The organism is Arthrobacter zhaoxinii (genome assembly GCF_025244925.1).
GTDB classification, from domain to species: Bacteria; Actinomycetota; Actinomycetes; order Actinomycetales; family Micrococcaceae; genus Arthrobacter_B; species Arthrobacter_B zhaoxinii.
Map to the genome: position 1 here is coordinate 2,394,785 of NZ_CP104275.1, position 115,343 is coordinate 2,510,127.

At 65.9% G+C, this 115,343-nt stretch carries 98 protein-coding genes, 1 other RNA gene and 1 pseudogene (2 of these 100 running past the window's edge); 46 read left to right on the forward strand and 54 right to left on the reverse strand.

Annotated features, from left to right (window positions below; translation table 11 throughout):
* The 3 genes in view from N2K95_RS11210 to N2K95_RS11220 are tightly spaced (each overlapping or abutting the next) and all read left to right on the forward strand, a layout consistent with a single transcriptional unit that may run on beyond the window.
* On the forward strand, positions 1 to 712 hold the 3' portion of the coding sequence (locus tag N2K95_RS11210; RefSeq protein ID WP_260651616.1) for a branched-chain amino acid ABC transporter permease. 167 nt of this gene lie to the left of the window's left edge; the window shows 712 of its 879 coding nt (coding positions 168-879); the start codon falls outside the window, past its left edge; its stop codon occupies positions 710 to 712.
* Entirely contained in the window at positions 709 to 1,836 is a 1,128-nt protein-coding gene (locus tag N2K95_RS11215) for a branched-chain amino acid ABC transporter permease (RefSeq protein WP_260651617.1), read from the forward strand. The genes N2K95_RS11210 and N2K95_RS11215 overlap by 4 nt, the downstream gene beginning before the upstream one ends.
* Complete coding sequence (locus N2K95_RS11220; RefSeq protein ID WP_260651618.1) at positions 1,836 to 3,113, forward strand: ABC transporter substrate-binding protein; 1,278 nt, start codon at positions 1,836 to 1,838, stop codon at positions 3,111 to 3,113. Before N2K95_RS11215 ends, N2K95_RS11220 begins: the two co-directional genes overlap by 1 nt.
* Before the next feature lie 103 nt (positions 3,114 to 3,216).
* Here the strand turns inward: N2K95_RS11220 and N2K95_RS11225 are convergent, their stop codons facing one another.
* From N2K95_RS11225 to N2K95_RS11235, 3 genes are all read right to left on the reverse strand, one after another.
* Positions 3,217 to 3,669: a MaoC family dehydratase gene (locus N2K95_RS11225; protein WP_260651619.1), complete on the reverse strand. Its 453-nt coding sequence runs from the start codon at positions 3,667 to 3,669 to the stop codon at positions 3,217 to 3,219.
* Between the two features lie 2 nt (positions 3,670 to 3,671).
* Positions 3,672 to 4,445, reverse strand: coding sequence for a 3-oxoacyl-ACP reductase FabG (fabG, locus tag N2K95_RS11230; RefSeq protein ID WP_255790050.1), 774 nt, complete (start codon positions 4,443 to 4,445; stop codon positions 3,672 to 3,674).
* Positions 4,446 to 4,561: 116 nt separating this feature from the next.
* Complete coding sequence (locus N2K95_RS11235; protein WP_260651620.1) at positions 4,562 to 5,536, reverse strand: GlxA family transcriptional regulator; 975 nt, start codon at positions 5,534 to 5,536, stop codon at positions 4,562 to 4,564.
* A 92-nt stretch (positions 5,537 to 5,628) separates the two neighbouring features.
* Here N2K95_RS11235 and N2K95_RS11240 point away from each other — a divergent pair, with 92 nt between their 5' ends.
* The 3 genes from N2K95_RS11240 (at position 5,629) to hrpA (ending at position 10,757) form a co-directional block, all read left to right on the forward strand.
* Positions 5,629 to 5,772 carry a hypothetical protein gene (locus N2K95_RS11240; protein ID WP_260651621.1) on the forward strand — a complete coding sequence of 48 codons (144 nt, stop codon included), beginning with the start codon at positions 5,629 to 5,631 and terminating at the stop codon, positions 5,770 to 5,772.
* Positions 5,773 to 5,839: 67 nt separating this feature from the next.
* The gene (locus N2K95_RS11245; protein WP_255790051.1) at positions 5,840 to 6,838 is read left to right on the forward strand and encodes a helix-turn-helix transcriptional regulator; all 999 of its coding nucleotides are present in this window, start codon (positions 5,840 to 5,842) and stop codon (positions 6,836 to 6,838) included.
* A 13-nt stretch (positions 6,839 to 6,851) separates the two neighbouring features.
* On the forward strand, positions 6,852 to 10,757 hold the full coding sequence (gene hrpA / locus N2K95_RS11250; RefSeq protein ID WP_260651622.1) for an ATP-dependent RNA helicase HrpA: 3,906 nt from the start codon (positions 6,852 to 6,854) through the stop codon (positions 10,755 to 10,757).
* On the opposite strand, the gene N2K95_RS11255 is transcribed toward hrpA, so the two are convergent.
* From N2K95_RS11255 to N2K95_RS11265, 3 genes are all read right to left on the reverse strand, one after another.
* Entirely contained in the window at positions 10,754 to 11,182 is a 429-nt protein-coding gene (locus N2K95_RS11255; RefSeq protein WP_260651623.1) for an HIT family protein, read from the reverse strand. The two genes, hrpA and N2K95_RS11255, sit on opposite strands and share 4 nt — an antisense overlap.
* A gap of 93 nt (positions 11,183 to 11,275) precedes the next feature.
* Entirely contained in the window at positions 11,276 to 12,142 is an 867-nt protein-coding gene (locus N2K95_RS11260) for a sulfurtransferase (RefSeq protein ID WP_260651624.1), read from the reverse strand.
* Positions 12,142 to 12,801 carry an MBL fold metallo-hydrolase gene (locus N2K95_RS11265; RefSeq protein WP_260651625.1) on the reverse strand — a complete coding sequence of 220 codons (660 nt, stop codon included), beginning with the start codon at positions 12,799 to 12,801 and terminating at the stop codon, positions 12,142 to 12,144. The genes N2K95_RS11260 and N2K95_RS11265 overlap by 1 nt, the downstream gene beginning before the upstream one ends.
* Positions 12,802 to 12,932: 131 nt before the next feature.
* Between N2K95_RS11265 and N2K95_RS11270 the strand changes: the two genes are divergently transcribed.
* Entirely contained in the window at positions 12,933 to 13,364 is a 432-nt protein-coding gene (locus tag N2K95_RS11270; protein WP_260651626.1) for a Fur family transcriptional regulator, read from the forward strand.
* Here the strand turns inward: N2K95_RS11270 and N2K95_RS11275 are convergent.
* The 5 genes from N2K95_RS11275 to N2K95_RS11295 form a co-directional block, all read right to left on the reverse strand.
* Entirely contained in the window at positions 13,361 to 14,248 is an 888-nt protein-coding gene (locus N2K95_RS11275; RefSeq protein WP_260651627.1) for a metal ABC transporter permease, read from the reverse strand. The two genes, N2K95_RS11270 and N2K95_RS11275, sit on opposite strands and share 4 nt — an antisense overlap.
* Positions 14,235 to 15,065, reverse strand: a complete 831-nt coding sequence (locus N2K95_RS11280) for a metal ABC transporter ATP-binding protein (protein WP_407080079.1) — start codon at positions 15,063 to 15,065, stop codon at positions 14,235 to 14,237. The genes N2K95_RS11275 and N2K95_RS11280 overlap by 14 nt, the downstream gene beginning before the upstream one ends.
* A complete protein-coding gene (locus N2K95_RS11285; RefSeq protein ID WP_260651628.1) occupies positions 15,062 to 16,051 on the reverse strand; it encodes a metal ABC transporter solute-binding protein, Zn/Mn family in 990 nt (329 codons plus the stop codon). Before N2K95_RS11285 ends, N2K95_RS11280 begins: the two co-directional genes overlap by 4 nt.
* A 94-nt stretch (positions 16,052 to 16,145) precedes the next feature.
* Complete coding sequence (locus tag N2K95_RS11290; protein WP_260651629.1) at positions 16,146 to 17,210, reverse strand: hemolysin family protein; 1,065 nt, start codon at positions 17,208 to 17,210, stop codon at positions 16,146 to 16,148.
* Positions 17,207 to 18,598, reverse strand: coding sequence for a hemolysin family protein (locus N2K95_RS11295; RefSeq protein ID WP_260651630.1), 1,392 nt, complete (start codon positions 18,596 to 18,598; stop codon positions 17,207 to 17,209). Before N2K95_RS11295 ends, N2K95_RS11290 begins: the two co-directional genes overlap by 4 nt.
* Before the next feature lie 488 nt (positions 18,599 to 19,086).
* Between N2K95_RS11295 and N2K95_RS11300 the strand changes: the two genes are divergently transcribed.
* From N2K95_RS11300 to N2K95_RS11345, 10 genes are all read left to right on the forward strand, one after another.
* On the forward strand, positions 19,087 to 22,887 hold the full coding sequence (locus N2K95_RS11300) for a multifunctional oxoglutarate decarboxylase/oxoglutarate dehydrogenase thiamine pyrophosphate-binding subunit/dihydrolipoyllysine-residue succinyltransferase subunit (protein ID WP_260651631.1): 3,801 nt from the start codon (positions 19,087 to 19,089) through the stop codon (positions 22,885 to 22,887).
* 63 nt (positions 22,888 to 22,950) lie between these two features.
* A complete protein-coding gene (locus N2K95_RS11305; RefSeq protein WP_255790064.1) occupies positions 22,951 to 23,550 on the forward strand; it encodes a GDSL-type esterase/lipase family protein in 600 nt (199 codons plus the stop codon).
* A gap of 251 nt (positions 23,551 to 23,801) precedes the next feature.
* Positions 23,802 to 25,562 carry an ABC transporter family substrate-binding protein gene (locus tag N2K95_RS11310; protein ID WP_260651632.1) on the forward strand — a complete coding sequence of 587 codons (1,761 nt, stop codon included), beginning with the start codon at positions 23,802 to 23,804 and terminating at the stop codon, positions 25,560 to 25,562.
* A 138-nt stretch (positions 25,563 to 25,700) separates the two neighbouring features.
* A complete protein-coding gene (locus tag N2K95_RS11315; RefSeq protein ID WP_260651633.1) occupies positions 25,701 to 27,206 on the forward strand; it encodes an ABC transporter permease in 1,506 nt (501 codons plus the stop codon).
* Positions 27,207 to 27,217: 11 nt separating this feature from the next.
* Positions 27,218 to 28,261: an ABC transporter permease gene (locus tag N2K95_RS11320; RefSeq protein ID WP_260651634.1), complete on the forward strand. Its 1,044-nt coding sequence runs from the start codon at positions 27,218 to 27,220 to the stop codon at positions 28,259 to 28,261.
* Positions 28,258 to 30,042 carry an ABC transporter ATP-binding protein gene (locus N2K95_RS11325; protein ID WP_260651635.1) on the forward strand — a complete coding sequence of 595 codons (1,785 nt, stop codon included), beginning with the start codon at positions 28,258 to 28,260 and terminating at the stop codon, positions 30,040 to 30,042. The genes N2K95_RS11320 and N2K95_RS11325 overlap by 4 nt, the downstream gene beginning before the upstream one ends.
* A gap of 236 nt (positions 30,043 to 30,278) precedes the next feature.
* Positions 30,279 to 31,778: a CoA-acylating methylmalonate-semialdehyde dehydrogenase gene (locus N2K95_RS11330; protein WP_260651636.1), complete on the forward strand. Its 1,500-nt coding sequence runs from the start codon at positions 30,279 to 30,281 to the stop codon at positions 31,776 to 31,778.
* A complete protein-coding gene (locus N2K95_RS11335; protein WP_260651637.1) occupies positions 31,778 to 32,860 on the forward strand; it encodes an enoyl-CoA hydratase/isomerase family protein in 1,083 nt (360 codons plus the stop codon). The genes N2K95_RS11330 and N2K95_RS11335 overlap by 1 nt, the downstream gene beginning before the upstream one ends.
* The gene (gene mmsB / locus N2K95_RS11340) at positions 32,853 to 33,800 is read left to right on the forward strand and encodes a 3-hydroxyisobutyrate dehydrogenase (protein WP_260651638.1); all 948 of its coding nucleotides are present in this window, start codon (positions 32,853 to 32,855) and stop codon (positions 33,798 to 33,800) included. The genes N2K95_RS11335 and mmsB overlap by 8 nt, the downstream gene beginning before the upstream one ends.
* 73 nt (positions 33,801 to 33,873) lie before the next feature.
* Complete coding sequence (locus tag N2K95_RS11345; RefSeq protein WP_260651639.1) at positions 33,874 to 34,653, forward strand: enoyl-CoA hydratase; 780 nt, start codon at positions 33,874 to 33,876, stop codon at positions 34,651 to 34,653.
* A 21-nt stretch (positions 34,654 to 34,674) separates the two neighbouring features.
* Here N2K95_RS11345 and N2K95_RS11350 read toward each other — a convergent pair whose 3' ends face one another.
* On the reverse strand, positions 34,675 to 35,181 hold the full coding sequence (locus tag N2K95_RS11350; RefSeq protein ID WP_260651640.1) for a MarR family winged helix-turn-helix transcriptional regulator: 507 nt from the start codon (positions 35,179 to 35,181) through the stop codon (positions 34,675 to 34,677).
* Between the two features lie 263 nt (positions 35,182 to 35,444).
* On the opposite strand from N2K95_RS11350, the gene N2K95_RS11355 reads away from it, so the two are divergent.
* Together N2K95_RS11355 and N2K95_RS16325 are read left to right on the forward strand one after the other, a co-directional pair.
* Positions 35,445 to 36,626, forward strand: a complete 1,182-nt coding sequence (locus N2K95_RS11355) for an acyl-CoA dehydrogenase family protein (RefSeq protein WP_260653792.1) — start codon at positions 35,445 to 35,447, stop codon at positions 36,624 to 36,626.
* Between the two features lie 130 nt (positions 36,627 to 36,756).
* Entirely contained in the window at positions 36,757 to 36,831 is a 75-nt protein-coding gene (locus tag N2K95_RS16325) for a 50S ribosomal protein bL37 (protein ID WP_104061284.1), read from the forward strand.
* Positions 36,832 to 36,940: 109 nt separating this feature from the next.
* On the opposite strand, the gene rsrA is transcribed toward N2K95_RS16325, so the two are convergent.
* Both rsrA and N2K95_RS11365 read right to left on the reverse strand, forming a co-directional pair.
* Complete coding sequence (rsrA, locus tag N2K95_RS11360) at positions 36,941 to 37,201, reverse strand: mycothiol system anti-sigma-R factor (protein WP_255790082.1); 261 nt, start codon at positions 37,199 to 37,201, stop codon at positions 36,941 to 36,943.
* Complete coding sequence (locus N2K95_RS11365) at positions 37,198 to 37,881, reverse strand: sigma-70 family RNA polymerase sigma factor (protein ID WP_255790086.1); 684 nt, start codon at positions 37,879 to 37,881, stop codon at positions 37,198 to 37,200. The genes rsrA and N2K95_RS11365 overlap by 4 nt, the downstream gene beginning before the upstream one ends.
* A 311-nt stretch (positions 37,882 to 38,192) precedes the next feature.
* Here N2K95_RS11365 and N2K95_RS11370 point away from each other — a divergent pair, with 311 nt between their 5' ends.
* The 6 genes from N2K95_RS11370 to N2K95_RS11395 all read left to right on the forward strand — a co-directional run bounded on the left by N2K95_RS11370 (position 38,193) and on the right by N2K95_RS11395 (position 44,034).
* Positions 38,193 to 38,741: a DoxX family protein gene (locus N2K95_RS11370; protein WP_255790087.1), complete on the forward strand. Its 549-nt coding sequence runs from the start codon at positions 38,193 to 38,195 to the stop codon at positions 38,739 to 38,741.
* 5 nt (positions 38,742 to 38,746) lie between these two features.
* Positions 38,747 to 40,063 (forward strand): 3-phosphoshikimate 1-carboxyvinyltransferase, encoded by a 1,317-nt coding sequence (gene aroA, locus N2K95_RS11375; protein WP_260651641.1) that lies wholly within the window; start codon positions 38,747 to 38,749, stop codon positions 40,061 to 40,063.
* Positions 40,064 to 40,065: 2 nt separating this feature from the next.
* A complete protein-coding gene (gene rsgA / locus N2K95_RS11380) occupies positions 40,066 to 41,181 on the forward strand; it encodes a ribosome small subunit-dependent GTPase A (RefSeq protein ID WP_260651642.1) in 1,116 nt (371 codons plus the stop codon).
* Between the two features lie 99 nt (positions 41,182 to 41,280).
* Entirely contained in the window at positions 41,281 to 42,090 is an 810-nt protein-coding gene (gene hisN, locus N2K95_RS11385; RefSeq protein WP_260651643.1) for a histidinol-phosphatase, read from the forward strand.
* Positions 42,091 to 42,092: 2 nt separating this feature from the next.
* Positions 42,093 to 42,875, forward strand: a complete 783-nt coding sequence (locus tag N2K95_RS11390; RefSeq protein ID WP_260651644.1) for a class I SAM-dependent methyltransferase — start codon at positions 42,093 to 42,095, stop codon at positions 42,873 to 42,875.
* 67 nt (positions 42,876 to 42,942) lie between these two features.
* On the forward strand, positions 42,943 to 44,034 hold the full coding sequence (locus tag N2K95_RS11395) for a carboxylate-amine ligase (protein WP_260651645.1): 1,092 nt from the start codon (positions 42,943 to 42,945) through the stop codon (positions 44,032 to 44,034).
* Between the two features lie 6 nt (positions 44,035 to 44,040).
* Here the strand turns inward: N2K95_RS11395 and N2K95_RS11400 are convergent, their stop codons facing one another.
* Positions 44,041 to 45,747, reverse strand: coding sequence for an alpha-glucosidase (locus N2K95_RS11400; RefSeq protein WP_407080080.1), 1,707 nt, complete (start codon positions 45,745 to 45,747; stop codon positions 44,041 to 44,043).
* 200 nt (positions 45,748 to 45,947) lie between these two features.
* Between N2K95_RS11400 and N2K95_RS11405 the strand changes: the two genes are divergently transcribed.
* Both N2K95_RS11405 and N2K95_RS11410 read left to right on the forward strand, forming a co-directional pair.
* Positions 45,948 to 46,448 carry a DUF1269 domain-containing protein gene (locus N2K95_RS11405; protein WP_255790102.1) on the forward strand — a complete coding sequence of 167 codons (501 nt, stop codon included), beginning with the start codon at positions 45,948 to 45,950 and terminating at the stop codon, positions 46,446 to 46,448.
* A gap of 77 nt (positions 46,449 to 46,525) precedes the next feature.
* Positions 46,526 to 46,903 carry a hypothetical protein gene (locus N2K95_RS11410; RefSeq protein ID WP_260651647.1) on the forward strand — a complete coding sequence of 126 codons (378 nt, stop codon included), beginning with the start codon at positions 46,526 to 46,528 and terminating at the stop codon, positions 46,901 to 46,903.
* 75 nt (positions 46,904 to 46,978) lie between these two features.
* Here the strand turns inward: N2K95_RS11410 and N2K95_RS11415 are convergent, their stop codons facing one another.
* From N2K95_RS11415 to ftsE, 7 genes are all read right to left on the reverse strand, one after another.
* Positions 46,979 to 47,611, reverse strand: coding sequence for a uracil-DNA glycosylase family protein (locus tag N2K95_RS11415; RefSeq protein ID WP_260651648.1), 633 nt, complete (start codon positions 47,609 to 47,611; stop codon positions 46,979 to 46,981).
* Positions 47,612 to 47,849: 238 nt separating this feature from the next.
* Positions 47,850 to 48,221, reverse strand: a transfer-messenger RNA (tmRNA) gene (ssrA, locus tag N2K95_RS11420).
* Between the two features lie 64 nt (positions 48,222 to 48,285).
* Positions 48,286 to 48,645 (reverse strand): hypothetical protein, encoded by a 360-nt coding sequence (locus N2K95_RS11425; protein ID WP_260651649.1) that lies wholly within the window; start codon positions 48,643 to 48,645, stop codon positions 48,286 to 48,288.
* Positions 48,642 to 49,115: an SsrA-binding protein SmpB gene (gene smpB, locus N2K95_RS11430; protein ID WP_229950528.1), complete on the reverse strand. Its 474-nt coding sequence runs from the start codon at positions 49,113 to 49,115 to the stop codon at positions 48,642 to 48,644. Before smpB ends, N2K95_RS11425 begins: the two co-directional genes overlap by 4 nt.
* Positions 49,116 to 49,159: 44 nt before the next feature.
* Positions 49,160 to 50,551, reverse strand: a complete 1,392-nt coding sequence (locus N2K95_RS11435; protein ID WP_260651650.1) for a M23 family metallopeptidase — start codon at positions 50,549 to 50,551, stop codon at positions 49,160 to 49,162.
* A 62-nt stretch (positions 50,552 to 50,613) separates the two neighbouring features.
* Positions 50,614 to 51,516 carry a permease-like cell division protein FtsX gene (gene ftsX / locus N2K95_RS11440; protein WP_260651651.1) on the reverse strand — a complete coding sequence of 301 codons (903 nt, stop codon included), beginning with the start codon at positions 51,514 to 51,516 and terminating at the stop codon, positions 50,614 to 50,616.
* Positions 51,513 to 52,262: a cell division ATP-binding protein FtsE gene (gene ftsE, locus N2K95_RS11445; RefSeq protein WP_260651652.1), complete on the reverse strand. Its 750-nt coding sequence runs from the start codon at positions 52,260 to 52,262 to the stop codon at positions 51,513 to 51,515. The genes ftsX and ftsE overlap by 4 nt, the downstream gene beginning before the upstream one ends.
* A gap of 165 nt (positions 52,263 to 52,427) precedes the next feature.
* Between ftsE and N2K95_RS11450 the strand changes: the two genes are divergently transcribed.
* Positions 52,428 to 54,620, forward strand: a complete 2,193-nt coding sequence (locus N2K95_RS11450) for an acyltransferase family protein (protein ID WP_260651653.1) — start codon at positions 52,428 to 52,430, stop codon at positions 54,618 to 54,620.
* A gap of 32 nt (positions 54,621 to 54,652) precedes the next feature.
* On the opposite strand, the gene prfB is transcribed toward N2K95_RS11450, so the two are convergent.
* A complete protein-coding gene (prfB, locus tag N2K95_RS11455) occupies positions 54,653 to 55,771 on the reverse strand; it encodes a peptide chain release factor 2 (RefSeq protein ID WP_260651654.1) in 1,119 nt (372 codons plus the stop codon).
* A gap of 169 nt (positions 55,772 to 55,940) precedes the next feature.
* Here prfB and N2K95_RS11460 point away from each other — a divergent pair, with 169 nt between their 5' ends.
* Positions 55,941 to 56,225 (forward strand): antirestriction protein ArdA, encoded by a 285-nt coding sequence (locus N2K95_RS11460; RefSeq protein WP_260651655.1) that lies wholly within the window; start codon positions 55,941 to 55,943, stop codon positions 56,223 to 56,225.
* Positions 56,226 to 56,249: 24 nt separating this feature from the next.
* Here N2K95_RS11460 and N2K95_RS11465 read toward each other — a convergent pair whose 3' ends face one another.
* The 8 genes from N2K95_RS11465 to N2K95_RS11500 form a co-directional block, all read right to left on the reverse strand.
* Entirely contained in the window at positions 56,250 to 56,735 is a 486-nt protein-coding gene (locus tag N2K95_RS11465) for a pilus assembly protein TadG-related protein (protein WP_260651656.1), read from the reverse strand.
* Positions 56,732 to 57,169: a hypothetical protein gene (locus N2K95_RS11470; RefSeq protein ID WP_260651657.1), complete on the reverse strand. Its 438-nt coding sequence runs from the start codon at positions 57,167 to 57,169 to the stop codon at positions 56,732 to 56,734. The genes N2K95_RS11465 and N2K95_RS11470 overlap by 4 nt, the downstream gene beginning before the upstream one ends.
* Positions 57,153 to 57,587 carry a TadE/TadG family type IV pilus assembly protein gene (locus N2K95_RS11475; RefSeq protein ID WP_260653793.1) on the reverse strand — a complete coding sequence of 145 codons (435 nt, stop codon included), beginning with the start codon at positions 57,585 to 57,587 and terminating at the stop codon, positions 57,153 to 57,155. Before N2K95_RS11475 ends, N2K95_RS11470 begins: the two co-directional genes overlap by 17 nt.
* Positions 57,584 to 57,880 (reverse strand): hypothetical protein, encoded by a 297-nt coding sequence (locus N2K95_RS11480; protein ID WP_260653859.1) that lies wholly within the window; start codon positions 57,878 to 57,880, stop codon positions 57,584 to 57,586. The genes N2K95_RS11475 and N2K95_RS11480 overlap by 4 nt, the downstream gene beginning before the upstream one ends.
* A gap of 56 nt (positions 57,881 to 57,936) precedes the next feature.
* Positions 57,937 to 58,875 carry a type II secretion system F family protein gene (locus N2K95_RS11485; protein ID WP_260651658.1) on the reverse strand — a complete coding sequence of 313 codons (939 nt, stop codon included), beginning with the start codon at positions 58,873 to 58,875 and terminating at the stop codon, positions 57,937 to 57,939.
* Entirely contained in the window at positions 58,872 to 59,729 is an 858-nt protein-coding gene (locus tag N2K95_RS11490; RefSeq protein WP_260651659.1) for a type II secretion system F family protein, read from the reverse strand. The genes N2K95_RS11485 and N2K95_RS11490 overlap by 4 nt, the downstream gene beginning before the upstream one ends.
* Positions 59,726 to 60,952 (reverse strand): CpaF family protein, encoded by a 1,227-nt coding sequence (locus N2K95_RS11495; RefSeq protein WP_255790129.1) that lies wholly within the window; start codon positions 60,950 to 60,952, stop codon positions 59,726 to 59,728. Before N2K95_RS11495 ends, N2K95_RS11490 begins: the two co-directional genes overlap by 4 nt.
* Before the next feature lie 247 nt (positions 60,953 to 61,199).
* Positions 61,200 to 62,315: an acyltransferase family protein gene (locus N2K95_RS11500; RefSeq protein WP_260651660.1), complete on the reverse strand. Its 1,116-nt coding sequence runs from the start codon at positions 62,313 to 62,315 to the stop codon at positions 61,200 to 61,202.
* A 361-nt stretch (positions 62,316 to 62,676) separates the two neighbouring features.
* Between N2K95_RS11500 and N2K95_RS11505 the strand changes: the two genes are divergently transcribed.
* A complete protein-coding gene (locus tag N2K95_RS11505) occupies positions 62,677 to 64,968 on the forward strand; it encodes a GH25 family lysozyme (protein ID WP_260651661.1) in 2,292 nt (763 codons plus the stop codon).
* Positions 64,969 to 65,077: 109 nt separating this feature from the next.
* Here the strand turns inward: N2K95_RS11505 and rfbA are convergent, their stop codons facing one another.
* Complete coding sequence (gene rfbA / locus N2K95_RS11510) at positions 65,078 to 65,944, reverse strand: glucose-1-phosphate thymidylyltransferase RfbA (RefSeq protein ID WP_260651662.1); 867 nt, start codon at positions 65,942 to 65,944, stop codon at positions 65,078 to 65,080.
* A 56-nt stretch (positions 65,945 to 66,000) separates the two neighbouring features.
* Between rfbA and rfbB the strand changes: the two genes are divergently transcribed.
* The 4 genes from rfbB to N2K95_RS11530 are packed head-to-tail and all read left to right on the forward strand — an operon-like array spanning position 66,001 to position 69,511.
* Positions 66,001 to 66,999 carry a dTDP-glucose 4,6-dehydratase gene (gene rfbB, locus N2K95_RS11515; protein WP_260651663.1) on the forward strand — a complete coding sequence of 333 codons (999 nt, stop codon included), beginning with the start codon at positions 66,001 to 66,003 and terminating at the stop codon, positions 66,997 to 66,999.
* A 4-nt stretch (positions 67,000 to 67,003) separates the two neighbouring features.
* Entirely contained in the window at positions 67,004 to 68,455 is a 1,452-nt protein-coding gene (locus tag N2K95_RS11520; RefSeq protein WP_260651664.1) for a bifunctional dTDP-4-dehydrorhamnose 3,5-epimerase family protein/NAD(P)-dependent oxidoreductase, read from the forward strand.
* A gap of 4 nt (positions 68,456 to 68,459) precedes the next feature.
* Positions 68,460 to 69,125: a glycosyltransferase family 2 protein gene (locus N2K95_RS11525; RefSeq protein WP_260651665.1), complete on the forward strand. Its 666-nt coding sequence runs from the start codon at positions 68,460 to 68,462 to the stop codon at positions 69,123 to 69,125.
* A 5-nt stretch (positions 69,126 to 69,130) separates the two neighbouring features.
* Positions 69,131 to 69,511, forward strand: coding sequence for a DUF2304 domain-containing protein (locus N2K95_RS11530; protein ID WP_255790139.1), 381 nt, complete (start codon positions 69,131 to 69,133; stop codon positions 69,509 to 69,511).
* A gap of 88 nt (positions 69,512 to 69,599) precedes the next feature.
* On the opposite strand, the gene N2K95_RS11535 is transcribed toward N2K95_RS11530, so the two are convergent.
* Positions 69,600 to 70,484 carry a glycosyltransferase family 2 protein gene (locus N2K95_RS11535; RefSeq protein ID WP_260651666.1) on the reverse strand — a complete coding sequence of 295 codons (885 nt, stop codon included), beginning with the start codon at positions 70,482 to 70,484 and terminating at the stop codon, positions 69,600 to 69,602.
* A gap of 185 nt (positions 70,485 to 70,669) precedes the next feature.
* Here N2K95_RS11535 and N2K95_RS11540 point away from each other — a divergent pair, with 185 nt between their 5' ends.
* The gene (locus N2K95_RS11540) at positions 70,670 to 71,443 is read left to right on the forward strand and encodes a glycosyltransferase (RefSeq protein WP_260651667.1); all 774 of its coding nucleotides are present in this window, start codon (positions 70,670 to 70,672) and stop codon (positions 71,441 to 71,443) included.
* Here the strand turns inward: N2K95_RS11540 and N2K95_RS11545 are convergent.
* Both N2K95_RS11545 and N2K95_RS11550 read right to left on the reverse strand, forming a co-directional pair.
* Entirely contained in the window at positions 71,440 to 72,378 is a 939-nt protein-coding gene (locus N2K95_RS11545) for a glycosyltransferase (RefSeq protein ID WP_260651668.1), read from the reverse strand. The two genes, N2K95_RS11540 and N2K95_RS11545, sit on opposite strands and share 4 nt — an antisense overlap.
* A 66-nt stretch (positions 72,379 to 72,444) precedes the next feature.
* Positions 72,445 to 73,350, reverse strand: coding sequence for a glycosyltransferase family 2 protein (locus N2K95_RS11550; protein WP_260651669.1), 906 nt, complete (start codon positions 73,348 to 73,350; stop codon positions 72,445 to 72,447).
* A gap of 172 nt (positions 73,351 to 73,522) precedes the next feature.
* Here N2K95_RS11550 and N2K95_RS11555 point away from each other — a divergent pair, with 172 nt between their 5' ends.
* Positions 73,523 to 74,803, forward strand: coding sequence for a lipopolysaccharide biosynthesis protein (locus N2K95_RS11555; protein ID WP_260651670.1), 1,281 nt, complete (start codon positions 73,523 to 73,525; stop codon positions 74,801 to 74,803).
* A 9-nt stretch (positions 74,804 to 74,812) separates the two neighbouring features.
* On the opposite strand, the gene N2K95_RS11560 is transcribed toward N2K95_RS11555, so the two are convergent.
* The 6 genes and pseudogenes from N2K95_RS11560 to N2K95_RS11585 all read right to left on the reverse strand — a co-directional run bounded on the left by N2K95_RS11560 (position 74,813) and on the right by N2K95_RS11585 (position 83,832).
* On the reverse strand, positions 74,813 to 76,777 hold the full coding sequence (locus N2K95_RS11560) for a DUF6541 family protein (RefSeq protein ID WP_260651671.1): 1,965 nt from the start codon (positions 76,775 to 76,777) through the stop codon (positions 74,813 to 74,815).
* 72 nt (positions 76,778 to 76,849) lie between these two features.
* Positions 76,850 to 77,581 carry an ABC transporter ATP-binding protein gene (locus N2K95_RS11565; RefSeq protein WP_255790153.1) on the reverse strand — a complete coding sequence of 244 codons (732 nt, stop codon included), beginning with the start codon at positions 77,579 to 77,581 and terminating at the stop codon, positions 76,850 to 76,852.
* Between the two features lie 3 nt (positions 77,582 to 77,584).
* Positions 77,585 to 78,457 (reverse strand): ABC transporter permease, encoded by an 873-nt coding sequence (locus N2K95_RS11570; protein WP_407080081.1) that lies wholly within the window; start codon positions 78,455 to 78,457, stop codon positions 77,585 to 77,587.
* 2 nt (positions 78,458 to 78,459) lie between these two features.
* Positions 78,460 to 80,349, reverse strand: coding sequence for a glycosyltransferase (locus N2K95_RS11575; protein WP_407080148.1), 1,890 nt, complete (start codon positions 80,347 to 80,349; stop codon positions 78,460 to 78,462).
* 113 nt (positions 80,350 to 80,462) lie between these two features.
* Positions 80,463 to 81,662 (reverse strand): annotated as a pseudogene (glf, locus tag N2K95_RS11580) (UDP-galactopyranose mutase); the annotation flags it as partial.
* A 127-nt stretch (positions 81,663 to 81,789) separates the two neighbouring features.
* On the reverse strand, positions 81,790 to 83,832 hold the full coding sequence (locus tag N2K95_RS11585; protein ID WP_260651674.1) for an acyltransferase family protein: 2,043 nt from the start codon (positions 83,830 to 83,832) through the stop codon (positions 81,790 to 81,792).
* 271 nt (positions 83,833 to 84,103) lie between these two features.
* Here N2K95_RS11585 and N2K95_RS11590 point away from each other — a divergent pair, with 271 nt between their 5' ends.
* On the forward strand, positions 84,104 to 88,081 hold the full coding sequence (locus tag N2K95_RS11590; protein ID WP_260651675.1) for an FtsK/SpoIIIE domain-containing protein: 3,978 nt from the start codon (positions 84,104 to 84,106) through the stop codon (positions 88,079 to 88,081).
* A 26-nt stretch (positions 88,082 to 88,107) separates the two neighbouring features.
* Here the strand turns inward: N2K95_RS11590 and N2K95_RS11595 are convergent, their stop codons facing one another.
* Complete coding sequence (locus N2K95_RS11595) at positions 88,108 to 88,530, reverse strand: hypothetical protein (protein ID WP_260651676.1); 423 nt, start codon at positions 88,528 to 88,530, stop codon at positions 88,108 to 88,110.
* Positions 88,531 to 88,835: 305 nt separating this feature from the next.
* Here N2K95_RS11595 and N2K95_RS11600 point away from each other — a divergent pair, with 305 nt between their 5' ends.
* Positions 88,836 to 89,084, forward strand: coding sequence for a WhiB family transcriptional regulator (locus N2K95_RS11600; RefSeq protein WP_055239553.1), 249 nt, complete (start codon positions 88,836 to 88,838; stop codon positions 89,082 to 89,084).
* 100 nt (positions 89,085 to 89,184) lie between these two features.
* Here N2K95_RS11600 and N2K95_RS11605 read toward each other — a convergent pair whose 3' ends face one another.
* The 4 genes from N2K95_RS11605 to N2K95_RS11620 form a co-directional block, all read right to left on the reverse strand.
* Complete coding sequence (locus tag N2K95_RS11605) at positions 89,185 to 90,666, reverse strand: sensor histidine kinase (protein ID WP_260651677.1); 1,482 nt, start codon at positions 90,664 to 90,666, stop codon at positions 89,185 to 89,187.
* Between the two features lie 12 nt (positions 90,667 to 90,678).
* Positions 90,679 to 95,511 (reverse strand): NAD-glutamate dehydrogenase, encoded by a 4,833-nt coding sequence (locus tag N2K95_RS11610; protein WP_260651678.1) that lies wholly within the window; start codon positions 95,509 to 95,511, stop codon positions 90,679 to 90,681.
* Positions 95,512 to 95,595: 84 nt separating this feature from the next.
* Positions 95,596 to 96,900, reverse strand: coding sequence for an AAA family ATPase (locus N2K95_RS11615; RefSeq protein WP_260651679.1), 1,305 nt, complete (start codon positions 96,898 to 96,900; stop codon positions 95,596 to 95,598).
* On the reverse strand, positions 96,897 to 97,559 hold the full coding sequence (locus tag N2K95_RS11620; RefSeq protein WP_260651680.1) for a hypothetical protein: 663 nt from the start codon (positions 97,557 to 97,559) through the stop codon (positions 96,897 to 96,899). The genes N2K95_RS11615 and N2K95_RS11620 overlap by 4 nt, the downstream gene beginning before the upstream one ends.
* A gap of 212 nt (positions 97,560 to 97,771) precedes the next feature.
* Between N2K95_RS11620 and N2K95_RS11625 the strand changes: the two genes are divergently transcribed.
* On the forward strand, positions 97,772 to 98,005 hold the full coding sequence (locus N2K95_RS11625) for a helix-turn-helix domain-containing protein (RefSeq protein WP_255790165.1): 234 nt from the start codon (positions 97,772 to 97,774) through the stop codon (positions 98,003 to 98,005).
* A 41-nt stretch (positions 98,006 to 98,046) separates the two neighbouring features.
* Here the strand turns inward: N2K95_RS11625 and N2K95_RS11630 are convergent, their stop codons facing one another.
* Positions 98,047 to 98,610 (reverse strand): hypothetical protein, encoded by a 564-nt coding sequence (locus N2K95_RS11630; RefSeq protein WP_260651681.1) that lies wholly within the window; start codon positions 98,608 to 98,610, stop codon positions 98,047 to 98,049.
* 211 nt (positions 98,611 to 98,821) lie between these two features.
* On the opposite strand from N2K95_RS11630, the gene N2K95_RS11635 reads away from it, so the two are divergent.
* Together N2K95_RS11635 and N2K95_RS11640 are read left to right on the forward strand one after the other, a co-directional pair.
* Positions 98,822 to 99,616, forward strand: coding sequence for a LysM peptidoglycan-binding domain-containing protein (locus N2K95_RS11635; protein ID WP_260651682.1), 795 nt, complete (start codon positions 98,822 to 98,824; stop codon positions 99,614 to 99,616).
* A gap of 77 nt (positions 99,617 to 99,693) precedes the next feature.
* Complete coding sequence (locus N2K95_RS11640) at positions 99,694 to 100,278, forward strand: Rv3235 family protein (protein WP_260651683.1); 585 nt, start codon at positions 99,694 to 99,696, stop codon at positions 100,276 to 100,278.
* Positions 100,279 to 100,299: 21 nt separating this feature from the next.
* On the opposite strand, the gene secA is transcribed toward N2K95_RS11640, so the two are convergent.
* The 7 genes from secA to mtrA form a co-directional block, all read right to left on the reverse strand.
* Positions 100,300 to 103,068 (reverse strand): preprotein translocase subunit SecA, encoded by a 2,769-nt coding sequence (secA, locus tag N2K95_RS11645; protein WP_313771079.1) that lies wholly within the window; start codon positions 103,066 to 103,068, stop codon positions 100,300 to 100,302.
* A gap of 89 nt (positions 103,069 to 103,157) precedes the next feature.
* Complete coding sequence (locus N2K95_RS11650) at positions 103,158 to 104,372, reverse strand: winged helix-turn-helix domain-containing protein (protein ID WP_260651684.1); 1,215 nt, start codon at positions 104,370 to 104,372, stop codon at positions 103,158 to 103,160.
* A gap of 27 nt (positions 104,373 to 104,399) precedes the next feature.
* On the reverse strand, positions 104,400 to 105,125 hold the full coding sequence (gene hpf / locus N2K95_RS11655) for a ribosome hibernation-promoting factor, HPF/YfiA family (RefSeq protein WP_260651685.1): 726 nt from the start codon (positions 105,123 to 105,125) through the stop codon (positions 104,400 to 104,402).
* Positions 105,126 to 105,251: 126 nt separating this feature from the next.
* On the reverse strand, positions 105,252 to 106,220 hold the full coding sequence (locus N2K95_RS11660) for a ComF family protein (RefSeq protein ID WP_260651686.1): 969 nt from the start codon (positions 106,218 to 106,220) through the stop codon (positions 105,252 to 105,254).
* Positions 106,221 to 106,332: 112 nt separating this feature from the next.
* A complete protein-coding gene (locus N2K95_RS11665) occupies positions 106,333 to 108,060 on the reverse strand; it encodes an LpqB family beta-propeller domain-containing protein (protein ID WP_260651687.1) in 1,728 nt (575 codons plus the stop codon).
* Entirely contained in the window at positions 108,053 to 109,741 is a 1,689-nt protein-coding gene (gene mtrB, locus N2K95_RS11670) for an MtrAB system histidine kinase MtrB (protein WP_260651688.1), read from the reverse strand. The genes N2K95_RS11665 and mtrB overlap by 8 nt, the downstream gene beginning before the upstream one ends.
* 22 nt (positions 109,742 to 109,763) lie before the next feature.
* Positions 109,764 to 110,441 carry an MtrAB system response regulator MtrA gene (mtrA, locus tag N2K95_RS11675; protein ID WP_260651689.1) on the reverse strand — a complete coding sequence of 226 codons (678 nt, stop codon included), beginning with the start codon at positions 110,439 to 110,441 and terminating at the stop codon, positions 109,764 to 109,766.
* A gap of 221 nt (positions 110,442 to 110,662) precedes the next feature.
* On the opposite strand from mtrA, the gene N2K95_RS11680 reads away from it, so the two are divergent.
* The 5 genes in view from N2K95_RS11680 to N2K95_RS11700 are tightly spaced (at most 14 nt apart) and all read left to right on the forward strand, a layout consistent with a single transcriptional unit that may run on beyond the window.
* On the forward strand, positions 110,663 to 111,997 hold the full coding sequence (locus tag N2K95_RS11680; RefSeq protein ID WP_260651690.1) for a glycerophosphoryl diester phosphodiesterase membrane domain-containing protein: 1,335 nt from the start codon (positions 110,663 to 110,665) through the stop codon (positions 111,995 to 111,997).
* Between the two features lie 14 nt (positions 111,998 to 112,011).
* Positions 112,012 to 112,710 (forward strand): DUF4129 domain-containing protein, encoded by a 699-nt coding sequence (locus N2K95_RS11685; protein ID WP_260651691.1) that lies wholly within the window; start codon positions 112,012 to 112,014, stop codon positions 112,708 to 112,710.
* Positions 112,707 to 113,945 (forward strand): DUF4350 domain-containing protein, encoded by a 1,239-nt coding sequence (locus N2K95_RS11690; protein WP_260651692.1) that lies wholly within the window; start codon positions 112,707 to 112,709, stop codon positions 113,943 to 113,945. The genes N2K95_RS11685 and N2K95_RS11690 overlap by 4 nt, the downstream gene beginning before the upstream one ends.
* Complete coding sequence (locus tag N2K95_RS11695; RefSeq protein WP_260651693.1) at positions 113,942 to 114,976, forward strand: AAA family ATPase; 1,035 nt, start codon at positions 113,942 to 113,944, stop codon at positions 114,974 to 114,976. Before N2K95_RS11690 ends, N2K95_RS11695 begins: the two co-directional genes overlap by 4 nt.
* 5 nt (positions 114,977 to 114,981) lie before the next feature.
* On the forward strand, positions 114,982 to 115,343 hold the start of the coding sequence (locus N2K95_RS11700; protein ID WP_260651694.1) for a DUF58 domain-containing protein. 931 nt of this gene lie beyond the right edge of the window; 362 of the gene's 1,293 nt are visible here — the first part of the coding sequence; the start codon lies at positions 114,982 to 114,984; the stop codon falls past the right edge of the window.

The window sequence follows — 115,343 nt, forward strand, 5'->3', positions numbered from 1 at the left end:
CACCGGCAGCTACTGGGCAGGACTCGCCGCTGCCCTTGTTGCGGGTTTCCTTATCGGTGCCCTGGTGGAACGCGGCGTGATGCGCTTCGTGGGCAACAGCTCCGCGTTGAACCCGGTGATTGCCGGTCTGGGACTGCTGATGCTGATCCAGGCCGTCCTGGGCATGGTGTTCGGAAACAACTACCGGACCATGGTGACCCCGTTCAGCTCGGACCCGGTGGAAAGCTTCGGCATTACCGTCTTCTCCTCCTATGACCTCTTTGTGTTCGCCTGCATAGCGGTGCTGGTGGGCGGCCTGGTCCTGCTGTTCACGAAGACTCCCCTCGGGCTGCGGCTGCGGGCCTCCGCCTTCGCCCCTGACCTGGCACGGCTCCTCGGGGTGCGGACCTCGCGGATGCTCACCCTGGGCTGGGCTATGTCCTCGGCCCTCGGGGCACTCGCCGCCCTGCTGGTCATCCCCACGGAACTCGGACTCAACCCGCACGCGGCGGACGCGGTCTTTGTCTACGCGTTCACCGTGGCCGTTATCGGCGGTCTGGACTCCCCCGCCGGCGCCGTCCTGGGCGGGCTGGCCGTCGGCGTGCTGCTCAGCTGGGTCAGCGGCTACTGGGGTGCAACCCTGGCGCCGATCGCCATCCTGGTCCTCCTGCTGGCCGTGCTGCTGATCCGCCCCGGTGGAATCTTCTCAATGGCTAAGGAGCGCACGGTATGAGCGTTATGAAGCGGTACCTTCTGGCTGCCGCGGCAGCGGTGATCCTGATCGGCCTCACGTTCGTCGTCCCCTCGTTCACCTCCTACCAGCTGGCGACTGTCTGCGCCTATCTGTGCGGCATTGCCGGACTCACCCTGCTGACGGGCGCCGGCGGCCAGCTCTCCCTCGGACAGGCAGCCCTCATGGCCGCCGGTGCCTACAGCTACGCGCTTACTGCCAATTCGATGGCCGACGCCGGCACGGAAGGAACGCTGCTGCTCCTGGTGCCGCTGGCCGCAGCGGTCCTCGGTGCCGCCGTCCTCGGCCTGGTCATCGGCCTGGCTGCCGGCCGGCTCCACGGGCCCTACCTCGCCGGCTTCACCATGGCACTGGTCGTGGCACTGCCCGCGGTCACCAGCACCTTCTCCTCGGTGCTCGGCGGTGACCAGGGCCTGTGGATCACCGTGGAGAAACGCCCGACGGCGCTGCGCGGCACCGTGTCGAACGAGGCCTGGCAGGCGTGGCTCGCCGTCGTCTGCTCCGTCCTGGTCCTGACCCTGCTGGCGAACCTGCTGCACGGCCGCTTCGGCCGCCACCTGCGGGCCGTACGGGACAACCCCGTGGCGGCAGCACTGGCCGGCATCAACCCCGCCCGGACCAAGGTCACCGCGTTTGTCATCAGCTCGGCCGCGGCGGGCATGGGCGGCGGACTGCTGGCTTACACCACGCAGAGCGCCAGCCCCGGTGCGTATTCCCTGGTGTTCTCCCTGTTCCTGCTGATGGCCGCCGTCGTCGGCGGTATCGGTTCCCTGACCGGCGCCGTCTGGGGAGCCCTGCTCCTGGTTGCGCTGCCGCACCTGATCAGCACCGCCACGGCCCGGCTCGAACTATCCGCGGACCTGGCCCAGCGGCTGGACGGCAACCTTGCCGTGGCCATCTTCGGACTGGTCCTGATCCTCGTGGTGCTGCTTGCGCCGCAGGGCATCCAGGGCCTGCTGGTACGGATCGGCCGCCGGCTGCGGCCGGCCCGTGCCGTCTCCCCTCCGCTTTCGTCCCCGAAACCCGCACCACCGTCAACAGCAACACCACCAACCCGGATACCCGCCCGGCACGGGCAGCTACCGGCAACCCCGAAAGGTCAATGATGATCCGTTCCAAGCTCCGACTGGGTACCGCCGTCCTTGCAGCTGCAGCCCTCGGCCTGGCCTCCTGTGCCGCTCCGGATGAAGGGGGCGAGGCCGCCGCGGAGGATGTACCCGGGATTACCGACACCACCGTCACGGTAGGCACGCACCAGCCGCTGACCGGACCGGCAGCCGCCGGTTACTCCACCATTTCGCCGGCCACCAAGGCGTACTTCGACTACGTCAATGACAACGGCGGCGTCAACGGCCGGACCATCGAGTACATCGTGAAGGACGACGGCTACAACCCGGCCAACACCCAGACCGCAGTCCGCGAAATGGTGCTGCAGGACGAAGTCTTTGCCCTGGTGGGCGGACTCGGCACCCCGCCGCACAGCGCAGTCCTGGATTTCGTCAACGACAACGAGGTGCCGGACCTCTTCGTTGCCTCCGGCAGCCCCACCTGGAACCAGCCGGAGGACTACCCCTACACCTACGGTTTCATGGTGGACTACCCCACCGAATCACGGATCCTGGCCACCTACGCGCAGGAAGAATTCCCGGACAAGACCTACTGCTTCTTCGGCCAGGATGACGACTTCGGCGAGGAGTTCCAGGCCGGCCTGGAAGCGGTGCTCGGGGAAGACGGGCTCGCAGATGCCCAGGTCTACTCCACGGCGAACACCGATATCGCCGCGCAGATCAGCTCCATGAAGGAAGCCGGCTGCGAGGTCAACTTCCTCGCCACCATCAACGGCTTCAGCGCCCAGGCTGTGGGGACCGCCGCGAAACTCGGGTATTTCCCGCAGTGGATGGCGTCCTCCGCCGGCGGCGACTTCAACACCCTGTCCGGCTATCTGGGCGAGAACACCAACAAGCTGCTGCAGGGCTTCGTCAGCGCCAACTACCTCCCCGCCTACTCGGACACGGAGGACGAATGGACCGCACAGTTCTCCGAGATCAACGAGGAATACAACGCCGGAGCACCTTTTGACGGCAACACGATCTTCGGAATGTCCATCGGCTACCTCTTGGTCGAGGCATTGAAGGAAGCCGGGGAGAACCCCACCCGCGAGTCCCTGATGGAAGCACTCGAGTCCGGGAACGTCACCGGCAACGGCCACACACCGCTGGGGTTCGGCGAGGACAGCCACCGCGGATACACCGGAGCCATGCTGACCCGGGTGGACAACGGCGTGCAGTCCTACTTCGGCACCCCGTACGTCGTCACCGGCGAAGAGGTCGAGGAATACACCGAGGAACGGCCGGCCATGCCGGCCGACGGCCTGCCTGAGTAACCTCTGCAGCCCAAACCTGGCCGCTCACAACGAGGGCCCGTCCCACCGGACGGGCCCTTGTTCTGTAGCCGGGGTGTGCAACGGGTTGCGTAGCCGGGTGCCGCTACTCGAACACGTACAGCGAAATGGACTCCGCGACGGCGGCAGGCTTCTCCACACCCTCAATCTCAATGGTGACGAGGAGCGTGACCCGCACTCCCCGGGGCACTGTCTGAACCGACACGATTTCCGACCGTGCACGGACACGGCTGTCCACCGGCACGGGATGGGGGAAACGCACCCGGTCCAGCCCGTAGTTCACTCCCATCACCATGCCGTCCACCCGGAACCGGCCGGAGGCGAGCGCCGGAAGAAGGGCCAGGCTGAGATACCCGTGCGCGATGGTGCCGCCGAACGGGCCCTTCGCGGCCCGTTCGGGGTCCACATGGATCCACTGGTGGTCATCGGTGGCGTCGGCAAACCGGTTGATGCGGTCCTGGTCAATGAGGACCCACTCGCTGGTCTCCACCCGGCCCACAGCACCGGCAAGCTTTTCAACCGAGCTGAAGCGGGCCACCGCTAGGCCTTCGGTCCGCCGGCAACATAGAGCACCTGTCCGGAAACGAACGAGGCCTCCTCCCGGGCGAAGAAGGACGCCGCAGCGGCAATGTCCGCCGGGGTCCCGGCCCGGCCCACGGGAATCTCCTTCGCCGCATGTGCCACGAAGTCCTCGAACGGCACCCCGACGCGTTCCGCCGTCGCCCGCGTCATATCGGTGGAGATGAAGCCGGGCGCAATCGCGTTGACGGTGACGTTGTACCGGCCCAGCTCAATCGCGAGCGTCTTGGTGAAACCCTGGATGCCGGCCTTGGCTGCGGCATAGTTGGCCTGGCCCCGGTTGCCGAGGGCGGAAGTGCTGGACAGGTTGATGATGCGTCCCCACTTCTGCTGCACCTGGTGGGCCTGCACGGCACGGCTCATGAGGAACGCCCCGCGCAGGTGCACACCCATCACGGCGTCCCAGTCCGTGTCCGTCATTTTGAACAGCAGGTTGTCCCGGAGGATGCCGGCGTTGTTGACCAGGATGGTGGGCGCGCCGAGCTCCCCGGCAATCCGGGCCACTGCCTGTTCGACGGCGGCAGCATCGGCTACGTCCGCGCCGACACCCACGGCCTTGCCGCCGGAGTTGTTGATCGCCTCGACGGTGGCGGCCGTGTCCTCCTCCCGCAGGTCAAGGACGGCAACGCGGTGTCCGTCCGCTGCGAGCCGCAGGGCAACCGCGGCGCCGATCCCGCGTCCTGCTCCGGTGACGACGGCGGTGCGCTGGTCATACGGTGCTGGTACCTCGGTCATGTCTCTCCTGCCGGTGGCGGCAGCCCACTGACTGTGTGCTGCGTCTCTGTCGCCGAGGGTACCGACCGGACGGTACGGGCGCAACGAGGGGACGGAAGGTTGCCCCGGGAAGGTACTTAGCGGGACATCCGCGCAGCCCCGCCGCGGAAGGTCCTGCGGTAGGCCGCCGGGCTCGCTCCTACGTCCCGGTGGAAGTGGTGGCGCAGCAGTTCCGCCTGGCCGAATCCGGCGGCCCGTGCCACCTCTTCAATGGTGAGGTCCGTGTCCTCCAGCAGTTCCTGCGCATACAGCACCCGCTGTGCGTTGATCCATGCGGCCGGAGTGGCGCCGGTTTCGGCCCGGAAGCGGCGGGCGAAGGTCCGCGGTGACATGGCGGCCCGGGAGGCGAGGTCCTTCACGCTGTGCTCCTGCGCCAGATGTTCCCCGAGCCATTCCAGCACCGGCTCCAGGGTTCCGTACGCACCGTCCGGCACGGCCCGGTCGATGAACTGGGCCTGTCCGCCGTCCCGGTGGGGCGGTACCACCATGTCGCGGGCAATGGCCGCGGCGGTTTTGGCCCCGAGTTCAACGCGGACCAGATGCAGGGCCGCGTCAATGCCTGCAGCAGTACCCGCACTGGTGATGATCTTCCCGTCCTGGACGTACAGCACATCGGCATCCACCTGGATTGCCGGGTAACGGGCTGCCAGCTCCGCCGAGTACATCCAGTGGGTCGTCGCCCGGCGTCCGTCCAGCAGGCCGGCCTCGGCAAGGCGGAAGGCCCCCGTGCAGATGCTCATCACCCAGGCACCCCGCAGCAGGGCACTGCGCAGCACCTCCAGGACCCGGGGATCGGTTTCCGCCTCGTAGTCCCCCGCGGGAGCCATCACCACAAGGTCCGCATCCGCCGCTGCCTCCAGCCCGGCGCCCACCGTGATGCTGAACCCGGTCTTGGTGGACACCAGGCCGGGCTCCGGAGTGCACAGCCGGAAATCGAAAGCAGGGACTCCCCCGCCCCGCTGCGAGCGGTCGATGCCGAACACCTCGACCAACACGCTGAACTCGAACGGCGCCACACCGTCCAGGACTATGACCGCCACGGATTGAAGCATGCCCCCAGCATGCTCCTCCGGTGGCAGGATTTCTACGGTAATGGGCATTTCTGCCACTTATGCTCCTGCTGGTCCGGCACCAGCATGGAGTCATGATGACTTTGCTCCTGATTCTCGCCGCAGCGGCTCTCTTCACGCTGGTCCTCGGAGCCACCCTCCGTTCCCTGCTCCGTGACGGCCACGGCCATCTGCCCGGCATCCCGTCCCACCGCTCCTGGGACGGATCGGCATTCTGACCCGGCCGGCCGGATTAGTTCCCCATCAGGACAGCTTTCGTCCTGATGGGCGCGTAGCTTGGATTCCATGTTGGAGACATCCGCACGGCTCCTGCAGCTGCTTTCGCTGCTGCAGCTGAGGCGCGAGTGGACCGGCGCGGCGCTCGCGGAGCGGCTCTCCATCACCGAACGGACGGTCCGCCGGGACATCGGCAAGCTGCGCACCCTCGGATATCCCATCTCCGCGTCCCCGGGCATTGCCGGCGGCTACCAGCTCGGTGCCGGCGCACAGCTGCCGCCGCTGCTGCTCGACGACGACGAGGCCCTCGCCGTCGCACTGGGCCTCACCGCGGTGGCCACAGGACCGGTGACGGGAATCGGGGAAGCCTCGGTGCGGGCACTGGCGAAGCTGGAGCAGGTCCTGCCCGGGCGCCTCCGGCCCCAGTTTTCGGCCCTGCGGCAGTCGGTGTCCACCCTGTCCGGCCCGCCGGGGGGCGTGGACCCGGAAATCCTCACCGCGTTTTCTGCCGGCATCACCGAGCACAGGGTGGTGAGTTTCCGTTACACCGCGGCCGACGGCGGCTCCGGCCGGCGCCTGGTGGAGCCCTACCGGCTGGTCAGCACCGGGCGGCGCTGGTACGCCGTCGCGTGGGACCTGGACCGCGCCGACTGGCGGACCTTCCGGGTGGACCGCTGCACCAGCACGCCCGCGCAGCGCGAGCGGTTCACACCCCGGCCCCTGCCGGCCCGGGACCTGGCCGTTTACGTCCAGGAATCCATTACCCGCAACCCCTACCGCTATACCGTGGTGGTGCGGCTGGCCGCCCCGCTGGCTGCGGTTGCCGAACAGGTGCCGCCTGACGTAGCCAGTGTCGAAGCCGACGGCCCCGGGCACACCATCGTGCGCGGCGGCTGGGATTCCCTGGACCTGCCCCTGATCACCCTGACCACCTGGGGCGTGCCCTTCGAAATCATCGACCCCCCGGAAATGCGCGAGCGGGCCCGCCGTGCCGCCTCCCTGCTGCAGCACGCCGTCGAAATCCCGCCCACGGCGGAATCCGGAAAGACCGTCCGGCCAAGCCACTAGACTGGTGGCAATCATGGCACTGACAATTTCCTATCCCGAACAGCTGCCCGTTTCCGAGCGCCGCGAAGACATCATGGCAGCGATTGCCGCCAACCAGGTCACCGTCATCGCCGGCGAAACCGGCTCCGGAAAAACCACGCAGATTCCGAAGATGTGCCTGGAACTCGGTCTGGCCGAAAACGGGCTGATCGGGCACACCCAGCCCCGGCGCCTGGCCGCGCGCACCGTGGCCGAGCGGATCGCCTCCGAGCTCGACGTCGAACTCGGCGAGGAAGTGGGCTTCCAGGTCCGCTTTACCGGGGAAACCGGCCGGAAGACGAAGGTCAAGCTGATGACCGACGGCATCCTGCTGGCGGAAATCCGGCACGATCCGATGCTGAAGAAATACAGCACCATCATCATTGACGAGGCCCACGAGCGCAGCCTGAACATCGACTTCATCCTCGGGTACCTGCGCCGGCTGCTGCCGACGCGCCCGGACCTGAAGGTCATCATCACTTCGGCGACCATCGATCCGCAGCGGTTCGCCGAGCACTTCGCCCTCAACGGCACTCCGGCCCCCATCATCGAGGTGTCCGGCCGGACCTTCCCGGTGGAGATCCGCTACCGTCCGCTGAACCAGCCGGCCGACGGCGGCAGCGACGAAGAGGGCATCGAGGACGAGCTCGAAGAGGACCGGGACCCGGTGGACGCCGTCTGCGACGCCGTCGACGAGCTCTCCCGCGAGGCACCCGGCGACGTCCTCGTGTTCTTCTCCGGCGAACGGGAAATCCGCGACGCCGCCGACGCACTGCGTTCCTCCGTCTCCCGCAACCCGCGGCTGGCCAACACCGAGATCCTGCCGCTGTTCGCCCGGCTCTCCCTTGCCGAACAACACAAGGTCTTCTCCCCCGGCCGCAACCGGCGGATCATCCTCGCCACCAACGTGGCCGAGACCTCCCTGACCGTCCCCGGCATCAAGTACGTCATTGATACCGGTACGGCCCGCATCTCGCGCTATTCGCACCGGACCAAGGTCCAGCGGCTGCCCATTGAGCGGATCTCCCAGGCTTCGGCCAACCAGCGTTCGGGACGCTGCGGCCGTGTCTCCGACGGCATCGCGATCCGGCTGTACTCGGCGGAGGACTTCGAGTCCCGGCCGGAATTCACCGATCCCGAAATCCTGCGCACCAATCTGGCCGCCGTGATCCTGCAGATGGCGGCCATGGGCGTGGCCAAGGGACCCAAGGACGTCGCGGATTTCCCGTTCGTCCAGCCCCCGGATTCCAAGGCAATCAACGACGGCGCCGTGCTGCTGCGCGAACTCGGTGCCCTGCATCCCCAGGGCGGTATCACCGAGGTGGGCCGGAAGCTCTCCCAGCTGCCGGTGGACCCCCGGCTGGGCCGGATGATCGTCGAAGCGGGCAACCGCGGCTGCACCAAGGAAGTCATGGTGCTCACGGCCGCCCTGACCATCCAGGATCCGCGCGAACGCCCCTCCAAGGACGATCCGGCCCGGGCCCAGAAGGCCGCGGAAATGCACAAGCGGTTCGTGGACGAGAACTCGGATTTCACCGGGTACCTGAACCTGTGGCGCTATGTGGAGGAAAAGCAGAAGGAACTATCCTCCTCGGCCTTCCGAAGGATGTGCAAAAACGAGTTCCTGAACTTCCTGCGCATCCGCGAATGGCAGGACCTGTTTGCCCAGCTGCGCCAGCTGGCCAAGCCGCTGGGGATCACGCTTGCCCCCGAGCCGGTGGACCCCGTGGGCAAGTACCGGGAAATCCACATGTCCCTGCTGGCCGGACTGCTCAGCCACATCGGCCTCTACGACCAGCGCAAGCGTGAATACACCGGAGCCCGCGGTACACGCTTCGCGGTCTTCCCCGGCTCGGCCCTGTTCAAGAAGTCCCCGGACTGGGTGATGGCTGCCGAGCTGGTGGAAACCTCCCGCCTGTGGGCGCGGGTGGCGGCGAAGTTCGATCCGCTCTGGGTGGAGGACGTCGCCGGCCATCTGGTGAAGCGCACCTACAGCGAACCGCACTGGTCCAAGAGCCGCGGGGCCGTGATGGCCTATGAGAAAGTCACCCTCTACGGCGTTCCGGTGGTGCCGCAGCGCAGCATCAACTACGGCCGCATCGACCCCGTGCTGTCCCGCGAAATGTTCATCCGGCATGCCCTGGTGGAGGGCGACTGGCGTACCCACCATAAGTTCTTCCACCGCAACCAGGCCCTGCTGGCCGAGGTTGAGGAGCTGGAGAACCGGGTCCGCCGCCGCGGGCTGCGCGTGGATGACGAAACCCTCTTCGAGTTCTACGACGAGCGGGTGGGCGCCGACGTTGTCTCCGAACGCCACTTCGACAAGTGGTGGAAGCATGCCCGGCACGAGGATCCGGCACTGCTGGACTTCGATCCGGACGCGCTGCGCACCGACGACGCCGAGGGACTCGACGAGAAGGACTTCCCGAAGTCCTTCTTCTACGGTTCCTTCGAGCTGCCGCTGACCTACGAGTTCACTCCCGGCGTGCCCACTGCCAACGACGGCGTCACGGTGGAAGTGCCGGTATTGTTCCTGAACCAGCTCACCCCCGGTCCGTTTGCCTGGCAGATCCCGGGCCTGCGCGCCGAGCTCATTACGGCCCTGATCAAGTCCCTGCCCAAGGCGATCCGGAAGAACTTCGTTCCGGCGCCCGACGTCGCCCGCTCGGCGGCCGCGGCACTGGCCGCTGATTTCGACCCGGCCTCGGACGAGCTGGAGCCGTCCCTGGAACTGGTCCTGCGCCGGCTGAAGGGATCGATCATCCCGCCCGGTTCCTGGAACTGGGATGCCGTCCCGGACCACCTCCGGATGACGTTCACCGTGGTGGATTCCTCCGGCCGGGTGCTGGACGAGGGCAAGGACCTCGCCGCACTGCAGGAGTCCCTCGCTCCGGCCACGCGCCGGGCCATCGCGGAATCCCTTGGCGCCACACCGTCCACTGTGCAGCCGCGCGGACCCAAGGGCCCCAAGGGCAAGGCCTCGGCTGCCGCCAACGGCAACGGTTCCGGCGCCGGCAACGGTTCCTCCGTGGCGGAACGGACCGGGCTGACCGAGTGGAGCATCGGCACCCTGGAGAAGCAGGTGCAGCGGCTGGTGGCCGGGCATACGGTGACCGGATACCCGGCGCTGGTGGACGAGGGCAGCACCGCGGGCGTGCGGATCTTCCAGAGCGCCGGCGAGCAGCAGGCCGCCATGCGTGCCGGTGTCATCCGGCTGTTGGTGCTGCGTGTGCCCAGCCCGGCGAAGTATGTGCTGGAACACCTGAGCAACACCGAGAAGCTGACCTTCAGCCAGAACCCGCACGGAAGTGTGGCTGCGCTGATCGAGGACTGCACCCTGGCCGCGGTGGACAAGCTCACGCCGGAGCAGCTCCCGTGGACGCGGGCCGAGTTCGACGCCCTGTATGAAACCGTGCGGGCCGAACTGATCGACACCGTCTTCAGCGTCACCGCGATCGTGGAGAAGATCCTGGCCAGCACCCGGCGGATCAGCAAGGCCCTGAAGGGCACCACGTCGCTGGCCCTGATCAGTGCCCTGAATGACATCCGGGCGCAGCTCGACGCCCTGGTGTATCCCGGGTTCGTGGCCCGCACGGGCTACGCGCAGCTGATGCACCTGCCCCGGTACCTGGCCGGCATTGAACGCCGCCTGGAGAAACTGCCGGGCAACGTGCAGCGGGACGGGCTGTCCATGGCCGTCATCCACCGTCTCGAGGACGAGTACGACGACGCCGTGGCGGCGCTGGCGCCCGGGCGCGGCACTCCCCCCGAACTGGCGGAGGTCCGCTGGATGATCGAGGAGCTGCGGATCAGCTTCTTTGCGCAGGAACTGGGAACGGCCCGGACCGTTTCGGAGAAACGGATCCGGACCGCCCTGAACTCGGCGCTGGCTCCGGCCTAAGCCTCGGGGACGAAGGCCCCGTGCCCGGCGTCGCGCAGGCCCTGGCGCAGCTTTTCCGCGTTGGCCGCCATCCGCTCGGGATCCGGGTTGGATTCGGCCCGGCTGAAGTCGAAGTCCTGCAGCGAGTTGGCAGGCCAGACGTGCAGGTGAAGGTGGTCCACCTCGAAGCCGGCGATGCTGAGGCCGGCGCGCTCCGAGCCGAAGACGGACACCTGCGCCCGGCCGATGGCCTGGGCCACCGTGGTGAGCTTCTGCATCAGGTCCACCGGTGCGTCCGTCCACTTGTTGATCTCCGCGCGCGGAACCACCAGGGTGTGGCCGTCGCTGAGCGGACCGATGCTGAGGAACGCAACGGCGTCGTCGTCTTTCCAGACGAAATGTCCGGGAATTTCGCCGTTGATGATCCGGGTGAAGAGTGTAGGCATGGGTGCTCCTTCAGGTTGTCCCTTTGATGCGGCGGCGGGCAGGGGTGCCCGCAGCGGCGGAGGAACGGGTCGGCCGGTAAACATGATTCGACGCTACCCCTTTTGCGGCGGGTTTTCGGCCCGGCCCGGATCCGCGCCTACGGCCGCCGGCGTGCCCGGCGTGCTGGACCACTGCGACCAGGAGCCCGGATACAGCGCCGCGGACATGCCCGCATGCGCCAGGGCTGCCACCTCGTGGGCGGCGAAGATGCCCGATCCGCAGTAAGCCGCCACCGGCCGGTCCGGCCGGGCACCCAGGGCCTCGAAGGAGGCGCGCAGCTCAGCAGGGCTGCGGAAGGTACCGTCCGCAGCGAGGTTGTCGGTGGAAGGCCGGTTGACGGCGCCCGGGATATGGCCTGCACGGGGATCCACCGGTTCTGTCTCTCCGCGGTAGCGTTCCGGCGCCCGCGCATCGAGGAGCGTTCCCTCGGCCGCCACCCGGCACACCTCGGGCAGGCCGACCACCGGCATGTGTCCCCAGGACAGGTGTGCCGTCCCGGGCTCCGGTGATACCGGACCGTTTTCCAGCGGCAGTCCGGCCTCACGCCACGCGGCGAGGCCGCCGTCGAGCAGGAACACGTCCTTCTCTCCCGCGTGCCGCAGCAGCCACCAGGCACGGGCCGCGGAGGTGCCGGCGGCGTCGTCGTAAACCACCACCGTGTCGCCGTCGTTCAGGCCCCAGCCGCGGGCGGCCTCGGCGAAGGCGGCAGGATCCGGCAGCGGATGCCGTCCTTCCGCCGGAACGGCGGGCGCCGAGAGTTCGGTATCCATCTCCACGTAGACCGCTCCGGGTAGGTGTCCGCGCAGGTACTTCTCCCTCCCGTCGGCGGCGCCCAGGGTCCAGCGCACGTCCAGCAGGACGGGCGGGCGCGGGGACCGGAGGCGTTCGTGCAGCTGCGCTGCGGAGATCAGGACCGCCATTACAGGTCCACGGTTTCCCCGGCGTCCAGGTGCCGGAACTCGGTGCCGTAGATCTTGCCGAACCGGGTCACGTGCCCCTCGACCATGCCCAGGCCGCGGTCGTTCAGGAGCCCCTCGTGGATGGGGTAGGCACGCTCGGCTCCGGTGGCAATAACGAAGTCGATGACCTCCCCCGCCTTGGACCAGGGTGCGTGGATCGGCACCAGCACGGTCCGCGGCTTCAGGCCGTTGGGGACCACGAAGGAATCCCCCGGGTGGTAGACCCGGCCTTCCACCAGGTAGCCGATGTTGGCCACGACGGGAATCAGCGGATGGATCAGGGCGTGCTGGCCGCCGAAGGACTGGATGCCGAACCCGGCAACGGTGAAGCTGGTGTTGGGTTCGACGTCGTGGATGCGGCCGTCCACCTCCGGCGGGGCTTCGCTGCGAAGGAGTGCCGCGAGGCCCGCCGGGGCGTGAAGCTCCAGCGACGGCTGCTCCTGCATCGCGGCAAGCACCCGCGGACGGTCCAGGTGGTCTGCGTGCTCGTGCGTGATCAGGACGGCGTCCGCATCCTTCAGCGCCGTTTCAACTTCGGAAAAGGTGCCGGGATCCAGCACCAGGACGTGCCCGCCCTGCTCGAACCGGACACAGGAGTGCGTGAACTTCGTCATTTTCATAGCGCCACCCTACTCCGGAGGCGTTCGGCCGTGCAGGACGGGCCACCGGTGCTGCTGATAATCTTAGGGGTCTATCCACCTGCAGGCGCTGTGCCGCCCGCCTGCCGTCCCACCCCGCTGGAGGAACATCCGTGTCACCCGAGACATCCCGGACGTCCAAACGCGCACCGGAGCAGCGTGTCACCCGCCAGCGGCTGGCAGTGGGCCGCACCCTGGATGAACTCGATGACTTCGTCAGCACCCAGGAGCTCTTCCGGCTGCTGCAGGAGCGCGGCGAGCGGGTCTCCCTGGCCACCACCTACCGGGTCCTGCAGTCCATGGCGGATGAAAACCTCGTGGACGTGCTGCGGGGCGGCGACGGCGAGGCGCTCTACCGGCGGTGCGCCGTCGAGCACCACCACCATCACCTCGTCTGCCGGGAGTGCGGCAAGGCCGTGGAGGTGGAGGCCCCTGCGGTGGAGAGCTGGGCCGCAGCCCTCGGCGCCAAGTACGGCTTCACCGAGGTGGCGCACACCGTTGAGGTCTTCGGGCTGTGCCCGGAGTGCAGCGCCCGTAAAGGCTAAGCGGCGGCTGTAGGCGTGTTCGCGCTGAGCTCCCGGCGCCGGTGCCCGCCGCGCAAGCGGCGGATGACCCGGCAGACCAGGTAGATCGCGAAGGACACGGTGGTGACGTACGGGCTGATCGGAATCCGGCCGCCCAGCGCCAGCAGGATGCCGCCCACCGAGGAGGCCAGCGCGAAGAGCACGCTGAGGAACACCACCAGGCGCGGCGAGGACGTCACGAGCAGCGCTGCCGCCGCCGGCGTGATCAGCAGCGAGAGCACCAGCAGGGCCCCCACCACCTGAATGGACAGGGCAACGGCCAGGCCCAGCAGGAACATAAAGACAATGGACAGCACCCGCACCGGCACGCCGCGCGCCTCGGCCAGGTCCGGGTCCGCACTGGCGAAGGTCAGCGGCCGCCAAATGAACAGCAGGGCGGCGACGACGACGGCGGCGACCCCGGCAAGCAGGTTCAGCTGCACGGTGTCCACGGCGACGATCTGACCGGTCAGCAGCCCGAACTTGTTGGCGGAACGGCCCTCGTAGAGTCCAAGGAACAGGATGCCCAGGCCCAGCCCGAACGGCATGATGACGCCGATGATCGAGTTCCGGTCCCGCGCCCGCAGCCCCATGACTGCCAGCAGGATGGCCGCGGCCACCGATCCGGCCAGCGAACCGACCACCACGTTCACGCCGATCAGCAGGGCGAAGGACGCCCCGGCGAAAGAGAGCTCGGCAATGCCGTGCACGGCAAAGGCCAGGTCCCGCATCAGCACGAAGGTGCCGATCAGCCCGCCGACCAGGCCGAGGATTGCCGCGGCCCAGATGGAATTGCTGACCAGCGGGAGCAGCTCGCCGTAGTCGCTGAAATCAAAAACCGCATCGAAGAAGCTACGCAGGTCCAAGATCGCCCTCGCTTTCTCCGTGGTGGTGGGTGGTGGCGTCCGGGATGCCCAGGACCACAATCCGGCCGTGGCTGCGCAGGACTTCGACGCGGCTTCCGTACATTTCCGAGAGCACGTCGCTGCGCAGGACTTCGGCGGGGGTGCCGGTGCGGAACTGCCCGCCGGCCAGGTACAGCACGCGGTCCACGTATTCGATGATCGGATTGATTTCGTGCGTCACGAAGACGACGGCGGCGCCGTCGTCATGGCAGCGCCGCTCGATCAGGGAGCTGATGGCCTGCTGGTGGTGCAGGTCCAAAGAGAGCAGCGGCTCGTCGCAGAGCAGCAGATCCGGGTTGGTGGCCAGTGCCTGGGCCGCGCGCAGGCGCTGCAGCTCGCCGCCGGAGAGCCGCCCCACGGGTTCATCCGCGTAGGAGGTGGCTCCCACCTGCTCGAGCAGCCGGTCCACGCGCTGCCGAACCGGCTTTCCGCGCAGCCGCAGACCCCAGCGGTCGCCGTCGACGCCGAGTCCCACCAGGTCCCGGCCGCGCAGCGGTGTGCCGGGGCTGAAGGATTTCTGCTGCGGGATGTACCCGATGTCCTTGCTGCCCCGCTGCACGTTGCGGCCGTTGATGGTGACGGTGCCCCCGGTGAGCGGCTGCAGTCCCAGCAGGACCTTCAGGAAACTCGTTTTGCCTGATCCGTTGGGGCCGAGGACGGCGAGGAATTCACCGGCGTTGATGTCCAGATCCAGGTTCTTCCACAGGGTGCGGTCCCCGTAGGACAGGCCTGCATCGCGCAGGCGCACTACGGGCGTGGGCGGCCCCGAACGGTTCACTGGAGCACGCTTTCCATGGCAGCGGTATTCGCAGCCATCCACTCCAGGTAGTCCAGCCCCTCGGGCAGGGTTTCGGAGAAGTCCACCACGGGGACATCTGCGTCCAGTGCGGTTTGGCGCACTGCCTCGGTCTGGGAGGTGGAGGTCTGTTCGTTGTAGCCAAGGAAGGCGATCGAACCGCCGGCCACCAGGTCCTGCATTTCCTTCAGCACCTGCGGCGGAACGTCCGCGCCTTCCTCCACGGCTTCGGTGAAATCCGAAGGCGTGGCGTTGTGCAGCCCTGCGGCTTCCACCAGGTAGTCGGGCACCGGTTCGGTCAGGGCGACGTCGCGTCCTCCCGAAGCTTCCCGAAGCGCGGCGAGGGAGGCGTTGATGTCCGCGATGCCCTCGTTGAACTCGGCGGTGTTGCTGCGGAACTCCTCGACGGCGCCGGCGTCCAGTTCGCCGAGGCGTTCGGCTGCGGCGTGCGCGAGCCGCTGCATGGCCTCGGGGCTGTACCAGACGTGCTCGTTGAAGGAGCCGTGGCTATGGCCGTGGTGGTCTGCGCCTTCGTCGTGGTGCTCTTCACCTTCGGCGTGGTGCTCTTCGCCCTCGGCGGATCCCGAGTCCTCGAGACCGGAAAGCTCGACGGCGTTGAGGATGTTCTCCGCGGGGATGCCTTCGTCGGCTGCGAGCTTCTCCAGGAAGGTGTCATAGCCGCCGCCGTTGAGCACCACCAGGTCCGCCTTCGACACCGCCAGCCGGTCCCGGGCCGTGGCCTCGTAGGAGTGCGGATCCTGGCTGGGCCGGTCAATCAGGGCCGTCACGTCGACGTTGTCCCCGCCGATCCCGGCAAGGATGTTGCCGTAGACATCGGTGGATGCCACCACGCGGATGACGCCGTCGCTACCCTCGGTTTCGCCGCCGTCGCCGCCGGCACAGCCCGTCAGGGCCAGCGCTGCTGCGGCTAGGAAGGTTCCGGCCAGGCGGACGGGCAAGCGGTGCATAAGGTTCGATCCCAGGTTAGGCGGTTGGTTGCAGAATGCCGCCCCGGCACCGCCGAAGCATTTTCAGCATAGCCTAAACGCGAATCGTTCGCATCTAGAGGCTCTCGCCGGTGCGGCGGAAGCCTTGGGCCTGGGTGGCGTCCCGGATCTCGCCGACAAGCTGTTCGATGATGTCCTCCAGGAACAGCACGCCGCGGGTGGTTCCGTCCGGCCCCAGGACCCGGGCGAGGTGGGATCCGGTCCGCTGCATAACGGCCAGGGCATCTTCGATTTCGTCATCGAGGCGCAGGTTGGCCAGGGTGCGGACCTTGTTCTCCGTGATGGGCCGCTCATAGGCTTCCAGCGGGATGGACATCACGTCCTTCAGGTGCATGTAGCCCGTGAGGTTTCCGGCGTCGTCAACAAGGACGAACCGGGAGAAACCGGTCCGGGCCACCGCCCGCTCGAATTCCGCGGGTGTGGAGTCCGTTCCCAGGCTCACTAGTTCGTCCAGTGGCACCATGACGGTTCCCGCGGTCTGCCCCGAGAATTCGAGGGCACCGGAGATCAGGCCGGAATCGTCGTCCACGGTCCCGTGCTTCGTGGATTCCTCCACAATGGACTGCATCTCCTCGAGCGTGAACGCGGAGGCAACCTCGTCCTTGGGGGTAATGCCCATCAGCCGCAGGGCGTGGTTCGCGAGCCAGTTGAGGCTGCCGATCACCGGCCGGACGAGCTTCGAAATGAAGACCAGGGGCGGGGCCAGCAGCAGCACGGCACGGTCCGCGACGGACACCGAGATGTTCTTCGGGACCATTTCGCCGATGGTGACGTGCAGGAAGGTGACCAGCAGCAGCGCGATCAGGAACCCGGCGCCGTCCGCTGCTTCGGCCGGGAGGCCCACGGCCTTCAGCGGCGTTGACAGCAGGTGGTGGATGGCCGGTTCGGCCACCGACAGGATGAGGAGGGAACAGACCGTGATGCCCAGCTGGGCGCAGGCCAGCATCAGGGAGACGTGCTCCATGGCCCACAGTGTGGTCTTGGCGCGCTTGGACCCTGCTTCGGCGTAGGGCTCGATCTGGCTGCGGCGCGCAGACATCACGGCGAACTCGCTGCCAACGAAGAAGGCGTTGCCGAGCAGCAGGACCACCAGCCAGAAGATTCCAGCCACGTCGCTCATCGGATGCCTTCCCTGCGTGCCGGCCGCTCCGCGGACCGTTCGGCGCTGTCCTCGTCTTCAATGTGTTCTGGCTGCTGCCCCGAGGCGGCACCCTCTTCGGCGGGAATGAAGCTCACGCGGTCAATCCGCCGCCCGTCCATGCGCTCGACTTCCAGCACGCCGCCGGGTACGGGCACACGGTCACCCGCTTCGGCGATGCGGCCCAGTTCGGCCATGATGTATCCGCCCACGGTTTCGTAGCCGGCTTCGTCGGGCATCCGCAGCAGCGGAACCAGGGCGGACACTTCATCCGGCCGCATGATTCCCGGGAAGAACCAGGCACCGGAGGCGCTTTGCAGTACTCCGGGCTTGGCCTTGTCATGCTCGTCGGACACTTCGCCCACGATCTCCTCCACCAGGTCCTCCAAGGTGGCGACGCCGGCCGTGCCGCCGTATTCGTCGAGGACGACGGCGAGCTGCAGGTTGGCATTGCGCAGCTCGGAGAGCAGCGAGTCCAGGTGGACCGTTTCCGGCACCCGGAGAATTTCGCTCATGATCGCAGCCGCGGGCAGCGTTGCCCGCCGGCTGCGGGGTACGGCCACGGCCTTCTTGACGTGGACCACGCCGCGGATGTCGTCGGGGGAATCCCCGAGCACCGGGAAGCGGGAGTAGCCGGTGCGCCGGGCGGCCTCGATGACGTCAGCCACGGGCTGCTCTGCATCGATCGTTTCGAGCCGGATGCGCGGAGTCATCACGTCGGCGGCGGTCCGGCCCGCGAAGGAGAAGGTCCGGGACAGGAAGTCGGCGGTGCCCTTGTCCAGGGTGCCCATTTCCGCGGACCGGCGTGCCATGGAGGACAGTTCCGAGGGGGTGCGCGCTCCGCTGACCTCTTCCTTCGCCTCCAGGCCGAAGAGGTGCAGGATCTTATTGGCGAAACCGTTCAGCAGGAGCACGGCGGGCTTGAAGACCACGGTGAACGCCAGCTGCGGCCGGGCCAGCGCCTTGCCGATGCGGAACGGCATGGCGATGGACATGTTCTTGGGGATCAGTTCACCCAGCAGCATGGACAGGAAAGTAGCCAGGATCATCGCCACGGTCACGGAGACAGACGTGACGGCCACGGGCGGCAGCCCGAGGGCCGCGAGCGGGCCCTCCAGCAGTCGGCCGACGGAGGGCTCCATCACAAAGCCCGTCAGCAGGGTGGTCATGGTGATGCCCAGCTGGCAGCTCGAGAGCTGGGTGGAGAGGGTGGTCAGGCAGCGCAGCAGCGGTTCAGCCGCTTTGTCGCCGTTCTCCACGGCCCGCCGGACGGACGGCTGGTCCAGTGCCACCAAGGCGAATTCCACGGCAACGAAGAATCCGGTACCGAGGATCAGCAGCAGGCCAAAGAGCAGGTAGAGCCACTCCATCTCAGCACTCCCCCGTCATCGGGGCGGGCTGCCGCTGCTTTGGACAAAGGAAAGGAAACCCTGCACGAAACCGTTCAGACGGAGGGTGGTCGGCCGCAGCCGGACTGGAAGGCTCCAATGAAGCGGCACGCTGACGCGGGGCCGTGGGGATGCGGGCGTTGCCGGCTCGGGGCGCAGGGGCTGCGGCAACCGCAGTCCGTGACGCAGGCCGGCGCCTAGAGAAACTGTCCATAGAAAATTCAGTTTACAGGTTTGCTCCCGCCCCGCCACAGCAGCATTTTCCGCCGGTCAGCCGCGCGCACCGCCGGGCAAAGCCTGCCGGGCGCTTCACAGAGGGGTGCGGGATTGGCCACATCTTCGCCTATGTCACTAGACTGGCATGAAGTCTCGGTCACTGCGCACCGGGCCGCACCAGTACTTGAGGCGGAAGCGCTCAGAACATGGTGCCATCACGGCGAACGGCAACTCATGGAAGAGGCGTATATCTAGTGCCAGACCAATCCAACCACCGCCTGCCGGAGGAATTCGGCGGCAACGAGTGGCTTGTCGATGAACTGTACGAACAGTATTTGTCGAACAAGGACTCCGTTGACAAGAAGTGGTGGAGCATCTTCGAATCCTTCAAGGCAGAAGACTCCCAGTCCGGCAACGGATCCAACGGCAAAGCCGCCGCTCCCGAGGACACCCGGCCGGCCACGCGCAAGCTGCCGGTGGTGAAGGCCGAGACAACCGCACCCAACGCACCCAAGGCATCAGGCGAGTCCCCCGCTGCAACGCAGCAGTCGGGCAAGCCGCCGGTAGCCAAGGAACCGGCCAAGGCCGAGCCCGCTCCGGCTGCGAAGACCGAGCCCAAGGCAGTGCCCATTCCTGCGCAGCTGCCCAAGACCCAGCCCAGCGCGGCGGCTGCGGAAGAGGACAAGGTCACCGTGCTCCGCGGTCCGGCCAAGGCGATTGCCACCAACATGGACCTCAGCCTGAGCGTTCCCACGGCAACCACCGTGCGTGCGGTTCCCGCCAAGCTGCTGATCGACAACCGCATTGTCATCAACAGCCACCTGGAGCGTGCACGGGGCGGAAAGATTTCCTTCACCCACCTGCTGGGTTACGCCATCATCCGCGCGGCCGCACAGTTCCCCTCCATGAACGTGTTCTACGACGAGGTGGACGGCAAGCCCGTGGCTGTCCAGCCCGCACACGTGAACTTCGGCCTCGCCATTGACATGCCGAAGCCGGACGGCACCCGCCTGCTGGTGGTGCCGAACATCAAGAAGGCCGAAACGCTGAACTTCTCGGAGTTCTGGCACGCCTACGAAGACCTGGTCAAGCGTGCCCGCAGCGGCAAGCTCGGGGCCGACGACTACCGCGGCACCACCATCTCCCTGACCAACCCCGGCGGCATCGGGACCGTACACTCGGTGCCCCGCCTCTCCAAGGGCCAGGCCGCGATCATCGGCGCCGGTGCCCTCGAGTACCCGGCCGAGTTCCAGGGCGCCAACGAGAAGATCCTGGCCCAAAACGCCATCAGCAAGATCATCACGCTGACCTCCACCTATGACCACCGTGTCATCCAGGGTGCCGGCAGCGGCGAGTTCCTGCGCATCATCCACCAGCTGCTGCTGGGTGAGCAGAACTTCTACGACGAGATCTTCGAATCCCTGCGGATCCCGTACGAGCCGGTCCGCTGGAGCCCCGACATCCAGGTCAACCCGGATGAGCAGATCAACAAGGTTGCCCGCATCCAGCAGCTGATCCACGCCTACCGTGTCCGCGGCCACCTGATGGCGGACACGAACCCGCTGGAGTACGTGCAGCGCCGGCATGCAGACCTGGACATCCTGAACCACGGCCTGACGCTGTGGGATCTGGACCGCGAGTGGCCCACGGGCGGCTTCGGCGGCAAGCCGATGCTCAAACTCCGCAAGATCCTCGGGGTGCTGCGGGACGCGTACTGCCGCACCTCGGGCATCGAGTACATGCACATCCAGGATCCGGAGGAGCGCCTCTGGTTCCAGGACCGCCTGGAGACCAAGTACACGAAGCCCACCCGCGAAGAGCAGCTGCGCATCCTCAGCAAGCTCAACGCTGCCGAGGCTTTCGAGACGTTCCTGCAGACGAAGTTCGTCGGGCAGAAACGCTTCTCCCTCGAAGGCGGCGAATCCCTGATTCCGCTGCTGGACGCCGTCATTTCCGGTGCTGCCGACGACGGCCTCGAGGAAGTCGGCATCGGCATGGCCCACCGCGGCCGCCTCAACGTCCTGACCAACATCGCCGGCAAGACCTACGCACAGGTCTTCCGTGAATTCGAAGGCACCCAGGACCCGCGCAGCGTGCAGGGCTCCGGTGACGTGAAGTACCACCTCGGCACCGAGGGAACCTTCACTTCGGACAACGGGAAGCAGACCAAGGTCTACCTTGCGGCCAACCCGTCCCACCTCGAAGCCGGAGACTCCGTGCTGGAAGGCATTGTCCGGGCCAAGCAGGACCGCCTGGACAAAGGCGACGAGTTCCCGGTACTCCCGATCCTCGTGCACGGCGACGCCGCGTTCGCAGGCCAGGGCGTGGTGGCGGAAACGCTCAACCTCTCCCAGCTGCGCGGCTACCGCACCGGCGGCACCATCCACGTGGTCGTCAACAACCAGGTGGGCTTCACCACGTCCCCGACTTCCTCGCGGTCCTCGGTCTACTCCACCGACGTCGCGAAGATGGTCCAGGCGCCGATCTTCCATGTCAACGGAGACGATCCCGAAGCGGTTGTACGGGTAGGCCAGATGGCCTACGAATACCGTCAGCGCTTCCACAAGGACGTTGTCATCGACATGGTCTGCTACCGCCGCCGCGGCCACAACGAGGGCGACGACCCGTCGATGACCCAGCCGATGATGTACAGCCTGATCGAAGCAAAGCGCTCCGTCCGCAAGCTGTACACCGAGTCCCTGATCGGACGCGGCGACATCAGCCAGGACGAGGCAGAGCAGGCACTGCGCGACTACCAGGGCCGCCTCGAGCGCGTCTTCGCCGAGACCCACGCTGCCCAGACCTCGCCCATCCCGGTGATCACCAAGGATTCCGAAGCGGTTTCCGACCTGGAGCGCCCTGCTGCGCAGCAGGAAGGCACCACGATCATCAAGCCGGCAAGCACCGCGGTGTCCCCCGAGGTCCTGGCACACATCGGCAAGGCCCACGTGGCCGTGCCGGAAGGCTTCACGGTCCACCCGAAGCTGAAGTCCCTGCTGGAAAAGCGCGAGCAGATGTCCCGCGAGGGCAACATCGACTGGGGCTTTGCCGAAATTGCCGCGTTCGGCTCCCTGCTGATGGAAGGCGTTCCCGTACGGCTCGCCGGGCAGGACTCCCGCCGCGGAACGTTCACCCAGCGCCATGCCGTCTTCCACGACCGTGCCACCGGCGACGAGTGGGTGCCGCTGGCTGAACTGGATCCGAACCAGGCAAAGCTGTGGATCTATGATTCCCTGCTCTCCGAATTCGCAGCCATGGGCTTCGAATACGGCTATTCCGTGGAGCGCCCGGACGCCCTGGTGCTGTGGGAGGCCCAGTTCGGCGACTTCGTCAACGGCGCACAGACCATCATTGACGAGTTCATCTCTTCAGCCGAGCAGAAGTGGGGCCAGCGTTCCTCGCTGGTGCTGATGCTCCCCCACGGCTACGAGGGCCAGGGGCCGGACCACTCGTCCGCCCGGATCGAGCGCTTCCTGCAGATGTGTGCCGAGGACAACATGATTGTTGCCAACCCGACGACGGGTGCCTCGCACTTCCACCTGCTGCGCCGGCAGGCCTACAGCCGTCCGCGCAAGCCCCTGGTGGTCTTCACCCCCAAGCAGCTGCTGCGCCTGAAGGCAGCGGCAACCTCGGTGGAGGAGTTCACGCACGGCGAGTTCCAGCCGGTTATCGGCGAGCACGCTGAACTGGACGCGAACGCCGTCGACCGCGTGCTGCTCGTCTCCGGCCGGCTCTACTACGATCTGCTGGCCAACCGCCAGAAGACCGGCGACGAGAAGACGGCCATCGTCCGCGTGGAGCAGCTCTACCCGCTCCCCGTGGAGGAAATCCGGGCCGCCGTGGCGAAGTACCCCAATGCGGATGTCGTCTGGGCACAGGACGAACCGGCCAACCAGGGGCCCTGGCCCTTCATTGGCCTCAACCTGCCCCAGCACCTGGACGGCCGCCTGCGCCTGGTCTCACGGCCGGCGTCGGCATCCACCGCTACGGGCTCGGCCAAGCGCCACGCAGTGGAGCAGGACATCCTCGTGAAGAAAGCCTTCGAACGTCCGTAGGCTAGGTTTGGGGTGGGGCGCTTCGGCGTCCCACCCTGTTTTTTTGATTTGAGAAGGTGACTAGTGGAACAACGCAGAATTCGGCTTGCTGCTGTAGGTGATGAGCTGCTGGCCGGACACGGGGATCCGCGCGCACTCGGCTGGCTCGGACGTGTCCTGGCGCGGACATCGCCCGAGAACGTCAATCTCCAGGCCTATAGCCTGGCAGCACCCAACGAGGGCACAGAGGCGCTGGCCAACCGCTGGCTCTCCGAGGCAGGACGACGGTTCGAACACGGCTGCGAGAACCGTCTGGTCATCGGCCTGTCGGACCGGGACCTTGACCTTGACCTGAGCACGGCGCGAAGCCGCCTGAACCTGGCAAACATCCTGGACGGTGCTGCGCAGATGAGCATCAAGGTCTTCGTGGTGGGCCCTCCCCCGGGGCTTGACCCCGAACGGAACCGTAAGCTTGCGGATCTTTCCGCAGCCTTCGGAGACGTGACCACGCGGCGGAAGCACGTGTACGTTGACACCCTCAACCCGCTGCTGAACCACGAACAGTGGCGCACCGATCTGGCCTCCAACGGCGGAACCCCCGGCCAGGCCGGCTACGGCCTGATGGCCTGGCTGGTGCTCCACCGCGGCTGGTACCAGTGGCTTGACCTGCCCGACATGAACTAAAACCCGGAGTCATAAAAAGACTCTGCAAAAAACCCTCCCGGCAACAGCCGGGAGGGTTTTTTGCGTATACCGGCGCGGATTAGCCGCGCCGGGCGCCCGAGGCGGCATAACGATCAGTTAACAACGTGTAACTTGTCTCACAGTGGAAACAATATGTGGTTAGTGTTGCTCCACATGTGGCGGTCATCACGGCCGCTTTGGGGGGCCATCATTGGTGGTTCCTGACTCCTCATCACCAGTTAGGACTACAGATGCGTACTAAGCGCACGGCAGCTCTTGCCGCACTCTCCGTGGGGGCCCTGTTCCTGGGTGCCTGCGGCTCCGCCGGGGGCGGAACCGAGACCGAAGAAACCTCGGAGGCAACAACCGAGAACATCGCGTCAACCATCAACATCGCCATCAGCCAGGCACCTGATGCCTACAACTCCAGCACTGCCAACACCAACAGCTCGTACAACAGCTACGTTGACAACCTGGTGCACAGCAACTTTGTCGAGTACAGCCCCAACGGTGTCATCCATGACGAAGAGTTCGGCACTTTCGAAAAGACCAGCGACGATCCGCTGACCGTGCATTACGAGATCAATGAAGACGCCAAGTGGTCCGACGGCACCCCCATTGACTTCGACGACGTCCTGCTGAACTGGGCGGCATTCTCCGGCCAGGTCACGGGCGCCGACGGCGAGAACATCTTCCAGCCGTCCTCCACCAACGGTTTCTCGCAGACCAAGATGATCGAGGGCGAAGCCGGCGACAAAGAGTTCGACATTGTCTTCGATACCCCGTACGCGGACTGGGAAGCCATGATGATCGGTCCGATCATGCCGGCGCACGTCGCGGCAGAGCAGGGCAAGATGAGCACCGACAACGACGGTGAAGCCCTCATCAAGGCCATCCAGGAGAACGACACCGCGGCGCTGGCTCCGATGGCAGAGTTCTGGAACACCGGCTGGAACTACGAAGCCGATCTCACCGCACTGCCGGACGCCGCACTGATCCCGTCCTCCGGTCCGTATGTGCTGGACAACGCCACGGACGGCACCCTGACCCTCAAGCGCAACGAGAACTACTGGGGCGAAGAGCGCAAGGGCAAGACGGAAACCATCGTCTTCAAGGCCATTGCAGACACCGAAGCCGTTCAGGCGCTGGAAAACGGCGAGGTCGATGTCATCGAGCCGTCCGGCCCGACCGTTGACACGAAGACCAGCATCCAGAACATCGGCGAGACCGTCGAAATGCTTACCGGCCCCGAGCTGACCTTCAGCCACATTGACCTGGACCAGTCGGAAAACGGCGTGTTCAAGGATCTGGCCGTTCGCCAGGCCTTCGCCAAGTGTGTTCCCCGCGAGGACATTGTCGAGAAATTCGCCAAGCCCATCGATGAGAACGCCACGGTGGACAACCTGCGCGAATTCCAGCCGGGCCAGGAGGACTACGAAGAGGTCCTCGAGGGTGCTCCGTCCGCCAGCGAGTACGACGAAGTGGACATCGAGGGCGCCAAGAAGCTGCTCGCCGAGGCAGGCAAGACCGAACCTGTGAAGGTCCGCCTCATGTTCTCCGCCACGAGCCAGCTCCGCGCCGACATCGTCACCCTGATCCAGACCTCCTGCAAGGAGGCCGGCTTCGAGATCGTTCCGACCCCGGACGCCGACTGGAGCGCCAAGCTCGCTGAGCCCGGAGCCTGGGACGCCGTCCTGTTCGCCTGGGCCGGTTCCGGCCTGGCCGCCAGCGCACAGTCCATCTACGTCTCCGACGGAGAGCAGAACTACGGCAAGTTCGCCAACGCCGAACTGGACGAGCTCTGGACCCAGATCGCCAGCTCCACTGACGAAGAAGAGGTCAAGGAACTGAAGACCAAGGCAGAGGAAATCCTCGCCGCCGAGGTCTACAACGTGGTCCTTTACGCGAACTCCGCCGTGGTTGCCCACTCCTCCAAGCTGGAGAACGTGGAACTGAACCCGAGCCAGAACGGCATCACCTGGAATGCCTACAAGTGGACAAAGCAGGTCTAGCCGCAGCACCACGCTAGCCGCAGCATAAGCGGGGATGGGCAGACACCAAGTCTGCCCATCCCCCTGCTTGTGTCCGCGGCGTTCTTCAGTCCCACCCCAAGGAGCCCCACGGTGTTCTATTTCATTCTTAAAAGAGCGGTGACGTCGTTCTTTATCCTCCTGGCCGCCACCGCGCTGATGTTTGTCCTGGCTGTCAATTCCGGCGATCCGCTCTGGGACCTGGCGGAGCTGCGCAACGCGGACCGGGAATCCCGGATAGCCGCCCGGACCGAAGCCATGCATCTGGACCAGCCCGTCTACATGCGCTATCTGCTCTGGCTGCAGGAAATCGGCCGCTGCATCATTCCCGGCGGCGCCCAGTGCACCCTGGGCCTGGACCGCGCGGGCAACCCCGTGATCGCCCAGCTGGAATCCGCCGTCGGTTCCACCTTCCGCCTGGTGGTCGTGGCAACGGTGCTCGCGATCGTCCTCGGCGTACTCATCGGCGTCGTCACCGCACTGCGGCAGTACAGCGTGTTCGACTACTCCATCACGTTCGTCGCCTTCCTCCTCTTCTCCATGCCGCTCTTCTGGCTCTCCACGCTCCTCAAGCAGTACCTGGCCATCAGCCTCAACACCTGGCTCGGCAATCCGACCATGTCCTATCTGGGCATAGTGCTGCTGGGGCTGGTCGCCGGATTGATCTGGATGATCATTATCGGCGGGGACCGCCGCCGCCGGCTGCAGGTCTTCGCTGTCGCCTCGGTGGCCACCTCCGTCACTATGCTGCTGCTGCTGATGAGCGGCTGGTTCAAGACCCCCGGCTTCGGTCCTGCCGGCATTCTGGTAAGTGCCTTCGCCATCGCCCTCGGAGTCACGGCATTGTTCGCCGGTTTCCGGCGCCGGCGGATTATCTACGCTGCCCTCGCCACTGCTGCCGCGGGCTTCGTCGGTTACCTGCTCACCATGGGCATCATGAAAGACCCCGACTGGCTGACCATTGCCGGCCTGGCACTGGTGACCGTCGCCGTTTCCGCTGCCATCGGGCACTTCGTGGGCGGACCGTACGCGAAGCAGACCCGGCAGCTTACCGCCGTCGTCGGCCTGCTGATCGGTTCCATCGTGTTCCTGGATTCACTCCTTCACGCCTACCCGACGCTGTCCCGCAAGACCGGAGGCCGGCCCATTCCCACCACCGGTTCCTCAACGCCCAACCTCGAGGGAACCTTCTGGGAAGTGAATCTCGATTACGCGCTGTACCTGGTGCTCCCGACCATCGCGATCATGCTGATTTCGTTTGCCATGTACACCCGCTACACACGCGCCAGCCAGCTGGACGTGATGACCCAGGACTACATCCGCACCGCACGGGCCAAGGGGCTCAGCGAACGGACCGTCGTGGTCAAGCATGCGTTCCGCAACGCAATGATCCCGATCACCACTCTGATGGCCTTCGACTTCGCCGGTGTGCTCGGCGGCGCCGTAGTCACGGAATCGGTGTTCGGCTGGAACGGCATGGGCAAGATGTTCACCGACGGCCTGGAGCACGTGGACCCCAATGTCATCATGGCGTTCTTCCTCGTCACGGGTGTGGCCGCGGTGACCTTCAACATGCTGGCTGACATCGCGTACGCGTTCCTCGATCCGCGCATCAGCCTGAACTGATTGGTAGAACTATGACTGACAACAAGATTTCCGCGGACGGGCCGAAGGAAAGCAGTCCGGAGCTGACGGCCATGACGCTGGAGAGCCAGCGGACCGTCACGGCGGACTCCCCTGCAACCCGGGGGATCGTCGCTGAACCGAAGATCACCGAGGCCAAGAGCCAGTCCAAGCTGGTGCGTGAACGTTTCCTGCGGCACAAGGGCGCCATGGGCGGAATGATCAGCCTGGTCTTCATTGTGGTGCTGGCGTTCTCCTCCATCGGCTTCAACATCGGCCCGCTGCACATTCCGGGCTGGTGGCAGCACACTTTCTCCGAAGTGCAGGAAACCGCCGACGGCGGCAGGCCCACCTTGTCCTGGACCGGGCTGGGCGACCACCCGTTCGGCCAGGACGCCCTGGGCCGGGACTACTTCGCCATGACCATGCGCGGGGCGCAGATCTCGCTGATCATCGCCTTCATTGTCGGCATTGTCGGCACCGTCATCGGTACCGTCGTCGGCGCTCTGGCCGGTTACTACCGAGGCAGGGTCGAAGCCGTCCTGATGCGCTTCACCGACGTCATCATCACCATCCCCCTGCTGGTGGTCGCGGCGGTGCTGTCCACGATCGTGGCCAAGGCCGGCATCGTGGTGTTCGCCGTCTTCCTGGGCATGCTCACCTGGACCGGGCTCGCCCGGATTGTCCGCGGCGAGTTCCTTTCCCTTCGGGAGAAGGAATTCGTCGAGGCGGCCAAGTCCGTGGGTGCAAGCTCGGCCCGGATCATCTTCAAGCACATCCTGCCCAACACCGTAGGCGTCATCATCGTCTCGGCCACGCTGGCCATCTCCGGCGCCATCCTGCTCGAAACCGCCCTGGGCTTCCTGGGCCTGGGCGTGCGGGAACCTGACACCTCGCTGGGCAAGCTGATCAATGAGAACCGCTCCGCCATGACCGTGCGCCCCTGGGTCTTCCTCTGGCCGGGCGTGTTCATTGTGGCCATTGCCCTCGCCGTCAACTTCATCGGCGACGGGCTCCGGGATGCGTTCGATCCCCGACAGACAAGGAACAAGCAATGACCTCCACCCCGGTATACAGCGACGCCCCGGCAACGGGGACCGGCTCCCCCATCCTTGAGGTCACCGGACTCGGCGTAGATTTCAGTGTCGACAACGAATGGGTCATGGCCGCCGAAGACGTTCATTACCGGGTGTACCCCGGGGAAATCCTTGCCATTGTCGGCGAGTCCGGCTCCGGCAAGAGCATGTCCTCCATGGCGCTGCTCGGCCTGCTGCCCGGCAACGGGCGCTCCAAAGGCAGCGCGAAGCTGCTCGGCAAGGAGCTCATCGGTGCCCCGCAGTCGGCACTGCGCAGGATCCGCGGCAACGACATTGCCATGATCTTCCAGGAACCCATGACCGCCCTGAACCCGGTCCTGACAGTGGGTGAACAGGTCAAGGAGATCATCGAGCAGCACACGGACGCCTCCCCGGCCGAGGCGAAGGAACGCGCGATCGAGCTGCTGCGCATGGTGGAGATCCCGGACCCGGAAACCCGGTACGGGAATTACCCCCACCAGTTCTCCGGCGGGCAGCGCCAGCGGGCCATGATCGCCATCGCGATTGCCAATGACCCGATCCTGCTGATCGCCGATGAACCCACCACCGCGCTGGACGTCACCGTGCAGGCGGAAGTCCTTGAGCTGCTGCGCAAGCTCAACAAACGCCTGAACAGCGCCATCCTGCTCATTACGCATGACATGGGTGTGGTGGCCGACCTCGCCGACAACGTCATCGTGATGCAGAACGGCCGGATCGTTGAAGCGGCCTCCGCAGCCGACCTCTTCGGCGCCCCGCAGCAGGACTACACCAAGGCACTGCTCGACGCCGTCCCGCACCTGGGCTCGAAGGTGGGCGGCGTACTGGCAGCGGTCGAGGTGGAGGATGACGGCTCCCTGCAGATTACCGAGGCGCCCCGTGCCGTCCTGAAGGCCTCCGAGGAGGTTGCCGAGCCAACGTCCTCGCAGACGCCTGCCCTGCAGCTCGAGAATGTCGCCATCGAGTATCCGGGACGGTTCCGCCAGCCGGCCTTCCGTGCCGTGTCGGATGTCGCCTTCACCATCATGCCGGGTGAAGTCATGGGCCTGGTGGGCGAATCCGGCTCCGGCAAGTCCACCATCGGCCGCGCCGTCACCGGCCTGCTGCCGGTGGCCGAGGGCAGTGTCCGGATCAACGGGACCGACATCGCCGGCCTCTCTCCGAAAAAGATGCGCCCGCTGCGGCGGAAGTTCGCCATCGTGTTCCAGGACCCGGCGGCCTCATTGAACCCGCGCATGTCCATCGGTGAGAGCATTGGCGAACCGCTGTTCCTGCATGAGAAGCTCTCGAAGTCCGAGCTGGATAAGCGGGTGGAGAACCTGCTGGACGACGTCCAGCTTCCCAAGAGCTTCCGCAACCGGTATCCGCATGAGCTCTCCGGCGGCCAGCGCCAGCGCGTGGGCATCGCCCGGGCCCTGTCACTTCGTCCGTCCCTGCTCGTGGCCGATGAGCCGACGTCGGCGCTGGATGTGTCCGTGCAGGCACGCGTCCTGGCACTGCTGCAGGAACTGCAGCGGGAGTACGGCTTCGCCTGCCTGTTCGTCAGCCACGACCTGGCGGTGGTGGAGATCCTGGCCAGCCACATCGCGGTGCTGAACAAGGGCAGGATGGTGGAGCAGGGCTCCACCGAGCAGGTCCTGAAGTACCCGCAGGATCCGTACACCCGCCGCCTGCTGGCAGCGGCCCCGGTGCCTGACCCGGCGGAGCAGGCCTACCGCCGCGAGCAGCGCAATGCGCTGCTGGCGGCCGGAAACGGCGAATAGGGTAAGCACGAACCGCGGCGGCGGCGTCAGCGGCGGAAGACCTTCTTCCCCGCGGCGCCGCCGTCGTCGTTCCCGGTGTCATGGTAAAGATGCGGCCGGGCCTGCGGTATCCGGCGTACCGGCAGTCTGGAATTTAGTTGGATGTCCGACTATGTTGGGGTGGGAAGACAGTGTCCCGGCTCACACTCAGCCGTGGTGCGGCTTCGAAATTCCACGGTGCAAAGGAGCATTCCATTATGGTTCGCGAGCTATCCCATTACGTTGACGGACAGCATGTTGGGGGTACCTCCGGGCGCTTCAGCGACGTCTACGATCCCTGCACGGGCGAGGTGCAGGCCAGGGTGCCCCTGGCCAGCACCGAGGAAGTCCGCAACGTTGTGTCCAACGCGGAAAAGGGCCAGCGGGAATGGGCGGCCATGAACCCGCAGCGGCGCGGCCGGATCCTGCTGAAGTTCGTGGACCTGGTGAACCAGAACCTGGAGGAACTGGCCACCCTGCTGTCCTCCGAACACGGCAAGACCCTCCCCGACGCGAAGGGCGACATTCAGCGCGGTATCGAGGTGGTGGAATTCGCTGCCGGCGCCCCGCACCTGCTCAAGGGCGAGTTTTCGGACAATGCCGGGGCCGGCATCGATGTCCACTCGCTGCGCTCCCCGCTCGGCGTCGTAGCCGGCATCACGCCGTTCAACTTTCCCGCCATGATTCCGCTCTGGAAGTCCGGCCCCGCCCTGGCCGCCGGCAATTCCTTCATCCTCAAGCCCTCCGAACGGGACCCTTCCGTGCCGCTGCGGCTTGCCGAGCTCTTTACGGAGGCAGGCGTTCCGGCCGGCGTCTTCAATGTGGTCAACGGCGACAAGGAAGCAGTGGATGCACTGCTGGAGGATCCGCGGGTATCTGCCATCGGCTTTGTCGGTTCCACGCCGATTGCGCAGTACATCTATGCCACTGCCGCTGCCCACGGAAAACGCGCCCAGTGTTTCGGCGGCGCGAAGAACCACATGGTCATCATGCCGGACGCCGATCTGGACATGGCCGCTGATGCCCTCATCGGTGCCGGCTTCGGCTCCGCCGGTGAACGCTGCATGGCGATCTCCGTGGCCGTCCCGGTCGGCAGGGCGACCGGCGACGCACTCGTTGCGAAGCTCCAGGAGCGGATCGCGGACCTGAAGGTCGGCCACAGCCTCGCCGGGGATTCGGATTTCGGCCCGGTCGTGGCGGCTTCCGCGAAGGAACGGATCGAAGGGTACATCCAGGTCGGCGTGGATGAGGGCGCCACCCTGCTGGCCGACGGACGCGGCCTGGCGGTAGAGGGTTACGAGGGCGGCTTCTGGGTGGGGCCCACCCTCTTCGACAACGTCACCAAGGACATGACGATTTACAAGGAAGAGATCTTCGGACCCGTGCTCAGCGTGCTCCGGGCAGAGGACTACGACGAGGCCCTGCGGCTGTGCAACGAGCACGAGTTCGGTAACGGCGTGGCCATCTTCACCCGCGACGGCGACTCCGCCCGTGACTTCGCCAGCCGGGTCCAGGTCGGCATGGTGGGCATCAACGTCCCCATTCCCGTCCCCATCGCGTACTACACCTTCGGCGGCTGGAAGGCTTCCGGATTCGGCGACCTCAACCAGCACGGCGCAGACGCTTTCCGCTTCTATACCAAGACCAAGACGGTCACCACCCGCTGGCCGTCGGGGATCCGCACCGGCGCCAGCTTCGTGATGCCGGAAGGCAGCTGATGGCGGCCATGGTCCCGGACAGGCCTGCCGCTGCGGAGGTGCTGTTCGAACGCCGCGGCCGGCTCGGGGTGGTAACGCTCAACCGGCCCCGGGCGGTTAATGCGCTGACGGCCGGCATGGCCTCGGCCATGCTGGAGCAGCTCAGGCTCTGGGCCGACGACGACGCGGTGGCGGCCGTCCTGGTGCGCGGGGCGGGCGACCGGGGGTTGTGTGCCGGGGGCGACATCGTGGCCATCTACCGTGACATGCTCGACGGCGGCAACGCCACAGCCGCTTTCTGGGCGGAGGAATACACGCTCAACCTGCTCATTTCGAACTACCCCAAGCCGTATGTGGCCTTGATGGACGGTCTCGTCCTCGGCGGAGGAGTCGGAATTTCCGCCCACGGATCCGTCCGGATCGTCACGGAACGCACCCGGCTGGGCATGCCGGAGACCACCATCGGCTTCGTGCCCGACGTCGGCGGAACCCTGCTGCTCTCCCGCGCACCCGGGGAGACCGGCACCCATGCAGCACTCACGGGGGCCCACCTCAGCGGCGCCGATGCAGTATTCCTGGGCTTCGCGGACTTCTTCATTCCGTCATCGAAGCTGGCGAGCTTTGCCGTTGCCCTGGAGCACGAGGCGGTGGAGGCCGCCGTCGCGCGCTTCGCAGAGGCGGCACCGCCGTCCGGACTCGCAGGGCAGGACTGGATTGACGCCTGCTACACGGGGAACGACGCCGGGGAGATTGTGCGCCGGCTGCGGGCCTTCGACGGGCAGGGCCGGGAGGAGGCGGCCAAGGCCGCCGAGGCGATAGCAGCCAAGTCACCAACGGCAGTAAAAGTGGCGCTGGAATCCCTGCGCCGGGTGAAGGGACTGACGCTGGAGAAAGCCTTGGAACAGGAGTACCGGGTGGGACTGCGGTTCCTCGCCGGATCCGATTTCAGGGAGGGCATCCGCGCCCAGGTGGTGGACAAGGACTATTCTCCGCGCTGGCAGCCCGCCACGCTGGCAGAGGTCAGCGACGAGGACGTCGAATCCTATTTTGCGCCGCTGGGTAACCGTGAACTGAGACTTTCCAAGGAGCACAACAATGTCTGAACCAGCAACTCCGGCGCGGGGCAACGGGGAGCGGACCGCTCCGATCGCCTTCCTCGGACTGGGCCATATGGGCGGGCCGATGGCCCTTCGCCTCATCAACGCCGGATACTCCGTGACCGGCTTCGACCTGATGCCCGCTGCCCTCGAAACCGCTAAGGCGAACGGCATTGCCACAGCCGCCGGCGCCGCGGAGGCGGTGGCCGGCGCCGGCGTCGTCCTCACCATGCTGCCCAGCGGCAAACACCTGCTGGACGCCTACCGGGGCACCGGCGGCGAGCCGGGCCTGCTCGAGGCTGCCGCCCCCAACACCCTTTTCCTGGACTGCTCTACCATTAACGTGGACGAGGCGCGGGAGGCAGCCGAACTCGCCGTGGCTGCCGGCCACCGGGCGGTGGACGCACCGGTTTCCGGCGGCGTCGTGGGCGCCGAAGCAGGCACTCTGACCTTTATGGTGGGCGCGTTGCCGGAGGATTTCGAAGCAGTTCAGCCGATGCTCGAGGTGATGGGCCGGCGCGTGGTCCACTGCGGGGACCACGGTGCAGGCCAGGCCGCCAAAATCTGCAACAACATGATCCTTGGCATCTCGATGATCGCGGTCAGTGAAGCCTTTGTGCTCGGCGAAAAGCTGGGCCTGACCCACGAGGCCCTGTTCGATGTTGCCTCCGCGGCCTCCGGCCAGTGCTGGGCGCTGACCACCAACTGTCCCGTGCCGGGTCCGGTGCCGGCCAGCCCGGCGAACCGCGACTACCAGCCGGGTTTCGCCGGAGCCCTGATGGCGAAGGACCTGAAGCTGGCCCTCAATGCGCTGGAAAGCACGGGGGTCGCCGCGCAGTTGGGACCGCTCGCTTCTGCCATCTACGATGACTTTGCTGCCGAAGGCGGCGCGGGCCGGGACTTCTCCGGCATCATCACCGATATCCGGGACAAGTCCGCGCACTAGTTCTACTGCACAAACGACTTTGCACACCACGATTCGACCAGCACGATTTGAACCAGCAGCCGAGGGGCCGGACATGACGGAGCAGTACACCAACATTCTCGTAGAGCAGCGCGGCCGGGTGGGGCTCGTAACGCTCAACCGGCCCGAGGCGCTGAACGCACTCAACAAGGCCACCATGGACGAACTCGTGGGCGCCCTGACCGCCATGGACGCCGATCCCGCGGTCGGGGCGGTCGTGATCACCGGATCCGGCAAGGCCTTCGCCGCCGGGGCGGACATCAAGGAAATGCAGTCCAAGGGCTACATGGACATGTATGCGGCGGACTGGTTCCGCGGCTGGGAGGACCTGACCCGCCTGCGCATTCCGGTGATAGCTGCCGTGTCCGGATTCGCCCTGGGCGGCGGCTGTGAGCTCGCGATGATGTGCGATTTCATCATCGCCGGAGACAACGCCAAATTCGGCCAGCCGGAAATCAACCTCGGAGTACTCCCCGGCATGGGCGGCTCCCAGCGGCTCACCCGCGCCGTCGGAAAGTCCAAGGCAATGGACATGATCCTGACCGGGCGCTTCATCGACGCCGCGGAAGCCGAACGTGCCGGCCTGGTGTCCCGCGTGGTGCCGGCTGCGGACGTGGTGGAGGAAGCCCTGAACGCTGCGGCGGTGATCGCCTCCAAATCCAAGCCGGTGGCCATGGTTGCCAAGGAAGCCGTCAACGCGGCGTTCGAGACAGGGCTCGCCCAGGGGGTGCTCTTCGAACGGCGCGTCTTCCACTCGCTGTTCGCCACAGATGACCAGAAGGAAGGCATGGCGGCCTTCGTCGAGAAGCGCAAACCGGACTTTACCCACCGCTGACGCGCACATCCCGCCGCGGGGTCAGCCGCTGAAGTCGCCGGCATTCCTGCGGAAGCTGCCCAGGATCCGGATCAGCTCGTCTATATCCTGCTCGCCGAATCCGGACTGTGCGAACACCGCCGAGTTCAGTGCCAGAGTTGCCTGCCGGGCCAGCGTCCGTCCCTCCCGGGTGAGCTCGATCAGGGTGGTTCGTCCGTCTGTCGGGTGCGGAGACCGGATCACCAGTCCCGCGTCCTGCAGGCGGTCGACGGCGTTCGTCACCGAGGTGGGGTGCACCTGGAGAAGCGCGCTGGCCTTGTTCATGGGCAGCGCCCCGCTGCGGGCAAAGCTCAGCAGAGTGAGGAGTTCGTACCGGGCAAACGTCAGCCCGAACGGCTTCAGGACCCCCTCGATCCGGGCCAGCAGGATCTGCTGGGTCCGCATGATGGCTGTGACGGCAGCCATCGGTGCGGCGACGTCGGACCAGCCGTGCCGTTCCCAGTTTCCTCTGGCGTCCGCTATCGGATCACGCGGCAGCGGCATTGCCACGGCACCTCCGGCTTCCCGTTCTGGCTGTCATGGGCCCCAGCCTAGCTTTCTCAGGGACGGAAGGTCGGCTTCGCCCGCCCGCCGGCCCGCCGCCGTCGTCCGGGCTCCGGACCCCGTCCGAAACCGGCCGGATAGTGATCCCCGTCACTCTGCAATATACTTGGACGTCCAAGGGTTTGGAAGAGCCGGTTCGTTTCTGCCGGGTCATGACGAAGGGATGCTCGCCCGTGCAGCCACAAAGACGTGCCGCCGGTCAGGACCTCATGGAGGAGAACAACGCGCCGGGCCCGCCGTTCCCGGACGTTGACCTCATGTACATCGCCGACCTGCTTCCTCCCGAGGAACAGGTCCGGTACCGGGAGGTCCGGACCTTCCTCCAGTCCCGGATCCGGGCGGCTTCGATCGACTACTGGAACCGGGAGGAATTCCCCTTCGAGCTGGTCGCGGAGCTGGGGAAATACGGCCTCGGCGGGCTGCAGACGGACGGAACCTCGAAGCTGTTCAAGGGACTGATGTACGCGGAGGTCGCGCGGGCCGACGTTTCCCTCTCCGCCCTGGTGGGGATCCACAACGAACTGATCGTCGGCATGGTGAACCAGCTCGGCTCCGAGGAGCAGAAGGCGCGCTGGCTGCCGGGACTCACCGCCCTCACGCAGATCGGAGCCTTCGCCCTGACCGAGCCGGAGCACGGATCGGACATAGCCGGGGGGCTGGCCACCACGGCGCGCCGCGAGGGGGACGAGTGGGTGATCAACGGCGCCAAGCGCTGGATCGGTGCCGGCACCATCGCCGACTTTGCCCTGGTCTGGGCGAGGGACGCCGCCGACCAGCAGATTAAGTGCTTTCTCGTCGAGACGGACCGCCCCGGCTACACCGCAACAAAGATCGCAAACAAGATCGGGCTGCGGATCATGCAGAACGCGGACATCGTGCTCGATGAAATCCGTATTCCGGCAGCCAACCTGCTGCCGGGTGCCACCGATTTTTCCAAAGCCAATGAACTACTGCGCGATTCGCGTGCCTGGGTGGGCTGGCAGGCCGCCGGCATTCAGCTGGCCGCCTTCGACGTCGCCCGTTCCTATGCCCTGAGCCGGAAGCAGTTCGGCAAGGAGCTCGCCCGGTTCCAGCTGATCCAGCAGCAGCTGGCGGAAATTCTGGGCAACGCCTCCGTCTCGCTCGCACTGATGGCCCAGCTGGCCACCATCCAGCAGGACGGGAAGCTCGAGATGGTCCAGGCAGCGATGGCCAAATCCACCACTACCCGGCTGGCCCGGGCATCGGTGGCCATGGGGCGGTCCCTGCTGGGCGGCAACGGGATCAGCACGGACTACGAGATGGGCAAGCTGTTCGGCGATGCCGAAATCCTCTACACCTACGAGGGCAGTTACGAGATCAATTCCCTGATTGTGGCGCGGGCCATGACCGGGAAATCGGCATTCGTCTAGGCGGCCGGGTAATTGCGCCGCCGCACCGGCCGTCCCGGCCCGATGCCGCACTGCCGGCGCGCGTTAGGCGTGCACGTGAGGCATGTGGGACACTGGAGGGCAGAACTTTCAAGAATCGAAGGAGGCAGCTATGAGCAAGCGTGCACGCAAGCGTCGTGACCGTAAGCGCGGCGGCGCTAACCACGGTAAGCGTCCCAACGCCTAAGCAGAGCTTAGGTAGCCGCGTGACCAGTTGGTCAGGCAAAAAGAACCCCCGGAACCAATTGGTGCCGGGGGTTCTTTTACGTCTGCGACTGTTACGCCGCATCGGAATCCTAGTGGTCTGCCGTCTGGATCTGGCTGATGCGCGTGAGAATGCTGGCCTTCAGCGTCTCAGGCGCTGCCTCGGTGCAGGACCGTTTCACGACTGAACGGATCACGCACTCCAGGTCATGTTCCTGGGCGCACTCCGGGCACCCGTCGAGGTGCTCCTTGATTTCCACGAGGTCGTCGTGGGACAGGGCGCCGTCCAGGTATTCATACAGCCGTTCGATGCGGGCGTCGTCGCAATCGCCCAGGCTCTGGCAATCGCTCATAGCTCATTCCCCTGTTTCTTGGTTGATGCGCCGGCGGCTTCGGCTGCGGGCAATTTGCCCTTGATGCCGCGTTCATGTGCGTACTCCGCCAGGAGCTCGCGCAGCATCTTGCGCCCGCGGTGCAACCGCGACATCACGGTGCCGATCGGCGTGTTCATGATTTCTGAAATTTCCTTGTACGCGAACCCCTCCACATCGGAGAAGTACACGGCAAGCCGGAACTCCTCCGGGATGGACTGCAGGGCGTCCTTGACATCGGAATCCGGCAGGTGGTCCAGTGCAACCGCTTCAGCGGACCGGAGCCCGGTGGAGCTGTGCTCCGCCGCGCGGGCCAGCTGCCAGTCCTCAACGCCGTCGGAGTTGGCCTGCAGTGGCTCCCGCTGCCGCTTCCGGTAGAGGTTGATGTACGTGTTGGTCAGGATCCGGTACAGCCAGGCCTTGAGGTTCGTCCCCGGCCGGTACTGGTGAAAAGCGGAGAACGCCTTGGTGTAGGCCTCCTGCACCAGGTCCTCCGCGTCGGAGGGGTTGCGCGCCATGCGCATGGCCGCCGAATAGAGCTGGTCCACATACTGCATGGCGTCCTGCTCAAAGCGAAGCTTGCGTGCCTCATCCGTTTCGGTGGCAACATCGAGCTCGAAGTCTTCCACGTGGGGGCTGCCTTCCGGCGCATCAGTTCTCATCACCTCCCAGTCTACGGTGCGGGCCGGAACCCGTACGTGTAGCTTCGGCCCGCGGACATTCCGCGCTGTAGTCAGCGTGGCGGCTGGCACGATGCATTTCTCCTGACTGTCGACAAAGCACATCCTGATACCCGTTCCAACGACGGCGCCCGGCCCCCTATTCCCGCCCCTCCCCCGGGCAACAGCCAGGAGAACCCGGGCGGCACGCGAACGCGCACGTGTGCGGTGCCGCAAAATGCCAGACTAAGGTGGAAGCAGCACCACATGCCGTTTTTGTACGCGTCACTGATGAATTTCCCAGGAGTGCACTTATGTCGATAGTCCGTTTGATTGCCCGCCCGTTGCTCGCCACCGGTTTCGTAGCCGTAGGCGTTGAGCGCCTTCGGAATGCTGACCAGACCGCTGAACAGCTCACCCCCACGCTGAAGAAGATCGGCAGCACCGTTCCTTCGGCCGCAGCCTTCACGTCCAACCCCGCTCTCGTAGCCAAGGTTGTCGGCTACACGCAGGTAGGCGCTGCCTCGATGCTCGGCATGGGCAAGTTCGCCCGTCTGGCATCCCTCCTGCTGGCCGGGACCGCCGCCCTGAACTCCGTGGTGGAGTACCGCAACGCCGAGGCTTCCACCGCCGCAGAGCGCAAGGAACGGCGCAACCAGCTGCTCAAGAACCTCTCCCTCATCGGCGGCGTCCTGCTCGCCGCCGTCGACACCAACGGCCGTCCGGGCCTGGCCTGGCGTGCCGGCCACCTGGCCTCGGATACCAGCCGCAGGACCCGGGCAGTATCGAAGTCGGTTTCGAAGGGCACACGCAAGCAGCTCAAGGCCGTGTCCCACGCCGCTTCGGACATCGTCGGTTCCTAGCAGCAATGAGTGCTCCGAATGCCGGGGTGCCGGCCAGCTGGCCGGCACCCTTCGTGACCTCGCCCGTGGACGCAACCGTCTCCGTGCCGGGTTCGAAGTCGCTGACCAACCGATACCTGGTCCTGGCCGCCCTTGCGGACGGCAGGTCCAGGCTGCGGGCACCCCTGCATTCGCGGGATTCGGAGCTGATGGTCTCCGCCCTGCGGAGCCTCGGAGCAACAGTTACGGAGGTCAGCGGCGACGGCGCCTTCGGCCCGGACCTGCTGATTGATCCCCTCCCCGCAGCCGCCCCGGCTACGCGCCGGGTGGACTGCGGCCTGGCCGGAACGGTGATGCGTTTCGTGCCGCCCCTGGCTGCCCTCGCGGGCGGCACCACCGCGTTCGACGGTGATCCCCATGCCCGTACCCGGCCCATGAGCGCCGTCATCGACGCCCTGCGCGCCCTCGGCGTCCGGGTGGACGACGGCGGCACCGGAGCCCTTCCCTTCACCGTCACCGGCTCCGGGCGCATCGCCGGGGGCCGCCTGGAGATCGACGCCGGAGCCTCCTCCCAGTTCGTCTCGGCCCTGCTGCTCGCAGCACCGCGCTTCGATGACGGACTGCATCTCGTCCACCGCGGCAGCACGCTGCCCAGCCCGGACCACATTGCCATGACCGTCTCGGTGCTGCGCGGCGTCGGAGTGGACGTTGATGATTCCGTCCCCAACGAATGGCGTGTGGCTCCCGGTCCCGTGGGCGCTTTCGACACCGTGGTTGAGCCGGACCTGTCCAACGCCGGCCCCTTCCTCGCCGCAGCTCTTGTTACGGGAGGAACGGTCCGGATGACCGGCTGGCCCGCCTCCACCACCCAGGTGGGCGATAAATGGCGGACCATCCTCCCGGCGCTCGGAGCCTCCGTGCATCTGGCGGACGGCACCCTCACCGTCACCGGCACCGGCCGCATCACCGGCGCAGACCTGGCCGACACCAGCGAACTGGCCCCCACGGTTGCCGCCGTCTGCGCCCTGGCCGACTCGCCGTCGACCCTTACCGGCATTGCCCACCTGCGCGGCCACGAAACCGACCGGCTGGCCGCACTCGTCACCGAAATCCGCCGGCTCGGCGGAGACGCGGAGGAAACAGCGGACGGGCTGGTGATCCGGCCCGCGGAACTGCACGCCGGCACCTGGGAAACCTATGCCGACCACCGGATGGCCACCGCCGGCGCACTGATCGGCCTGGCCGTTCCCGGCGTCGTCGTCCGAGACATTGACACCACAGCCAAGACACTGCCCCAGTTCCCCGAACTCTGGCAGCAGCTGACCCGATCGGCGGGAGCCTGACCATGACACGCAGCACCAGCGGCTGGGACGAGTCCGACGTCCGCGTCCGCCCCAATAAAAAGGGCTCCCGGCCCCGCACCAAGGACCGCCCCGCCCATGACGACGCCGTCATCGGCCGGATCATCACCGTCGACCGCGGCCGATATACCGCCGTGGTGGATGAAGACACCGACACCGAACGCACCGTTATTGCCGCCCGTGCCCGCGAACTGCGGCGCACCCCGGTGGTGGCCGGAGACCTGGTGGCACTGGTCGGCGACGTCACCGGCGCCCCGGACACCCTCGCCCGGCTGGTCCGCGTCGAGGAACGCCGAACCCTGCTGCGCCGCAGCGCCGACGACACGGATCCGGTGGAACGCGTGGTGGTGGCCAACGCCGACCAGCTGGTGATCGTGGTGGCCGCAGCCAACCCCGAACCCCGCACCGGCTTCATCGACCGCGCCCTCGTGGCGGCGTACGACGCCGGGATCTCCCCCGTCCTGTGCATCACCAAGGCGGACATCAAGGACCCGGCCGACCTGCTGGCCAACTACGAACACCTGGACATGGACGTCATCATCAGCCGCACCGCTGCAGCGGACGCCTCCGGCATCGATGCGCGCTCCGACGACGGCCTGTCCGCCCGTCTGCAGGGCACCGCGGTCGAGGCCCTCCACGAGGTCCTCAAGGGCAACGTCAGTGTCCTGGTGGGGCCCTCAGGCGTCGGCAAGTCCACCCTCGTCAACGCCCTGACGGGTTCCGCCCGTGCCACCGGCGGCGTCAATGCCGTCACCGGACGCGGCCGGCACACCTCCTCCTCCGCCCTGGCGCTGCGGCTGAGCGATTCACCGGCAGGCAGCTGGATCATCGACACCCCGGGTATCCGCTCCTTCGGCCTGGCCCATGTGGACCCGGACCGGATCCTGCAGGCCTTCCCCGACCTGGAGCCGGGCACCGCGGACTGCGAGCGGGGCTGCCGGCACGATTCGGTCGCCGTCGGCTGCGGGCTGGACCCGTGGGTGGAGGGCGGACACGCCGGCCCCGCCGGACCCGCACGGCTTGCCTCCCTGCGCCGGCTGCTGGGTACCGGTACCCGCACGGAGAACAAGTCCTCCGCCAAGGAGCTAGGCGAGCAATAGCCTCCCCGCCCGGTCGAAGGCCGCGGGATTTACCAGACATCGCCCGCTAACGGGTGTAATGCGGGGATGTGCCCGCCGACTAAGGATAAGTTGGACAGTATGCCGTTCGTTCAGAACTACAACGATGACCTGCGCTTGGCCCACGTGATGGCCGACTCCGTGGATGACCAGACCATGTCCCGCTTCCGGGCCCTGGACCTGAAGATCGAGACCAAGCCGGACTTCACCCCGGTCACCGATGCCGACAAGGCCGCCGAAGACGCCATCCGCGGGCAGCTTTCCCGCGCCCGTCCCCGCGACGCCGTCCTGGGCGAGGAATTCGGTTCCAGCGGCTCCGGCCCGCGGCGGTGGATCATCGATCCGATCGACGGCACCAAGAACTTCATCCGCGGCGTCCCCGTCTGGGCCACCCTGATCTCCCTGGTCGACGACGGCGTGCCCGTTGTCGGCGTCGTGAGTGCCCCCGCGCTGGGCAAGCGCTGGTGGGCAGCCACCGGAACCGGAGCCTATATGGGCCGGTCCCTGGCGGCAGCCACCCGGCTGCGCGTCTCCAACGTGTCCCGGCTGGCGGACGCCTCGCTGTCCTACTCCAGCCTGGGCGGCTGGAAGGACCGCGGCAACCTTGAAGAGTTCCTGGACCTGACCGAGTCCGTGTGGCGTACCCGTGCCTACGGCGACTTCTGGTCCTACTGCATGGTGGCCGAAGGCGCCGTGGACATTGCCTGCGAGCCCGAGCTTAACCTTTATGACATGGCTGCCCTTGTACCGATCATCACCGAGGCCGGCGGCCGTTTCTCCTCACTTGAGGGAGAAGACGGGCCGTTCGGCGGAAACGCTCTGGCCACCAACGGGACGCTCCACAGCGAAGTGCTGCAGCGCCTGAATCCCGATCTGGACGACCTGCTGTAACTGTGGGCACTTCCGGACCCCGGCTCGAGGCTCTGCGCCGCCGGCAGCTGGCGGACAGCTACCAGGCGGGCGGGGAACACTATGACCGCATCCGTCCCGGCTATCCCGCCGAGGCCGTGCGCTGGCTGTTCGACCGTCCCGCCGACCCGGACGCCCCTGCGGTGCGGGACGTGGCCGACATCGGGGCCGGCACCGGCAAATACACCCGGGAACTGCGTGCCGCCGGGTTGAACGTCTGCGCCGTGGACCCGTCCCGGGACATGCTCGAACAGCTGTCCCGGCTGCTGCCGGAGGTTCCGGTAAAGGTCGGCACGGCCGAAGATACGGGCCTGCCCCCGTCCTCCCTGGATGCCGTGACCGTTGCCCAGGCCTGGCACTGGTGCGACCCGGCGGCAGCCGGCCGGGAGTTCGACCGTATCCTGCGGCCGCACGGCGTCGTCGGCCTGGTGTGGAACCAGCTGGACGTCAGCGTCCCGTGGGTGCACCGCTATTCACGCATCATCCATGCCGGCGATGTCCTGCGGCCGGGCTTTCGGCCGGAGCCCGGTCCGGGCTTTCGACTGGACGAGTCCTCCACCGTCGCCTGGACGCAGCCGATGACCCCCGAAGACCTGTTTGAGCTGGCCCGGTCACGGGCGTTCTATCTTTCGGCCAGCCCCGCCACCCGGCAGAAACTCACCACAAACCTGTCCTGGTACCTCTACGAACACCTGGGCCACGCCCCCGGGGACGTGCTGGACCTGCCGTACCTCACGCTGACCTGGCGGGCGGTACGGGCGGCCTGATGCGCCGGCTCCCCCACCTACATACAATTGTCGAAGTCCGGCGTGATTGGTGCAGGGAGAAATGCACATGGTTTTCACCTTCGGCATCGAAGAAGAGTTCCTCCTGATGGACGCCCGGACCGGGCTTCCCACCGGAGCCCAGGAACTGACGCGCGCGCTGATCTCCCCGGGGCAGGGCGCCTTCACCACTTCCGCCGAACTGCTGGACGCACAGGTGGAGAGCTCCACCCGGGTCTGCACCACCAGGCACGAAGCCCTGGACGCGCTGCTGGGGTTCCGCTCCCGGCTGGCAGCGGCCGCGGCAGCTGCGGGGGTACGCGTAGCCGCCACTGGTGCGGCGCCGCGGATCGCCGATGTCCCTCCGGTGCTCAATTCCTCGGACCGGTACCGGCGGATGGGCGTCCTGACCGGCGCCGTCGCACACGAACAATACGTCAACGGCACCCATATCCACGTGGGCATTGACTCCCGTGACACCGGTGTGCGGGTCTTGAACGGACTCCGCCCCTGGCTCGCCCTGCTGGGTGCCGTTGCCGCCAACTCCCCCTATTGGCGCGGACAGGACAGCAGCTTCGCCAGCTGGCGGATGGTCCACTACCGGCGCTGGTCGGTCCAGGGCTGCCCGCCGGTTTTCTCCGATGCCCAGGACTATGCCCGGAGGCTTCAAGGGCTGCTGGACACCGACGTGGTGCTCGACGCCGGGCACGTAGGCTGGGCGGCCCGGCTGTCCGAAAACTTCCCGACGGTGGAGGTCCGGATCGCCGACGCCCAGCTGGAGGCCCGGGACACCCTGCTGCTGGCAGCCCTGGTGCGGGCACTGGTGGATACGCTGGCGTCGGCCGTGCCCGCGTCCGTACCGGCGGCTGTCCCCGATCCGGAGCTGCTCGACGCCGGGCTCTGGCAAGCCGCCCGTTTCGGCATGCACGGGAACCTCGTGTCGCATCCCGGCGGCAGCATTCCCGCGGCCGAGCACCTGTCCGCCCTGCTGGAGTTCGTTGCACCGGCGCTGGAGGACGCCGGCGACTCCGATTTCGTGGCTGCGGGTGTGGCACGGCTGCAGGGCAGGGGAACCGGCGCCGACCGGCAGCGCGCCGCAGTCCGGTCCGGCGGCTATGCGGAGCTGGCGGATCTGTACAGCCGCAGCCTGACCGCCCAGTAACTGCGTTCAGCCGCCCGTGTACGTGGAAACATCCAGAATGCGCGCCTCCCAGGGGCGCAGCAGGTGGCGGTCGCCGGCGTCGGCATAATTCCCCAGGAGAAGGCTGCCGGATTCCAGGTTGGACGGCACCCCCAGCTCCTCGCCGGATACATTGCCCAGGACCAGCAGCGCCCGGTCGCCCCGGGTACGCCGGAAGGCGAACAGGGTGGGATGGGCCGGATCCAGCATCTGGAAATCCCCGAGCGAAACAAGGTCCGACTCGTGCCGGAGCCGGATCAACTCCTGGTAATACCGGAAGACGGACCGGGCCGCGGCGCGGTCCGCTTCCACATTGACCTCGGGATAGGACGCTGCCGGTTCGATCCACGGCGGAACGTCGGAAAAACCCGCATACTCTCCCGCCGTCCACTGCATGGGGGTGCGGGCGTTGTCCCGGCTCATCCGCCGCAACGCTTCCAGGACCCGTTCCCGGTCCTCACCCCGTTCGAGGGCCTCCGCGTAGTAGTTCAGCGATTCCACGTCCCGGTACTGGTCGATCGAGGTGAACCCGGCATTGGTCATGCCGATCTCCTCGCCCTGGTAGATGTAGGGGGTTCCCCGCTGCAGATGCAGCAGGGTGGCCCACAGGGTGGCGGATTCATACCGGTACCGGGTGTCGTCACCGAAACGGGACACGACGCGCGGCTGGTCATGGTTATTCAGGTAGAGGCTGTTCCAGCCGGTGTCTGCGAGCCCGCGCTGCCAGCGGTTCCAGCTTGTCTTCAGATCCGTCAGGTCCAGCTGCCGGTAGTCGAACTTGTCCTTTCCCTGGTCCAGGCTGATGTGTTCAAACTGGAAGACCATATCCAGCTCGCGCCGCCGCGGGTTGGTGAAGAGCAGCGCCTCGTCGACGGTCACTCCCGGAGTCTCCCCCACGGTCAGATATTCTCCGCTGCGTCCGTCAAAGACCTCGCGGTGCATTTCCTGCATAAACTCATGGATGCGCGGCCCGGAAATGAAATAGGGCGACCCGTCACCCCAGATGCCGGAAGGATCCACTACGCCGTCCGGCAATGCTGGGTGCTTGGAGATGAAGTTGATGACGTCCATGCGGAATCCGTCCACGCCCCGGTCCAGCCACCAGTTCATCATGGCGTACACCTTGGCCCGCACCCGGGTGCTTTCCCAGTTCAGGTCCGGCTGCTGCGGCGTGAACAGGTGCAGGTAGTACTGCCGGGTGAGCGGATCGAAGGTCCACGCCGAACCGCCGAAGAAGGACCGCCAGTTGTTCGGCTCGGCACCCGGCTCGCCCGGCTCGAATCCCGGCCGTGCGTCCCGCCACCAGTACCGGTCCCGCTTCGGTGACATCCTGGATGATCTGGAGCTCTGGAAACCCGGATATTCGCTGGATGTGTGGTTGACCACCAGGTCCATGATCAGGCGGATACCGCGTTCATGCAGTCCTGCCAGCAGCCGGTCAAACTGTTCTTCCGTGCCGAACATCTTATCGATCCGGCGGTAGTCACTGATGTCATAGCCGTTGTCGAACTGCGGTGACTGCTGGATCGGTGACAGCCACACCACGTCGATGCCCAGGTCCGCCAGATAGTCCAGATGCTCAATGATGCCGCCGAGGTCGCCGATACCGTCGCTGGTGGAGTCGGCAAAGCTGCGGGGATAGATCTGGTAGACGACGGCGTTGGTCCACCAGGCGGGTCCGTTGGTAGCCGGCATGGACATCCGTCCTTTCAGCATGTGCTCTGCATAATACGTCCGGGCCGGCAGCCCGCACAGGGTCGCCGGGGGTTACTGCGCAGCCTCTGCCCGGGTCGCCCGTTTTCCTTGTCCGCGCCGATACGCGGCACTAACGTTGGCGCTGCCGACAGGTCCCGTGTGCGGACCTGTCCCGAACTCAACCGTTTGGAGTAACTGCCATGGCAACACTGACCGTTTGGAAGTTTTCGGATGCGGATGCTGCGGAACGCGCCACGCAGACACTCGCCAGCCTGCAGTCCCAGGGCCTCATCAATGTCGAGGACGAGGCCATCGTGACGTGGCCCGAAGGGCGGAAGAAGCCCAAGACCATCCAGGAACACAACCTCGTCGGGGCAGGCGCCCTGGGGGGCGGCTTCTGGGGGCTCCTCTTTGGGCTCATTTTCTTTGTTCCGCTCATCGGCGCCGCGGTGGGCGCCGCCATCGGCGCAATGTCGGGATCGATGGTGGACGTCGGCATTAACGACGATTTCATCGCCCGGGTGCGGAACGAAGTAACGCCCGGAACTTCGGCGCTGTTCGTCCTGTCCAGCAACGCGGTCGAGGACCGGGTTGCGGAGGCATTCAAGGACTACTCGGGGGCGAAACTGATCTACACGAACCTCTCGAAGGACCAGGAAGCCAACCTCCGGGAAGCGTTCTTCGAGTCATCTCCCGCCTAGGACGCGTGCGGGGCGGGTATCACCTGAGGACGGCAGCGTTAGTCCGGGTGGTGCCCGCCCCGGTATCGTTTAAGGCGATGATTACACGACGCGAAGCCGCACAGATCCTAGATATTCCGCTCGAAATGGCCACGCGCCACGGCATTCCCCCACGGATGGACGACGCCGACCTGGCGCGGCTGCAGGCCGACCCGCCCGGGTGGCTGGTCCAGTCCCGGGCCAACCGCACCGGAAAGCGGCCGGTATGGGTTCAGCTTTCCTGTTCCGTCTGCGGATACACGGAAGCGGCCCGGCCGAAGAAGTGGTGGCCGGAATTCACCTTCATCGCGTGTGAGGACCACCGTGTGCGGGAACTTCCTGAACTGCCCGCGGGTGCGGTGCGCACCGAGTACCCCGGTGTCGGTTCCCGCTTCATCGGTGTTGTGGACGCGGCAGGTAACTCCTCCGACGCCTAGCCGCGGCGCCGGGACTCATCCCCAACGCTCTGCGGCGGGGACGGTCCCGGGGCAGCCGGCGCAGCTCCGGCCGCGCTAGCGTGCGGCGGTCAGCCCGGTGCGGGCCATCGCATCGGTATACGCGGCGCGCATGTCATCAAGGGCTTCCTGCTGCCGTTCTGCGGTGGCACCGAAAGAACGGCCGGAGAGTGCGCGTGCCTTGTAGACCTTGATGCTGCGGCGGTAGATCATCCGGTTCTCGGTCTTGAGGAACAGTGCTGCCAGGCGCTGGGCCTCGGTGCCGTGCGCCACGATGACGGAGGCGCGGGGCACGAGCGCCAGGAAGCGCAGCAGCGGCCGCAGTCCTTCCTGGACCTGTTCCTTGGTCAGCTTGCCGTTGGGTTCGCCCGGTACGTGCCAGGGATACGCGTTCCACGGCATCACGAACTCAGGCCGCAGCCCCGCCTGCCAGTGCACCCCGAGAAGCCGTGCGACGGCGTCGTTGTCACCCGCGGTGATGAACCCTGATTCGTGGGCGGTGCCGATATTGGAAAACAGGCTGACGATCCGGCACTCCCCGATGTCGTGCATGGGATCGATGTAGGGCACCTGGCTTCCCGGCTTCATTTCAGCCAGGGCGTCGCAAAGCTGGTTCACCTCGGCGACATTGGGGTCATAGCGTCGGTTCCAAAGGTCATCATGCTGGGATTCGAGTGCCGGGCTTTGCATAAAGTGGTGCGTCTCCTACGAGGTCTTGCGACCGGTTATACCGCCCGCTCCGGATCATGCCGGCGCGGGTACTGCCTAAATGAAAGTTTACCAACGCCCCGTGCCCGGGCGTACGGGATTCTGCTCCGTGACGGGTGAAACCCGGCAGGTGTGAGAAACAACTCTCCTGAGGGTTTCCGGATTAAACGACCGAAGCGGGGAGCGTCCGTAGACACTCCCCGCTTCGGCTGGAGATTCTCAGTGGAGATGGGGGGAATCGAACCCCCGTCCGATGTCGCTTTGTCAGGGCTTCTCCGGGCGCAGTCTGCATCGGATTTTCTCGGTCCCAGCCATCACGCAGACAAGTGGCTGATCCGGACCCAGCCGTCTAAAAGTCCCGAACACCCCAACGGCGAAGGTGTTCAGCAGTGGCCCTCTAAATGACGCCAGGCACCGGGGCGAGAGCATCCCCGGGCTGACGGACTATGCCTTACTGCTTAGGCAGCAAGAGCGAAGTCAGTGCGCTTTGATTCGGCACTTATTGGTTTACAGAGATCGTTAACGAGATAACCCTGTATCCTCGGCCCGCTTCCCCTGTCTCAACAAAACATCGTCGAAACCGGTCATCCCCTTATTGAGTTACCAATCCGGCCGAAGCCGGAACACTTATTATAGCGCATGCTGCCGGGACGGACTCAGAGCCGGATTCCAAAGACCACCACGGGGGATCCCCAGACCACCAGCAGGATCCACGAGATCAGGACAAAGAGGACCGAAAGAATACTCAGCGCGGTCATGCCCGGGGCCTTGCTGCGGAAAGCCCATGCGAAGAGGGCAATGTTCGCCAGAACCAGGACAGGCGCAATCCATACCAGCAGCGAGGCGAGGTAGAGGTAGTACGCCGCGAAGAACGGAACCACCACCAGGATCACCACCGGTACTACGGCCAGGACAATCAACAGGTCGACGGCCGTGACGATCCACGTCCATACCGGCTTCCGCGCGGACGCTACCTCAGCTTCTTCTCCCTGCGGTTCCCAGAAGGTTCCACTCATGCGCCGCGGTTCTTCTCCCGCATCGCCCGCAGTGCCTCACGGTTGTCCTGCTTCTCGCGCAGCGTGTGGCGCTTGTCGTACTCCCGCTTACCGCGGGCGACGGCGATCTCCACCTTCGCCCGTCCGTCCAGGAAATACAGCTGCAGCGGCACGATGGTAAAGCCGGATTCGCTGGTCTTGCGCAGGATCTTTTCCAGCTGCTCCCGGTGCAGCAGCAGCTTGCGGCGGCGGCGGGCGGAGTGATTGGTCCAGCTTCCGTTCAGGTACTCCGGGATATACGCGGCCTCAAGCCAGAGTTCGTTGTTGTAGAACGTAGCGAACCCGTCCACCAGCGAGGCCCTGCCCTCACGCAGCGACTTCACCTCGGTGCCCATCAAAACCATGCCGGCCTCGTAGGTATCAAGGATTTCGTAGTCGTGCCGGGCCTTACGATTGGTGGCCACTACCTTACGGCCACTTTCCTTAGGCACGGGGCAACTCCTTAGTAGGTTGAAACGAAAATTCTATTCTAGGCCTACAGCAGCCGCATCGGGTCCACAAGGTCGCCGTTCAGCACGGTCTCGAAGTGCAGGTGGCATCCGGTGGAGTTGCCGGTACTGCCGACGTAGCCGATCAGCTGTCCCTGGTTGACCCACTGCCCGCTGGAGACCGCGAAACTGTTGAGGTGGTAATAGTTTGTCGCCAGGGCATTGCCTTCCACCACACCGTGGTTGAGGACAATCCGGTTGCCGGTGCCGATCATTTCCCCGCCGCCCTGATCTGCCCGCCACACGTGGCCTGCTGCCGGGGCATGGACCGGGGTGCCGCAGGACGGGGCGAAGTCGATGCCGGAATGCAGGTAACCGCCGTTGCCGAGGAAGTCGATGGACCCGGCCGGCGTGGCCCGCCAGCCGAATCCGGAGGAGACCGGGGCACCGTTGACCGGATAACGCAGGCCGAAGGAGGACGGATTGCTGGGCTGCGGAACGGCGGCAGCCGGCGGAGCGGGACGGTTGTTGCGGGCGGCTTCTTCGGCTGCCGCGCGGTTCTCGGCATCGATCCGCGCCTGTTCGCGCTTCCGGTATTCCTCGAGCAGGACCCGCTGCTTCTCCGCAATGTCGGCAGTAACCTGCGCGCTTTCCTTTTCCAGGGTGGCCATCTGGGCCTGGAGCTGCGGTTTCTGTGCTTCCAGCTCCTGGTTCATGGCCGAGGTCTGGGCAACGAGGTCATCCACTTTCTGCTTCTCCGCGGCTGCGGAATCACGGGCGGACTGCTCGGCCATGAGCGCTTCTTCGGCCTGGGCCTTGAGCTTGTTGATCTCGTCCGCGACGGCGACCAGCCGGGCCTCGGAGTTCACATTGTTGGCATTCTGCTCGGACAGCTTTTCCACGGCGGCGTTCTGGCCCTTGAGTGCCTGCTCCGCCATACCGAGGGAATCACTGAGGCTGTCGGCACCCTTGGCGCCGAACATCAGCGAGAGGGTGGACGGGACGCCGCCGTTTTTGTAGGCCTGGGACGCGATCTGCCCGATCGCTTTTTCGGTGGCCGCGATGTCTTCACGGTCCTTCTCGATCTGCGCGGTGATGGTCTCGTGGGTCTCCTGGGCGAGGGCCACGCGTTCGTTCAGGGCGCTGACCTTGCCGGCGGCACTGTCAACCCGTGCTTCGGCGTCGGCGAGCTGCTGCTGGGCGGCCGGGAGCTGGCCCTTATAGACGTTGAGCTTTGCCACCGTTTCGGCAATGTCTTCGCCGAGGTACTCGTAATCCTGGTGGACCTTTTCCTTTTCGGCTTCGATGGCGGCCTTGCGGTCCTCCAGCTCGTCGGCACTGGCTGTGCTGCTGAACGCAACGGAAAGCGTCAGGGTCAGGACGGCGGCAACCGCCGCCAGGGCCCGGGACGCCGGCGCTCGTCCACTACGTTTAGGCACAGCATTATCCATTGACGAGACTCTCCATGATCTTCAGCATTCTCTTCCCAGTGCTCATGACTCTAGACCTTCAGGTATCGGCGGAGTGTCAACAGCGAGGATACTCCGGCCAGCAGCGCCCCGAGAACAAGTAGCAGGGGGGTCAGATACAGGACTTGCTCCGATGAAATAAAGGCCGTGGTGGGGTACTGGCGGGCCAGCGTGCCGATAAAGAAGTGTGCGGTGCTCCAGAGGGCAACGGAGGCCAGGACCGCGCCGATGACGGCGGCTATCACGCCTTCCAGCACGAATGGCAGCTGGATGACGGCCTTGGAAGCGCCGACCAGGCGCATGATGCCGGTTTCCCGCCGCCGGCTGAATGCCGAGAGCCGGATGGTGGTGGCAATCAGCAGGATGGCGCAGACCAGCATGACGCCGGCAATGGACAATGCCGCAACGGAGGCGAGGTTCAGATACGTGAACATCTTTTCGAACAGTTCACGCTGGTCACTGACCGACTCCACGCCCGGCTTGGAGGAAAAGGCCTCGTTGATGACCTCGTATTTTTCCGGATCCACCAGGCTCACGCGGAAGGATTCGGGGAGCATTTCAGCGGTGATGCTGTCCACGATCGGCGAGTTGGCGAACTGTTCACGGAAGTGGGTCAGCGCGGTGTCCTGGTCTTCATACTCGACACTCTCCACGTACCGGTCCGCCTGCAGGTCCGCTTCGATGGCGGCCCGCTGCTCGTCGGTGACGGCACCCGAAGCGCAGGATGCGGACGTGTCGTTGTCCGTGCACAGGTAGACGGCAACCTGCACGCGGTCGTACCAGTAGCCCTTCATCTGGCCGATCTGCAGCTGCAGCAGCCCTGCCGCCCCCACAAAGGTCAGGGACACGAAGGTCACCAGGATCACGGAGACAACCATGGACAGGTTCCGGCGCAGGCCGGAGCCGATTTCGCCCAGGACAAATGCAAGCCTCATTCGGACACCCCGCTCTCCCGGTGGTCGGTCTGCAGGTTATCCGCTTCCCCGGCCGGCTCGGGTTCACCGAGGTAGATGCCCTCCTGCTCGTCACGGATGATCTTGCCGTTGCGCAGTTCCACCACGCGCTTGCGCATCGCATTGACGATGTCGTCGTCGTGCGTAGCCATGACCACCGTGGTGCCGTTCTGGTTGATCCGGTCCAGGACCTTCATGATGCCCAGGGAGGTGGTGGGGTCCAGGTTTCCGGTGGGCTCGTCCGCAAGCAGGATGCCCGGCTTGTTGACGATGGCACGGGCAATGGCCACGCGCTGCTGCTCGCCGCCGGAAAGTTCGTGCGGCAGGCGGTTGTCCTTGCCCTCCAGGCCAACGGTTTTGAGGACTTCGGGAACGGAGTCACGGATCACGGCACGGCTGCGTCCGATCACCTGCATGGCGAAGGCAACATTTGCGAAAACCGTCTTGTTGGGCAGCAGACGGAAATCCTGGAAGACGACGCCGATTCCGCGGCGCAGCCGCGGCACCCTCCAGCTGGGGATCCGCGCAACGTTGGCGCCGGCCACGTAGACCGTTCCCCTGGTGGCGTGCTCCTCTTTCATGATCAACCGGATAAACGTGGATTTACCGGAACCGGAAGCGCCCACGAGAAAAACGAACTCGCCGCGGTCCACATCCAGGCTGACCGAATTGAGCGCAGGCCGGGAGTTCCGGTCATACAGCTTGGTGACATTGTCGAAAGTGATCATCACTACTTTGTGCCCATGGAGCGGCCGGAGACACGGGCCTTGGTTCGGGGTATGGGCACCGGCTTCTCGACTATAGCCAGCTTCTGAAGAGTGAGCCACAACCTAACAGCGCGTGTCGTACTGCACACGCCGGTTATGGACCAGCGGATGCGGTAGAGTCCTGCGGTGCCCACAGATTCCGCCGTAGCAGCCCCCGGTGCCGCCGCCCCCGCGGAGGTTCCGGGTTTCCCGGGCACCTCCGGTGATCCCCTGGCATCCCGCCGGGGACGCCGTGCCCTGCGCAGCGCCCAGGGCGGTTCCGCCCCGGGCATCCGCCGCGACATCCAGGGCCTGCGTGCCCTCGCCGTCGTGCTGGTGCTGGTGTACCACGTCTGGCCCGCAGCCCTGCCGGGCGGCTTTGTCGGCGTCGACGTCTTCTTTGTTATCTCCGGCTATCTGATTGTCGGTTCCCTGGTCCGGGAGCTGAATGCCACCTCGACCATTGCCCTGGCATCGTTTTACGCCCGGCGCATCCGCCGGCTGCTTCCGGCCGCAACGACTGTCCTGCTCGCAACCCTGGGCGCAGCTGTGCTCCTCTTCCCCGAGGGGCGGTGGCAGTCAGTAGCCAGGGACGTTGCGGCCTCAAGCCTCAATGTCCAGAACTGGAACCAGGCCTTCAGCACCACCAGCTATGCCGGGGCCACGGCGGCCGTGTCCCCGCTTCAGCATTACTGGTCCCTCGCGGTGGAGGAACAGTTCTACCTGGTGATGCCCGTGCTCCTGCTCGGCGCCGCCGCCGCCGTCCGTGCCCTCGGAATCCGCGCCGGCCTGCCCGCTACCGCACTGGCGGTGGTCTGCGGCCTCTCCGTGGTGTCTTTCGCCCACTCAGTACAGTTCTCGACGTCGGACCCCGGCCTGGCCTACTTCTTCACCACCACCAGGGTCTGGGAACTCGGCCTCGGCGGAATCCTTGCACTCGCGGCCGCCGGAGGAACCCTGCCGCGGCGGCTTTCCACGGCCTTCGGATGGACCGGAATCCTGGTGATTTTCGCTGCCGCGGCCGGTTTCTCCACCGCGATGTCCTTTCCCGGATGGGTGGCGCTGGTGCCCACCGCAGGAGCCGCGCTGTGCCTGATCGCCGGCCAGGGCGGTGATGCCGCCGCCGCGCCGTGGATCTCGGCCGGCTGGTGGCAGTCACTGCGTCCGGTGGCGTACGTCGGGGACATTTCCTATTCCCTGTACCTGTGGCATTGGCCGGTCACCGTGTTCACCGTGTATTTCCTCGGACACACGCCTGGACTGTTGGAAGGCGCAGCAATCATCGTCTCGAGCGTCCTTTTGGCCGTGCTGTCCACGCGGTTCATCGAGAAACCGTTCCGCCGGTTGCGGGATAAGACCGGGTCCGCGGGCCGTCACGGAGCGAAGAAAGCGACGCCCCGCGGCGCGTATGCACTGGCGGCGGTCCTGATCACGGTTCCGATCGCCGTTGCCGCCGTGCCGTACGGAGTGGTCCAGCAGAAAATCACTGACCTGACCGCGGACTACGATTCCGGCTCCTATCCCGGCGCCATGGCCTTCGATCCCCGGGACCCGGCAGCTGTGCCCGGGGATCAGCCGCTGCGGCCGGCACCCGCGGCCGCGCTGGCGGATGTCCCGGATATCGACAGAGCCTGCACGTCCTACGATCCGGCGAAAACATCCTACGAGGAATGCGTGTTCGGCGATCCCGACGCGACGCGGGCAATCGTCCTGGTGGGTGATTCCCATGCGGCGCAGTACATGGCCCCGCTGGATGCTGTTGCGAGGGACGGCGGCTACCGCCTCTACGTCTTGACCCGCAACGGATGCCCGTTCAATGCCGAACCGCTGCACAGCGACACCTATGTCTACGCGCCGTGCGCCGCCCAGAACCTTGAAACGGTCCGGGACATCCTGGATATCGGGCCCGAACTCGTGGTCACTTCGGCCATGAGGCCGGACAGCTACGAGCACGCCCTCGGCTGGAGCTGGGACTCCGGGCGCCGCGCCGTGGACGGCTATCTGGAGGTGCTCGAGCCGCTGGAGGACGCAGGCATCGGGATCGGCGTCATCGCCGACATTCCCTATCCGAAGTCCAGCATCCCCGACTGCGTGGTGGAAAAGGACAGCGCGGACGACTGCTTCGTGCTCCGCTCCGACCTTGCCGGACAGGACGATCCCCTGGTTGAAGCAGCCGAACAGCTGGACGGAAGCCGAACCGTCGACCTGACGGACTATTTCTGCGACGACGAGCGGTGCCCGGCCGTCATCGGCAACGTCCTGGCCTACCGGGACAACCACATGACGAATACCTTCGCCCGGACCCTGGTCCTCCCGCTGCGGGAGAAGCTGGGCTTCTAGCCGGGCAGTGCGGTCCGGCGGGGCCGGGCAGCCTACTTGCGGGCCGAGACGCTGCCGTGCGCGCGCCAGCGGATGCCGGCGTCGATGAAGTCATCAATCTCGCCGTCGAACACGGCCGAGGTGTTGCCCACCTCGTGCTCGGTGCGCAGGTCCTTGACCATCTGGTACGGGTTGAGCACGTAGGAGCGCATCTGGTCGCCCCAGGACGCCTTGACGTCGCCGGCGAAGGCCTTCTTCTCGGCGTCCTCCTGCTCCTTCTTCAGCAGCAGCAGGCGGGACTGGAGCACGCGCATGGCTGCGGCGCGGTTCTGCAGCTGCGACTTTTCGTTCTGCATGGACACCACCGTTCCGGTGGGAAGGTGGGTGAGCCGCACGGCGGAGTCGGTGGTGTTCACGGACTGGCCGCCGGGGCCGGAAGACCGGAAAACATCCACGCGGATCTCGTTGTCCGGGATGTCGATGTGGTCCGTGGGCGCAATCAGCGGGATGACCTCGACGGCGGCAAAGGAGGTCTGCCGGCGGCCCTGGTTATCGAACGGGCTGATGCGGACCAGGCGGTGCGTGCCGGCCTCCACCACCAGGGTGCCGAAGGCATAGGGGGCCTTGACCTCGAAGGTGGCGGACTTCAGGCCGGCCTCTTCGGCGTAGGACGTATCCAGGACCGTGGTGGGATACCCGTGGCGTTCGGCCCAGCGCAGGTACATCCGCAGCAGCATTTCCGCGAAGTCGGCAGCGTCCACTCCCCCGGCGCCGGAGCGGATGGTGACCACGGCTTCGCGTGCGTCGTACTCGCCGGACAGCAGGGTCACCACTTCCAGCTGCGACAGTGACTTGCGGAGGGACTCCAGCTCCGTGACCGCCTCGGCCCTGGTCTCGGCGTCGGCCTCGTCCTGGGCCAGCTCCACCATGACCTCAAGGTCGTCGATGCGGGACTCGATGGTCTGCAGGCGTTCCAGCTCCGACTGGCGGTGCGAGAGCTTGGAGGTGACCTTCTGCGCCTCGGAGGGGTCGTCCCAGAGATCGGGGACGCCGGCCATCTCGCTGAGCTCTTCGATGTCCTCTTTGATCTTTGCCACGTCCGAGACCTCTTCAATGGAGGCGAAGGTGGAGCGGAGGGCGCGGATTTCTGCGGGAAAATCTATTTCTGCCATGGTGCTTACAGCCTACGCCATGTCCCTGTGCCGCCGCCCGCCGCCGTCGTCGTGCCCGGCACCGGAAGTCCGGGACGCGCCGGGGAGGTGCGGGCCGGGGTGTCGGCGGGCGGCGTTAGATTAAAGGGACGGATACGGAACTGTCTGCCCTTTCGAAGGAGCTAAAGCCTTGACCCATCCCGAGCGCGGACGCATGTACAGCCTGGACGAACTCAACGACCTCGCGGAGCAGGGCGATCCCTGGGCCATGGGGAAGGTCGATGAGTGGGAGCAGCACTTCTCCAACGAGTACGTGGGCAACATGAAGGACAAGTGCCCCGACGGGAACTGCGAACAGTTCGGCGAGCCGGTGACCATTTGCTACGCCGAGGACGGCCGGATCCTGGACGTGGACCACGGCGGCTGGGGGCACGGTCCGGTGCGCGAGGCGGAAGAGCAGCGGAAGGCGTCGTAGCCTTTCCCCGGGATCAGCAGAGCATCACTGCAGCAGCCGGGCACGCGCCTCGCTCACCGCGGTGATGGAGATTCCCTCCGGCACCAGGAAATTCACTATCGGCGGATAGACCCGGGCCGTCAGCACCACGCGGGCTGTCCGGCCATCCGCCGTGCCGGTCTCCTCGGCCACGGCCAAATCCGTGAACCGTCCCTCCGCGCCGGTGTCGACGAGATAGCTGCGTGCGGCATTGCGCACGGCGTCGGCCTGAAGCACCGCAGCGGGACCGGCTCCCGGACCGGCCTCCCCCAGCGCGAAGGTATCGGCTGCAGCCACCGCCGCACCGTCGGCGGCCGAGAGCAGCTTCTTCTGCCCGAGATAGACGCTTGACGCCGCCATCACCACGGTGACGGTCAGCATCGCCAGGACGGCGTACCCGATGATCAGCACCCCCACCTGTCCCCGCTCCCCGTCCTCCCGCTGCCTGCCCGGCGGTCTTCTCCGGAACCCCGGGCGCGCTGCCGGGTTCATCCGAACCGCTCCACAATCTGGGTGGACTCCGAATCCACCACTACCGGTGCCCCGGTGGTCCACGGCAGCCCGGGAAGAGGCACCTCGAACCGGACGCTGACTGTGACTGTCGAGCCGGGCACCAGGCAGGTGTCGGAACAGCTGACGTCCACCAGCATGCTGTCCGTCTCCAGCCCGAAGTCGCTCAGGGCGAGCTCGGCCGCGTCGGCCGCCCGCTGCTCGGCAACGACGGCGTCGGGCGCCGCCGCATAGACTCGGGCCGCCGCATCCGCTGCACCGACCACCGCGAACGATGCCGCCTGCACCTGGCCGACCGTGATCACCAGGTACACCACCGGCACCAGCAGGAGCAGGCCCAGGAAAATGAACTCGACGACGGCGCTGCCGTCTTCCTCCGGCGACTGCCTCTCCGTCCCCTCACCGCAGGACGGCATGTCCCCGGACCTCCATTCCGCCGCCAGGACCAATGAACCCGATAACCGGCAGCGGTGCCCGCACCGTGATTTCGAGCAGGCGTGCCCCGTTCACCGTCTGCTCCGAGTAACTGACGTCACCGGCGTAGTCCTCGCCAAGCGCACCGCCGATCAGGGACACGGCACGCTCGACCCCGTCCGCCGGGGTGCGGTCCGCCAGCGTCCCGTAGCGCGCACCGGTTGCAGCGGCGTCGATCAGCGTATTGCGCACATGCAGCACCAGCGCCAGCTGGACCACGGCTATAAACACCAGGCTCACCAGCGCCCCCACCATCACGAAGTCGACGACGGCGGACCCCCGCTCCCGGCCAGGGCCGCGGCCGGCGCTGCCGTGCCTGCCAGTCCGGACGGCAGCAGCACGGCGCCGTCCACTGCCTATGGCTGCACCTGTTCGATTGCGGATTCGAACAGCCGCTCGAGGGCAGGCTGGACCAGGACCAGCAGCCCGGCGACGAGGATGGCGGACATGAGGGTAATCATTACCCAGCCCGGCACATCGCCGCGCTCCGGATCCCCCGGCATCAGTGCCGTCCGGAACCGCTGCACCAGCGTGTGCCACCATCCCGCGGCCACGGCGATGGCGGCTGCCCATCCGGCTGCCCATGTGCTGCCCCGGTTCCTGCTTGGATTACTGCGGTTCATCATGACTCCATCCCCTCGTAGGGCTTCCATGGCTTCTTCCTCCGTGGTTTTCTCCTTGTTCCCCGGGTTCCCGGGCCCACGGCATCTCACAGCCCCAGCCGCAGCAACGCCAGGCCGGGGAAGACGGCAAACAGCACGGTCAGCGGGAGGATTCCGAAAATGACCGGCACCATCATGGCTATTTCCTTCTTTCCCGCTGTTTCCATCAGGTCGCGCTTAGCGGTATCGCGAACGTCCTGGGCCTGGGCGCGCATCACGTCCGCCAACGGTGTTCCGCGGTCCACTGCAACGGTGACCCCGTCCACGAACCGGGTCAGCGGCGCCAGTCGGATCCGGTCCGCGAAGTCCTGGAGGGCTGCGGTCAGCGGCTGCCCGGAACGGGTCTGGGCCAGGACCCGGTCAAATTCATCCGCCAGCTCTCCCTGGGCCGCGGCACAAACACGTTCCAAGGCTCCGCCGGCGCTCTCCCCCGCACCGACGGCGAGCGCCATCATTTCGGCCAGGCTGGGAAACTCGGCGAGGATCCGGCTGTTGCGGCGCCCTATCTGCTGTGTCAGCAGGTAGTCACGCAGCAGGAACCCTGCAGCCGCACACGCACAGGTGAGCAACGCAACCGACACAACGCCCATGCGGCCGCTCCCGGCAAGGAGCACCCCGGCTGTCCCCCCGGCCAGGAACCCGCCGCCGGCAAACAACACCTGTTCGGCACGGAAGTCCGACACCGTTTTGTTGCCGCCGGCCTGCTGCAGCCGTACAACGAGGGCACGGTTCGCCGGCGACCACCGCGCGAGCCGGCGGACTGCGTCGCGGATCACCGGACGCAGGATCCGCTCCAGCGGACCGAAAGGTGTGAGGTCCGGGGCAGGCAAGAGAAGCCGCGATGCAGGACGGACCGAGCGCAGCTGCGGTTCCACCCGCTCGGCGAAGCTCGTGTGCCGCAGCAGGGGCAGCCGGTGGAACACCAGCACCAGGCCGGTGCCCAGCAGGACTCCCGCCAGCACCGCCGCTGCTGTCCCGGGCGTCACCGCAGCACCCTTACGTCTTCGGGCAAGGCCCCTATCCGCATCATCAGGCGGTAGCAAAGGACGGAGATGCCGATCCCGGCAACGAGGACAGTGGCACCGGCCGCCGAGTTATACGCTGCGGCCGTTTCCGGCCGGGCTGCCAGCAGCAGCAGCACCGCCCAGGGCGCCCCCACGGCCAGCCTCGCCGCGTTCACTGTCCAGGACTGCCGGGCCAGCAGTTCGCTGCGGGTTCGTGCGTTCTCGCGAAGGAACCCGGCCAGTGTGCCAAGGAGCCGGCCCAGATCGGTACCGCCCACCTGGCGGGTAATCCGCAGCGCCTCGATGATCCGGTCCGCGACCGGATCAGCCAGGTTGTCCTTAAGCCGGGTCAGCGAGTCCTCGAAGTTGCCCCCGGCCCGGTAGTCCGCGGCAAACGAACGGAAGTACCCCCGCAGCTCCTCCGGCCCGTTCCCCGCCAATTGGATGAGCGCTTCCGGAAGGGACAGGCCTGCCCGGATTGCCGAGCGCAGGTGGTCGACGACGTCGGGCCACAGTTCCGCCAGGGACGCCCTGCGGCGGCGGGCCTGGAACCGCACCAGTGCGTACGGGACTGCCGATCCAAACAGGCCGAAGCAGGCTGCGATGGGCAGGGAAAGCGTCAGGATGAACAGCAGGAGCATCACACAGCTCCCCGTGACCGCGCAGCTGACGAGGAGCCCCGGAGCCTTGACCCGTTCGATTCCTGCCTGCCGCAGCAGGTCGTCTAGGTACCCGGTGCGACGCCGCCTGGACCGGGGGCGGGCGGGGGTACTCCAGCAGGACTGCCACAGCAGCAACAGCCCCATGCCCAGGATCAACCCGACGGCGGCGCTCATGCCGCGGCACCGAGCAGGGCGGCGATGTTGACACCGGCAGAGGCAAATTTATCGGCCGCCGGCATGGAGGAGGCCGTCACGGTCAGTTTGCCGTCCACCTGCCCGAATACGGGAGATGACTCAATGATCCCGCCCTCGACGCGCCGGCCCAGGGCCAGGATCTCGCTGACCTGCCGGCGCCCGGTGCCTGTCCGGGCGCAGTGAACCACCAGGTCGATGCAGGACGCCACGGTTGGAACCACGAAGGCGCTGGAAATGTTCGCGCCCGCCAACAGCGGCAGCGTACACAGCTTGGTTACCGCGTCCCGTGCACTGTTCGCGTGGATGGTGCACATCCCAGGCAACCCTGCGTTCAGGGCGATCAGCATGTCCAGGCTCTCGGCTTCCCTGACCTCCCCGACGATCAGCCGGTCCGGCCGCATCCGCAGTGCTTCTTTTACCAGCCGGCGGAGGGGAATCTCGCCCTGCCCCTCCAGGTTGGCCTGGCGGCACTGAAGCCCCACCACATCGCGCAGCGGCAGCTGCAGCTCAAAGATCTCCTCCACGGTCACCACCCGTTCCCGCGGACCGATGGATGCACCAAGGCAGTTGAGCATGGTGGTCTTTCCCGCCTGGGTTGCTCCCGAAACCAGGATATTCAGCCCCGCGGCAACGGCGGCTCCGAGGAAGCGTGCGGCATCCGGGGTCAGGGTGCCCAGTTCAACCAAGTGGTCAAGACGGCGGGCCCGGGCCACGAATTTGCGGATATTCACCGCCCAGTGCCGTCTCGTCACATCCGGGATGGCCACGTGCAGGCGGGAACCATCCGGCAGGGCTGCGTCCACGAACGGCGAGGAAAGATCAAGGCGCCTGCCCGAAGACTTCAGCATCCGTTCCACCAGCAGCCGAACCTGCTCCGGTGTCAGGGTCAGCGAGGTCAGTTCGGACCGGCCGTCCCGCGCAAGGTAGATCTCCGAGGGCGAGTTGATCCAGACTTCCTCCACCGTGGGATCGTCCAGCAGCGGCTGGAGCACACCGAAGCCGGCAACCGCGTCGAACACCTGCCGGCGGACCATGTCCGGCCTGCCCAGCGGCGGGAGACTGCCGAGCAGCGACCGTTCGTCATAATCGGAAACCGCTGCGTCCACCAGCCGACGGACTTCGGCGAACTGCTCCTGCGGATCGAGTCCGCGCACGCGGATGAGCTCCCGCACCTCGTCTTCGACGATCTGCACAGCATCCATGGACATCCCCCGCAATCACCGGGCGCAGGGCCCGGGACGAGACTGGCTGGCCTAAGCGGCCACGGGCCACAGAGTAGGGGCAGGATGCTTCAGAAGCGAGAGTAGTTCCGGGCCGCTGTGGATAAGTCAGACGGCCCGGTTCAGTCACCGGAACGGCTGATGGGCGGGCTGGAACATTTCGTTCCAGCGACGGTGTCCTGCAATCCCAGGATGGAAGCGTCAGGCTCCTCCGCAGGCCGGCAGCAGCCTAACCACCAGCGCGAGCAGGTACCGGCGCGGCCACGCCGGGCTGTTCCGCAGGTGCTTTCCCTCGCCCCTTGAGGCGCATGGCAGGCGCCTCTATCCAGGTGAAGCTCGCCCACGCCAGCGGAACGACGAAGGCAAAGGCAAGCAGCAGATAGGCCGGCAGCGGGAGCTCCGGAAACCGGACTTCCACAAGGTTCTGCACCGGTACCCCGTAAATGTAGATGCCGTAGGACAGGTCCCGTTTCGTGCCTATCCCCCGCAGCGGGAGTACCGCACCCAGGACGAAGACGATCACCGTAAACGGCAGCGGCGCCAGCACAGTTGCGGTCCCGGTGAGGATGCAGACCAGCAGCAGGACGGCGGACGCGGCCAGCACCGGCAGGACCCGGATCCGCTGCGCGTGGACATACAGCAGCGCCCCGCCGATGAAGGCCGCCACGAGCGGAGGTGCCAGAGTCAGTTCGCTCGGCGGAACGAGGCCGGTGTGCGCAGCCAAGGACGCCCCGGTGGCGCCAAGGAAGGCAAGGACCAATAAAATGCTGCGTCGGGCGCGTATTGCCGCAATACCGAGTATGCCAATACCCAGGTAACAGCAGGCTTCCCAGAAGAGGCTCCATAACGCGCCGTTCCAAATCTCCCCCTCGGCCAATGTGGTCCCGATTGTGGGCTGCGAAACGATGGGCGGGTAAAAGAGGAGATTGCGGGCCACATAGCTCAGGGATTCGCCGAAGGCGAAGGACCCGGATGATCCCAGGACAACCGAAAGCGGAGCGAAAGCGAAAGCCACCAAAAGGAGCGCAACCAGGAATCCGGGGTAGATGCGCAGGAAACGGGCCCGGAAGAAACGGGCAGCCGGTTGTCCGTTCAGTCTGCTTCGGGTAATCAGGTAGCCGGAAATACCAAAGAATCCGAGCACTGACCAAGCACCGAGGGTCCTGCCGCCCAGCTCGGGCTCCTCCCCGATCCCCCCGATGACCCAGGCATGGGACACCACCACGAGGCAGGCGAACATCAGGCGGATCGCGTTAAGGGAGTTGTTTTTAGGGTCGAACAGGTCACCCAGGACAATACCCGACCGGCGTTGCCCCTTAAGCGGCGGCTGTAGATAACCGGACATTTAGGCATCTTTCGCTATGGCACCGAAACCCGGTGGAGCGCGGAGATAATTCCCGGCCGCTAATGAGCTGAATTACCTGCAGAACGTCTGCCAGCATAATGCAGCCGGGGTAGCATTCGCTGCATATGACGGGCGCCGGAGGATCCGGGCGGGCCGGCATCCGGGCGCCGAGGCGGATAAAGATCCTGCACCTGCGTCTATAAGGCGCGGCTACTTCCTACCGGAATTCGTGCAGCGGCCGATAGTGTCCAGAGACGCACCCATGCCCTACCTCGGGCAAACACCTGGAGAAACCGTGAATAAAACAACGCTCACCCGCTGGCTTGGGAGTGCGGCCCTAACCGGTGCCCTGGTTTGCAGCATGTCACCTGCGCTGGCCGGGCCCCTGGACCCAACCGCACCGTCCCCGTCCGCTTCCCCGGTACCCGCCACAGCGCCGGCGACCGCCCCGGAGACAACACCGGTACCGGCAGCACCGGCTCCGGAACCTGCCCCGGCAACCGCGCCGGCAACAGACGGCGGCGGTGATCCCGCGCTCAAGGCTCCGCCCGCACCTGCAACCCCCGAACCTGCCCCGGCGGATACAGACTCCGCCAAGGAAACAGCGAAAGAGGAAGCCGGCCTGCTGGGCGCCCACATGGGGCAGGGCCTGGAACGCCTGCTGACCACCGGCGATCCCCAGGTCCCCACCGCTGAGGACGAACAGAAGGAAGCAGAAGCCGAGATCGGCCTGGAAGCGCCGTTGAGCGTTCCCGACACCACTGCAGGCGAACCGCCCGCGGCCACGGCCACGGCCACTTCCTTTGAGGCTAAGCCGGCCTATGCAGCCTCCATGGCAGCTACCTGGATGCCTGCCGGCATCCAGGGCCTGGACGTCAGCAGCCATCAGGAAAACGTTGACTGGGCTGCGGCATGGCGCCAGGGATCCCGCTTTGCCTATACCAAGGCAACCGAGGGCACCTATTACAAAAACCCGTACTACAAGCAGCAGTACAACGGCTCCGCCAATGTCGGCATGGTCCGCGGCGCCTATCACTTCGCCATCCCCGCGGTTGGCTCCGGAGCAGAGGAAGCGAACTTCTTCGTGAACAACGGCGGCGGCTGGTCCGCTGACGGGCGTACGCTCCCGCCACTCCTGGACATCGAGTACAACCCTTACCCCCAACTAGGCAACACCTGCTACAACCTCAGTCCTGCGCAGATGATCACGTGGATCAGGGACTTCTCCAATACCGTCAAGGCCCGCACGGGCCGCGTTCCGATGATCTACACGACCACCGATTGGTGGCGCACCTGCACTGGAAATACGAACGCCTTCTCCAACCACCCACTGCACCTCGCCAACTACCACACGGCCCCCGGGGCTCTTCCGAACGGCTGGTCGGCGTACACGGTCTGGCAGTATTCGAGCACGGGTCCCTTCGTCGGTGATTCCAACGTGTTCAACGGCACCACAGCTGATCTGGCCCGTTTCGTCCGCAACGATTCGCCTGCCGGCAGCGGTTCGCCCGCTGCTTCAGCCATCAGCCGGGTAGCAGCAGCCAACCCGGTGTTGGGAAAGTCCACCAGTTCAGTGAACTGCGGGCTTAAGGACGGCGGGTGTTACCAGAACTTCGACGGCGGAGCCGTGCTGTGGTCTCCCGCGACGGGGGCCCATCCCAGCCGCAACGGTTCGATCCGCAGGGCCTACCAGGCCAGCGGGTTCGAAAACGGAGTACTGGGCTATCCGCGCAGCCCCGAGGTCTGCGGCATCAAGAACAACGGCTGCTACCAGGATTTCCAGGGCGGATCCATCCTATGGTCCTCCGCCACCGGCGCCCATGTCAGTCCGAACGGTGCCATCCGGACCGCGTACCAGAAACAGGGCTTTGAAAGCGGCAGCCTCGGCTATCCGACCAGCGGACAGGTCTGCGGCATCAAGGACAACGGCTGCTACCAGAACTTCTCCGGCGGAGCCATCCTCTGGTCCGCAGCGACCGGTGCCCAGGTCAGCGCCAACCGTGCGATCCGCACTGCCTACCAGGCCGCCGGGTTCGAAAACGGGGTACTGGGCTACCCGAGAGGCCCCGAGGTCTGCGGCATCAAGAACAACGGCTGCTATCAGGATTTCCAGGGCGGAGCCATCCTCTGGTCCTCCGCCACCGGAGCCCAGGTCAGCCCGAACGGTCCCCTCCGGACCGCCTACCAGAAACAGGGCTTCGAAAACGGAACCCTCGGCTATCCCAAGGGAGGACAGGTCTGCGGCATCAAGGACAACGGCTGCTACCAGAACTTCTCCGGCGGAGCCATCCTCTGGTCCGCAGCGACCGGAGCCCAGCCCAGCCCGAATGGCCCTATCCGGACCGCCTACCAGAAACACGGCTTCGAAAACGGCGGCCTCGGCTACCCGACCAGCGGACAGGTCTGCGGCATCAAGGACAACGGCTGCTACCAGAACTACTCCGGCGGAGCCATCACCTGGTCCAAGTCCATTGGAGCACATCCGACGGCAGGGGAAATCCGCAGGAAGTGGCAGTCCACCGGCTTTGAGAAGGGTGTCCTGGGCTACCCCACCGCAGATGAAAGCTGCAAGGCCGGCAAGTGCACCCAGGCCTTCCAGGGCGGACGGATCGACTGGACCAAGGCCGGGGGCGCCGTCGTCACCCGGAAGTGATTGTCCTGCCTGCTGCGGCTATGCGGCCGCAGCAGGCAGAACGCAGAAGAGCCGGCCGGGAGATCTCCCGGCCGGCTCTTTTATGCACCAAATGCAGCTCCGCAGGGAGCTACTTCTGGTTGAGGAGCTCCAGCAGGTACTGGCCGTAGCCGCTCTTTACGAGGGGCTCAGCGCGCTGGCGGAGTTCGTCGTCACTGATGTTGCCCAACCGCCAGGAGATCTCCTCGGGGCAGCCGATGGACAGGCCCTGGCGCTTCTGGACCGTGCGGATGAACTCGGATGCTTCGTTGAGCGAATCGAAAGTGCCCGTATCCAGCCACGCGGTCCCGCGCGGAAGAATCTCCACCTGCAGTTTGCCCTTCTCCAGGTAAATTCGGTTGACGTCGGTGATTTCCAGTTCACCGCGGGGAGACGGCTTCAGATTCCGTGCAATTTCCACAACGTCGTTGTCGTAGAAGTACAGTCCGGGCACTGCGTAATGGCTCTTCGGCTTGGCCGGCTTTTCCTCGAGCGAGATCGCCCGGCCGGACTCGTCGAACTCGACCACGCCGTAAGCCCCGGGATCCGCGACCCAGTACCCGAAGACGGCGCCGCCGTCGATGTTGGCGAACCGGCGCAGCTGGGTGCCCATCCCCTGGCCGTAGAAAATATTGTCACCGAGCACCAGCGCCACCGGGCCGTTGCCGATGTGCTCGGCTCCGAGGACGAAGGCCTGCGCCAGTCCGTCGGGCGAGGGCTGCTGCTTATAGGTGATGCTGACGCCGAAACGGCTGCCGTCACCGAGCAGCCGCTCAAACTGGTCTGCGTCGTGCGGGGTGGTGATGATCAGGATGTCTTTGATGCCCGCGAGGATCAGCGTAGACAGCGGATAATAGATCATCGGTTTGTCGTAGACCGGCACCAGCTGCTTGCTGACGCCGAGTGTGATGGGGTGCAGTCTGGACCCGGTTCCGCCTGCCAATATGATTCCACGCATGCACCACATCATCCCGGCTCGTTGGAGGGACGGCAAATCCGGTAACGTTTACCTACATGCAGAAACTCCTAGTCACCGGCGGCGCCGGCTTTATTGGCTCCAACTTCGTGCACCACGCGCTCACGGGCACAGACTATTCGATCACTGTGCTGGACAAGCTGACGTATGCGGGCAACCTCGCTTCGTTGAAGGGACTGCCGGAAGACCGGTTCACCTTTGTCCAGGGCGACATCTGCGATGCCCCGCTGGTGGACCGGCTGGTCGGCGAAGCAGACGTAGTGGTCCACTTTGCCGCCGAATCCCATAATGACAACTCGCTGCATGACCCCCGTCCGTTCCTGGACACCAACATCATCGGCACGTACACGCTGATTGAAGCGGCCCGCAAGCACGATACCCGGTACCACCACATCTCCACGGATGAGGTTTACGGCGACCTGGAGCTGGATGATCCGCAGCGGTTCACGGAATCGACACCCTACAACCCGTCCAGCCCCTACTCCTCCACCAAGGCGGGCTCGGACCTGCTGGTCCGTGCATGGGTGCGGTCCTTCGGCCTGCGCGCAACCATCAGCAACTGCTCCAACAACTACGGCCCGTACCAGCACGTGGAGAAATTCATCCCGCGCCAGATCACGAACGTGATCGACGGCATCCGTCCCAAGCTGTACGGCGCCGGGGAAAACGTCCGTGACTGGATCCACGCCACCGATCATTCATCAGCCGTGCTGGCAATCATTGAAAAGGGCGAAATCGGCCAGACCTACCTGATCGGCGCCGACGGCGAGAAAAACAACAAGGAAGTTGTTGAACTGATCCTGAAGCACATGGGACAGCCCGCCGACGCGTACGACCAGGTCATCGACCGCCCGGGGCACGACCTGCGCTACGCCATCGACTCCTCCCGCCTGCGCCGCGAGCTGGGCTGGAGCCCCCAGTTCTCCGACTTCGAGCAGGGCATCGAAAACACCATCCGGTGGTACCGGGAAAACGAGGCCTGGTGGCGGCCGCAGAAGGATGCCACGGAAGCCAAGTACAAGGAACAGGGACAGTAACGCAGTGGCACCGGAATTCTCCAAACCGCTTTCGTCCCATCCCACCCCCATCCCCGGCGTTGTCCTGTATGACCTGCCCGTCCACGGCGACAACCGGGGCTGGTTCAAGGAAAACTGGCAGCGCGAAAAAATGCTCGCCCTGGGCCTGCCGGACTTCGGTCCCGTGCAGAACAACATCTCCTTCAATGAAAAAGCCGGAACAACGCGCGGTATCCATGCCGAGCCCTGGGACAAGTACATCTCCGTAGCCACGGGCCGCATCTTCGGTGCCTGGGTGGACCTGCGCGAAGGGCCGTCCTTCGGCGCGGTCTTCACCGCGGAGCTGGATCCCAGCCAGGCCATCTTCATCCCCCGCGGCGTCGGCAACGCCTTCCAGACGCTGGAGGACAACACCGCCTATTCCTATCTGGTCAATGACCACTGGAGTGCCGGCGCGCAGGGTCAGTACACGTTCCTGAACCTGGCCGACGAGGCCTCGGGAATCGACTGGCCCATTCCGCTGGAGCAGGCCGAACTCTCCGAGAAGGACCGGGCGCACCCGCGCCTGGCCGACGTCGTTCCCATGGCTCCGAAGAAGACCCTTGTCCTGGGTGCCGACGGACAGCTGGGCAAGGCGCTTCGAGCGGCCTTCGCCGGCCGGGAACACGTCGAATTCGCCGCCCGCTCCGACTTTGACCTCACCGACCCGGCTGCCTACGCCGGGCGGAACTGGAAGAACTACGCGGCGATCATCAACGCGGCCGCGTACACGGCCGTGGACGACGCCGAGTCCCCCGAAGGCCGGAAGGCCGCCTGGGCCATCAACGTGTCCGCAGTGACCCACCTGGCCCGCGTGGCCACGGAAAACCGCATCACGCTGGTCCATGTCTCCTCCGACTACGTGTTCGACGGAACAGCCGCGGAGCATCCCGAGGACGAACCCTTCTCCCCACTGGGCGTGTACGGGCAGACCAAGGCCGCCGGCGACGCCGTCGTGTCCGCGGTCCCCGCGCACTACATCGTCCGGACCAGCTGGGTCATCGGCGAAGGAAAGAACTTCGTGCGCACCATGGCCTCCCTCGCTGAACGCGGCATCAGCCCCGCCGTCGTCAATGACCAGATAGGCCGGCTCACCTTCACCGAGGACCTGGCGGCCGGGATCATCCATCTGCTGTCATCCGGCGCCCCGTACGGCGTCTACAACCTGACGAACGACGGCGACCCCGCCTCGTGGGCCGACGTTGCCGGCCGCGTCTACGAACTGACCGGCCATGCAGCCGCGGCGGTCACCGGTGTCAGCACCGAAGAGTACTTCAAGGACAAGCAGGCTGCGCCCCGTCCGAAAAACAGCGTGCTTCCCCTGGACAAGATCAAGGCCGCCGGCTTCGCGCCCGCGGATGCCGCGGAACGGCTCAGCGCGTACCTGGGCGGCCCAGGGGCCGGCAACGCAGCCGCTGCACAGGATATGGGATACTGAGACCGTGAGCCGCACATGGATCGTTATTCCGATGTACAACGAAGCAACCGTTGTGGGCTCCGTGATCGAAGACCTCCGGAAGACGTTTCCGCACGTAGTCTGCGTGGACGACGGCAGCCGTGACGGGTCCCAGGCCGCGGCACGCGCAGCGGGGGCGATGGTAGTCCAGCATCCGATCAACCTCGGCCAGGGCGCCGCCCTGCAGACCGGGATCGAATACGCGCTGCAGGACCCCGCCATGACCAGCATCGTCACCTTCGACGCCGACGGCCAGCACCGGGTGGAAGACGCCCAGGCCATGGTTGCCCGGATCGAGTCCGGCGAAGCCGAAGTGGTTCTTGGTTCACGGTTCCTGGACGACAGGACCCAGATCTCGCTGCAGAAACGGATTGTCCTGAAGACGGCCGCGGTGCAGTCGCGGATGGCCACCGGAATGAACCTCACCGACGCGCACAACGGCCTGCGGGCCATCAACCGCGATGTCGCCTCCAGGATTCATCTGACCCAGAACCGGATGGCCCACGCGTCCGAGCTGGTTAACCAGCTCGCGACCATCCGGCCCCGCTGGGTGGAGCATCCGGTGGAGATCATCTATACGGACTACTCCAAGTCCAAGGGGCAGTCGCTGCTCAACTCCGTGAACATCCTGGCCGAACTCTTTTTTAGGTGACCTAATTGCTACTCATCGTCCAGATCGTGCTCGTTGTCGCTGTCATCCTGGTCTCCCTGGTCCTGATGCGCGGCGGGGTCAACGCCAAGCACCTGGCTGTGCGCCGGATCATGCTGATGATCTTCGCCGTGGCCGCTGCGCTGTCCATCTTCTTCCCGGACACGCTGACCCGGTTCGCGGGATTCCTCGGCATCGGACGCGGCACCGACCTGGTGCTTTACGCGACCATCGTGTCCTTCTTCGTGTTCATGGCCACGACCTACCAGCGGTTCCGCAATATGGAGACTTCCATCACGACGCTCTCCCGGCGCATTGCCCTGGATGAGGCACCCCGGCCCTGGACGGCAGACGAGGGCCATAAGGGCGCGGACGACCTGCGGCAGTAGCACCGGCCGTCGCGGCGTTGTTCCGGTAAACAAAAAGCAGGGCGGACCCAACGGGTCCGCCCTGCTTTTTTGATCCGTGTCCGGCAGGCTAGCCGATGACGTGCTTGGCCAGCTTCGGGATGTAACCGAACTTTCCCCCTGCCGCTGAACGGGCAATCAGGGTCACTGCATTAAGGCGGGAGGTGACGTGGAGACGGGCAGCACGGGCGGCGCGGGTCCAGCCGATTCGATCGAACCGGACGGCCTCGCCTTCAAAGAAACGCCGCTCTTCATCGAAGCGCCTTCCGTCGAAGGCCCGAACAGAGGAATCGGAACCGGAGTGGCGTCGGTACAGGAAGGCCAGCTCAGGGGTCAGCACCATCGAGCCGCTGTCGGCGGCGATGTCCAGCAGCAGCGCCAGGTCCTGCACGACGTCGAACTCCGACCGGAAGCCAATGCGCTTCAGCGTCTCGGACTTCCAGGCGATGGACGGGAAATAGTGCCAGCCGGCTCGCAGCAGGCTCGTCGCGAGATCCTCACCGCTCAGCAGGCGACGCTGGTTGCCGCGAGGTGTCGCCGCTTTCTTGACCAGATCCGTGAGCGGCATGGTGGCCCGGCCTGACTCGTCAATGACCTGCACTCCGGGCTGCACGGCACTGGCCTGAGGGAAGGACTCGAAGGACTCGACAACCGCAGTGAGGTAGTTGGGAAGCATGATGTCGTCCGCACCCATGATCACCGCGACAGGAGCTTCGATGAGCTCGACGGCTTTGCGGTAGTTGCCGTTGGCACCGAGGTTGACCTCGTTGCGCTGGTAACTGACGCGCGGATCCGTGATCTCCGCGAACCAGCGGGCCGGCTCGGGATCGGGGTAGCCGTCGTCGATGACTACGAGACGCCAGTCCTGATGCTGCTGGCCCATTACGCTTCGGGCGGCTTGCTTCATGAGTTCAACGTCCCCGTAGTACGGGAACATAACATCTACGGCTGTCAAGGATTGGCTTCTTTCACATCAGGTTCGACGGCGGCAGAGCCGGCGGTGGCGCCGCGGTCAGGAGGCGGCCGGAGGGTCGGGGAACTACTCCACTATATATGGAGGGCCTGCGGCTAAGTCGAAACCGGGGAACCGGTAAGCTGGTTCGGGTATCCCCGCCCTACCGACGAATCACCAGGACAAGAATGAACCCGAGCACCTCCCCGTCCGCCGCGGACCGCGGCCAGGTCAGCGTGTGCATGGCAGCCTACAACGGTGCCGCACACATAGAGGAACAGATCGCCTCGATCCTTCCCCAGCTGGCTCACGGCGATGAACTGGTGATTGTCGACGACGCCTCCACGGACAACACTGCCGCGGTCGTCGAGGCGCTGCAGGACCCCCGAATCAAACTGATCCGGTCTTCCACCAACCGCGGCTACGTCCGGACTTTCGAGGCTGCCCTGGCCGCCAGCACCGGCGAGTACGTGTTCCTTTCGGACCAGGACGACGTCTGGGTCCCCGGCCGCGTGGAGTCAATGGTGGCTGAACTCCAGCACGCAGACGTGGTTGCCAGCAACTTCGGGTACTTCGGCCACCAGCCCCGCAGGATCGAATCCCTCCGGCTGCGCAGCGCGGACAGCAGCCGCCGCTGGGCCAACCTGCTGATGCTCTGGATCGGCGTGCGGCCCTACTACGGCTGCGCCATGGCGTTCCGGGGCAGCATCCGGGACGTGGTTCTGCCGTTCCCTGCCTTCCTGGTGGAGACCCATGACCAGTGGATTGCCCTGGTGGGCAATCTCCGCGGGTCGATGGCCCATCTGGAGGCGGACACCCTGAACCGGCGGCTCCACGACAACAACACCACACCGAAAAAGGCCCGGAGCCTGCTGCTGATCCTGCGTTCGCGGATCATGCTTGCCCGGGCTTTCGTTGTCGCCCTGATGCGGATGCGCGGGCGCCGCAGCGCCCGCCCCTAGGCTGCGGCCTTCTTCTTCCGCGGCGCCACTACGGCGTTTTCCTTCGCGCTGATCCGGCCCATCCGGCCCGTGAGGGCATCCCGTACCCCGAAGGCAATAGCGGCGATCTGACGGAAACGGTGCGGACCGTAGACAACCCGGACGCCGTAGAACACTACTTCGAGTCCGATCCGGCGGAGCACCCAGACCGGCTGCTTGGGAAGGTACCGGCGGTACATGACCAAGCCGTTGCGGGTGATGTAGTACACCCGGAAAGGCGCGTGGGAATGCACAAAGCGTTTCTGCCCGCCCACCGTGACATGCCACGTGCCCAGGCGCATGGGACGGGACTCCCCCACCGCGTGGCTGATATTGCAGCCGGGCGCGATGATCGCTTTCAGTCCCATCTCGCGGATCCGGGCAGTGAACTCGGAATCCACGCAGTCAATGAACAGGTCTTCCTCCAGGAGACCTGCTGCATCGAACGTGGCGGCGGGAATCAGCGTGCCGGACTGCATGGGGTCAAAGGCCTCCGGGAACGGAACGCCGGGTTTCTGCAGCATCACCGGCTGCTTATTGTGCGACTCGGCGCAGACCATGCCCACAGGCACCCCCTGCAGGGTCGCCGCGGTGAAGGCAACGAGTGCCCGGGCAACATAATCCGGATCCAGTTCGGAGTCCTGGTCCAGCGTCAGGAAGAAATCCGGAGCAGATTCGGCCGCGTAGCGGATTCCGGCATTGAGCGCGGCCGCGATTCCGGTGTTCGAGCCCTGCTTGAGGACGACGGCGCCAGCCGCCTCCAGTCCCTGCAGGACGCCGGTGACGTCAGCCGGCGAACCGTCGTCGACCACTATGATGCGCTCAACCTGGCTGGCCAGCCGCTCTACTTTTTCGATGAGGTCGGTAGGCGGGTTGTAGGCGGAAATAACCGCGGCGATGCGTTGCTGGGAGGTCATTTGTATCTCTCTGACTGGAGCGGGGCGGAACGGAAGGGCGCCGGCGTGAAGCCGGTCTGCCGGGGCTTAGCGGCCGAGTCGAACGGACTTCGCCAGCAGCTGGCCGGGCCAGATGGTCCGGGGCGAGCGGGCCAGCCCTTCATACAGTCCCCTGCCGGCTGATCGGAGCCACAGACGCCGGTCCTGCGCCAGCAGCCCCTGGCGGATGGCCAGGACGGCCATTCCGGCCCCCCAGCGGACCGGGTTCTGCAGCAGTGTCCTCGGGCTCGGGTCCTGGCGTCGAAGCCACAGGTTGTTGCGGACGTAGTAGAACAAACGCCCGCCCATGTCCTTCTGGTTCTGCTTTTCCGGGTGGAGGATCCGGCTGGCGGGAAGGAGTACCCCGTAGGCCCCGCGGCTGAGGCGGCGCGTGTATTCGGCGTCGTCAAACCAGATGAAGAAATCGGCGAAGGGCAACGGCATTCGAGCCGCTGCGTGCAAGTCAATCAGCACGCCCACGAAACTGGCGCTGTTCACGGCCATCCCGCCCAGTTCGCTCGCCTTCAACTGCCGGGAGACATCCGAGGACAGATCGGGAAGGTGCCCGTTGTTCGGTTCACCCTCGGGATTGACCACCAGAGAGGTGACGAAACCCGGCCGGTCAGGTGCCTTCTCCATGGCCTCAACCAACGGACCCAGGCTGCCGGGAAGCGGCTCGGCGTCGTCGTCCATCAGCCATGCGGCGTCGTGCCCCGCGGCCAGCGCACGCTCGATGCCCCAGGCGAATCCGCCGGCGCCGCCGAGGTTGGCCCCCGTTTCGAAGACGCTGACCTGAGGAAACTCTTCCTGCACCATGGTGACGCTGCCGTCGGTGGAACCGTTGTCCACGAGGATGATCTCATCCGGCCGCCGGTCCTGGCTTTCGAGGGCGGACAGGCACTTACGGAGCAAATCAACTCGGTTATAGGAGACAACAACCGCTGCTACAGACAAAGAGTTCCCATCGTCGGAGCACGCCTTCGTGGAGCGCCGGAAGGCATGCAGGAGGTGGGCGGCGCTACGTAGATGATATCAACCCGGCCAGGCCCCTAAGTTAGAATCGTCAGGGAGCACGCACCGGCAAACGGCCCGCCGCGTGCCCGCACCCAGCTACGGAGGATATTTCTTGGGTCAGAGTACGGTCCTGCGGCACATCCGACGTCTGGGGGCATTCGGTGCTTCCGTGGTTATCACCACCGTTGTGGGCCTGCTGGCCATTCCCGTGGTCATAGCCAACGCCGGAGGAAACACCTGGGGTGTGATCGCCCTGGGCCAGTCCGCGGCCCTGCTGTTCGGCGTTTTAGTGTCCTTCGGCTGGGGAACAGTAGGACCGGCCATGGTGGCAGGCATGCCGGCAGCGGAGCGGCCCCAGATGTTTATGGATTCCCTGGTCAGCCGCGTGTATCTCTTCGCCGTCACCGCACCTCTGGCCGCCCTGACCGTCTGGCTGATCGCCGGTGACTCCGGCCCGGTGGCTGCACTGGCCAGCCTTACGTATCTCGTTCCTTTCCTGGGTGCCTCCTGGTTCTTTGTAGGTGACGCACGTCCGGGCAGGCTTCTGGTCTTTGACACGCTGCCCGTGACGCTCGGCACGGTTCTGGGGCTGGCAGGGCTGGTCCTGACCGGCGACGTCTTTGTGTACCTGGCCATCCAGCTGGCGATGAACCTCCTTGGCGTCACCGTCAGCGGCCTGCTGATCCGTAACAGGTCCGCCGCGGTTCCCCGCCTGGACCTCCATATCGGCCGGGCGGTGCGGCGCCTGGCGGGCCAGCGGCACGGCGTCGTCACCGCCGCCACCTCCAGCCTCTATGTCAACACCCCGCTCCTGGTCGTCGGGGCGGTCCTGCCGGGCGCGGTGTCGCTGTACGCGATGGCGGAGAAGTTCTTCAAGTACGGCCTGACTGCCGTAGGGCCGGTTGTGCAGGTGCTTCAGGGGTCCATTGCGGATCCGGACCGGGCACGCCAGGAGGCACGCATCCGCATTGCCGCCAGGTGGGCTCCGCTCGCGGCTGCGCTCTGCGCTGTCGTTATGGCGCTATGCATCCCCTGGGCCAGCAATCTGCTGTCCCAGGGTGCCATCCGGGTCGGATTCGACCTCAGCATGCCTATGGGCGTGGTGTTCGGCGCAGTCACGGTGTCCCAGGTGGTGGGGCTGGCCTGCCTCATCCCGCTGGGCGAAGGCAAGGCCCTGGCGGTTTCCACCGTTCTGGGCGCAGCCATCGGGGTTCCCCTCATCGTCACCGGAGCGCTGACCCTGGGGGTGTCCGCGGTGGCGTGGGCTGTGGCCGTCTCCGAACTCGCCGTCGCTGTGTACCAGCTCGGTGTGGTCCGCCGGTACTTCCGCCGGGGCTCCGGTAAAGGGGTGGCGCTGCAGGGCCGCAAGCACACTCCGGTCGAACGGCCCTGAGCCGGTCAGCTACCCGCAGGCAGTGATCCGGTACAGCTTCGCTTCACCCTCGCTGTCCACAAGCTCCACCGCGCCGCTGGACTCGAGGTCCTCCAGTCCCGGATAGGGGTGGGTGCGGCCATGGATTTCCTGGTCGCCGAAGTCCAGGACGTAGCCAACCTGCTCCGCTTCCAGAGCCGGGCAGACCTCCGGATCCGTCAGGGCATTGCGGAGGTCCGCATAGATTTCGTCCTCCTCCGGGCCCAGGGCCGCGATCGTATGAAGCTGCATCGGACGGTGGCCGGCAAGGGCGTAGACCAATGAGCTCCCGGTCCACGGGTTCCCGACAATCCGTGCACCTTCCTCTACCTCCTCGTCCAGCCGTTCCATCAGCTCATACTCGTCCCGCGACACCAAGGGTGCTCCCTCGACCAGCAGATAGTTGGTGGCGGCCGACCTGGCGGCGTTGCGGACGTTTTCCGTCTGGGTCGATGCAGTTGCAGCCAGCACCATCAGCAGGAGTGCAGCAGCGGTGGCGCCGCGGACCATGTCCGCGCGCCAGCCGCGGGCGGACATCCAGGTGACTGCCGGGCGCCACAGCGCCTTATCCAGTCCTTCGACGATCAAAGTACCACCCACGGCCGCCACCGGCAGGATCACGACTGGCAGGAGGGCCGCCAGCCGGCTGTTGTCGGTGTACCACCCGCCGGTGATCAAATCGCGGAAATCTCCATCGGGGGCGCCGGTGGCCACTACGTAGAGGAATCCGCCGATGAGGTAGATCCCCGCAGTCCACCACGGTGCCCGGCGAAGAATCAGGGCGGCGAAACCGAACAGGGACAGCACCAGCACACCCCACGAGACTGCGGACAGCAGCGGGGCGCTGGCCAGCACCTCACCCATGGCCTGCGCCTGGGTCTGGTAGGGCGACCAGATCAGCGTGTCTTCCTCCGGCCGGACCGCATTCCAGAGCATTACGACTCCGACGGCGTAAACCACGAAGGCCAGGATGTAGAGCCAGGCCCGCACGGCGCGTGCATTGGAGTACTCAATGCGGACACGGCGGATAACTGCAGCTATGACAAGGGGAACCGAGAACGCCGTGACGGCCAGGAAAGCGCTCGGATGGCCCAGCCCCAGGCCGGGCACCGCCAGGATCAGAAGGAGCCACATGAGGCGGAGGGAATACGTTCGCCGGGCCAGCCCCAATACGCTGATCAAAATCCCGAGGACGGCAGGAATCAGGCTGACGCCGAGGAAGTTGGGATAGAGGACGCCGAAGTCCACCAGCAGCAGCGGAAAGGCGCCGAAAGCCCCGGACAGGACCGCAGCGATCAATGTGGGGACTGCTTTCCGGCCGGCGATCTGCTGGACCAGGAAGATGCATCCGAGGGGCCAGACCACCGCGCCGATCACCAGGTTGACCGTGTTGACGCTGACCGGAATGGGTGAAGCTGCAAGCGAATTAACCAGGGATACCAGCCCATGCCAGCCCGCTGGGTAGAAACCGATGCCGGTCATTCCGCCGACGCTGAAAGAAGACGCGGACCCGGTTTCCGCAATGTACCGGATGGCATTGAGATGGAAGATGTTGTCAAAGGTCTGGGAGAAGTTCTCCGGATGTCCGAAGGCAAAAATCAGACGCCGGCCAACCAGCCATGCGGCGCCGAGGACCGCCGCCGCCTCCACCAGGTGGATGGCGGGATCCGCGGCTGCGGCCGGTGCGGTTCCTCTGCGGGTCCAGATAAACCGCAGGCCTGCCGTGACTGCCGTTGCCAGCACCGTTAGGACGGCCACCGGGAGCAATGACCACGGGATACCCGCGAGGTCGGCGGCAACCGCGGCAACTGTTACCAGGGATACGGATAAAACCGGCGCGACGGCCAGGGCCGCCAACCATCGGAGACGGAACCCGGCGAATGCCAGCAGCCCGCCGGGGACGAGGATAATGCTAAGGGCGGCGATGATCTGCGGCGTGACGGAAATCCAGGTCACTATGTTCCTTCCGGTGCCGTCAGTCGTAACGGCACACTGTACACGGGGGTAGAGAGAGGCGTGCGGGTGGAGCTACGAGCCGCCGCGCATCCGGTTTACCACCTCTGTCACGGGGGCATCCATGACAATCTGGCCGTGCTCCAGCAGGACCCCACGCTCACAGATGCGTGAAACCAGGTCCAGATCATGGCTGACGACAACGAGCGTCTTACCTTCTCCCGCCAGTTCCTTGATCTTGTCGATGCATTTTTTCTGGAACGGCTCGTCACCTACGGCCAGGATTTCGTCCACCAGGAAGACCTCCGGGTCCGTGTGGACCGCAACAGAGAACGCAAGCCTGAGATACATGCCCGAAGAATAGAACTTCACTTCGGTGTCAATGAACTGCCCGATCTCGGAAAACTCGACGATGGAGTCGAACTTCGCGTTGATCTCTTCCTCGGTCATGCCCAGGATGGCGCCGTTCAGGTACACGTTGTCGCGCCCGCTCAGGTCGTGGTGGAACCCGGCACCAACCTCGATCAGCCCTGCAACCCGTCCCCTGGTGCCGACGGTGCCGGAATCGGGACGCATCACTCCGGAAATATGCTTGAGCAGGGTGGACTTGCCGGAGCCGTTCAGCCCCAGCAGCGCCACGGTCTCCCCCTGCTCAATGTTCAGGGAGACCCCCTTGAGCGCGTGGAACTTCTCGGACAGGTCCCCCTTGCGTCCTTTGACCAGCCAGACAAACGCTTCCTTCATGGAACGCGTATGCCGCAGGACGAACTGCTTGTTGATGTTGCGTACTTCAATGGCGTTGGCCACGGTTCAGAGCTCCTGCGCGAAACGGCCCTCAAGGCGACGGAAGACGAGCTGGCCAATCAGCAGGACCGCTGCCGAGATAGCCAGGGCGATGGGAATCCAAACGGACAACAGGTGCGGAGGGATGGTCTCTGCACCATCGGTGGTCGGCAGCCAGAACGCGTAGTGGAAGGCTTCCACGCCCACGGTGATGGGGTTCAGCTGGTACACGTTGAAGAACGTCTCTCCCAGCTTGTCACTCACCATGTGCCAGGAATACAACACGGGTGACGCCCAGGTTGCGATCATCAACAGCATGTCCACGATGTTTTCCGCGTCCCGGAAATAGACATTCACGGCCCCGAAGAGCAGCCCGAGACCCGTCGCCAACAGCGCCACAATGATGAAACCGGCTACGGCCGCCGCCAGCTGCAGCACCGAGGGCCGCCAGCCGTTGAACAGGCACGCAACGATGAGGATCACCATCTGCGGCACGAAATGCACCCCGGACACCCATACGGAGGCAACGGGGAAGAGCTGCCGCGGCAGGTAGATCTTCTTGATCAATCCCCCGTTGCCCACTATGGAGCGCGAGGCGTTGCCGAGTGCCTCCGTAAAGAAGTTGATCAGCACGATGCCCGAGAACAGGTAGATCGCATAGTTCGGCAACCCGCTGGGATTGCGGTCACTCTGCTCCAGGCCCAGGAACACGCCCAGGGCTATGTAGAAAACGACGAACTGCACGCCGGGTTTTACATAGGACCAGAGGAGCCCCAGGATGGATCCCCGGTAGCGGACCTTAAGTTCCTTGGAAACCAGCAGCTTGAGCAGGAAGCGGGACCGGAGGATATCCGCCAGGCCCGCTCCCCGCCCCGGAGTTTCGAGTGCACCGGTGGACAAGCTTATTTACTCTCTTCCGAATGCTCGGCGAAGGTTTTCTTCCAGGCTTCGAAGGAAGTAATCTCCGGAAGTGCCTCGCGGTACTGGTCGCTGAGCTTCTGCCAGTTCTTCAGGATCTCAGCGTTGAGCTGCACTGCTTCGGCCAGGAGGATCCGCAGCTGCTTCGGATCACGCTTGTACCAGGAGGCCCCGGTACCTTCGGCATTGGAAACCACGGCACTGTCGTACTGGGACATCCGCCACCATTTATTGTCCTGGTGCGCAATATAGGCCTGCGGGTGTTCGAGGCTGGTCGCCGGAACCTTCTTGGTCAGCTGCTTGACCACCGTCTTGGCTGCCCACGGAATCAGCGATGCATATGACGGGGCGGCGAAGCCCTGCCCGCGCCGCGGCGGCTTGTGCATCACCGGCGCAGGGAAGGCCTCCGGCTCGGGCAGCACCTGTGAGTCCGTGAACTTCTTGGTCAGTGCCTTGATTTCCGGCAGCTTGGTGGGAAGCAGGTCATGCAGGTGCTCCGGGCCGCGGAGCAGGTCGCGCAGGGCCATGACGCGGCCCTGGGCCGTGAAGTACTGCATGGAGATCAGGTGCTTGAGGTCCATGTAGCCGGTTTCCCGCACCACGCGCCCGCCGTGTTCATACGGACTGTGGATCAGGGCGGCAATCATGCGGTTGCGGGTGTGGAAGTACGCCTGCCAGCCGACAAGGTCGTCCTTGTCGATCCATGAGACGTGCCAGACGGCTGAGCCGGGCATGGAAACGGTCGGGTAGCCGGCACTCTTGGCGCGGAGTCCGTACTCGGCGTCGTCCCACTTGATGAAGACGGGCAGCGACAGGCCGATGTCCCGGATGACCTTCGTCGGGATCAGGCACATCCACCAACCGTTGTAATCCACGTCCACCCGGCGGTGCATCCAGGACGTGTGGCGCAGATTCGAGCGAACGAAGTCGTGGCCGAGGGTCATCTCGGCATGCGGCTGGTCCGGCTGGAAACGGTAGGGGTTCACTGTCTCGCCGAAGGTGTGCAGCACCGTGCGGTTGTACAGGTCAAACATGTGTCCGCCCACAATGGTGGGCGTCTTGCAGCGGTCAGCGAACATCAACAGACGGGAGATGCTCTCCGGTTCCATCACGACGTCGTCGTCAAGGAGCAGGACGTAGTCGCTGCCGCTCTCGACGGCCTCGTACATGCCGCGGGCGAAACCGCCTGATCCTCCGAGGTTGGCCTGGTTGATGATGCGCAGCTTGCCGCCGAGCATGGCTTCGACTTCGGGGAAACCTTCCGCCTCGGCCACTTTCTCGGTGCCCTGGTCAACGATCAGGACTTCCTTGACGTAGGCCAGCGCTTCCGGGTGGTCCCCCAGGATGCGCAGGTTGTTGATGCAGAAGGAGGTTTTGTTCAGGGTGGTGATTTCAAGGGTCACACTACCCGGGGTGACGGGCTCCCCCGGCGCCTGCCATTCGGCCTTTTCGAGAATCAGCGGCTCGGAACCGGCGACGAGGTCAAACCAGTACCAGCCGCCGTCGCCGAAAGGCTTGAGGCTGAGTTCGAAGGTGGAAGTCGCAGGCGAATTCACCCGCTGGGTCTCGACATGCTGCAGGGCGCCGCGGGCATTGGACTTGTAGACGCTGACGGCGCCTGTCCCCGAGGTGCGGACACTGAGCCGGATGGTGTCCAGATTGGTCCACCGGCGCCAGTAGCTGGCCGGGAAGGCATTGAAGTACGTGCCGAAGGAAACCCGCTCACCGGCGCGGACGGAAGTGGACTGCCGGGACAGGAAGTCCTCTGCGTGTGCTTCCTTGCTGGGAGCTGAGTACGCCGGGGCCGCGGCGGCAGTCTTTGCATCACCGTTCATGGTGGACAGCTGCACTCCTGTAGCACTGCCCGTGTCCATGTACAGCGGCACCGTGTCCAGCTGGTCCAGGGAAGGAAGAACCACCCGCTGGATCGTGGACCACTGGCGTTCTGAATCGTCCGCCTGGATTGACCGCTCTACGGTTGCGTTGCTCACGCGTCGACTCCTCCGCTTTCCAGCTTGGCGCCACCGGTGAAGTGGGGCTTGATTTTGTTGTCGAACATGGACAGCGCCGACCCGATGGCCATATGCATATCCAGGTACTTGTAGGTGCCGAGGCGGCCGCCGAAGAGCACGGACTTCTCACCCCTGGCGAGGTCGCGGTAGGCGAGCAGCTTAGCGCGGTCCTCCGCGGTATTCACGGGGTAGTACGGCTCGTCGCCCTTCTCGGCGAAGCGGGAGTACTCGCGCATGATCACCGTGGCGTCCTTGGTGTACTCACGCTCGGGGTGGAAGTGGCGGAACTCGTGGATCCGGGTGTAGGGAACGTCCTCGTCCGGGTAGTTCATGACCGATGTGCCCTGGAAATCTTCCACCGGGAGCACCTCTTCTTCGAGGTCGATCGTGCGCCAGGACAGGTCACCTTCGGCGTAGTCGAAGTAGCGGTCCACGGCGCCGGTGTAGATGACCGGAACCTGGCCCAGGGTGTTGCTGCGGGAGAACTCGTGGCCCTCATCGAAGAAGTCGGTCTTCAAATGCACCTGGATGTTCGGGTGATCCGCCATCCGTTCGATCCAGGCCGTGTAACCGTCGACGGGCAGACCCTCGTACTTGTCGTTGAAGTACCGGTTGTCGTAGTTGTACCGGACGGGCAGGCGGCTGATGATCTCAGCCGGCAGGTCCTTGGGATCCGTCTGCCACTGCTTGCCGGTGTAGTACTTGATGAACGCCTCGTACAGCGGGCGCCCAATGAGCTGGATCCCCTTGTCATTGAGGTTCGCCGGATCGGTACCCGCGAGTTCGCCGGCCTGTTCCTGGATCAGGGCCTTTGCCTCGGCCGGTCCCATGGACGCGCGGAAGAACTGGTTGATCGTGCCCAGGTTGATGGGCATGGAGTACACCTCGCCCTTATGGCTGGTGTAGACCTTGTGCACGTAATTGGTGAATTCGGTGAACCGGTTGACGTATTCCCAGACCCGCTCGTTGGACGTGTGGAACAGGTGGGCACCGTAACGGTGCACCTCGATTCCGGTCTGGGCTTCGTTCTCACTGTAGGCGTTGCCGCCAATGTGATGGCGGCGGTCCAGGACGGCGACCTTCAGGCCCAGTTCCTTGGCAGCACGCTCGGCTACGGTCAGGCCGAAAAAGCCCGACCCAACGACGACGAGGTCAACGTTCACTTGTTTCTCCTGTTTGGTACGGGATGGCCGAACCGGCGCACACCCGGGTCAAGGGTATCCGACTATTGGCCGGCAGGCACTTTTCGGTCTGGGTGCAGGCCTGCATCAGCGGCCTCGGTGACACCCGCTGTGCAGGGTGTCACCAGCTGACGCTTTGGTGGAACCTTCGGTCGAATTCCCCGGCCAGGGAAGCGGCGTAATCGGTGGTCAGGTGGTTGTCGTCCAGGAAGACGTAGGTGTTCCCCACGACGGGCCGGCAGGTCCCTTCCGGGCAGATCAGATCCGACAGATCGAGGAAGGCCATGCCGCCGTCGTCCTCCGACGGCGGGAAATCCGGAGACTGCTTGTCCATCAGGGGTGTGGTGCACAAGTCAGCGCCGTTGGTCTCTGCACACACCTGCATATTGAAGGGGAACCGGGGATTATCCCGGACACCGACCACATCGATTCCTCCCTCGCCGAGTTTCCGGGCGGCTTCCGGAAGTCCGTCAACCACGGGATCGGCGGCTTCGTCGGACATGGCGGACGTTGCGACCGCGATCACGGCATCGGGCTTCAATTCCAGGGCGTACTCGGTGGCCGCCTCATTGAAGCGGTTGCAGTCCTCCGACCTCCACTCCGCCGCGGCGCCGTAGGTGCACCCGCCCTTCAGCAGCGCTATGACACGGTAGTCGTGTGCCTGCGCCATCGGTTCGACCGCCTCGATCCACTGCTGGGCGTGCGAACTGCCGATGATAAGGATGGTCCGTTCCGGCGAGTCCGTGTTTGTTGTGCTGAAGCAGATGCTCGACAGAGCCGGATCCGTGGGCCCGTCCGGGACCTCCGAGCATGCCAGCGGGAGCCGTCCCCAGCTGTCCGGGTCCGTTGAGGACACTGCCCGGACAGGCACCCCGGTGGGTTCGCCGTCGTAATCCGGTGCCAGAACGCGGGCACCGGGGTAATTGATCTCGGCTTCTGCCAGGAGTCTGTCATCGGCCGCCTTGAGCAGGAATTGGCCGCTGGCAAGCGGCACGGCCACTACGGCCACGCAGGCCGCCATCACCAGTGCGGCCCGTCCCCAGGTTCCGCGCTTTTCCCGTGCACGGAGGGGCTTTTCCACAAAACGCGTTGTCAGGGCAGCGAGGATCAGGGAAAGGCCGAGGATCAGCGCGCCCCCGACAAGCCCTACCTCCTGGCGCCCCCGCCAGGCGAGGTAGATGACGAGTATCGGCCAGTGCCACAGGTAGAGGGCGTAGGACATGTCCCCCATCCGCACCAGCGGCCGCCAGGAGAGGAAGCGGTCCGCACCGAGACGGCTGCCCGTTTGTCCTGCGACTATCACCAGGGCGGCCGCTACGAGCGGCCACAAAGCTACGAAGCCCGGGAACTGCCCCTGGACGTCGAGGATGAATCCGCCGCTGAGGATGGCAGCCAGGCCCAGCCATCCGGCCGCTACCCGGATTCCCCGGACGGGCTTCAGGTAGGGAATGGCCAGGGCGAGAAGGGTTCCGAAGGCGAATTCCCACAGGCGTGTGCGGGTATCGAAGTAGGCGTGGGCCTGGTTGGTGTAGGTCTCGTGAACGGAAAAGGCCAGCGACACGGCAAACACCGTTCCGAACACGCAGAACACAACGCTGCGGAAGCGCTTATGCGCGAGCCGGGCGATGACGGCGGAGAGCGCAAACAGCAGCGGCCACAGGACAAAGACCTGCCCCTGGACCGAAAGCGACCAAAAATGCTGGAACGGGCTGGCGATGCTGTGGTCTGCGGCGTAGTAATCAACCGAATCAGCAGCCAGGGCCCAGTTCTGGACGTACAGCAGCGAGGACCACGCCTGCGAGAAGATCTCGGCCCACCGGCTTCTGGGAACAAACAGGACAGTGGCGGCAAGGGTTCCCACGATCACCACGGCCGCTGCCGGGAGCAGGCGGTTGAACACGTGGGTCCAGTAATGCCCCAACTGCAGGCCACGGCCGGCTTCGCCCTTCCGGATGAAGGACAGCGAAAGCAGGAAGGCGGAAATCAGAAGGAAGACGTCCACGCCGCCGGACACGCGGCCCAACCAGATGTGGTAGCTGGCAACCATCAGTACCGCGAGCGCCCGCAGGCCCTGCACCTCCGGCCGGTAACCGGGTTTGGCTGCCTTTGGTGGCGGGGAGGGGCGGTCCGAAACATGCGGTAGAACCGGGTACGGGTGAGTCACACTTGCCTTTCTAAAGCCAAAATCCCCTCCAGCAGTTTACCGCCGCTGCTCAACCTCCCCCTCTCAGTCCAAGGGGGCAGGAAACTTATCCACAGGGCGGGGCCTCCGGTGCCGGAAGTGATCCGGCGATCCGTAGGCTGATCCCTCCATCGACCGTTTCGCACTCTCTGGGGGATGCTTTGGAGGGACATTGCTGCTTCATGTGACCCTAGCAGCGGGATCCGGGGGTTTCCCCGCGGACCCGCCCGGGCGCCCTGCGCTCCGTGAGGTTGTGATCAACATCTCGGACAAAACGTCCGGAGCCTCAGTGGCCTCGATGCTGGAGGAACGCTACGGGCACGCCCGCTACACCGTGCAGGGTTCGAGCCTGCAGGAGTTGACCCCCGGCAAGGCTCCGCTCGTCAACGGGGCGGTGATCCTGCGCCTCGAAGGATCCGCCGGGTGTGCCGCCGCGGGGATGCCGGCGCGAGGGGGCGCCCCGGCACCCGCCCCCTTACTCCTGGTTGTCTGCTCCGGACCCGACGCCGGAGGCATCACCGACCTGCAGCGGGGAACCTACACCATCGGGCGGAGGGTCCCGGCGGAATGCGGGCCCGGACAGCGAATCGGCATCACCGATCCGGCGCTTTCCCGACACCACACGGAACTTGTCGTGGGAGCTGAATCCGTAACCGTCCGTGATCTTGGCTCAGCCAACGGCACCTGGGTCGACGGCCGTCGTGTGCGCGTGGCCACGGTGGACACCGATTCCCATCTGCGGTTCGGTTACAGCCACTGCCGGTTAGTCATTCCCGGGCCCGTGCGCGAGGTCGAAAGCGCTCCGGCAGATCCCTTCAGCCCCCTCACCGTCAGGTTCCCCGAACAAGGGCAAAAAACCGGCCTGCTCCTGGTCGGTGCGCTGCTGCCGCTCCTGCTCGGAGTGGTGCTGGCCGTGGCGACAGGGATGTGGATGTTCCTGGCTTTCAGCGCACTGTCGGCGGTCACGGCACTGCTGGGCGCCGCGGGATCCCGGCGGCGCCGCCGTGAGCAGGCCGCGGCAATCGCCCTGGCCGCGGAGGAGGACGGAAAGCGGCTCCGCCGGGCCGCACCGGACCCGGGAGCCACGGCTCTGGGAACAGGACCGGCCGGCCCACCGGTGGCGGACGCCAGTGCCGCCGTGTATCCGGTCCGGATCGGGGCGGGCACCTTGCCGGCGAACATCGAAGTGGTGCCGGCACCCCGCCATTTCACGCCCCCGCAGATCTCCGAAGCCCCGGTAATCCTTGCCCTCGGCAGGGACCGGGACATCAGGCTGGAAGGCACCGCCCGGGAGCAGGCGGCGTTGGGCCGGACCATCCTTCTCCAAGCAGCAGCCGCCTTTGTGCCGCACCTTGTCTGCATCGGTACGGCATCGGAGCTGGAACCGAATGCGAGGTTCCTGCCCGGCGTCACTCTGGCTGCCATGCCCGAGGTTTCCCTCCCTGCGGTCGAATCCGCTGTTGCGGCACTGCGGAACGTCCTCACAGCGCTCCCGCAGGCCGCGGGACCGGCCGACCTCGTGCTGTTCGTCCATGCCGCGTGGGCGGAGCACGCCGGGCGGCTGCTCCAGGCGCTTCCCGAAGCGCGTCGTCCGCTGGTGACCGTCATCCGGGCCGGGGGTCTCCCCGCACCGGTGTCCGTGTCGCTTCTTGGAGGCCGGGGAACGCTGGCTGCCGCTGGCCGGAGCGTGGACTTTGTCCCCGACCTGATTCAACCAAAAACCTTCGAACGGTTATCCCGCGCACTTGCCTCCCGCCCGCCGTCCGGCCCGCAGCATGCCGCGCCCGGCGGTACCGGCCAGCCACCACCCGCAGCGGCTTTCGAGGACTGCCATCCCGCTGCGTCCCCGGATCTTCTCCTGCACGGCTGGCGGGACCCTGGATCAGGGGTTGCCGCTGTCGTCGGACTTTCATTTTCCGGCCCGGTGCTCCTGGAACTGGACAAAGACGGTCCGCATTTCCTGGTGGCCGGGACCACGGGGTCCGGAAAATCCGAGTTCCTGCGCACTTTCATCGGTTCTCTGGCAGCCTTGTATCCGCCCACCGACATCACCGCCCTGCTGATCGACTTTAAAGGCGGTTCCGGGCTCGGCCCCCTTGCCGCACTGCCACACACAGTGGGTTTCCTGACCGACTTTTCCGCTGAGAACGTGAGCCGGGCGCTGGTGTCACTGCGTGCGGAAGTCCGACGCCGTGAAGCCTTGCTGGCCGCCGGCCGAGCCGACAATCTTTCCGCCTACAACTTCACCCGTCCTCCGGAGGACAGAGTCCCCAAGCTGCTGGTGGTGGTTGACGAATTCCGCATGCTGGCCGAGGAAGTGCCCACAGCCCTGCCCGAACTGTTGCGGATAGCGGCCATCGGGCGCTCGCTCGGCCTGCATCTGGTGCTGGCAACTCAACGCCCTCAGGGCGCCGTTACCGCCGATATCCGCGCGAATATAGCAACGAGTGTCGCCCTTCGGGTCCAATCCGCCGCAGAGTCCCGCGACGTCATCGACGCCGACGCTGCGTCCACCATCCCGCCCGACCTTCCGGGCCGGGCCTATGTCAGCAAGGGCGGCCGGCTTCCGCTCGCCTTTCAAAGCCTTTCAACGGCCATGCGGAGCGGCACTGACGAAAACCCGCTGAAGGAACTGCACGAGCATTTGTCCGGAGCGGCCGGAGGCGCGCGGGTACGGGCAGAGACTACGGCAGATCCGGATGCCCTCCACCGGATGGTTACGGCTATCCGGGCGGCCGCCGATACCGGAGGCTATCCGGATCCTTTCAACCCGGTCAGGCCGCCGCTGCCTTCTGCACTGACAGCGGATCTGCTGGCCGGCTGCCGCGTCGCCGACGAGGCTGCCCCGGACGGACTGGTCCTGGGATTGATGGATGAGCCTGGACAGCAGCGTCAGAGAATCCTTGCGTGGCAGCCCGGAATCGATTTCCATTTGGCGGTGCTCGGCGCTCCGCGGTCGGGAGCCCCTGATGCGCTCGGACTTATCGCCGCCAAGCACGTCACCGGGTTACCCGGACGACATCTGTATGTCCTTGACTCGGACGGCAGCCTTGCCTGGCTTGCTGCAGCTGAGCAGACCGGCGCCTACGTTGGTCCCCAGGAGGTCGATCGGGCGTCCCGGGTGCTGGCCTACCTCGCCGCGGAAGTCCTGCACCGGCTCGGTCCGGCAGCCCCGGAGGCAGGTATGGACAGGGGCCCGGCCCACACCGGCGGCGCCGTGCCGGCGGCGGCGCAGGTCCACGGACCTGCAGCGGGAGTGACGCTGATCATCACCGGATGGTCCCGTTGGTGTACGGCGTTCCGCACGGGCCGCGGATTGACGGGCGAAGAAGACCTGTCCGACCTCATCCGGGACGGTGAACGCGCGGACATCTGCGTGGTTCTGGCCGGGGACAGGGAGGTTCTTAGCGCCCGTTTCTTTCCCCTGATCCCGAACCGCATGTACTTTCCAGCCGACGCCAGCGCCGAGACACTGCTGATCTGGCCCCGGCTGCCGCCGATGGACCGGATCCGCGGAAGGGCCCTGGTCCAGGGACGGTGCGGAACGGCTGAAGGCCTCTCGACCCAGCTGCTGACGGCTGACATCCCGCCTACACCGGAGCAGCTGGTCCCCCTTCCCTCCGACAGCCCGTCCCCGCACCGAATCGAAAACCTCCCTGCCTTCGTTCCGCCGGCGCAGCTGAAGCCCGCACGCTCCGGAGACTGGCTGCCCGTAGGCGTGTTTGGAGACGAACTGGCCACTGCTGCGGTGCGGGTATTGCCGGGCTCGGTCTTCCTGGTTGCGGGGCCGCGCGGCTCCGGCCGGACCTCCTTCCTCCGCCAGCTGCAGAGGTCTGCAGATATCTCCAGTGAATGCGTGGCTGCGGATCTGGCCGCGGCGCTATCCCTCGTGGAACAGGGGGAAAAAGATCTCCGGCGGTTTCTGGTCCTGGTTGACGACGCTGATTCGCTCTCTTCCTCCACGCACCAGAAACTCGCCAAGATGCAGGCCCTGGGTGCCCGGCTGGTGCTGGCCGCCGTCGCCGGTCACCAGCTCACAGTCCGCGTTCCGCTGGCACAGCAGATCCGGTCGGCACCGCGTGGCGCACTGCTCCAGCCCGTAAGTCCAGTGGACGGAGACATCTTCGGCATCCGGGTCGAACCCGGTAGACGCCGCCCGCCGGGCAGGTGCTACCTCGTCGACGGGGCGGAAGTCCGGGAGGCACAGGCGGCGTATTCCGCCGTGGAATAAGCCGGCAGGAGAGGAGGGATGAACGATTAGAAGGTCTTGCCGCTGTCGCTGGTCCTGCTGGTGTGTGCGAGGACCGGCTTCGTGAACAACAGCAGCAGGACTGCTGCTGCCGGCAGCAGCAGTCCGAGACCGGGCAGGATCAGGCCTGCCTGCAGGGTGGGAACGGCGAGAATGACCACGAAGAGCTGCCAGACCAGTGCAGCCGAGCGGGTCCACCGGTAGCCCCGGAAGAAGAAATGCCCCACAGCGAGCATCCACACAGCGAGGGCCACGGCAAACACCATCGTGAAGACGGCCCCTCCCATGGACAAAGGCGTCGAAGTCGCTAGCTGGTAGCCGTACCAGGCTGCGAAGCCGAGCAGGCATAGCGCTTCGAGGACCAGTACGGCGGAGATGACAAGTACAGCGGGGGCACGCTGCACCGAGCGGGGTTCCTGGGGTGTTGACACACTGGCAGAATACCGGAGATAACCCTGCGGAAAGCCGCCTCGGGAAGCCGGCATTGAGCGGCCGGTGCAGCACCGGAGCCGGAATGCCACAACAATCAGCCATCCCCGGCGGATAACAAATGTGATGCACCCCTCAGCTTTACAGCCATATTGACCGCTTGTTACCCCTTGTCTGCTTTGGCCTGACGTGCCACGCTAGTAAGAGGGAAATCAGGGGCCGAAACCGGCCCCTTTAGTTTGTAGTTGCTCGTGAATGTTTTCACAAACACGTAGGAGTCAACTTTTCAGAGGAGATAGTGATCAACATGGATTGGCGGAGCCGCGCAGCTTGCCTGGATAAAGATCCGGAGCTTTTCTTTCCCGTGGGCAATACCGGCCCGGCTCTTCTTCAGATCGAAGAAGCCAAGAGTGTCTGTCGGCGCTGCCCGGTGATCGACACCTGCCTGCAGTGGGCAATCGAGACCGGCCAGGACGCCGGCGTCTGGGGCGGCATGAGTGAAGATGAGCGCCGTGCGTTGAAGCGCCGCGCAGCCCGCGCCCGCCGCGCCTCCTAAGCAGGACTTACCCGGCCGTTGAGGCCGGACGGCAAAAGGCCGCTGCCCCTGGCAGCGGCCTTTTGCTGTACCCCGTCCGTTCCCGCGGATACGCGGGGACTCAGGTACGGCGGTACTCGGTATCCAGTCCCATCTCGATCCGGACTTCCGTGCCGCCGCCTTCGCCCGCGGACCACTCGATGGTCCCGTCGAGTTCGCTCTGGACCAGGGTCCGGACAATCTGCAGGCCCAGCCCCTCCCGCCGCGGCCCGGGCGGCAGACCCACGCCGTCGTCGGTCACCGTCACGGTTAGCCGTTCCTCCCGGCCGGCTTTGCCGTGCCGCTGCGCGGCCAATCCAACCGTGCCGCGACGCCCCGCCAGCCCGTGCTCGACGGCGTTGGTCACCAGTTCGTTGATCACCAGTGCCAGCGGAGTGGCCAGGTCGCTTGGAAGCTCACCAAAGGATCCGTCACGGCGGGTCCGGACCTCCTGCGTGGGCGAGGCGACCTCGGCAGACAGCCGGAACTGGCGGTCGATCAGCTCGTCAAAGTCCACGTTCTGCGTCAGACCCTGAGACAGGGTCTCGTGTACCAGGGCGATGGTGGACACACGGCGCATGGCCTGGGCAAGACCCAGCTTGCCTTCATCGCTCTCCATCCGCCGTGACTGCATCCGCAGCAGCGCCGCGACGGTCTGGAGGTTGTTCTTCACCCGGTGATGGATTTCGCGGATGGTGGCGTCCTTGGACACCAGTTCCATCTCACGGCGGCGCAGTTCGGAAACATCGCGGCAGAGCACCAGGGCACCGAAACGTTCCTTTTCGTCGCGCAGCGGGATCGCGCGCAGGGAGAGGCTGACGCCCCGGGACTCGATTTCCGTCCGCCACGGCATCCGCCCGGTGACCACCAGCGGCAGCGTTTCGTCGACCATGCGGCGGTCCTTGAGCAGCGCCGTGGTGATCTCCGCCAGCGAACGCCCTTCGAGCGTCTCCATGTCGCCCAGCCGGCGGAAGGCGGAGACTCCGTTGGGACTGGCGTACTGCACAATCCCTTCGGCGTCGAGCCGGATCAACCCGTCCCCCACGCGTGGAGCTCCCCGGCGTGACCCGGTAGGCGTGGCGAAGTCGGGCCAGAGACCCAGCGTTCCCATCCGCAGCAGGTCGTAGGCACACTGCCGGTACGTCAGTTCCAGGCGTGACGGCATCCGCGAACTGGACAGGTCCATGTGCGATGTCACCACGGCCAGGGTCCGGCCGTTGCGGACGAACGGTATCGCCTCCACCCGCATGGCTGTTTCGGCGGTCCAGCTGGTTTCGCTCGACCGCTCGATGTGCTGGCTGTGCCAGGCCGCATCTACCAGCGGGTGCAGGTCAGCGCGGATGCGTTCGCCCACAAAGTCGCTGTGGAACACTGTGTGCGACGTCGACGGCCGGGCATGCGCCAGCGCCACGTAGCCGCCGTCGGGCACGGGGAACCACAGCGCCAGGTCGGCGAAGGCGAGGTCGGCGACCAGCTGCCAGTCGCCCACCAGCAGGTGCAGCCATTCGGCGTCGCCCGGACCGAAGTCCGCGTGGTCCTTGATCGGATCGGTGAAGATTGCCACTGGTACCCCGGGCTAGCGGCGGACGATGGAACGGAGCAGGCGAAGGGCCACTGAAAGCGAGGCCATGTCGTCTTCTTCCAGGCGGTTCACTTCGCTGAACATCTTGGAGGCGCGCTGCAGGTGGTCGGCGTTCTCCTGCTCCCAGGTATGCAGGCGCTCCCCCGGATCCGTGCCGGACCCGTCAGGAGTAGCTTCCAGCACAGCCACCGTCATGTCGGCAACAGTCGAGTACAGGTCATCACGCAGGGCTGCACGGGCCAGCGACTGCCACCTGTCTTCACGGGGCAGCTTGGTGATCCGGTTCAGCAGGTCGTCAATGCCGTACTGGTCGTAAACGGCGTAATACACGCCGGCGACTTCGTCGGCCGGAACGGCGGCTGCCTTGCTGGCCAGCGCGACGTCGAGCAGGCCGAAGGACTCGAACTGCTCGGCCCAGTAGGTGCCCAGGTCCTTCGGGATGTCCAGCTCACGGGCCTTCTGCAGCATGGCTTCCACCCGCTCCGCGTCCGAACCGCGGAGGAACCGTGTCAGGTCGGAAAGCAGCGGCTGGACGACGGGCCGGAACGCCTCGATGTCCTCGGCGATGGTTGTTCCCCGGCCCACGTGGTTGACGAACCAGCGCACGGCGCGGTCCAGCAGCCGGCGCAGGTCCAGGTGCACCATGGACCACGTTTCGGTGGGGAAGTCCGCGGGCAGCGAACCGAGCTCGGCGAGGACCTTGTCGAATCCGTAGATTTCCCTCAGTGCCGTGAAGGCGCGGGCGGCCTCCGCTTCGGTGGCGGAGGTCTCCTCGATCACCCGGAAGGCGAAGGTGATGCCGCCGATATTGAGCATGTCGTTGGCGACCACGGTGGAGATAATCTCGCGGCGCAGCGGATGGGTATCCAGCTGGTCCCCGAAACGCTCGACGATCTGCTTCGGGAAGTACCGGCGCAGGGTCCCCGCAAAGTACGGATCGTCCGCCAGGTTCGAACGCGTCAGCGCCTTGGTCAGCTCGATCTTGGCGTAGGCGGCCAGCACGGCCAGCTCGGGCGAGGTGAGGCCCTCCCCCGCAGCGACGCGTGCGTGCAGTTCGTCGTTGGTGGGCAGCGCCTCCAGCTCGCGGTCGAGGTCTGCGTGTTCCTCGAGCCAGTCCATCAGCCGCTCGAAGCTCGGGTTCGCTTCCAGGACCCGCTGCCGGTCATTGAGCAGCAGCATGTTCTGGTCGATGTTGTCCTGCAGGACCAGGTGGCCCACTTCATCGGTCATCGAGTGCAGGAACTCCGCGCGCTCCTGCGGGTCCAGCCGGCCGGCCGCGACCATCCGGTCCACGAAGATCTTGATGTTCACTTCGTGGTCGGAGCAGTCCACGCCGGCGGAGTTGTCGATCGCGTCGGTGTTGAGGATGACACCGGCTCGGGCCGCCTCGATGCGTCCGTGCTGCGTCATGCCGAGGTTTCCGCCTTCGCCGACCACCTTCACGCGCAGGTCCCGGCCGTCCACGCGGATCGCGTCGTTGGCCTTGTCGCCGACATCGGCAGAGGTCTCGGCCGAGGACTTCACATAGGTGCCGATGCCGCCGTTGTAGAGCAGGTCCACCGGCGCAGTCAGGATGGCTTTAAGCAGCTCCGGCGGGCTCATCTTGGTTGCGGAATCCGGCAGGCCCAGCACCTCGCGGACCTCCGCCGAGAGCGGGATGCTCTTGGACTGGCGCGGGAAGATCCCGCCGCCGGCACTGATCAGGGACTCGTCGTAATCCGCCCAGGACGAGCGCGGAAGTTCGAACAGGCGCCGCCGTTCCGCATGGGAGCGGGCGGCGTCGGGGTTGGGATCCAGGAAAATGTGCCGGTGGTCGAACGCGGCCACGAGCTTGATGTGTTCGGACAACAGCATGCCGTTGCCGAACACGTCGCCGCTCATGTCGCCGACGCCCACCACGGTGAAGTCCTGGCTCTGGGTATCGATGCCCAGCTCACTGAAGTGCCGCTTGACCGATTCCCAGGCACCCCGGGCGGTGATGCCCATGGCCTTGTGGTCATAGCCGACGGACCCGCCGGAGGCGAAGGCGTCACCGAGCCAGAAGCCGTACTCCGCGGAAATGGAGTTCGCGATGTCAGAGAACGACGCCGTGCCCTTGTCCGCTGCAACCACGAGGTAGCTGTCGTCACCGTCGTGCCGGACCACGCGTTCGGGCGGCACTACTTCCTCGCCGGATTCCTTCACCACCAGGTTGTCGGTGAGGTCCAGCAGCCCCCTGATGAAGGTGCGGTAGCTGTTCTTGCCCTCCTCCATCCAGGCGCCGCGGTCCACGGCAGGGTCGGGCAGCTTCTTGGCGTAGAACCCGCCCTTGGCGCCGGTGGGCACGATGACGGCGTTCTTCACCGTCTGTGCCTTGACCAGGCCGAGGACCTCGGTGCGGAAGTCCTCGCGCCGGTCGGACCAGCGCAGCCCGCCGCGGGCCACCTCGCCGAAGCGCAGGTGCACACCTTCGACCCGGGGAGAATAGACCCAGATTTCGTACTTTGGGCGCGGGAACGGAGCACCGTCGATCGCCCCGGTGTTCAGTTTGAAACTGACGTACGGCTTGTCCTGGTAGAAATTCGTGCGCAGCGTGGCGTTGATGAGGGTGGCAAAGGTCCGCAGGACGCGGTCGGCGTCAAGCGTCGGAACCTTCTCGAGGCCCGTCTCCAACGCGGCGCCTGCCTGCTCAACGGCGGCCCGGCGCTCCTCCTCAGTCAGGTCCGGATCGAAGCGCCCTTCGAAGAGCGCTATCAGTGCATGGGCAACATCCGGGTTGGCCAGCAGCGTGCCGGCCACGAAACCGTAGGAGTTTCCCGTGCCGACCTGGCGCATGTACTTGGCGTACGCCCGCAGGATGACGACCTGGCGCCACCGCAGTCCCTGCTGCAGGATCAGCCGGTCAAAGGCATCGGACTCGGCGGTTCCGGACAGGCCGGCGCGGAAGGCTTCGGCCAGCAGGGAACCGGTCTGCAGCGGATCGATGCCGGAGGGATACACCAGGCCCAGGTCGTACAGGTAGAACCCTGTGCCGTCGCCCCGGCGGATTTCGAAGGGGCGTTCGTCGAGCACTTCCAGGCCGAGGTTGTGCAGGAACGGCAGGATCTGGGTCAGCGACTTCGGCTCGGTCAGGTAGAGCTTCAGGCGGGCGTCTTCGGGACCGTCACCGCCGGCCGGGATGTAGACGAACAGTTCCGGAGCGGTGTCCGGACGGGCCAGCCGGGCTTCGAAGCGGGCAATGTCCTCCAGCGCATCCTCGACTTCGTAGGCCACCCGGTACGCAGCCGGGAAGGCGTCGGACCACAGTGCGGACAGCTTTTCCGCCTCCGGGCGGGAGAACTTGGTCCGGACGACCTCTTCGATACCCTCGCTCCAGGACCGGGTGGCCTGCACGAGGCGTGCCTCCAACTCGGCGGCATCGATATCCGCGATTTCCTGGCCGCGGGGCAGCCGGATCCGGAAGAACAGGCGCGCCAGGGCGGACTCCGTCATCCGCGCCTCGAAATCGATGGACTCTCCGTTGAACGTGGAACGCAGCTCGTCCTGGATCCGGAGCCGGACCGGCGTTGTGTAGCGGTCTCGGGGCAGGAAGACGATTGCGGACATAAAACGGCCGTAGATATCCGGCCGGAGGAACAGCCGGGTCCGCCGACGTTCCTGCAGGCGGAGGATAGCCAGCGAGGTGTCCAGCAGCGTGGAGGGGTCAATCTGGAAGAGCTCGTCGCGGGGGTAGGTCTCCAGAATGGAGAGCAGGTCCTTGCCCGAGTGTGAGTCGGCAGGGAAACCGCAGGTGCGCATGACGTCGCGGACCTTGTCCCGGACAATCGGAATGCTGCGGACGGAACCGGTGTACGCGCCGGTGGCGAAGAGCCCGATGAAGCGGCGTTCGCCGTTGACATTGCCCTGCTCGTCAAAGCGCTTGACACCGAGATAGTCAAGGTAGGCGGGCCGGTGCACGGTGGACCGCGAGTTGGCTTTGGTGATGACGAGGGCGCGCTTTTCACGTGCTTTGGCCCGGCCTGCGTCCGTCAGCCGCTGGACCCGCCGGGTGGAATGCAGCCGCAGCAGCCCCAGGCCGCTGTCCTCGGTGGGGAGCAGTGCGTCTTCCCCGTTTTCGGTGACCAGGTCATATTCGCGGTAGCCGAGGAAGGTGAAGTTGCCGTTGTCCAGCCAGGTCAGCAGTTCGCGGGCCTGCTGGAGGTCAGGGATGTCCCGGGCACCGGGGACGGTTTCCAGGGAACGGGCAATCTCGTGGACCTTCATCCGCATGGCGGGCCAGTCCGCCACGGCGATCCGGACATCGCCGAGGACCTTCTGCAGGCCGTCAACAAGTTCGGAGCGTTTGTCCCCGTCGGTGATACGGGCGACCTCGATGGCGATCCAGGATTCCACCTTGGTGGTGCCGCCGTTCCCGCCCAGCAGGTCGGCCAGATTGGGCAGCGCTGCAGTGTCGCCGCTTGAGACGCCGGCAGCGGCGGGAACACGCTGCACCTGCTGCAGTTCACCCGTCCGGGGATCGCGGGTGGCCAGGAAAATGGGGTGCACTACCAGCCGGATCGCGGCGTTGCGGCGTACTACCTCTGCGGTGACGGAGTCGACGAGGAAGGGCATGTCATCGGTCACGATCAGGATGACGCTGGTGTCGCCCTGGTCCACCACGTCGACGGCGGCAGTTCCTTCGGTGCGGCTGAGCGCCAGTTCCATGTGCTTTTGGGCCCGCTCCTTCAGGACCGCCGGAGCATAGGCCTGGGCATCTTCACGCGCCAGATGCTCGTAGTAGTTCCCGATGAATTCATCCAGGGAAGTGTCCGAACTGAAAAGATCCGCGATGCGGGACCCTGACGACAATGTAATACGCCTCCGATAGTACTTACGTCCGCCTGCTCCGTTGCAGCCTCTTCCTATCGAGCCTAGCCGCGAATGCGCCAAAGGTCACTTTGCCCGCGTCCGAGGTGCGCCACGTCGTCGGCCGGGGACCTGCACGCCCGCCAGCTCGGCGATGGAGGCGCGAAGGGCCGAGGCGGGCGCCGTTTCCAGCAGTGCTGTCCCGGAGAGCAGGGAGGCGTCGGCGGCGTCGTAATCGGCCGGCAGGAAGGCAGCGATTTCCCCTCCCGGACCGAACCTTTCCCAGGCCCCGCGCAGCTGGCTTTCCGGCTGCCGTCCGACGGAGGAGGCCCTTACCTTATTCAGCACGACGCGCGGCTCGAGTCCCGGAACCGCTCCTGCCAGGTCGGCGAGGGCACGGACCAGGCGGGGAACTCCGACGGAATCGGCCGTGCCCACGGCGTAGACCGTGTCCGCTGCTTCGAGCACCAGGAGGGTGGAGGCGTTGCGCCGCGGAGCCATCGTGTCGAAGCTGAGTTCCTCGTCTGTTTCCAGCGAGAATCCACAGTCGACGATGATCAGGTCCGCGATTCTCCGCGCCGCGGCGAGGACGCCCGCGAGCGCGGCGGGGCGCAGTTCGACCCACCGGTCGGAGCGGGTGATGCCGGTCAGCACCGACAACCGGTGCCCCCGGAGGGAAACCCCGGCCGAGATCCTGCGCAGCGCGGCGTCGTCGAGCAGTCCCTGGTCGGCAAGGCGGCAGGCCTGGGCCAGTCCGGCGGATTCATCGAGCAGTCCGAGGCTGACGGCCACGCTGGAACCGTACGTGTCGGCGTCGATAAGCAGCACCGCTGTGCCGGCAGCTGCCGCCTCGGCCGCCAGGTTGACGGCGAGCGTGGTCCTGCCCGGAGCTCCGGCCGGCCCCCAGACAGCGGTAACCGTACCCCTGCGCCCCTCCGGCAGCGCAGTGTCGTCGGGTCCCGGGGCGGCGGTGCCCGCACCGAAGGCAGCGGCCGGGTCTGCGAGGCTGTTGCTGCCTCCCGTCCGTGTGTCCTGCACGGGCTGCTCCAGCGCCTGGACCGCCGCGGAAATCAAGTCGGCGAGCGCACCCGGGTCGACACCGCTGGGGGCATTCACGATCCGAAGGGCCTCCAGCCGCTGCCGAAGGATCGGATCATCGGCGAGCGCCACGAGCGCCACTCCGGCAGCCGCGAGGCGTTCGGCCAGTGCTGCGGTGAGCTCACCTGCCTCATCGGCGACGACGGCGGCGCGCACTATTCCGCTTTGCGAGACGGCTATGAGTTCCGTCAGTTCGGTGCACCGCCGGACCACGGTCACGGGACCCTGCAGCCGTTCCAACCCGTCGAGGACACCGGCGGTAGCGGCCCCTACGGTGGCGACGGGGATATTCACGAGCCCGGTGAGGGGTTGTGGACCACGGTGATCTTGGCCTGGTTGGATAAGGCGCTCAGCAGCAGCGGCAGGTCGGAGTCGTCCACCAGGACCAGCAGCTCCGTACTGCGGTTCGCGCCCAGCGCGGACTCGGTGACGGCCAGCTCCGATATCTCTGCGGCTTCGATCAGCTGCTTCGGCTCATCGAACCCGTTGCGGGCGTTGGGCATGGCCGCCCAGATGTCGACACGCGATCCCGCGTCCGTGCTGGCGGGCAGCGGGTCCTCCACCCGCAGTCCGACCGGTTTGCGGTCCAGCTGGTCCGGTTGGACCAGCGAGGACCGGGCAACCAGTTCACCTTTGCGGAGCGCCGCACCGGCGACGGCGTTCTCCGGTATTCCTCCGGCAACGGGGAGATACAGCTCCTCGGCGTTGCCGAGCCGGACCGGCACCGCGAGCAGGTCCTCGGCACGGATGGACGTGCCCGGAGGAACGTCGCGGCTCACGGCATAGACCTCCGTTGTCCGGTCGGCGCTGCTGACCAGGGTGACAACCCCGGCAACGGATCCGAGCACCAGCAGGATTCCCAGCAGGAGGCGGGGATCCCGCCACGACGGTTTGCGCAGCCGTGCCGCTGACGGTTCCGTACCGGTTGCGCGGTCGGTTAGGTGCAGGCTCATGGTCCCCCTTTTCTCCCCTGGCTCACCCTTCACCCCGGACCGGGGCACTGGATGGGCTCATTGTGGAGGAACTGCCGGAGGAAGCAAACGGTGGTTTCGAGGAAAGTCGAATCTGTGGATAACCCCTGAGCATGATCCCGCTGGTGTCACACTGGTGCTGCTGGTATACAACGGGTGCATACCGCGGCAGTGCGGTGCGAAAGGTGAGTGGCGTGGGCGATAAGAGATTTCTGACGCTGGTCGATGTCGCCGAGGTGCTGAACATCTCCTCCTCGCAGACTTACGCCCTGGTCCGCAGCGGAGAACTTCCGGCGATCCAGATCGGAGGCAGGGGGCAGTGGCGGGTCGAGTCGCAGCAGCTTGAAGACTACATTTCCCGTGCCTACCGGAAATCTGCTGCAGCTGTGCGGCAGGGCATTCCCCTGGAGGAAAACGCCGGAAGCTGAGCCCGGGGAGCCGGCCGCGTCACGGTGGCCGAGGTGCCGTGTCACGGCCAGCCGTTCTGTTGTGACAGTAGCGCGGCCACGGTGGCTGTCGGCAGGACGTAGACCCCCGTGACGTTTGTGCTGCGCCGCGGCTGGTCGGACGGCACAACGGCCAGCTCCAGGAAGTCGCTGCCCACCCGGTCGATCGTGCCGTGCAGGGCACTTTCGGCTGCTGCCCCGGCGGAGCGGATCAGCACGGCGCTCCGGTCCCTGGCGATGCTGCGCAGTGCGGACGTCACTCCCAGCCGCACCTGCCCGGCGGGCCGGCTCGCGAAGCGGTCCATCCCCCTGATGGCAACCACGTGGGACAACACCGCCAGGGCGGCGCCCCGGTCCTGCTCCAGCACCACCCACCCTTCCCCCACATGCCGCAGGATTCCCCGCAGCACCCCTGCTGTGCCGAGGTCCAGGAGCAGCTCCTTTCCGTTTTGGCTCCGCAGCCTGTCCTGCAGGCTGATTCCGCGCAGTTCCATCCGGACACGGTCGGAAATCTCGCTTTCCGCGGCCAGCCCGGCAGCCGCGGCAAGCTGTGCCTCCATATCCCTGAACAGGGCGTCCCATCGCATCGCCCAAGGCTAGCGTCCACCACGGCAGCCGACCACTCTGGACAGCGACCAACACGAAGTGTAGACACGGGCATCACCTGGGTCATACGGCACCAAAAAAGCCGAAACCCAGCTAATGACACCAAACAGCACTAAAAGACATCAACCTCACCAAACGGGTCTAACGAACAAAATAAACCGCTCCGTTTCGGCTCATTTCCTGGAGAATGCCATGACTGGAAACGCGTCCCCCCGCCGGCTGGCTGCAGATGCCCTTGCAACCGGCGCCATAGCGGCCGCCGGCCTGTTGCTGCTGTGGTGCGGCGCCCGGATGCTGCCGGGCGCGGTGACCGCGGGTTCCACCCTGTTCTCCCCGGACCCGCTGTCCGGAACCGTGCTTTCCCTGACAACCCTGACTCAGATCGCCGGGTTCGGCGCTGCGGCAGCAGGCCTGCTGCTGACACTCTGGTGGATGGCGGGGCTTGCCTGCGCACTGGCAGGGTGCCTGCTGCACCGCTTCGGCTTCCGGACGGCCGGCAGGCGGACGCTGGCCCTGGCGCCCGGGCCGCTGCGCCGGCTGGCATCGGCTGCACTGGGGATCTCGCTGGCTGCCGGGGGAACACTCGGAGCGGTGCCCGGCGCAGCGGCAGCCGGAACAGCCGTCACCCGGACCTATGCAATGGAAGCGGAGCTGTCCGGAACACGTGTACCGGCAGCCGCTGCGGAAACCGGGCCCCCGGCGTCAGACGCTCCGGCGGATACCGTCTCGCCGCTCTGGCGTCCTTCTCCCCCGCCGTCCGCGGGCGGCGGCCTGCTAACAGGTACCACCCGGCCTGATGAACGGGAAGTTGTGGTCGCGGCGGGAGACACCCTCTGGTCGCTGGCGGCATCCCAGCTTGGACCACAGGCCACGGACGCAGAGACTGCCGCCCACTGGCCCCGCTGGTACGAACTGAACAGGGCGGTGATCGGTCCCGATCCGGGCCTGATTCATCCCGGCCAGGTGCTGGCCGTTCCGCCCCCGTAAGGGGACCCGTTCGAAGCCGGCGGCCCGCCGCTTCCCTCACGTAAGAACAGCACTTCCGCGCTAGGAAAGGACGCACCATGACCAGCGTAATATTCCTACCCGCTCCCGATGCCCCGCCTGCACCTCCGGATGAGCCGGCTGACGGAACCGCCGGTCCCATCGCGGTCTATCTGGCCCCTTCCAGGGAGGCACTCCCGGCCCCGGTGCCGGCCACACCCCGCGAACGTTACAGCCGGGCTGCGGATCTGCCTCCCGGTCCCGCACCCGGAGCCGCCAACTGGGCTTCGGCCCCGGAAGATGACGCGCGGGTGAAAGCCATCTGCCAATCGGTGGCGCTGGCGGCGCTTGAAGTGCTGGGCGGCGTCCGGCCCCTGCAGCAGATGTCCCGCTGGCTGGATCCGGAGAACTATGAACGGCTGCAGATGCGTGCCAACCTCGTCCGCGGCCTGCAGCAGGATCCCCGGGCACGGTCCGGGAAGGCACCCGATCCGCAGCTGCTGCACCGCGGCGTACGCATCCGCTCCTGCCGGCTCTGCCCGGTGTCGGAGGGAATCTACGAGGCCACCGTGGTGGCCCTGGAACATGACAGAGCCCGCGCCGTCGCGCTGAGGGTTCAGCTGCGGCGCGGGCTCTGGAAGGTTACTGCCCTGGAGATCGGCTAGGTCCTAGCCGGTCCTTTCCGGTTACTTGCGTCGTTTGGCTTTCTTGGCAGCGGACTTGTTACCGGTGGAGGCGGCCTTTCCCGCCGCCGGAGCGGACGGGTCCGCCGGCGCACTGCCGCGGGTCCGTTCCACCCTGGTCTCCACCCCGCCCTGGCTGTTTGGTGCGGTGAACTGCAGGCTGGCCGGCTGCTTCGGAGCTTCCAGGCCTGCCGCCTTGATGACCGGGGTGCCGACGACGCCGCGGGCATCCTTGACGCCGGACAGCGCAGTTGCTGCCGGGGCTGCGGGTTCGCTGACCTGCACGTCGGCGTTGAAGAGGTACCCGACGCTTTCCTCGCGGATGGACTCCATCATTGTCTGGAACATGACGAAACCTTCGCGCTGGTATTCCACCAGGGGATCGCGCTGGGCCATGGCCCTCAGCCCGATGCCTTCCTTGAGGTAGTCCATCTCGTACAGGTGCTCCTGCCACTTGCGTCCGATGACCGAGAGCACGACGCGCCGCTCCAGTTCCCGCATGGTGGCCGAGCCGAGGGCTTCCTCGCGGGCCTGGTAGGCCAGCTTCGCGTCGGACAGGATTTCATTGTGCAGGAACTCGCGGGAGAGCCTGGACCGGCCGCCGGCTTCCTCGACCACCTCGTCGATGGTGAGGCTGATCGGGTACAGCGTCTTGAGGTTGGTCCACAGCTGCTCGAGATCCCAGTCGTCGCCGTGGCCCTCCGCAGTCGCTTCGTTGACGACGGCGGTGACGACGTCTTCCAGGAAGAAACCGATCTTCTCCTGCAGGTCGTCGCCTTCCAGGATGCGGCGGCGGTCGCCGTAGATGGCCTCGCGCTGGCGGTTCAGGACGTCGTCGTACTTCAGGACGTTCTTGCGCTGTTCGGCGTTGCGTCCTTCGACCTGTCCCTGCGCATTCTGGATTGCCTTGGACACCAGCTTCGATTCGAGGGCGACGTCGTCCGGCATGGACGAGCTGTTCATGATCCGCTCGGCGGCACCGGAGTTGAACAGGCGCATCAGGTCGTCGGTCAGCGACAGGTAGAAACGCGATTCGCCCGGATCGCCCTGGCGTCCGGACCGTCCGCGGAGCTGGTTGTCGATGCGGCGGGACTCGTGGCGTTCGGTGCCGAGCACGTAGAGCCCGCCGAGTTCGACCACTTCCTGCTGTTCGGCGGCGACGGCCTGGCGTGCCTTTTCGAGGGCGTCCGGCCAGGCCGCCTCATAATCCTCGGGGTTGTCGTTCGGGTCCAGCCCCCGCCGCTCCAGTTCGGCAATCGCGTTGAACTCCGCGTTGCCGCCGAGCATGATGTCGGTGCCGCGGCCTGCCATGTTGGTGGCTACCGTTACGGCGCCCTTGCGTCCTGCCTGCGCGACGATGGCGGCTTCACGTGCATGGTTCTTCGCGTTGAGGACTTCGTGCCGGATGCCTGCCTTGGCCAGCTGCTTGGAGAGGTACTCGCTCTTTTCCACGCTGGTGGTGCCGACCAGTACGGGCTGGCCGGACGCGTGGCGCTCGGCAATGTCCTTCACGACGGCGTCGAACTTTGCCACTTCGTTCTTGTAGATCAGGTCGGACTGGTCAATCCGGGCCATGGGCTTGTTCGTGGGGATGGGCACCACGCCGAGCTTGTAGGTGCTCATGAACTCGGCGGCCTCGGTTTCGGCCGTGCCGGTCATGCCGGCGAGCTTTTCGTAGAGGCGGAAGTAGTTCTGCAGGGTGACCGTGGCGAGGGTCTGGTTCTCGGCCTTGATGACCACCCCTTCCTTCGCCTCGATCGCCTGGTGCATGCCCTCGTTGTACCGGCGTCCGGCGAGGATACGGCCGGTGTGCTCGTCCACGATCATGACTTCGCCGTTAAGGACCACGTAGTCCTTGTCCCGCTTGAAGAGTTCCTTGGCCTTGATGGCGTTGTTCAGGAAGCCGATCAGCGGGGTGTTCGCTGCCTCGTACAGGTTGGAGATGCCGAGGTAGTCCTCGACCTTCTCGATGCCCGGCTCGAGGATTCCGACGGTGCGCTTCTTCTCGTCCACCTCATAGTCGGTATCCAGCGTGAGCCGCTGGACAACCTTGGAGAACTCCGTGTACCACCGGTTCACGTCGCCGCTCGCCGCACCGGAAATGATCAGCGGGGTACGGGCCTCGTCAATGAGGATGGAGTCGACTTCGTCGACGATGGCGAAGTGGTGGCCGCGCTGCACGAGCTCGGCGGCGCTCCAGGCCATGTTGTCGCGGAGGTAGTCGAAACCGAACTCGTTGTTGGTTCCGTAGGTGATGTCGGCGGCGTACTGTTCACGCCGGGTGGCGGGGTCCTGGTTGGAGAGGATGCAGCCGCTGGTCATCCCGAGGAAGCGGAACACGCGTCCCATCAGATCAGACTGGTACTCGGCCAGGTAGTCGTTGACGGTCACGATGTGGACGCCGCGTCCGGTCAGGGCGTTGAGGTAGGCCGGGGCGGTGGCCACCAGGGTCTTGCCTTCACCCGTTTTCATTTCGGCAATGTTGCCCAGGTGCAGGGCGGCGCCGCCCATCAGCTGGACATCGAAGTGCCGCATGCCGAGGGTTCGTCCGGCTGCCTCGCGGACGGCGGCAAAAGCTTCGGGAAGGAGATCGTCGAGCGACTCACCATTGTTGTAGCGCTCTTTGAGGCGGTCCGTTTCACCCCTGAGTTCGGCATCGGTCATGCCCTTGAACTCGTCCTCGAGCACGTTGATCGCGTCGGCGTAGTTACGCAGTGTCTTCAGCGTCTTCTTGTCGCCGGTACGAAGAACTCGTTCGAGTAGTGATGCCACTGATTTGCTCCCAATCTAGTTGCCGAAATCTGGCGTCCTCAGTCTACGTGAGAGACGTACCGTGACGGTCCGCCGTTCCCTTATGACTGTTATTCCCTGCATACTGCCAGCTTCAGGGCGGGAGCCAGGTCTCCCATGGGCTTCACCATAATCTGCCCGAGCCCCAGCCACTCTGCCATGAGCCGCAGCTCCGCAGCGAGTTGACGCGCCGTATGCGGGGGCGCCCCGGGTTCCGAAAAGGCTGCCTGAACAAGCAGCATACCCGCGGCGCGGTTCGCTTTGAGGTCCACTCTGGCAACGAGTTCCTCCCCCAGCAGGAACGGAAGCACATAGTAGCCGTACCGGCGGGCGGCAAGCGGGGTATAGATTTCGATCCGGTAGTGGAAGCCGAAGAGCTCCTCGAGCCTGCGCCGCTCGAAAATCAGCGAATCGAACGGACTGAGCAGCGCCTGCCCGGACACGGTCCGCGGAACCACTGCTTCCGCGTGCAGATACGCCGGCTGCCGCCAGCCGGCCACTTCCACCCGTTCGAGAATGCCCTTCCCGGCCAGGATCTCGGCGGCGACTGCGGTCTCACGCTGCTGCAGACGGAAATAATCGGCAAGCCCCCGAACCGTCGCGATGCCGTGTGCCCGTGCTGCAACCTCGGTCAGGCGCAGCACGGCCTGCTCGGGATCGGATGGTTCCAGCGCCGCTGCGCCCGCCGGATGGACTGCCGGAGTAGGTGCGTACAACCGCTCGAACTGCGGTGTCCGTCCCGCGGAGCTGATCAGCCCGGCGGCAAAAAGATCCTCCAGGACGCGCTTGGCGGCATTCCAGTTCCAGCCCCAGTCCGAGGTATCCCGTACCTTGCTGTGTCCCAGGAGCTCCACGACCTGGCGGGAGGTCAGGGGCTTGCCCGCGGTCTCGAGATGGCCGAGGATCCGTTCCCGAAGGTCCTCTGCCAGCGCCGGCGGCAGGGAGTGGGCGGTCATCCAGGTGCGTCGTTGGACGGCGCGCAGATCCGCAAAGAGTTCAGGCCGGACAAAGCTTGCCTCATGGGCCCAGTATTCGACCATCCGGCGGGGACGGCGGGTCCCCAGCCGGTCCAGGAGCGCCTGGTCGTACGGCCCCAGCCGGGAAAACAGCGGCAGGTAATGGCTGCGCGCCAGGACGTTCACGGAGTCGATCTGCAGCAGGGCAAGCCGCTCAAAGGTACGGCCCACCTGCCTTGCGCTAACAAGGCCGGCGGGCCGCACCCTGGCCAGTCCCTGCGCCGCCAGCGCTGTACGGCGGGCCTGGCGGAGGGAGAGCTGGGTTTTCATCCCCTCATCCTAGGGGGCGTTGACTGGTCAGGCGGTTGCGCGGTCATCCGTGGGGGTTTCCGCCACACGGTAACCGCGGATTTCCTCCCGGGGTTCTTCTGCGCCGTCGGCGCACTTCGAGTCCAGGGTGATGACCCCGTAGGTCCAGCCGCGGCGGCGGTACACCACCGATGGCGCACCGGTGGCGGAATCCACAAACAGGTAGAAGTCGTGGCCGACCATCTCCATATTGTCCACGGCGTCGTCAAGGCTCATGGGGGCACCCGGGAAAACCTTGCGCCGGATCAATACGGGGCACTCGCCGGTGTCTTCGTCTGCTGCCGCGTCCTCGGCGTCGTTCTCGCGTTCCTCTGCGGCCGCAGCGACCTGCGCGTAGAGCGGTTCGGAGGTGCTCACGGGACCAAGATCAGCGGTGGCAACCCGGACGGGTATCGGTGCGTGGCGCCCGTGGTGCACCTTGCGCCTGTCACTTGCCCGACGCAGCCGTTCCAGCAGCTTCCCGTATGCGAGGTCGAACGCCGCGAACTTGTCTCCGGATGTTGCCTCGGCACGGATGATGGGACCACGTCCGGTGACCGTGATTTCCACGGTGAGGGCGCTGTCTGCGTCCCGGACGTTACCCTGCTTCGTGACCCTGGCCTCCACCCGCTGGACTTTGTCGCCGAGCGCCTCCACTTTGCCGATCTTCTCTTCGGCGTACTCGCGGAACCGGTCTGATACTGCAACGTTACGTCCGCTGATCATGAATTCCATGGTGCCCTCCAATAGATTTCGGTGACACAACAACGGCCGCTGTCAGTTGCCTTCGCGACCGTTGCCGCAGGATAGCCCCGCTACTTGAAGCTATCCATACTCAACACGTTAGATCACCGCCGAACTTTATTCACGTCTCGCGATTCCGTTTCCACCACCCGCGCCGAGCACCCCCGGAACAGCAGGAAAAGCGGGGCCAGTGTTACGCGAGGGGGCCGGTGTGGCTGCTATGACCGCCGCGCCCAGGACCTTTGCCCCTGCCGCGCGCAGCGCCCGAACGGTCTCCGCGATGGTGGCACCCGTGGTCAGCACGTCGTCCAGCACCAGGCAGTGGACCCCGGCAAGCGCTCCGGACGGACCGGCGGTCATGGTGCCGCGCACGTTGCGCCGCCGAGCACTGCGGCCGAGTCCCTTTTGCGGACCCGGAGACCGCGGTGCACCGGGACCGGGCCTGCCCGGCCCCCAGGCCCCTTCGTTCCACAGCCGCTGCAGTGCTCCCGCCGGGCCGTGCCCTTTTGCCGGGGAGACCAGGGACGCTACCGTGCAGCCGGCGGGCAGCAGCCGGCGGTGCCGGACCCGCTTCAGCAGCAGCATCAGCGGAACGTAGCCGCGTTTTCTACGCGAGGCTCCGGTGCCGGGAACCGGAACCAGGACCAGCGGATGAACCACTGCCGTCTGCCGCACCTCCAGCACCGCAGCCTGCAGGACACCCGCCAGCACCGGGGCCAGGAACCCGGCCAGGTCGGTGTGCCCCCGGTTCTTGAAGGCCAGCAGGGTCCGGGCCAGGCCGCCTGAGTACGGTCCCGCCGCCATAACGGGCAGCGGGGTAAAGGAGTCAGTGTCCTCCGGCGCAGGCCGCGGCAGCACCGGCTCCGCCGCAGGAAGGGCGTCCGCACCCTCCTGGGCAGGGTATGGATGCAGCGTGCCGCGGCGGATCCGTACAGCACATGCACTGCACAGCGAACTGTCCGGGGCGCCGCACACCACGCAGGAAACCGGAGCCAGCACGGCGGCCAGCCCGGCCGCTGCTGCGGCGAACCTCTGTCCCGTCCGGGAATACAGCAGCCGGTCCAGCTGCCCTGGCGGTGTGTCCATCTCTCCAGCGTGGACCGGCGGAACCCGGCAGCACACCGGCGCCGCCGGATCCGGGGACTGCTGCTGCCGGCCCGCCGTCGTTGTTCCGTTGTGGAGGAAAGGAACTCCTGCGTCAGCCCGGGAAGGCCGGGTCCCGTGTTCCTTCGGTCCGGAGTGACCAGCTGCTCCCGACTTTGTTGAAGATGCCCTCTTCCGTCTGGATAAAGATGTCCTCAATGCCGTTTCCGGCGCTCAGGCCCGCGATTCCTTCCTTCGGGGAAAGCAGTTCAGATTCACGGCCCGGACCAAGGATCACCGGAGCAGCTTCCTCTGCGCCTGCCTGCACCGCAACCACGGTGTCCTCCGAGACCCACTTGGCCCGGTTCACGACCCCGGCTTTCGAAGGCACCTGGAGTTTCATCGGTACCGTGAGGGAAAGGGGAACCCCTTCGGGTGAACGGACGACGCCGGCAATCATCACTTCACTGCGCCCGTCCTGGTTGGCAACAACCAGTGCCCGGGTGCCGTCCCTGGAAATCCGGAGTTCGGTCACCGTCAGCCCCTCCAGCCAAGGTGCCGTGAGGACCGCGGCGGAACTGCGGTCCCCTCCGAACGGTACGGCGAAGACCTGTGAACCGGTGCCCGAGGGCTGGGAAGTCCAGACCCACCGGCCCGGATCCACGCTCGGCGGCGTAAACTTTTCGGCGTCCGCGGCCACACGGACATCCTGCCCGGTTCCGGTGATCAGCAAAGTGTCCTTCCGATTGTCCAGGAACGCGATCACCGATCCATCCTCAAACATGGCGGGATCCCGGGGACCGTATTCAGCCACTGAAGGAACATCCCCGATGGGCTCGGGACCGTCGGCGTAGTACGCCAGTTCGCCCTCGTTGACCACAATCTGGGTGGCACCGGCGGAGGGATCCGCCACAGCGGACTCCAGCTCCCCGCTGCCCTTGCCGAGGTCCACGTCCCGCTGGTCCACCGTCATCTTCACGGAAGTAACGTTGTTCAGGCGCAGGTTCTGTTTAAGCTGCTGCACCATTTGCTGGCGGTTCAGGTCGCTTGAGTCCAGAAGCGAGTCTGCTACGAAATCCACGACAGCCTCCCCGGACGCCACGGGGACAGCATCGCGGGCCAGGGTTGTCCCGGCCGGAAAGGCACTGACGACGGCGCCCTGCAGGTACGGCGCGGGACCGACGAGCAGCTCCTTGACAATGTTGGCGGCAATGCCGGCGCGCTGGATAAACCATCGGGTATCCGGCACCCAGTACTCGTAATCGCTCGAATAGAAGTAGAGGTTGTGGTCGGTGAAGAGCGCGGGGAAACTTGCCAGGGACACCATGATTCCATCCGGCACCGCGCTAAGCCGCCGCTGTCCCTCTACCTCTTCCAGCCGCACGGGGAACGTTTCGGTAGTGCCGTCCGGAGCGTCCGTGCGGATGCCCCGGGCATCCACGCTGCCGTGCACTTCCAGCTGGATCTGGAACAGGTCCGGTTCCGGCATGGCCACGATGCGCGAGGACCGGTAGATGGTCACCCGTTCCGTAGGCGCCCAGGTGTCCGCCAGTTCCGGAGCCAGGAACTGGCGGGCAACGCTGTAGTCATCCACCGCGCCCTTACCCGCTTCGATGAAACCCTGGATGATGTCCTGCGGCGAGGCATCCTCGGCGGGACCTTCCGGCGAGAAGACGGCGTCTTCCCCGGTGTCCCCGTTGTGCTCGGCCGCGGCTGTGCCGACCGGCCCGACGGTGGGTATCGATGAGCAGCCGGCCAGCACGAGGACGGCGCTGAGCCACAGAACCAGCATCTTCCCGGGACGCCTCATCCGCGGCTTGGCCTGCATGTTCCTTCTAGGCATCAGTTCCCTCTTCCCCGGCCGGTGCAGCCGCGGTGAGCGCGCGGGGTCCGGCAACGATATCGCGGGGTGACAGGGGCACCGGAGACGTCTCGAATCCCGTGCCGTGGCGGCGGGGAAGCGTCAGCCGGAAGCACGAGCCGTTTCCGGGCTCACCCCAGGCCTCAAGCCAGCCGCTGTGCAGGCGCGTGTCTTCGGTGGCGATGGACAGGCCCAGCCCGCTGCCGCCGGTGGTGCGTGCACGCGCCGGATCCGCCCTCCAGAAGCGGTCGAAGACATGCCCGGCGGCCTCCTCGGTCATCCCGATGCCGTGGTCCCGGACCGCTATGCCTACGGCGTCTTCGGAAGCTGCTATGGCAATCTCGATGGGTTCTCCTTCGCCGTGTTCCAGCGCGTTTACCAACAGGTTACGCAGGATCCGTTCGATCCGGCGCGGATCGGCGTCGACCACGCAGCTCGACTCCTTGGACACCACAAGAACCTCGGATCCGCAGTTGTTCGCGAGCGGTTCGGTCGCGTCAATGACGTCACGGACAATATGGAAAACATCGGTGGGTTCCAGATCGAGGACAGCCGCACCGGCGTCGAACCGGGAGATCTCCAGCAGATCGGCCAGCAGCGCCTGGAAGCGTTCCACCTGGTGGTAGAGCAGTTCCGTGGAGCGCCGGTACATGGGATCGAAGCTCTCACGCGCATCGTAGAGAACCTCCGCGGCCATGCGCACCGTGGTGAGCGGGGTACGCAGCTCATGGGAGACGTCGGAAACAAAGACCTGCTGCATCCGGGACAGCGTGGCCAGCTGTGTGATCTGGTCCTGCAGCGTGCCGGCCATGTGGTTGAACGACGCCGCCAGCCGCGCTACTTCGTCCTCGCCCTTGACCTCCATGCGCTCCTGCAGTTCGCCCGCAGCCAGCTTCTCCGAAACGGCTGCTGCGTCGCTGACCGCTCCCAGCCCCGCCTTGGTCACGATCCATGCGATGGTGCCGCTGATGGCGAGCAGGAGGAAGCCTGCAATCCAGAGAATCCGGTGGATATCGTCGAGGGTTTCCTGCATCGAATGCAGGTCATAGATGAGGTAGAGGGCATATTCGGAGCTGTCCGGCGGCAGCGTGACCTTGGTGCCGAAGGCAATGCCGGGTTCCCCGTTGGCGAGTTCCAGCGGCGACCAGAACACGTAATCCGTCTCGGACTCTGAGGCCTCGCTTGCCACCACGGCGTCGCTGAGTGCTACGGGAATGCCGTTTGCAGTGATTTTTCCACTGTTCACCGAGGAGATGTACAGGGGATCCTGCGTCGGCAGCGGGGTGAGCAGGTAGGTCCGCTGGGCATCCGCGCCCTGTCCCTCCAGCAGCGGCAGGGTGTCCATGACCAGCCGGTCGGTGCTTTCCCGGTCGCTGGCGGCGGTGTTCCGGAAATTGTCCTTCACATTGGCCAGGCCCGCCGTCGCTTCGGGCCGGAACTGGGCCAGCCGCTCTTCGTACAGCGAACCGGCAATCTGGTGCGAGAGGAACGCACCGATACCGGCGCCCGCCAGGGCCACGAGCAGGAGCGTGGAAACAATGGTCTTGAACTGCAGCGACCGGCGCCACTGACGGGCTATGCGGTGAAAAGTGGCCCGGCGGAAGGCATCGCGCAGGCGCAGCAGAGCCTGCAGCGACGAGGAGACTTTCGGGTTCCCGGCCATCCCGGCCAGGAACCCCGGCAACTTAGCTCTGGCCGGCTTTATATCCGACACCGCGCACCGTCAGTACAATCTCGGGTGCTTCGGGGTCGCGTTCAATCTTGGAGCGGAGCCTCTGCACATGCACATTCACCAGCCGCGTGTCCGCGGCATGGCGGTATCCCCAGACCTGCTCCAACAGCATCTCGCGGGTGAAAACCTGCCAGGGCTTGCGGGCCAGGGCCACCAGCAGGTCAAATTCCAGCGGCGTCAGTGAAATGCTGTCGCTGCCCCGCGTCACGGAGTGGCCTGCAACGTCGATGGAGACTTCGCCGATCCGCAGGGTTTCCGGCGATTTCTGGTCGCCCGGGCGCAGCCGGGCACGGACCCGCGCCACCAGCTCTGCGGGTTTGAAGGGCTTGGGCACGTAGTCGTCCGCACCCGATTCCAGGCCGCGGACGACGTCGGACGTATCGGATTTGGCGGTGAGCATCACGATGGGGGTGTCGGACTCGCCGCGGATCTGCCGGCACACTTCGATTCCGTCGATGCCGGGAAGCATCAGGTCAAGCAGGACCAGATCCGGCTTGCTGTTGCGGAACACTTCCAGCGCTGAGGAGCCGTCGGCGCAGAACACCGGGTCAAACCCGTCGTTACGCAGCACGATTCCGATCATCTCGGCGAGTGCTTCGTCGTCGTCTACGACCAGTATGCGTGCCTTCATAACTCCCTGTTTTCGCTGCTTGCTTCCACGCCCGCCGCTGCGCGCGTGCCGCAGCAGTCCTGACGGCTGCCGCTCCCCCACGGCGTGCCAATGCCGCCTAAGTTAATCCCTATCATCCTAAGGGACACAAACGGCGCCACGGCTCGCCGGGTGCTGTTTGGGCGGAGCATCACTATAGTCGAGGTAATAAACGCGAGCGCCTGCGGGGGAAACGGGTCAAAATGAGCGAGGAAGAACACAGCGGCCGGGAACATACAGGCCGGGAACACCGGAACGACGGCGCCGGCGAGCCTGCGCCCGGAAGCACCGGGCAGCAGTGGAACCAGGCGTCCGGCTCCGGCCCGTGGAGCCCTGCAGACGGGCAGCCCGGCCCGCCGCCGCCCGGCCCGCAGCAGCCTGTCCCTCCGCCGCCCGGGATACCGCGGCCCGGGACCAACCCGTGGGCGCAGCAGGGCAATCCGTGGGGACAGCAGCCGGCCGCGCAGGGATCCGCCTGGGGCCAGCCGAACCCCTATTCGGGCGGCACCGTCCCTCCGCCCGGCTATACACCGCCGCCCAAGCCGGGCGTCATTCCCCTGCGTCCCCTGGGACTGGGTGAAATCATGGACGGAGCCTTCCAGGCATGCCGCCGCAATGCGCTTGCCGCCTTCGGCAATGCGTTTGTCGTCCAGGCCGTGATCACCCTGCTGATCGTCGTGCTGGGCGTAGGCCTGGTCGCTTCCTTTGAAGGGTGGCTGCAGAGCGGGGCCTCCAGCGGAGAAGTCACCGGTCCCCTGGTGGGAATGGCGGTGGGTTCGGTTTCCACCCTGGGCGGGCTGTCCCTGGCCGGGGTGTTGATTGTTCAGGGCCTCCTGGTGCTGCCCGTGGCGCGGTCCGCCCTGAACCTCAACACCCGCTTCGGCCAGGTCTGGCAGCTGGCCCGCGGCAGCCTCGGCCCGCTGGCGGGCCTCGCCCTGCTGATGCTGGCCGGAGCCGCCGCCGGCGTCACGGTCCTTGTCCTGCTGGGGTACCTGATCCTCGACGCCTTCCAGGCGATGGGGCTTATCGTCGTGATTCCGGCCTTCTTCGCCGTCATTGCCGCCGCTGCCTGGGTCTCGGTCAAACTTTCCCTGGCTCCGGCGGCGCTGGTGCTGGAAGGCATCGGGGTCTTTCCTGCCGTCAGGCGGTCCTGGCAGCTGACGAAAGGCAACTGGTGGCGGACGTTCGGTATCCTGGCCCTCACCAGCCTGACCGTGAACGTCCTGTCCCAGATCCTTTCCGTGCCGCTCACCTTCGGCATCAGCGCCCTCACAGTGGTGGATAACGTCGCCGTGACAGTCCTCAGCGTTGTCCTGCTCTTCGCGGTCAGCCTGCTCGTGGCAGCCCTCACCTGTGCCTTCCAGAGTGCCGTCACCGCGCTGCTGTACATCGACCTGCGGATCCGCCGCGAAGGGTTCGACCTTGCCCTGATGAAGGACCAGGAGAACCCGCAGATCACGGACCCGGGCTTCCTGCCCGGCAGGAAAGCGGTCCCCGTGGTGCACGGGCCGTACGGTCCGCCCGCGGGCACGCAGTAGAGATGCTGTCCTCTGTGCGTTTGCCGGCGGGTCCGGCAGCGGATCGGTTCCCCGGCACGCTGGACCCCGATGCCCCGATCGAACCGGATACGGACCAGGCACGGGAATGGGCCCGGGACGAACTGGCGAAGCGGGTCTACGAAGACGCCAAACCGGGCCTGCTTGACCGGCTCTGGGAGCACGTGAGCGCATGGCTGAACGACATGCTCCAGGATGCGGACGGCCTCGGCGTCGGGCCGGGTGTCCTGGTACTGGTGCTGGCCGCCGTCGTCCTGCTGGCTGTCGCTGTCCTGATCATCCGCCCGCGGCTGAACGCCTCTGTCCGGAAGCGGACCGAGGTCTTTGCCGACGACGTGGTGGAGCGGGCTTCGGACCACCGTGCCCGCGCGGAACGGGCTGCGGCCGGGCGCCGCTGGAACGACGCCGTGGCCGAGCATTTCCGGGCCATGGTCCGTTCGGCGGAGGAACGCGTCATCTTCGATGCCCGGCCCGCCCGGACTGCAGCCGAAGCGGGCGCCCGACTGGCTTCCGCCTTCCCGGAATACCGTCCGGAGATCATGGAGCTGCGGCAGCTCTTTGATGAGGTCCTCTACGGCAAGGGGAACGCGGACGAAGCCGGGTACCTCCGTGCACAGGCCCTCGACACGGCTCTGGAAACCTCCCGTCCCTCGTCCTCCGAAACGGACGAACCCGTGCTGGCGGTGCCGAAATGAGCGTGGCTGCCGGCGAAAAGGAAGGCGTCCCCGAATCGGAGAGCCGGAACGCTGTGAGCGGCGACGGACTGCATCCGCCGGCGGCCCGCGGCCGGATTCCGGGCTGGCTGCGCCGGCACCGGGTCCCGTTTCTGCTTGTCCTGCTGCTGTGCGCGGTGGTCCTTGCCTCGGTCTGGGGGCGCACGGATCAGGACACCAGCGCGCTGTCCCCCGCCAATCCGGCTCCGGACGGTGCCATGGCCGCCGCTGAGATTCTGGCTGGCCAGGGAGTGGACGTGCAGCATTACGAGCAGCTGGCACAGGCACAGGCTGCCCTGGCAGACAATCCCGGGGCCACGTTGCTGTTCCTTGATCCCTCCGGCTTCCTCAGCAGTGAGCAGCGGGAGGATCTGGCCGACGACGCCGGCCGGGTGGTGCTGGTGGAACCGTCCTTTGAGCAGCTGGCGGATCTGGCCCCGCAGATCCTTTCCGCCGGGCTCCTTCCCCAGGATCCCGCCCTCCACCGGCTCGACGCCGACTGCACCAACGACGACGCGGAGGCCGCCGGCACCATCGAGGCCGGCGGGAAGACCTACCGGGGGCCCGTCACCTGCTTCCCGGCACCCGGCAGCCAGGGGGCCGGCGCCGCAGGTTCCTACGCGGCTACCAAGGGTGGGTCCACTGTGGTGCTGGGCAGCGCGGACCTGCTCGCCAACGAAACCCTTGACCTCAAGGGCAACGCTGCGCTGGCCCTCCGCACCCTCGGCGCGGACGAAACCCTGGTGTGGTACCAGGCCGGCCCCTTCGACGTTCCCCCGTCCGAAGCACCCGTCGATCCCTTCTCCTTCCTGCCCCCGTGGGTGAATCCGCTCCTCTTCTGGTTCCTGCTGGTCGCCGTTTTAGCAGCGTTCTGGCGCGGCCGCAGGCTTGGCCCGCTGGTGGAGGAGCCCCTGCCCGTGATCGTCCATGCCGCGGAAACCGCCGAGGGCCGGGCCCGCCTGTACCAGGACAGCAAGGCCGTCGGCCATGCGGCCGCAACCCTGCGTGCTTCGGCCATGACCCGGCTGGCCGCACATCTGCGCCTGGGCCCGGGAGCCACTGCCGGCGACGTGACGCGTGCGGCGGCAGGCGCCTCCGGCCGGAGCTATCCCGCGACCGATTATCTGCTCAACCAACGACTACCCGGAACCGGCGCGGAACTCGTGCACTGGGCCCAGGACCTGAAAGACCTAGAGGAAGAGGCCACTTCATCATGAGCCAGCAGTACGAACCGTATGCACCCGCGCCCGCCGGAGCCGCCAACGGCACCGCGCCGGTCCCGCCGCTTCCCCCGGAAGAGGACCCCGTCCGTGCAGCCCTCGCACAGGTCCGCCGGGAAGTGGCCAAGGCCGTGGTTGGCCAGGATGCGGCCGTCACCGGGCTGATTATCGCCCTGCTGGCCAGGGGGCACGTGCTGCTCGAAGGGGTGCCCGGCGTGGCCAAGACGCTGCTGGTCCGGAGCCTTTCCGCGGCACTGGATCTGGACACCAAGCGGGTCCAGTTCACTCCGGACCTGATGCCCGGCGACGTCACCGGTTCCCTGATCTATGACAACCGTTCCTCTGAATTCTCCTTCCGGGAGGGGCCGGTGTTCACCAACATCCTGCTCGCGGATGAAATCAACCGCACCCCGCCCAAGACCCAGGCGTCCCTGCTGGAAGCCATGGAGGAACGCCAGGTGACCGTGGACGGCGTCACCCGTCCCCTGCCGGAACCGTTCATTGTTGCGGCAACGCAGAACCCGGTGGAGTACGAGGGTACCTATCCGCTCCCCGAAGCCCAGCTGGACCGCTTCCTGCTGAAAATGACGCTTGACCTTCCGAGCCGGGACGACGAGATCGAAGTGATCCGCAGGCACAGCAGCGGTTTTGATCCCCGGAACCTGGCCGCAGCGGGCGTCCGTCCGGTGGCTTCCGCCCGGGACCTGGAGCTGGCCCGCGAAGCAGTCGCCCGCGTCGCTGTGGCCCCCGAGGTCCTTGCCTACATCGTGGACGTCGTGCGCGCGACGCGTGCGGCGCCGTCGTTCCAGCTGGGGGTGTCACCGCGCGGAGCCACGGCCCTCCTGAATACTGCCCGGGCCTGGGCTTGGCTCTCGGGGCGGGCTTTCGTCACCCCCGACGACGTCAAGGCGCTGACCCTTCCCGCCCTGCGGCACCGCGTGGCGCTTCGCCCCGAAGCCCAGATGGACGGGGTCAATGTGGACAACGTGCTGGGAAGCATTCTCGCCACCGTGCCGGTTCCGCGGTAGCGCTGATGGCTGTTTCGGGCCGGTTTGTCCTGCTGGCGCTCCTGGGCTCCGTCGCCGTCGTCCTGTATCCCGGTGCCGTGTCCATCCTGCTGTGGCTGGCTTTCCTGGCCGCCGCTGCCGGGCTGGACCTGCTGCTGGCTGCGTCGCCGCGGCGGCTGAGGGTGGAGCGCAGGCTGCCGGACAGCGTGCGGCTGAGCGAAACCGCGGTGGGAACCCTGGTCCTGCGCAATGATGCCGGGCGCCGTCTGCGGGCCGTGGTCCGCGACGGCTGGCAGCCCTCCGCCGGCGCCCGGAACCCGCAGCAGCGCACAGCGGTCCCCGCCGGTGAAGCCCGGACCATGGACGTCCTGCTGGAACCTGCCCGCCG

Coding starts and splice junctions, on each gene's coding strand:
- N2K95_RS11215 (WP_260651617.1), top strand. CDS start 709: ATGAGCGTTATGAAGCGGTACCTTCTGGCTGCCGCGGCAGCGGTGATC.
- N2K95_RS11220 (WP_260651618.1), top strand. CDS start 1,836: ATGATCCGTTCCAAGCTCCGACTGGGTACCGCCGTCCTTGCAGCTGCA.
- fabG (WP_255790050.1), bottom strand. CDS start 4,445: ATGACCGAGGTACCAGCACCGTATGACCAGCGCACCGCCGTCGTCACC.
- N2K95_RS11235 (WP_260651620.1), bottom strand. CDS start 5,536: ATGCTTCAATCCGTGGCGGTCATAGTCCTGGACGGTGTGGCGCCGTTC.
- N2K95_RS11240 (WP_260651621.1), top strand. CDS start 5,629: ATGATGACTTTGCTCCTGATTCTCGCCGCAGCGGCTCTCTTCACGCTG.
- N2K95_RS11245 (WP_255790051.1), top strand. CDS start 5,840: ATGTTGGAGACATCCGCACGGCTCCTGCAGCTGCTTTCGCTGCTGCAG.
- hrpA (WP_260651622.1), top strand. CDS start 6,852: ATGGCACTGACAATTTCCTATCCCGAACAGCTGCCCGTTTCCGAGCGC.
- N2K95_RS11255 (WP_260651623.1), bottom strand. CDS start 11,182: ATGCCTACACTCTTCACCCGGATCATCAACGGCGAAATTCCCGGACAT.
- N2K95_RS11260 (WP_260651624.1), bottom strand. CDS start 12,142: ATGGCGGTCCTGATCTCCGCAGCGCAGCTGCACGAACGCCTCCGGTCC.
- N2K95_RS11265 (WP_260651625.1), bottom strand. CDS start 12,801: ATGAAAATGACGAAGTTCACGCACTCCTGTGTCCGGTTCGAGCAGGGC.
- N2K95_RS11285 (WP_260651628.1), bottom strand. CDS start 16,051: ATGCACCGCTTGCCCGTCCGCCTGGCCGGAACCTTCCTAGCCGCAGCA.
- N2K95_RS11290 (WP_260651629.1), bottom strand. CDS start 17,210: ATGAGCGACGTGGCTGGAATCTTCTGGCTGGTGGTCCTGCTGCTCGGC.
- N2K95_RS11295 (WP_260651630.1), bottom strand. CDS start 18,598: ATGGAGTGGCTCTACCTGCTCTTTGGCCTGCTGCTGATCCTCGGTACC.
- N2K95_RS11310 (WP_260651632.1), top strand. CDS start 23,802: ATGCGTACTAAGCGCACGGCAGCTCTTGCCGCACTCTCCGTGGGGGCC.
- N2K95_RS11320 (WP_260651634.1), top strand. CDS start 27,218: ATGACTGACAACAAGATTTCCGCGGACGGGCCGAAGGAAAGCAGTCCG.
- N2K95_RS11325 (WP_260651635.1), top strand. CDS start 28,258: ATGACCTCCACCCCGGTATACAGCGACGCCCCGGCAACGGGGACCGGC.
- N2K95_RS11330 (WP_260651636.1), top strand. CDS start 30,279: ATGGTTCGCGAGCTATCCCATTACGTTGACGGACAGCATGTTGGGGGT.
- N2K95_RS11335 (WP_260651637.1), top strand. CDS start 31,778: ATGGCGGCCATGGTCCCGGACAGGCCTGCCGCTGCGGAGGTGCTGTTC.
- mmsB (WP_260651638.1), top strand. CDS start 32,853: ATGTCTGAACCAGCAACTCCGGCGCGGGGCAACGGGGAGCGGACCGCT.
- N2K95_RS11345 (WP_260651639.1), top strand. CDS start 33,874: ATGACGGAGCAGTACACCAACATTCTCGTAGAGCAGCGCGGCCGGGTG.
- N2K95_RS11355 (WP_260653792.1), top strand. CDS start 35,445: ATGGAGGAGAACAACGCGCCGGGCCCGCCGTTCCCGGACGTTGACCTC.
- rsrA (WP_255790082.1), bottom strand. CDS start 37,201: ATGAGCGATTGCCAGAGCCTGGGCGATTGCGACGACGCCCGCATCGAA.
- N2K95_RS11365 (WP_255790086.1), bottom strand. CDS start 37,881: ATGAGAACTGATGCGCCGGAAGGCAGCCCCCACGTGGAAGACTTCGAG.
- N2K95_RS11370 (WP_255790087.1), top strand. CDS start 38,193: ATGTCGATAGTCCGTTTGATTGCCCGCCCGTTGCTCGCCACCGGTTTC.
- aroA (WP_260651641.1), top strand. CDS start 38,747: ATGAGTGCTCCGAATGCCGGGGTGCCGGCCAGCTGGCCGGCACCCTTC.
- rsgA (WP_260651642.1), top strand. CDS start 40,066: ATGACACGCAGCACCAGCGGCTGGGACGAGTCCGACGTCCGCGTCCGC.
- hisN (WP_260651643.1), top strand. CDS start 41,281: ATGCCGTTCGTTCAGAACTACAACGATGACCTGCGCTTGGCCCACGTG.
- N2K95_RS11395 (WP_260651645.1), top strand. CDS start 42,943: ATGGTTTTCACCTTCGGCATCGAAGAAGAGTTCCTCCTGATGGACGCC.
- N2K95_RS11400 (WP_407080080.1), bottom strand. CDS start 45,747: ATGCCGGCTACCAACGGACCCGCCTGGTGGACCAACGCCGTCGTCTAC.
- N2K95_RS11405 (WP_255790102.1), top strand. CDS start 45,948: ATGGCAACACTGACCGTTTGGAAGTTTTCGGATGCGGATGCTGCGGAA.
- N2K95_RS11410 (WP_260651647.1), top strand. CDS start 46,526: ATGATTACACGACGCGAAGCCGCACAGATCCTAGATATTCCGCTCGAA.
- N2K95_RS11415 (WP_260651648.1), bottom strand. CDS start 47,611: ATGCAAAGCCCGGCACTCGAATCCCAGCATGATGACCTTTGGAACCGA.
- N2K95_RS11425 (WP_260651649.1), bottom strand. CDS start 48,645: ATGAGTGGAACCTTCTGGGAACCGCAGGGAGAAGAAGCTGAGGTAGCG.
- ftsX (WP_260651651.1), bottom strand. CDS start 51,516: ATGAGGCTTGCATTTGTCCTGGGCGAAATCGGCTCCGGCCTGCGCCGG.
- ftsE (WP_260651652.1), bottom strand. CDS start 52,262: ATGATCACTTTCGACAATGTCACCAAGCTGTATGACCGGAACTCCCGG.
- prfB (WP_260651654.1), bottom strand. CDS start 55,771: ATGGCAGAAATAGATTTTCCCGCAGAAATCCGCGCCCTCCGCTCCACC.
- N2K95_RS11465 (WP_260651656.1), bottom strand. CDS start 56,735: ATGAACCCGGCAGCGCGCCCGGGGTTCCGGAGAAGACCGCCGGGCAGG.
- N2K95_RS11470 (WP_260651657.1), bottom strand. CDS start 57,169: ATGCCGTCCTGCGGTGAGGGGACGGAGAGGCAGTCGCCGGAGGAAGAC.
- N2K95_RS11480 (WP_260653859.1), bottom strand. CDS start 57,880: ATGGAAGCCCTACGAGGGGATGGAGTCATGATGAACCGCAGTAATCCA.
- N2K95_RS11490 (WP_260651659.1), bottom strand. CDS start 59,729: ATGAGCGCCGCCGTCGGGTTGATCCTGGGCATGGGGCTGTTGCTGCTG.
- N2K95_RS11495 (WP_255790129.1), bottom strand. CDS start 60,952: ATGGATGCTGTGCAGATCGTCGAAGACGAGGTGCGGGAGCTCATCCGC.
- N2K95_RS11500 (WP_260651660.1), bottom strand. CDS start 62,315: ATGTCCGGTTATCTACAGCCGCCGCTTAAGGGGCAACGCCGGTCGGGT.
- N2K95_RS11505 (WP_260651661.1), top strand. CDS start 62,677: ATGTCACCTGCGCTGGCCGGGCCCCTGGACCCAACCGCACCGTCCCCG.
- rfbA (WP_260651662.1), bottom strand. CDS start 65,944: ATGCGTGGAATCATATTGGCAGGCGGAACCGGGTCCAGACTGCACCCC.
- rfbB (WP_260651663.1), top strand. CDS start 66,001: ATGCAGAAACTCCTAGTCACCGGCGGCGCCGGCTTTATTGGCTCCAAC.
- N2K95_RS11540 (WP_260651667.1), top strand. CDS start 70,670: ATGAACCCGAGCACCTCCCCGTCCGCCGCGGACCGCGGCCAGGTCAGC.
- N2K95_RS11545 (WP_260651668.1), bottom strand. CDS start 72,378: ATGACCTCCCAGCAACGCATCGCCGCGGTTATTTCCGCCTACAACCCG.
- N2K95_RS11575 (WP_407080148.1), bottom strand. CDS start 80,349: ATGGACACGGGCAGTGCTACAGGAGTGCAGCTGTCCACCATGAACGGT.
- N2K95_RS11600 (WP_055239553.1), top strand. CDS start 88,836: ATGGATTGGCGGAGCCGCGCAGCTTGCCTGGATAAAGATCCGGAGCTT.
- N2K95_RS11620 (WP_260651680.1), bottom strand. CDS start 97,559: ATGAGCCTGCACCTAACCGACCGCGCAACCGGTACGGAACCGTCAGCG.
- N2K95_RS11630 (WP_260651681.1), bottom strand. CDS start 98,610: ATGCGATGGGACGCCCTGTTCAGGGATATGGAGGCACAGCTTGCCGCG.
- N2K95_RS11635 (WP_260651682.1), top strand. CDS start 98,822: ATGACTGGAAACGCGTCCCCCCGCCGGCTGGCTGCAGATGCCCTTGCA.
- N2K95_RS11640 (WP_260651683.1), top strand. CDS start 99,694: ATGACCAGCGTAATATTCCTACCCGCTCCCGATGCCCCGCCTGCACCT.
- N2K95_RS11650 (WP_260651684.1), bottom strand. CDS start 104,372: ATGAAAACCCAGCTCTCCCTCCGCCAGGCCCGCCGTACAGCGCTGGCG.
- hpf (WP_260651685.1), bottom strand. CDS start 105,125: ATGGAATTCATGATCAGCGGACGTAACGTTGCAGTATCAGACCGGTTC.
- N2K95_RS11660 (WP_260651686.1), bottom strand. CDS start 106,220: ATGGACACACCGCCAGGGCAGCTGGACCGGCTGCTGTATTCCCGGACG.
- N2K95_RS11665 (WP_260651687.1), bottom strand. CDS start 108,060: ATGCCTAGAAGGAACATGCAGGCCAAGCCGCGGATGAGGCGTCCCGGG.
- mtrB (WP_260651688.1), bottom strand. CDS start 109,741: ATGGCCGGGAACCCGAAAGTCTCCTCGTCGCTGCAGGCTCTGCTGCGC.
- mtrA (WP_260651689.1), bottom strand. CDS start 110,441: ATGAAGGCACGCATACTGGTCGTAGACGACGACGAAGCACTCGCCGAG.
- N2K95_RS11680 (WP_260651690.1), top strand. CDS start 110,663: ATGAGCGAGGAAGAACACAGCGGCCGGGAACATACAGGCCGGGAACAC.
- N2K95_RS11690 (WP_260651692.1), top strand. CDS start 112,707: ATGAGCGTGGCTGCCGGCGAAAAGGAAGGCGTCCCCGAATCGGAGAGC.
- N2K95_RS11695 (WP_260651693.1), top strand. CDS start 113,942: ATGAGCCAGCAGTACGAACCGTATGCACCCGCGCCCGCCGGAGCCGCC.